Genomic DNA, 115343 nt, shown 5'->3' with positions numbered 1-115343 from the left:
CGGCTGCGGCATGGGCGAGGACGCCGCGCATGGCGTGGTCGATCATCTGGGCCGCGTGTTCAGCAGCACGGCCGGCGTCGCGGTGCACGACGGCCTCTACGTGATGGACGGCGCGGTGATGCCGATGTCGCTCGGCGTCAATCCGCTCCTGACCATCTCCGCGCTCGCAGAGCGCAATTGCGCGCTGCTCGCCAAAGCGCACGACTGGTCGATCGACTACATCTCGAAGGGCACCGCCGCCGCGCCGCCCGCACAGAAGATCGGCCTGCGCTTCACCGAGACGATGGTCGGCACCTACACGCCCAGCGTGGCGGGCGAAGCCGCGAAGAGCGCGATCGAATTCACGCTGACGGTCGAGTCCGACGATCTCGCCGACATGCTGAGCAACCCGAATCACCTCGCGCGCACCGCCGGCACCCTGACCTGCCCCGCCCTGTCCGCCCAACCGCTGGCGATCAGCGACGGCACCTTCAACCTGTTCGTCGTCGACGAATCCGACGTCGACGAACGCAACATGAACTACCGGATGACGCTCGACGCGGTCGAAGGCAACACCTGGTATCTGACCGGCAAGAAGATCATCACGCGCACGTCGCCGATCAACCTGTGGGAGCAGACCAACACGCTGTATGCGGAGATTCGCGCCGCGGCGCAGGACGATGCGCCCGTCGTCGGCACCGCGACGCTGATCATCACGCCCGAAAACTTCCTGAAGCAGCAGCGCACGCTCGAAGTCACACACGCGCCCGACCTGAAGACGCGCCTCGAATGGACGCTGAAGTTCGGCAAGTTCTTCGCGGGCGTGCTGTTCACCGAATACGGCGGCGTGGCCGCGCCGCTGCAGTTCTACGATCCATACATACCGCCGCGCGCGAAACGCACGCTGCGCGCGCCGGCGCCGCAGGTCACGTACTTCGACACACCCGACCGCACGCGGCTCAAGCTCACGCGCTACTGCGATCCGCCCGCGGGCAAAGCCGCGAAGCCGATCCTGCTGATCCACGGCTCGGGCGTATCGAGCCGCATCTTCTCGACCGATCTGATACCGACCAACCTCGTCGAATATCTGTACGCGTCGGGCTACGACGTGTGGCTCGTCGATCTGCGCGTCAGCATCGAACTGCCGAGCGTGCTCGTGCCGACCAACGTCGACAAAGTCGCGCGCGAGGACATTCCCGCCGCCGTCGCGAAGATTCGCGAAGTGACCGGCGCGCCGAACATTCAGGTACTCGGCCACTGCCTGGGCGGCCTCGCGCTCAGCATGTCGCTTCTCCATGGACTCGACGGCGTGCGCTCGGCGGTGATTTCGCAGGTGTCCGCGCATCCGGTGCCGGGCACGTTGCAACGGATCAAGGCCGGCTTGCATATTCCCGACCTGATGCAGCATCTGCGCATACGCGAGCTCACCGCCTATACGCAGGAAGATTCGTGGCCCGCGAACCTGTTCGACGAAGCGCTGCGTCTCTATCCGCTCGATCACGGCGAGGGCTGCGGCAATCCGATCTGTCATCGCGCGACGTTCCTGTATGGCCTGCTCTACGAGCACGACAAGCTGAACGAGGCGCTGCATGCGAACCTGCAGGAACTGTTCGGCATTCACGACATGGCCGTGTTCCAGCATCTGGCCACGATGGTGCGCGCGGGCCAGGTCGTCGATGCGCGCGGCGACGACGTGTATCTGACCGGCGCGGACGGCATGAAAGGACTCGAGGGCATGCGTTTGCCGATCGGCTTCATTCACGGCGAGAAGAACGAAACCTATCTGCCGGTCAGCACCGCGCGCACTTACGACCTGCTGCGCGAGCGCTTCCCCGAGCAGCCGTACGAGCGGCATCTGATCCCGGGGTATGGGCATATCGACTGCATCTTCGGCAAGAACGCGGCGGTCGATGTTTATCCGTTGATCGTCGGCTATCTGAATGCGCATTGACACGGCTGCATTGCCGATGCGCCACGCATTCGGACAATAAAGCCAGGCATAAAACAAGAGATTTTGATAGAAGCCGGCGTGTCGCAATATTGCGTGGATTTGTTCGACCATTATCTCAAAATCACGAGGCGCGATTAATACGTTAGTATCGACCCTCTCGTAAAGGCGAGGCGCAAAGAGTCTATTTTGTCATGTTGCTGGAGGGTGTGAAGGTGGTCGGCATCAATCTTGGAATGGCGAACGCCAAAATCGCTGCAATGTCTCAACTTAACCATGTCGAATCGGTCGGGTTATCGTATGAGCGCATCACTTGGCACTATATCGACGGCAACATCCAGTTCACGAACAGTTGGACGGAGCGATCCTGATCATGCCTCTACAAGGGAAATTTGTAGTCGATAACGCGCCGACCTTGACGCTAGTAGTGCCCGGTGTAGGGGCGTTCCCGGCTTTCTCTGGTGACGGCATTTACCGCAATCGCGGGGGATGTACAGCGGCCGCGAGCAAGGGGCCTCTACCAGCCGGGAAGTATTGGATAGTGGCGCGGCCGACCGGCGGAATCGCATCGCGATTACAGGCGTTGATCAAGGATGCATACAATGCTGCCCGTGGAAATCCGTCTCATCATGACGAATGGTTCGCCCTCTATCGGAACAACGGAACAATCGATGACTGGACCTGGGTGAACGGCGTCAAGCGCGGTAACTTCCGATTGCATCCGGTTGGCGGCGACGGTGTTTCATTCGGATGTATCACGCTGAAAAGCGTCGCGGACTTTAGCAGGCTTCGACATGCGCTCCTGCATACGCCGACTGTTCTGGCCGGTAGTTCAGGGCTACACGCTTACGGATGGATCGAGGTAACGACAATTGGCGACACTTGCCCGTAGACTTTGCCAGCTGTTTCTTTTTTTGGCTTTGTTTTTGTTATCGGTGCGATATGTCCACACGTACCCATCACCCATGACGCTGGAGCAGCAGCAAATATTGATCGAAATCTCCGATAAGCTCGGAGTGGCCGATTATGAACTGCTTTACATCGCCGCAATGACGGCCATAGATCTGATTGTGGCGATCGTTCTTTATGTGCTGATCGTGAAAATATGGCGGACTTGCACGCGAGGGAGAAGTCGTTGATTTGCTTCTCATCGAAACTCAGAACAGCTTGCCCGGATTCAAAATGCCGCGCGGATCGAGCGCACGCTTGATCGCGACCATCGCGGCAAGCTCGGCCGGCGAGCGCGAAATCGGCAGGAACTCGCGCTTCAGCGAACCGATGCCATGCTCCGCCGACACCGACCCGCGCAACGGCCTCAGCATCTCGTAGACGAACGCATAGACCGCGTGATGTTCGACGCCCGGAATCGAATGACCATCCACGGTCAGATGCAGATTCGAATCGCCGATATGCCCGAAAAAATACGATCGGTTGCCGGGCCAGCGCTGATCGAGCGCCGCGCGGCAACGGTCGACGAACGTGCCGATCTCGCCGATCGGCAGACTCACGTCGAAGTTGATCGGATCGAGCTTGATCGGAAACTCCGCGGTGCATTCGCGAATCGCCCATAGCGCGCGCGCATCGGCGACAGATTGCGCGATCACCGCGTCGCACAGCGCGCCCGCTTGCAGCGCATCGGTCAGCGCCTCGGCGAAACGTTCGCCTGCGTCGTCGGCATCGAAGCCCGCGTGTTCGATCAGCGCATAGAGCGGATGCGCGGCATCGAACGGCGAGCGCGCGCCGGTCAGCTTCACGCCGAAATCGTAGAAGTCCGGCCACATGATCTCGAACGCGCCGATGTCGTTGCCGAAGCGCGTCGCGAGACGGCGCAGCAGGCTCACCGCGGCATCGTAATCGTCGAGCGCGACGAGCGCCGTATGACGCGCCGCACGCCGCGGATGCAGCCGCAATACCGCGCGCGTGATCACGCCGAGCGTGCCCTCCGACCCGATGAACCAGTGCTTCAGGTCATAGCCGGTGTTGTTCTTGACCATCTTGCCGAGCGAACTGAGCACGTCGCCATTGGCGAGTACCACTTCGAGACCGAGCACCTGGTCGCGCGCGGTCCCGGACTGGATCACGCGATTGCCGCCCGCGTTGGTCGCGAGATTGCCGCCGATCTGGCACGAGCCGCGCGCGCCGAGGTCGAGCGCCAGCTCGAAGCCCGCCGCTTCGGCGGCTTCCTGCGCGGCCTGTAACGTGGTGCCGGCACGTACGGTCAGTGTGGCCGACGCCGCGTCGAGCTCTTCGACGCCGCTCAGGCGTTCCAGCGACAACGCGATATCGTCGGCGCGCGCGATCGCGCCGCCCGCGAGTCCGGTCATACCGCCTTGCGGTACCACCGGCTGATGCGCGGCGTGGCAGATCGCGAGCGCACGCGATACTTCGTCGGTCGTGCGCGGCAACAGCAGCGCCGCCGGACGCGTCGGCTCGTGGCGCGTCCAGTCGGTCAGCGCGCGTTCGCCGATCTGCTCGCCGACGCGCACCGCGTCGACGCCGAGCGCGGCGCGCAAGGCCTCGAGTGTCGTCGCGAGCGGTGCGGTTGCGGTCGGGGTCGTCTTGTCGTCGGTGATGCTCGGTTCTGTCATGCAGGAGGTCCTTACTGTGCGGTAGCGGCGAGTTTCTTGCGATAGCCCATCGAATCGTTGATGCGGCCGAGGATATAGTCGCCCGCGGCGACCGGCTGATATTTGCTTTGCGCGTCGCTCGCGCCGAGCTCACGCGGATCGACGAGCGCGCCGTAGGTCGGATCGTAGAACGTCGCGATCGAATAGCGCTCGCGCCCCGATGCATTGATCACGCGATGCAGCGTCGAGCGGAAGCGGTCGTTGGTCCAGCGCGCGAGCAGATCGCCGACGTTCACGACGAAGCTGCCTTCGACGGGCGGCGCCTCGACCCACGTATCGTTGGCGATTTCGCGCACCTGCAGGCCGCCGACCTGATCCTGCCACAGCAGTGTGATGCAGCCGTAGTCGGTGTGCGGCGCGACGCCGAACTGATCTTCGTCCGACTGCTGCGGCTGCGGCGGGTAGTAGACCATTTGCGTGCGCTGCATGCGCTTCGTGTAGCGCGGCGCGAAGAAATTTTCTTCAATGCCGAGACTCACCGCGACCGCGCGCAGCAGATCGGCCCCGCACGCGCCGACCGCCTCGTAATAGTCATACAGCACCGGCCGCAACCCGGGCATGAAGTCCGGCCAATTGTTCGGCCCGCGTAGTGCCTGGCCCGCCAGCACGTCGGGATCGTCTTCCGGCAGTTCGAGGCCGATGCTGAAGAACTCCTTGTAATCGGGCCGCTTCGCCTGATACATCGTCGCGTCGCCAAGCGCATTGAAGCCGCGATGCCGATGATTGACCGCCGCGCGTCGTTTCGTGTCGGCCGGAAACGCGAAGAAAGTGCGCGCGGCCTGCGCGGCGGCATCGATCTTCGCTTGCGGCACGCCGTGATTGACGATGTAGAAAAAACCGATCGTCGTACAGGCTTCATGAATTTCCTTCGCGACGCGTCGGAGCGCCTGCTGATCGCCCGCGCGCACGCCGGCGACATCGATGATCGGAATGCGGGTCACGGCCATCGCGCGGCTCCTTCGAGGATCGGTATTGCAGTGGTATATACCGCCAAAAGCAGCGCCGCAAGTTGCTTCGCACGCCTCGATATCAGGGCTTTTCTCTACTCAAGCGAGCATTTATTTTTCGCCGGAAACGCGGTATATACTGCCCAGCGAGGCCCGCATCGCGCCGCCGGCGCGGCGGGTCCTAACGAAGACTTCGACACGCCGGCGACCCAACACCAATTCGCCCCCGGAGAACCCCATGCGTATCCTTGCAGGCTGGAAATGTCGTCTGGTCATGCTGGCGCTGTGCGCGGCAAGCGTCGCCGCGCACGCCGAAGACCAGCTCGCCAAAGTGAAGAAAGCCGGCGAACTGGTGGTCGGCACCGAAATGCAGTTCGCGCCATTCGACTTTCTCGAGAACGGTCAGCAAGCCGGCTTCAACAAGGAGCTGTTCGCGCAGATCGGCAAGGAAATCGGCGTCAAGGTGCGCTTCATCGATCTGCCGTGGCCGAGTGTGCTGCCCGGTCTCGAAGCGGGCAAGTTCGATATGGTCGGTGGCCCGCTGACGGTCACGAAGGCGCGCATGGAACGCTACACGTACACGCTGCCCGTCGCCGATGCGACCGACGCGCTGCTCAAGCGCGCGAACGATGCGTCGATCAAGCAATCGTCGGATATCGCGGGCAAGACGGTCGGCGCGGGCAAAGGCACCGCGCAGCTGGACCAGCTGAAGAGCTACGCGGCCACGCTGCCGAAGCAGCCTGAAATCCGCGAGTACGTCGACAACAATCAGGCTTACGCGGACCTCGCGGCGGGCCGCATCGCCGCGGCAGCGAACTCGATGACCAACATCGCGTATGTCGCGAAGCAGCGCCCCGAGATGTTCGCGGTCGTGCAGCCGCCGTTCGGCGCGAAGGTGTACTTCGCGTATGCATTGCGCAAGGACGCCGACAGCAAACCGCTCGCCGACGCGTTCAACGCAGCGCTCGTGAAGATGCAGAAGGATGGCCGCCTCGCCGCGTTGCAGAAAAAGTGGTTCGGTGTCGCGATGGAGATGCCGTCCACGATGCCCACGCCGAACTACTGAGCGTCTTCAACGTGGGCGTCCCGCATCGTGCAATAGTTTCGCCGTCGCGCGGCGCGCGTCGCCCTTCCCCTTCCATCGGCCGCGACCCATGTTCAACACGACCGTCTTCGTTCAGGGCCTGCCGCTGCTGCTGCATGCGGCGCTCGCCACCGTCGGCATTTCGCTGACGGGGCTCGTGATCGGATTCTTCGTCGGCATCGGCGTGTGCACCGCGCGGCTGTCGCAGCATCGCGCCGCGCGCCTCGCGGGCGGCGCCTACGTGTTCTTCTTTCGCGGCGTGCCGATGCTCGTGCAGCTGCTGCTCGTGTACTACCTGCTGCCGTTCGCCGGCATCAACGTGTCGCCGATCGTCGCCGCGATCAGCACGGTGTCGTTGTGCTCGGCCTCGTACATCGCGGAGATTCTGCGCGGCGGTTTTCTGAGCATTCCGCCCGGACATCTCGAAGCCGCGCGCATGCTTGGGCTTTCCCCGCTCGATACGCTGCGGCGCATTCTGGTGCCGCAAGCATTCCGTTTGACGCTGCCGTCGCTCGTCAACGAAATGGTGCTGCTGATCAAGGCTTCCTCGCTGATCTCGGTGGTCGGCGTCGCCGAGTTGACGCGCACCGCGCAGAACATCGCCGCGAGCACTTACCGGCCGCTCGAAGCGTATGTCGCGGCCGGGCTCATCTACTTCGTGATCTGCGGTTCGCTCGCGCTGGTCGCGCATGCGGCCGAACACCGTTTGCAGCACGCCTGAATCGACTCACGTTTAAGCGAACCTCGCCATGCAAACGTTCGACCCGACCGTCATCACGCACAACCTGCAGCCGATCGCCGCCGGCCTCGCGACGACGCTCGCCAGCTGGGCCGCGGGCGTCGCAATCGGTCTCGCGATCGGCTTTCTGATCGCGGTGCTGCAACTGTTCTGCGGACGCTGGCTGCGCGCCATGTTGCGTGTCTACATCGAGTTGCTGCGCGGCACGCCGTTTCTCGTGCAGCTGTTTCTGCTGTACTACGCTGGCCCGTCCATCGGCCTCACGCTCGAACCGATGACGGCCGGCATCGTCGGCCTCGGTCTCTACGGCAGCGCGTATTTCGCCGAGGCGTTCCGCTCCGGCTTCCAGTCGGTGCCCAAAGGCCATCTCGAAGCGGCGGCGTGTCTCGGACTCACGCGCTGGCAGGCGATCCTGCGCATCCAGGCGCCGCAGATGCTGGTGCTGATCGTGCCCGCGCTGACCAATCTGATCATCGTGTTGAGCAAGGAAACGGCAGTGCTGTCGATCGTCACGGTGCCCGAACTGACGTTCGTGCTGACCGGCATCGGCTCGGCCACCTTCGCTTTCGTCGAAACCCTGCTGGTGCTGTGCGTGTGCTATCTCGCTCTAGTCGAGCTGACCTCGCGCGCGGGCATGTGGGCCGAAGCCCGCCTCGCACGCTTCATGGCATGATTCCGGAACACCTATGAACGCCATCGCCGACATGTCCTCCCCCGCGCAATCTTCCGCGCCGTCCGCCAGCGCAGCGGCGAACGCATCGAATGCCGCGCCGCTGATCGAGGTGCGCGATCTGCGCAAACGCTTCGGCGATGTCGAGGTGCTGCGCGGCGTCGATCTCGAGATCGCGCGCTCGGAAGTAGTCTGCATCATCGGGCCGTCGGGCTCGGGCAAGAGCACGCTGCTGCGCTGCCTCGCCGCGCTCGAAACCTACGATCACGGCGACGTGCGCATCGAAGGCGAGCTGCTCGGCTATGCCGAGCGCAACGGCAAACGCGTGCGCGCCTCGCAGGGCGAGATCAACCGCGTGCGCCGCAACGTCGGCATGGTGTTCCAGCAGTTCAACCTGTGGCCGCACATGACCGCGCTCGGCAACGTGATGGAAGCGCTGCTGCGCGTGCGGCGCCTGTCGCACGACGAAGCGCGCCGCCGCGCGAGCGCGATGCTGGAGACGGTCGGCCTCTCGCACAGGGGCGACGCGTATCCGGCGAAACTGTCGGGCGGTCAACAGCAACGCGTCGCGATTGCGCGCGCACTCGCGATGGAGCCGCACATCATGCTGTTCGACGAACCGACCTCGGCGCTCGATCCGGAGCTGGTCGGCGAGGTGCTGCAGGTGATGAAGCAGCTCGCGCGCGACGGCATGACGATGGCCGTGGTCACGCACGAAATGGGTTTTGCCGCGCAGGTCGCCGACAAGGTCGTGTTCATCGATCAAGGCCGCATCGCCGTGCAGGGCAAACCGCGCGACGTGTTTCACGATGCCGCGCAGCCGCGTCTGCGGCAGTTTCTGCAAAACTACTTCGACCGCAATGCGTTCTGGACGCGCGGCCCCGACGACACCCCGCCCCTATGAGCGCCGCCGTTCGCAACAAGCCTCATGGCAAATCGTCCGCCAGCGCGGCCAGCGCCGCGGCCAAAATCGCGCGCGGCAGCGACGAAGCGCCGGCCGCGCGCTACGAGCAGGTCAAACAGCACATTCGCCAGATCATCGGCTCGGGCGAACGCCAGGCGGGCGACCGCCTGCCTTCGGAGCTCGACCTCGTCGCGACGCTCGGCGTCTCGCGCATGACGGTCAACCGCGCGCTGCGCGAACTCGCCGACGCGGGGCTCGTCACTCGCCTATCGGGCGTCGGTACTTTCGTCGCGGCGAACAAGCCGCAGTCCACGCTATTGATGATCGCCCATATCGGCGACGAGATCCGCTCGCGCGGCCACGCTTATCGCTGCGATATGGTGCTGTTGCAGCGCGAGACCGCGTCGGTCACGGTGTCGAACGCCTTGGGGCTGGCGCCGGGCGCTTCGGTGTTTCATGTGATCTGCGTGCATCGCGAGAACGGTCTGCCGGTGCAGCTCGAAGATCGCTATGTGAATCCGGCCGTCGCGCCGGATTTTCTGCAGCACGATTTCTCGGCGCTGAAGCCGTCCGAGTATCTGCTGAGGGTCGTGCCGATGCACGATCTCGAACACGTGGTCGACGCGGCGCTGCCGACGCCTGCCGAAGCAGAGCTGCTCGAAATTCACGCCGAAGAACCGTGCCTGACGCTGACGCGCCGCACATGGACGGGCGGCGTCGCCGTGACGTTCGCGCGTTTCGTGCATCCGGGTTCGCGCTACCGGCTCGGCTGCCGTTTTTCGCCGAACATCTCGCAGCGCCAGGGATAACGCGCGCTTCCGAAACCGTACTAGACGGTCCCCGCCAGATGAAAACGCGACGCCGGATGCCATAGCCGCACCGACGTCGCGACGTTCTCGCCGACCCACGTGCGCCGCCACAGCAGCAGACACGGCTCGCCGATATCCATCATCAGATGACGCCGCACATGGGCGTCGGGCTTTTGCGCGTAGATGCGAAACTCGGCGCGCTGCACGGGCGCGAGCCGCACCATGTAGTGATTCGGCGTTTCGACCGAGAAGTCCTGCTGCAGATATTCAGGGAACACCTTCGGATTGACGAAGCGGTCCTCGTACTGGATCGGCTCGCCCTCCTCGCTGTGCACGATGCACGAATGAAACGCGGGACCGTTCGCGAGACCGAGCGCTTCGAGCGCGTCGGCGTCGTCGCTCGGTTCGAGCGTCAGCACGCGCGCCGAATGACGATGACCGCGCGCGGCAATTTCATCGGCGATATTGCGGATCTCCAGCACCGTCGATTCATACCGCTGCGGCGCGACGAAGGTGCCCGAGCCTTGCACGCGCGTGAGCACGCGCTCGGCGGTCAGCTCGCGCAGCGCGCGCGACACCGTCATGCGCGCGACGCCGAACTCCTTGACCAGTTCCGTTTCGGAAGGGATCAGCCCGCCCGGCTTCCATGCGCCTTCGCTGATGCGCTGAAGCACGTAGCGTTTGATCTGCTCGTAGGCGGGCATCGCCTTGACCGGCGTGTCGCGATCGCGATCGCGTTCGGCGGAATGCTGTTTCTGCTCCGCTTGTGCGGCGGGCGCTATACGCGCCTGTGTCGTTGTTTTCACTCCAAACCTCATCGGTGGTTCGCCGGTGGTACATGAGGTACACCGTGGCCGGTTCTCCGACGGCCGGGCCCAATCTTACCCGGTTCAACGCTGGGAGACGGCTGGAACGCGCTACCAGATAAACGGCACGAAACGGTAACGCACACGCGCCATGTATTGGGTGTAGCCGTCGAGCTGCCCGGCGAGCAGCCGCTCCTCGCGCACCGCGCGCCAGCCCATCCCGTACGCCATCACGGGCAGCGCCACGAGCCCCCACCACGAGCCGAGCATCAGCGGCGTGCCGACGAAGAACACCAGCGCGGCCGCGTACATCGGATGACGGACGTACGCGTAGGGCCCGGTGTCGGCGACCTTGTGCCCGCGGCTCGACTGAATCTTGACCACCGGTGCGGCATAGCTGTTCGCGCGAAACACGAACCGGCACATGAAGATGCACAGGAACACGCACAACGCGCCGAGGCCCATGAGCCACGACGGCAGCGGCGCGGACCAGCGAAACCGCATCGCGTCGAAACCCATCAGGACCAGCCAGCCGCACCACGCGGCCCCGATCGCGGCCATGAACACGCGATCCCAGCGGCTCTGCTGCGCCTGCACGAACGGCGCGAGCCGCTCCGCGAGCAGCGCGGGATCATGACGCGCGAGCCACAAGCCGAGCCACAGGCTCAATACCGCCAGCTCGAACAGATACCACCACGCGGCCGGCCACGCGAGCGTGCCGGCCGCGCCGAACAGCAGCACGCCCATGAAAACCAGCCACGCCAGCGATTGCAGGATCAGACGTGCGACCATCGCGGCTCCCTCGAGCGGTCGGCTCATGCGGCCTCATCGCGCGTGCGCACGCGCTCGAACACGTCGGCGATATCGATGTCCTCCAGATTCAAGCCGAAACGCTCACGCAGACAGTCGGCGAGTTCGGCGGCGCTCGCGAGGCGCCGTTCGTTGACGATCTGCCCTCGTGCGTCGCGCTCGTTGAACTGATCGTTGAATAGCGCCAGGCGCAGTTCGGGCAACACGCGGCACGCCAGCAGGTTATGAACGAACTTCGAATCCGGTGACGTCGAGGTGTACCAGTTCGAGGTTTCGTAGTCGATCCACTCGACTGCGCGCAGATCGACGTGATAAACGCGGGTCCAGCTCTCGTCCGGCGCCAGCACCTCGAGATAGACGGTGTCGCGCCCCGCGTCGGCGAGACGGAACGTGCCGAGCGGAATCGGCTGCGCGAGGCCGGCGGTCAGCCGCAGCGGCGCGGTCAGCGTCACGGCGCCGAAGCCGACGTCGGCGATCCATGCGTCGCCGTCGATATCGACGCGCAGCACCATATGCGTGCGCGGCGAGATCGTGCCGGGCTCGCGGCCCCACACGACGCGCGCAAGCATCGGCGTGACCCTGAAGCCGAGTTGCATCAGCACGTTCGCGAACAGAATGTTCTGCTCGAAGCAGTAGCCACCGCGCTTTTCGGTCACGAGCTTGCGTTCGACGGCTTCGAGCTCGAGCCTGACGGGCCGGCGCGTCAACGGGTTCAGGTTCTCGAACGGGATCGCGGCGGGATGGAGCCGGTGAATCGCCCGCAGCACGTCGAGCGTGGCGGCGCGCGGGCCCTGATAGCCGATCCGGGCGAAGTAGTTTTCCAGATTGATGGTGTGGGACATCGGCGGAATTCCGGTTGGACTGCGGGTTCGACGCGATCATAGCGGCTTTCGGCGCTGAATCGACCGCGCGCGGGACGAAGCGAAAACGCGCCTACAAGCCCTTCAACGCCGACGTCGCGATCGACGGCACCGTAATGCCGTGGCTCGATGCGAACTGCACGGCCGAGCTCAGCGTCGACATCAGCGACTGCAACTGCCCCGGCGCCGATTGCGCGATATACGAAGCGCTTTGCGCGGTCTGCGGATTGAGGCCCGATTGCAGCAGCGACGACGGACTCATCTGACCGAGGCTGCCGAGCCCCGACTGCAAGCTCGAATACTGGCTCACACCCTTGCCGAGCGACGACAGACCTTGCGTGAACGCTTCCTTGTTGACCGGCGTCGCAGACGCGCCGCCACTTGCATGATTCGCGAACGCATCGTTCAGCTTCTGCGACAGCGACTGCTGGGTGCTGCCGACCTGCGTCAACTGACTGACCGACGGCGTGCCGCCGCTGAGCAGCCCCGCCGCCTGCTGCGCCTGGCCGGCGGCACTCGTCATGCCCATCGCCGACGCGAGGCTCGACTGTCCGCTCAGCACCTGCTGGTTCGCGCCCACGTAACTCTGCAGCAACTGCGACACGCCGCCCGACGACGCCCCGGCACCCGCCGCGCTATCGCCGCCCCCGCCGATGCCGAACTGCTTCAGATTCAACTGCGCGTGCGCTGCGCCGCCCAGCAACAGACCACCACTCACCAGCAACGAAACCAGAAGAATGCGCTTGCCCATTTCTACCTCCTTACTTTGACTTTCGGGTGACTCGTGCGCTTCGACACCTCGCCGTTTCGCACGTTCGGCCTGACTACATCAATACATTTTCATTACGCGCCAATGAATATCTGTTTACGTCCTCATAAAGTTTAGGCGCAGTCCGTAAATCCGGGAATTACATGCCAGTAATATTGTTGCGAATCGTTCTCATTTGTGTTGACTGCCGCAATACGCCTGCGTACGATCACGCCATCAGCCGCTTTGGCAGCCTGGGACAACACGCGATGTCGCGCCAGGCAGTCGCAGATTGATCACATCGATCGAAACAACACTCATAAGGATTTCGATGAAGTTCGCCCAACTCAACGGATCGCGTGCCAATGCGCGTCCGGTTTGCGACGCTTGCGCAGGTCCCGGCGCAACTCATCGTACGCGTTTGCCTTCGATGCGGCGCGTCGCACTGTGCACGGCCTTCGCGTGGGCCTCGTTGACCGGCCACGCGGCGCTGGCCGAAGCCAATCCCGATGCGAACCCGGAAGCGCCCGAGGCCGACCTGAACATTCAGGCGACGCAGACCGACCAGTGGACGGGCCTCTGGAACCGCCAGCAATTGCTCGGCGACATGGGCGGCCTGCGTCCGCGGCTCGGCAAGTACGGCATGACCTTCACGCTGACCGAAACCAGCGAAGTGCTGGCCAATCTGCGCGGCGGTCTCGCGCGCGGCGCCAACTACGACGGCGTGACCACCGCCACCTTGCAGATGGATACGCAAAAGGCGTTCGGCCTGCCGGGCGGCCTCTTCAACGTCAGCGCACTGCAAATTCACGGCGCGAACCTGAGCGCGAACAAGCTCGGCACGTTGAATACCGCGAGCGGCATCGAGGCCGACGACGCGACGCGTCTGTGGGAGCTCTGGTATCAGCAGTCGTTCCTGAACAAGCGCGTGGACGTGAAGATCGGTCAGCAGAGTCTCGACCAGGAATTCATCACGAGCACGTATGCGGCCCTGTTCCTCAACACGATGTTCGGCTGGCCCGCGCTGCCCTCGTACGACATGCCGTCGGGCGGTCCCGCCTATCCGCTCGCGGGTCTCGGCGTGCGCGTGCGCGGCCAGATCACCCCTTCGTTGACCGCGCTTGCCGGCGTGTATTCGGGCGACCCGCTCGGCAACGACCCGGACAACATGAGCGGCACGAACTTCAACCTGCATAACGGCGCGTTGTGGATCGGCGAGTTGCAGTACTCGATCAACCAGCCGGCCGAAGGCGAAATGGTCGGCACGGGCGGCGGCGGTCTGCCGGGCACCTACAAGCTCGGCGTCTGGTACAACACCAACAAGTTCGCCGATCAGCGCTACGACAACATGGGGCTGTCGCTCGCGAATCCGGCGTCGACCGGCATTCCGGTGAATCACAGCGGCAATTACAGCTTCTATGCGGTCGCCGATCAGATGGTGTGGCGCCCCGACTCCGACGAACCACGCAGTCTCGGCGTGTTCGCGCGCGTGATGGGCGCGCCGGGCGACCGCAACCTCGTGCAAGTCGCGGCCAACCTCGGCGTCGTGCTGAAGGCGCCGTTCAAGGGCCGTGACAACGACAGCGCCGGTCTCGCGCTGACCTACATCAAGGTCGGTAGTCACGTGAACGGACTCGACAAGGACTTCCTGGCATTCAACGGCAGCCCCTACGGCGTGCGCACCAGCGAAACCACGCTCGAGGCGACCTACCAATATCAGGTCAATCCGTGGTGGCAGTTGCAGGCCGACGCGCAATACACATTCAACGCCGGTGCGGGCCAGAACCCAAACGACCCGACGCAGCCGCTGCGCAACACCTTCGTCGTCGGCGTGCGGACCAATATCAACTTCTGACGCCGCCCGCCGCGCGCTTTCATCCTCGCAAGCACATGCGACCCCACGCAACCGGACCAGCGCTTCCCATGCTTTTAATCGTCGCCGCCACTCCCGCTTTGTGCACCCGCACGGAGGCCCGATCGTGAATCAACTCACGCGCAAGCTTGCGGCGCGCGCCGCGCGAGCCCTGCTCGCCGCGATGGCCGGCGCCGCCGCTCTCACGATGGCCGCCAGCGCGCAGGCCGAGCCGCAAGGCTTCCTTGAAACGATCAAGCATCACACGACGCTGATCAACACCGTGCCGGATAACGGCGACCAGAATCCGTACGCGCTCGTGGTCGCGCCGGTCAGCGCGGGCACCGTGAAGAAAGGCGACGTGCTGGTCGGCAACTTCAACAACTCGACAAACCTGCAGGGCACCGGCAGCACGATCATCGACTATCACCCGGACACCAGACAGATGACGGTGTTCGCGACCGTGCCGCGCGATCTGAAGGAATGCCCGGGCGGCATCGGCCTGTCGACCGCGATGACGATGCTGAAGTCCGGCTGGGTGATCGTCGGCAGCACGCCGAGCAACGACGGCACGACCGGCACCAAGGGCGCTGGCTGCCTGATCGTGATCGACCCGCAAGGCAAGATCGCGTCGACGGTCTCGACGCCGAACATCAACGATCCGTGGGGCAACATGGCGGTCGTCGACAACGGCACGAGCGCAACGCTGTTCGTCAGCAACGCGGGCTTCGGCGTCGGCGACGCGCAAGGCAATCCGCCCGTGTTCAAGCAGGCCATCGTGCTGCGCCTCGACCTCGACGTGCCGGCAGGCAAGCCGCCCGTCGTGAAGCAGGAAACCGTGATCGGCAGCGGCTTCGGCGCGCAGGCCGACAAGGGCGTGTTCCTCGTCGGGCCGACCGGCCTCGCGCTGTCGGCCGATCAGAAGCTGCTGTACGTGTCCGACGCGATCGGCAACCGCATCACCGAGATCGACGATCCGCTCACGCGCGACAGCAGCGCGGGCGTCGGCCGCCAGTTGACCGCCGACGGCCTGCTGCATCGTCCGCTCGCGATGGTCACCGCGCCCAATGGCCACCTGCTGGTGACCAACGCGTTGAACGGCCAGGTCGTCGAGATCGATCCGGCGACCGGCAAGCAGCTGTACGCACGCTGGATCGATACCGACAAGGCGCAATCGCCCCCCGGCAACGGCGACCTGTTCGGTATCGCGATGACGCCGGAAGGCGACGGCTTCTACTACGTCGAAGACGACGTGAACACACTGGTGCTCGCGAAGTAGGCGGCACCCACGCAGTTTCAAGAAGGTGAACTGGCCATGACAAACGATCACCCCCCACGGCCGTCACGACGCGGCTTCCTGAAGGCGGGGGGCGCGGCGGTCGCCGCCGGCGCGAGTCTCGGCGCAGGCCTCGCGACCTCGCCGCCCGCGCTCGCGAAGGCGCCCGCGCATAGCGCCCAGAACGCCGATCCGCAGTTCGCGGCCGAGCCGTTCTACGGTCCGCATCAAGGCGGCATCGTCACGCCGCAGCAGAGCCACACCTACGTCGCCGCGCTCGAGCTGACCACCGACAAGCGCGACGAAGTGATCGCCCTGCTGCGCACGTGGACCGAAGCAGCCGCGCGCCTGACGCAAGGCGGCACGGCCGTCGCGCTGCCCGCCGGCGACGGCGACGGCGGCGGCGACCGGGCCGCCCCCGATTCCGGCGACGTGCTGGGTCTCGGCCCGAACGGTCTGACGATCACGTTCGGCTTCGGCCCCGGCCTCTTCACGAAGGACGGCAAGGACCGCTACGGGCTCGCGTCGCGCCGCCCCGCCGCGCTCGTCGATTTGCCGCGCTTCAACGGCGATCAGCTGATCAAGGAGAAGACCGGCGGCGACCTGTTCATCCAGGCGTGCGCGAACGACGCGCAGGTTGCGTTTCACGCGGTACGCCAACTGACGCGCCGTGCCTACGGCGTCGCGGCGATGCGCTGGGGCCAGGCCGGTTTTCTGTCCGGTCCGCGCGCTCAGACGCCGCGCAACCTGATGGGCTTCAAGGACGGCACCAACAATCCGGCGACCGCGAAGCCTGAGCTGATGAACCAGTTCGTGTGGGCTCGCGCCACCGACGACGCGCCGTGGATGGAAGGCGGCACCTACACGGTCGTGCGCCGCATCCGCATCACGCTCGAACACTGGGACAACACCGAGCTCGGTTTCCAGGAACAGGTGTTCGGCCGCCACAAGTACAGCGGCGCGCCGATCGGCAGCAAGCATGAATTCGACGCGGTGGATCTGAAGGCCGAGGACAAGGACGGTAACCCGGTGATCCCCGAGAACTCGCACGTGCGTCTGTCGAATCCGGCGAGCAACAACGGCGCGCAGATTCTGCGCCGCTCGTATTCGTACAACGAAGGCACGAACTTCTATATCGAGCGCTGGCCGCCGTGGCGCCAGGAAACCGAGTACGACGCGGGGCTGATTTTCATCGCGTACCAGAGCGACCCGCGCACCGGCTTCATCCCGATCAACGACCGGCTCGCGAAGTTCGACATGATGAACCAGTTCACGACTCACGTCGGCAGCGCGATTTTCGTCGTTCCGCCGGGCGCGAAGCCGGGTTCGTATGTCGGCGCGGGGCTGTTCGAGACGTGATGCAGCAAATGAAGCACGCCGGGCGTGCAGCGCCTGGCTCACTCAACACAATCAAAACGGACTTCTGCAACATGGCTCATTCCTGGTTTGCCACCCGTCTGCGCGCGCTCGGCAGCATGGCCGCGCTGTCGCTCACCGCGCTCGCGACGATGCCGTCGGCGGCTCACTCGGCGTCGATCACGCTGTACAACGCGCAGCACGAGCAAGTCGTCAATCTGCTCGCAAAGGACTTCGAAAAGCAGTCGGGCATCTCGGTGAAAGTGCGCAGCGGCGAAGGCCCGGCGCTCGCCGCGCAGATCGTCGCGGAAGGCCCGGCGTCGCCCGCCGACGTGTACTTCACGGAGAACTCGCCGGAGCTGATGCTGCTCGAGGAAAAGGGTCTGCTCGCGAAGGTCGACGAAGCGACGCTGCGCGCGGTGCCGGCACGTTTCAATTCGCCGAGCGGTGTATGGGTCGCCGTGACCGCGCGCGAGAGCGTGCTCGCATACAACACGACGAAGCTGCAGCCGTCGCAACTGCCGCAATCGGTGTTCGACCTCGCGAAGCCTGAATGGAAAGGCAAGGTCGGCATCGCGCCGAGCGACGCCGACTTCCTGCCACTCGTGAGCGCAGTGCTGGCCCTGAAGGGTGAAGAGCAGACGCTCGCGTGGCTGAAGGGTCTCAAAGCCAACTCGCAGATCTTCGACGATGACGAAGGCGTGGTCGCCGCGGTCAATCGCGGCGCGGTCGCGACCGGTCTGATCAACAACTACTACTGGTCGCGTCTGCATGCGGAAATCGGCGATGCGAAAACCCGCAGCGCGATCTATCACTTCGGCCACGGCGACGCCGGCGCGCTCGTCAACGTATCGGGCGCGGGCGTGCTGAAGTCCGCGCACAACGCGGACGGCGCGCAGAAGTTTCTCGCCTATCTGGTCAGCGAACGCGCACAGCAGCTGATGGCCAACAGCCACGTGATGTTCGAATATCCGCTGCACGCGGGTGTCGCGCCGGACCCGATCCTCAAGCCGTTTGCCGAACTGACTCCGCCCACGCTGACGATCCAGCAGCTCGGCGACGATAGCCAGGCCGGCAAGCTGCTACGTCAGGCAGGCCTGCTGTAAATGAGCGAAGCACTGTCAGCCGGTCCGCCGGCTGTCCCCCCAGCCCCGGCGCGCGGGCGGACGCGCGCGCCGCGCGGCCTTTTTGCGGCGGCAGCACTCAGCGCTTTGCTGGTGCTGCTGCCGATTGCGTTTACGTTCTGGCGCGCGGCGAGCTTCGGAATCGGCGACGCGCTCGATCTGATCTGGCGGCCCCTCGTCGGCGAGCTGCTCGTCAATACGGCGTTGATCACCGTCACGACTACCCTCGTTTGCGCGGTGATCGGCACGGCCGCCGCGTGGTTCGTCGAGCGCACGCATCTTCCCGGACGGCGCGCGTGGGCGGTGCTGTGCGCCGCGCCGCTCGCGATGCCGGCCTTCATTTCGAGCTATGCGTGGGTGTCCTTGAGCGAGGACTTGCAGGACTTCAACGGCGCGTTGCTGGTCTTGACCTGCGCGTATTTTCCGCTCGTCTATCTGCCGGTCGCCGCTGCGCTGCGCGGCATGGACCCGGCACTCGAAGAAAGCGCGCGCGCGCTCGGCTGCAACCGCTGGACGAGTTTCGCGCGCGTCGTGCTGCCGCAACTGCGGCCGGCGCTGCTCGGCGGCATGCTGCTCGTCGCGCTCGGCGTGCTATCGGAATTCGGCGCGTTCACGCTGCTGCGCTTTCATACGTTCACCACGCAGATCTATGCGGAATATCGCACCAGCTTCGACGGCGGCGGTGCATCTCTGCTCGCGTGTCTGCTGATCGTGATCTGCCTCGTCGTGCTTGCGTTCGAGTTTCGCGTGCGCGGTGCAGCGCGCTATGAGCGCGTCGATCGCGGCACGCGCCGCGCGGTGTTGCGCTACGAGCTCGGCGGGTGGCGCTGGCTCGTCGTCGCGGGCTTTGCGCTGCTGACGCTTGCGACGCTCGGCGTACCGCTCGGCATGATCGGCTTCTGGCTCACGCAGCCGGGCGCGGCCGCCGTGACGCCCGCCGACGTATCGCCCGAACTGCTGTGGAACGCGACGTGTTCGTCGCTCGGTTTCGGCCTCGCGGCCGCCGCGCTGACCACGTTGCTCGTGGTGCCGCTCGCGTTTCTGCTGGTGCGTTATCCGACGCGTTTCGCGACGCTGTTCGAGCGCACCGTGTTTCTCGCGCAGGGCGTGCCGGGGCTCGTGATTGCGCTCGCGATCGTCTCGCTCGCCGTGCATGCGCTGCAGCCGCTCTATGAAAGTGCGACGCTGCTGATCGTCGCCTACGCGATCCTGTTCATGCCGGTCGCGCTCGTCAGCGTGCGCGCGGCATTCATGCAGGCGCAGCCGCGCCTCGAGGAAACCGCGCGCGCGCTCGGCCTTGACTGGATGCAGACGCTCGTGCGCGTCGTGCTGCCGCTCGCGGGCCCCGGGCTCGGCGCTGCCGCGGCGATGGTGTTCATCTCGGTCGTCACCGAACTGAACGCGACGCTGCTGCTGTCGCCGCTCGACACGCAAACGCTGGCGACCCAGGTGTGGGCCGACACGTCGACGATGGCGTTCGCCGCGGCCGCGCCGTATGCGGCGCTGCTGACCGGCATCTCGCTGTGCGCGTCGGGGCTGCTGTTCGCGCTGCTCGGCCGCTCGGCGCTGCTCGGCGAGCGCGGCTGACACGCGCCGGTTTTTTCATCGCTGCTTTTGTTCGACTACTTCGGATTTTCATGAGCGAACTTCGTATCCGCGGACTGCAGAAATCGTTCGACGGTCACCCGGTGCTGCACGGCCTCGATCTCTCGGTCGAGCGCGGCACGCTGCTCGCGCTGCTGGGGCCCTCGGGCAGCGGCAAGACCACACTGCTGCGGCTGTTGTGCGGCTTCGAGCGCGCGGACGGCGGCAGCGTCGAGATCGATGGCCGGCGCGTCGTCGGCGACAACCTGCACGTACCGTCGGAGCAACGCCGCATCGGCTACGTGCCGCAGGAAGGCGCGCTGTTTCCGCATCTGTCGGTCGCGGACAACATCGTGTTCGGTCTGCCTCGCACGCAGCGCCGCGCGCGCCATCGCGTCGCTGAGTTGCTGGAGTTGGTCGGCCTGCCCGCGCATTTTGGCGAGCGCGCGCCGCAGCAACTGTCGGGCGGTCAACAGCAACGTGTCGCGCTCGCCCGTGCGCTCGCACCCACGCCGACGCTGATCATGCTCGACGAGCCGTTCTCCTCGCTCGACGCCGCGCTGCGCGTCGAAACGCGCCAGGCGGTCGCAAGTGCGCTGGCCGCGGCCGGCGCGACTGCCGTGCTGGTCACGCACGATCAGTCCGAGGCGTTGTCGCTCGGGCATGAGGTCGCGGTGCTGTGGAATGGGAGGCTGATCCAGACCGCGACGCCCGAAGTGCTATACCGCCGGCCGGTGACGCGCGAGCTTGCGTCGTTCATTGGCGAGGCGGTGTTGTTGCCGGGCATCGCGCAACACGATCGCGCGAGTTGCGAGCTCGGCGAACTCCCACTGGTCGCGCCCGTCGGTCACGGTGCGGTCGACGTGATGGTGCGTCCCGAGCAGATCCGCCTGCTGCGCGCCGATGAAACCGCGCGCACAGGCGCCGCACACGACGCGCTCGTCACTGACGTGATCTTCCAGGGGCAGGACGCAAGCGTCGCGCTGCAATTGCAGTCCGCGACGCGGGCGATGGTGCGCGCGCGCGTGCCCGGTTATCTGTGCCCGCGTCCGGGTGAGCGCGTGCGGCTCGCGGTCGAGGGTGAAGTGACCGCCTATTCGCGCACCTGAACGGCTAAGGCTGGCACGCTTGGCTACCGCAGCGACAGATCCTGCACCATCTGCTGCGCCAGATAATCGCAGGTCGGCCGATCCGATTTCGCGCTGCGCGCGACCACGATTTCGAGCGGCGCGATTCTCGGCAGGCCTTGCGCGTCGCCGAGTATCGCGAGCCGCGGCGGCACGCTGCACCGCGTCAGTGCAATCACCGACAAACCGGCATCCACGGTCGCGACGAGCCCCATCAGGCTCGCGCTGCTGAACGCCGCGCGATAACGGATGCGCGCGCCATCCAGCGCAGCCAGCGTGTGCTGGCGCGCGACGCAGCCCGGCTCGTACAAACCCACCGGCAACGGCGAGGCCTTCAGCACCGGCGTATCGACCGACGCCCCCACCCACACCATCGGTTCGCTGCGCACGAATTCGCCGCGCATCCTGCGGTCGCGCGTGACGAATGCGAGGTCGATCTTGTTGTCCGCGAGCATTGGCGCGAGCGCCGTGCTCTGCGCGCAGACGATCTCGATCTCGACGCGCGGATACAGCGTCGCGAAACGCCGCAACACCGGCGATAGCAGCGACGACACATAGTCGTCCGGCGCGCCGAGCACCACCCGCCCGGTCACCTCGGGCCGCACGATCGCCGACCACGCCTCCTCCTGCAACGCAAGCGCGCGCCGCGCGTATTCGAGCAGCGTACTGCCGGGCCGCGTCAGCGACAGGTTGCGCGTGTTGCGTGCGAACAGCGTCGTGCCGAGCATCGTTTCGAGCCGCTTGATCTGCATGCTGACCGCCGCCTGCGAGCGATGCACGCTCGCCGCCGCCTTCGTGAAGCTGCCCGCCTCCACGACCGCGACGAAGCTGCGCAACAGATCGACGTCGAATTCAGGGTTCACGATTTATCAACCGGGCTTATGGAATTGCTCAATTTAATTCGTTTGTGAACAGACCACAAGCGGCGCAATACTCGCGGGCATCATGTTACGGAGTCGTTGCGCATGTCCCTCACCTCACGTCAACATGGCGCGATCACGCTGGCGAGCGGCGGCCTGCTGATGGGCACGATCGGCGTTTTCGTCGAGGAGGCGCGGCTCGATGCGCTGACGCTCGTGTTCTTCCGCTGCCTGTTCGGCTTTCTCTCGCTCGCCGCCTATTGCGCATGGAAGGGCTTTTTCACGCGCGCGCAGTTCACGCGCCGCACGGTCGCGCTCGCGCTGATTTCCGGCGTGCTGATGGTCACGCAATGGGTCGGCTTTTTCGATGCGATTCATCGCACCAGCATCGCGGTCGCGACCGTCGTGTTTCACGTGCAGCCGTTCTGGGTCGTGCTGATCGGCGCGGCGCTCTTTAACGAGCGGCTCGGCGCGGACCGGCTCGGCTGGATCGCGACGGCGTTCGTCGGGCTCGTGCTCGCGTCGGGCGTGATCGCGGCCGGAAACCTGCAAGGCCACAGCAGCTATCTGATCGGCTTGAGCGAAGCGCTGCTCGGCTCGCTGCTGTATGCGAGCGTCACGCTGATCGCGAAGAGCCTCGGCGAAATGCGCCCGCATCTGCTGACGCTCACGCAATGCGCGGTCGGCGTGATCTGTCTGCCGCTGATCGCGCCGCTCATCGCGCCTTTGACGCTCACGCATATCGGTCCGATGCAGTGGTTCTGGCTGATCGGCATGGGCGTGCTGCACACGGGATTGTCGTATGTGCTGATTTACGGCGCGCTGCCCAAGCTCAGCACGCCAGTGATCGCGGTGCTGTTGTTCGTTTATCCGCTGACCGCGATCGTCGTGGATGCGCTCGTGTATGGCCGTGCGCTGTCGCTCTCGCAACTGGCGGGCATGGCGCTGATCGTCGCCGCGAGTCTCGGCGTCAATCTCGGCTGGCCGTTGCTGACGCTGCTCCATCCGGGTGGGCGGGCACGCAGTCACGCGAAGTAAAGCGGCGCGCCGCCCGCCCGGTTCTTACTGCGGCAGCGTCTCGCCCTTCGTCTCCGGTGCGAACGGAATCACGAACAGGCCGAGCACGAACACGAGCGCGGTCAACGCGATCGGCACGCCGAGCGTCTGCATATGCAGCACCGCCGCGCCGAGCAGAAAGTTGACGCCGGCGCCGACGAAGCGTCCAAACGACGTGCAGAACGCAAACGCCGTCGCGCGTACGCGGGTTTCGAACTGCTCGGGCAGCCACAGGCTGAACAACGCGAAGTTGCCGCCGAAAAAGCCCAGCACGAACAGCCACGCGATGAACGGCGCGAGCCCGTTCGGCAGATAGAACGCCCAACCGAAGCTCGCCGCGATCGACACCGCCATCCCCGCGAAGTACACCGCGAGCGTCATCTTGCGGCCGATGCGCTCGGCCAGTGGCGGCAGCGCGAGACAACCGAGGATCGTGCCGATCGACAGCAGGCCGGTCGCGAGCGACGCGGTGCGAATCGAATCGCCCTTGGACATGCCGGCGCGCGCCGCCAGTTGGATCACCGCGGACGGCTCGTAGACGGCGCCCGCCCACAGCCCGATGATCGCGATGGTCAGCAGAATGCACGCGACCCATGTGCGACGCCGGTAAGCCGGCCCCAAGATCTCGCGCAACGGCTTCACGCGCACCGTCTTTGCGTGGGCCTTCTGCCACTTCTGCGGCTCCTTCACGCGCAGCAGAATCAGAATCGCGACGACGACCGGTACCGCGCCGGTCAGGAACATCGCGCGCCAGCCGAAATGCACGCCGACCGTGTAATTGAGCGCAGCCGCAAGAAAGAAGCCCGCGTAGTAGCCGGTCTGCAGATAACCGGCGCCCATTTTGCGACGATCCTCCGGCCAGGCCTCGGCAACGTAGGTGCCCGCGAGCGCCCATTCCCCGCCGATCCCGACGCCCGCGATGAAGCGATAAATACCGAGCTGCCACACATTGGTCGAGGTCGCGGCGAGCCCGGTGAAAATCGCGAACGTGAAGATGGTGGCGGCGAGCACCTTGGTGCGGCCGAAGCGATCGGCGAGCGGTCCCCAGATGAACGACAGTCCCCAACCGACCAGAAACAGCGCGAACAGGATCGATCCTGCGAGGCCGACATTCGACGGCGTCGCCGCGAACCCCGAACGCGGCAACAGCTCGGTCAGCGCGGGCGTGAGAACCAGCGCGTAAATGAACGAGTCCATGCCGTCGAGCGTCCAGCCGGCCCACGCTCCCCAGAACCCTGCGATCTGCGAACGATTGAGCGGTGTGCGCTGACGCGCGAGCGCTCGTCGGTCGGTTACCGTATTCATCATGCTCCTCCGGCCTACGATAGTTGAACGTAACGAAGAAAGGGACGGGCGCGCTTGGGGATGGCTCGACGACGTTGATTGATCAGCGATGTCCTCGTACAACTCATTCAGAGGACGGCGCGAGCACCTGCCTGGAATGTGGTTCAAGACTTCCGGGTTTGCCCGCGCTGAAATGCGCGTCTTTTTATATATAATATTTGATACCATGACCGACGCAACTGAAGGTTTTCCCCTGGAAGCCGCCATGTCCGGTTCGTTTCTTCCGGCCGCCGCGCCGCGCGAAAGCACCTCGCACATGATTGCTGAGGCGCTGCGCGCGGCGATCGTCGACGGCACGCTCGCGCCTGGCGCCCCGCTGCGCCAGGACGCGATTGCCCGGCATTTCTCGGTCAGTGCGATTCCCGTTCGTGAGGCGCTGCGCCAGCTCGAAAGCGAGGGCTGGGCACGCGCGGCGGTCCATAAAGGCGCGAGCGTCGCGCCGCTGTCCGCCAACGAAGCGCGCGAGATCTACGAGATCCGCTCGGCGCTCGAAAGTCTCGCGCTCGGCCTTGCGATTCCGCATCACACCGCCGCGACGCTGCGCGAAGCCAGGGAGTTGTGCCACGCCGCCGAGCGCGAAGAGGATCCGTCGCTATACGTCACGCGCAATGCCGCGTTCCATATGTGTCTCTACGCGCCCGCCGGCCGGCCGCAGCTCGAGGACATGATCGGCTTGCTGCACCGGCGCGGCGAACGCTATCTGCGCCTGAAGTTCGGCTTGCCGTCGTACAAGGGCGAGTCCGACAGTGAGCACGCCGCGCTGCTCGAAGCCGTCGAGCGCCGCGATATCGCGACCGCGCAGTCGCTGGTGGTCGCGCATCTGCTCGGCACCGGCGAGCTTCTGCATCGTTTCCTGACCGAGCGCGCGCGCGAAGAAGCGCTTGCGCATCAACCGAAGCCGCGCGGCCGACGCCCGCGCGTCACCACCGGGAGCTGATCGAACCGATGACCGAGCCGATGAACCACCCCGCCGAAGCTGCCGCATCGCGGTCCACTGCCCGCTCGTGGACGACCCGGCGCGACGAAAAGAACCGCCGCCTCGCGGCCATCGCGCCGTGGCTCGAAGACGGCGTGCTGCCCACGCACCGCATCGTCGATGCGCTTGAAACGCTGATCCAGCCCGGCGAGCGCGTCGCGCTCGAAGGCGACAACCAGAAGCAGGCCGACTTCCTGTCGCGCTCGCTCGCCACGGTCGATCCTCACAAGCTGCACGACGTGCATCTGCTGATTTCGAGCATTAGCCGTCCTGAGCACTTGACGCTGTTCGAGCGCGGCATCGCGCACAAGGTCGATTTCTCGTTCGCGGGGCCGCAGAGTCTGCGCGTCGCGCAACTGCTCGAAGACGGCCAGCTCGAAATCGGCGCGATCTATACGTATGTCGAGCTGTATGCGCGCATGTTCGTCGACCTGACGCCGCACGTTGCACTGCTGTGCGCGGACAAGGCCGACCGTCACGGCAATCTGTACACCGGCCCGAATACCGAGGACACGCCGACGATCGCCGAGGCCGCCGCGTTCCGTCACGGCATCGTGATCGTGCAGGTCAACGAGATCGTCGACGAATTGCCGCGCGTCGACATTCCGGGCTCGTGGGTCGACGTGGTCGTGCAGGCGGACCGGCCGTTCGCGGTCGAGCCGCTGTTCACGCGCGATCCGCGCCATATCGGCGACTTGCAGGTGCTGACCGCGATGATGGTGATACGCGGCATCTACGAGCCGTATGGCGTCACGTCGCTAAATCACGGCATAGGCTTCGATACCGCGGCGATCGAACTGCTGCTGCCCACCTACGGCGAATCGCTCGGTCTCAAGGGCAAGATCTGCCGCAACTGGACACTCAATCCGCACCCGACGATGATCCCCGCGATCGAATCGGGCTGGGTCGACAGCATCCATTGCTTCGGCAGCGAGGTCGGCATGGAGGCGTATATCGAGGCGCGCCCCGATGTGTTCTTCACCGGCAACGACGGCAGCCTGCGCTCGAACCGCGTGCTGTGCCAGTTGGCCGGGCAATACGGCGTCGACCTGTTCATCGGCTCGACGCTGCAGATCGATGCGGACGCGAATTCGTCGACGGTCACGCGCGGACGGCTCGCCGGTTTTGGCGGTGCGCCGAACATGGGCCACGATCCGCGCGGCCGGCGTCATTCGAGCGAGGCGTGGCTGAAGCTGTTGAAGGGCGACGGCGCGGTGTCGCGTGGCCAGAAGCTCGTCGTGCAACTCGCGGAAACGTACAAGAAAGGCGGCGAGCCGACCTTCGTCGATGAACTCGACGCGGTCGCGGTCGGCGCGAAAAACGGCATGCCGATCGCGCCGGTGATGATCTACGGCGACGACGTGAGCCATGTGGTCACCGAGGAAGGCATCGCGCATCTGCACAAGGCCGAAGGCATCGACGAGCGGCGCGCGGCGGTCGCGGCGGTGGCCGGTGTCACGCCGATCGGTCTGCGCGCGAAGCCCGAGAAAACCGCGGAATTTCGCCGGCGCGGCATCGTCGCGTATCCGGAAGATCTCGGCATCCGGCGCGGCGACGCGAAGCGTTCGCTGCTCGCGGCGCGCAGCATCGACGATCTGGTCACGTGGTCGGGCGGACTGTACGCGCCGCCCGCGCGCTTCCGGAGCTGGTGACGATGGCATCCGCTGCTGTTCTTCCTGAACGGTTGGACGCGCCGCATGCTTCGGTCCTACACGATGCATGTGGCACCTCGCCGGTCGCGCCGTTTTCCGACGCCCAACTCGCGCGCGACGCGATCATCGCGCTGATCGACGAGGCGGAGCTCACGCCGAAGCCCGCGCTCGTCGACCGGCGCGGCAGCGGCGCGCATCGCGACCTCGATCTCGAGATCATGCGGCGCTCCGCGCACGCGCTCGAACCGACCTTCGCGGCACTCGCGCGCACGGCGCGCCGCCGCGGCGAACCCTCGGCGCTGCTGCGCGCCGAGCTCGCGCAGATCGGCCGCGCGGGCGAACAGGAGATGATGCAGGCGACGGGAGGGAGCAATGCGCATCGCGGCGCGATCTGGATCATCGGCTTGCTGGTTGCGGGCGTGGCGCTCGAAACGGCTTCGAGTTCCTCCATGCGTGCGCACAGACCTGGCGATCCCAACCGTGTCGATACCTCGCGCATCTGCACGGTGGCCGCGCAGATCGCCTGCTTCCCGGACCGCTTCGCCGCTTCGTCCGATAGCCACGGCGAACGCGCGCGTCGACGCTATCAGGTCGGCGGCGCGCGGCGCGAAGCGCAGGACGGCTTTCCGCACGCGCTCGAGGTCGGCCTGCCGGCATTGCACGCGGCCCGCGCACGCGGTCTCGACGAAAACGCCGCGCGCATCGATGCGCTGCTCGCGATCATGAGCACGCTCGACGATACCTGCCTGCTGCATCGCGCGGGACTCGCGGGCTTGCATGCGGGGCAGCGCGGCGCGCGGCGCGTGCTCGACGCGGGCGGCAGTTCGACAGCCGCGGGCCGCGTCGCGCTCGACGCGCTCGAACGCGAACTGCTGTCGCTGAACGCATCGCCGGGCGGCGCGGCCGATCTGCTCGCCGCCACCCTCTTTCTCGACATGCTGGCGCATCGCGACGCCAGCCGGAGCTGAGCCTCATGGAACATCTGACCTTCGACTATCCGGCGCAACGCGCCGTCACGACCCGCGCGCACGTCGGCGTGGTCGGCTCGGGCGATCTGGAAGTGCTGCTGTCGCCTGCCGCCGCCGATCCAGGCGGTTCGGCGCTCGCCGCGCACGTGGTGGTGCGCACCAGCGTCGACGGCTATAGCCACATCTGGAAGAGCGTGCTCGACCGCTTCTTCACGCGCTACGACGGCGCCGCGCACATCGAGATCAACGACTTCGGCGCGACGCCGGGCGTGGTCGCGTTGCGGCTCGCCGAAGCGGTCGAAGCGGCCGAGGAAGGAGACAGCGTATGAGCACGAGCGCCAGCGTAGATAGCGCGCCGCTGCTGCGCGAAAGCTTCATCGAACTGCCCGCGCGCGAGCGCGCCCGCTCGCTGCTCGACGCGGGCAGCTTCCGCGAACTGCTCGGACCGTTCGATCGCATTGGGTCGCCTTGGCTGCCCTTGCAGGGCATCGTCTGCCAGGCCGACGACGGCTGCGTGATCGCGCGCGGCACGATCGACGGCGAACCGGTCGTAGTCGCCGCGATCGAATCGGCGTTCCAGGGCGGCAGCATCGGCGAAGTGTCGGGCAGCAAGATCGCCGCGGCGCTCGAGATGGCGCTACGCGACTGCGAGCGTGGCAAGCGCGTGCGCCCGGTCGTGCTGTTCGAGACCGGCGGCGTGCGGTTGCAGGAAGCGAACCTTGGGCTTGCGGTCATCGCCGAGATTCAGGCAGCGATCGTCGCGCTGCGCCGGCGCGTGCCCGTGGTCGGCGTGATCGCCGGCATGGTCGGCTGCTTTGGCGGCATGTCGCTCGCGGCCGCGCTGTGCTCGTATCTGATCGTGACGAAGCAGGGACGGCTCGGCATGAACGGACCTGAAGTGATCGAGCAGGAAGCCGGTATCGAAGAACTCGACGCGAGCGACCGCCGCCGCGTATGGCAACTGATCGGCGGCGAGCAGCGCGTCGCGAGCGCGCTCGCCGACACACTCGTCGACGACGATGCCGAGGCCGTGCGCGCCGCCGTACACGCCGCGTTCGCGCAAGGCGTGCCGGGCACGCATCGCAGCGAGCAGGTCGACACGTTCTTGCAGAGGCTCGCGCGGATCGATCCGGCGAGCGTCACGCCCGAGACGCTGCGTGATGTGTACAACCCGCAAGGGCGCGATGCGTCGAACAGGGAGCAGGCATGAACGACACGACACTCACGCGCGGCGCGCGCTGGTTTAATGCACTTGCCGGTGAACCGTCGAGCACGGCGCCCGTCTGGAGCGGCGATGCGCCGCTCGGCGGCGACACCGCGCGCTTCATCACGGTCGTGCCCGATCCCGCGAACCGTTTTCCGCGCGCGACCACCAACGTGGTCGGGCTCGAACAAGGCTGGCAACTCGCGCGCGCGGTGCGTGAAGCGATCGAAGCGGATGCGGGTGTGGATGCAGGCACGCGCCGCCCGATCGTCGCGATCGTCGACGTGAAGAGCCAAGCGTACGGCTATCGCGAGGAAATGCTCGGCATCCACCTCGCCTGCGCGGCCGCCGTCGACGCCTATGCGAGCGCGCGCGACGCCGGCCATCCGGTGATCGCGCTGATCGTCGGTCCGGCGATGTCCGGCGCGTTCCTCGCGCACGGCTATCAGGCGAACCGCATCGTCGCGCTCGACGCGCCCGGCACGATGGTCCACGCGATGGGCAAGGAAGCGGCCGCGCGTGTCACGCGCCGCACGGTCGAAGAACTCGACGAACTCGGCGACACGATCGTGCCGATGTCGTATTCGATGACGTCGTTCGCGAAGTTGGGGCTGCTCGATCAGTTGATCGAAGGCATCGACGCGGACGCGCCCGACGCGGCACAGATCGAGCGCGTGCGCACGGTGCTGGTCGAGCAGATTCGCAGCGCGCGCGAGGGGGATCGTACGCTCGCGCGTCGGCTGGAATCGGCGGCGGCGCGGCAGACTCGCGCGGCGTCGATCGAGGTGCGGCGGCGTCTTGCCGAACAATGGGATGCCGTGTGATGCGCGTGTGCGCGGCTGCGCCCTTCTCCACCGTGCACGCCACGTCGTGCGACGCGCGGTGGCGGCCGCATGATCTGCTGCGCTTGCGGCGGCTGGACTCGCCCGATGACGAACCAGCGTGGGTTCGCGACGCGTTCGAACGCGCGCCGTATGCGGTCGTTCGACGCGCGCTCACCGCTGATGGTTTCGTCGCGATCGGCGTGCGCGGTGCGAAGCGAGCGCAACGCTACGGCACATGGGTGCATGCGGACGATATCGTCGGTGCCGTGCCGCCGGAATCGCTCGCGCAGACGCAAACCGATGCTGGACGTGCTGCATTGCCCTCGTTCGTTGCACTGCTTTCGTTGCAACGTGATTCGGGCGGTCCGCTTGGTGGATTCGCTTGGGGACCTATTGGCAGCACCGGCTTTGAACTGGCGACGCACGTGCCGACTGTCAACGAAACGAGCGACCTCGATCTGTTGATCCGCGTGCCGCAACCGCTGGCGCTGAATGTCGCGAGTGCTTTGCTGGAGCAACTGCAAACGCTCGCGGCGCATATCGGTATCCGCATCGATGCGCAACTCGAAACGCCCGCGGGTGGCGTGGCGCTCGCGGAATGGGCCGCAGGCAAGGCGCGCGTGCTTGCCCGCGATGCGAGCGGCCCCCGCTTGATCGCCGATCCGTGGGCGGCGGTTGCTCACCATGGCATTGCCTGATGCTCGCGCTTCTGTTCCCCGGCCAGGGTGCGCAGAGCGAAGGCTTTCTGCATCGACTGCCGCAGCATCGCGCGGTACAGGACACGCTCGCTGAAGCCTCCGACACACTTGGCATCGACGTGCTGACGCTCGACTCAGCCGACGCTTTCGATTCGACGGTCGCGGTGCAACTGGGCTTGACCGTCGCGGGCGTCGCGATCATGCGCGCGCTCGCCGATGAAGGATTGGCGGCGCAGATCAGCGCGGGACTGTCGATCGGCGCGTATGCGGCGGCGGTCAGTTGTGGCGCGGTGGCGTTCCGCGACGCGCTGAAGATGGTGCAGCGACGCGCCGAGCTGATGGAAACCGCTTATCCGGCGGGCTATGGTCTCGCGGCCGTCTCCGGCTTGAGCGAGCGGCAGGCGGAAACGCTCGTTGCACAGCAGGCCGCGGAGCAACGGCAACGCGTGTATGTCGGCAACGTCAATGCACCGCGCCAGATCGTGATGGCCGGCGCGGACGATGCGCTCGACGGGTTCATCGAACGCGCGCTCGCGGCCGGCGCGCGCAAGGCCACGCGGCTCGCGGTCAGCGTGCCCTCGCATTGCGAATTGCTCGCGCGCGCGAGCGACGAACTGCTGGCGTACTCGCGCACGTTGCATTTTGAAAGACCGCGCGGTGTTTATATCGGCAATCGCGGTGGACGCCCGTTATATACGGCCGATGCGATTCGCGAGGATCTTGCGACCAATATGCGTTACACCGTGCGCTGGTTCGATGCGCTCACCGTGATGCAGGAAATGGGCGCGCAGGTGCTGGTCGAGGCGCCGCCGGGGCAGGTGTTGACAGATATCGTGAGGGAGAATTTTTCTGAGGTCAGTGCGCTGGCTGCGAGTACATTGCCGTTTGACAGGTTGGTGGGGACGGTACTCAGGCGGTTGGAGCGTGGCTGACGGGGTGTGCTTTGCGGTGTGCGAATGCGGCTGGGCCAGGGGCGTCTGGGAGCTTCGGCCGCGCATGACTTGGAGCGTCAGCGCCGGCGCGTAGCCGAACGGCAGAAAATGGCCGCCCGCTGCCCGAGGCAGTCCGCGCTGGTCTGCCCGATCAGGTCGTTCGATGGCGACCACCGTCATGACTGTTTTCAATCCAGTTACGACTTGAGCTCGAGTTCAGCTAACGGTTGCATCAAAGGCCGTGCGAAGCTGCTGATTCGCGGAAGCTACCTCGACGGCTCGGACACGCTGCCGGGCAGTTGCCGCACCAGCTCGATGAATGCCCGCAACCCGGCGGGAATATGTCGGCTTCCGGGAAAATAGAGAAACAGTCCGGGAATGAGCGGGCACCAATCGCTCAGCACCGCAACGAGCCGCTTGCGTGCCATCGCGTCGCGCGCATACGGCTCGGGTACGTATGCAATACCGAGTCCCCCCAGTGCCGCTTCGATCATCAACGTATTGCTGTCCATCGTGAGCGCGCCGGGCGGATCTATCGTGAAGGCCTGACCGTGACGCGCAAACTCCCATCGATAGCGTTTGCCACTGGGCAGACGTTGCCGGACGCAGCGATGGGCCTGCAATTCGTCCGGCACGGCAGGCCGGCCATACTTGCGCAGATAACGCGGCGACGCCACTGCAACAAAGCGTGAATCCTCGCTGACCCGTACCGCGATCATGTCCTTGGGTACCGCTTCACCGAGCCTTACGCCTGCATCAAAGCCTTCCGCGACGATATCGACGAAACGTCCGTCCGAGACGAGATCCAGCTCCATCTGCGGATACATCGCCAGAAAGCGCGGCACGACAGTCTGGAGCAGTTGACGGATCGCCCCGTCGCTTCCATTGATGCGCAGCGTGCCGCGAAGCGCCTCATCTTCCCGCGCGACCTCGTCGAGCACGTGATCGAGATCGCTCAGCACAGGGCGCAGACGTGCAAGCAGACGCTCCCCCGCTTCTGTCAGGGATACGCTGCGCGTGGTCCGGTGCAGCAAGCGCACATCCAGATCGTTCTCGAGTCCGCGCATCGCATGGCTCAGCGCCGAACGCGACACGCCCAGTTCGCCTGCGGCCTGCACGAAGCTCCGCCGCGCGGCGACGACCATGAACGCCTGCAAATCGTTGAGAGTCGGTTTGCCCATTGGTGAATTTCCTTCAACACGTCATGCCGATCGGCCTGGCTTCTCCGACGAATTCCATTGTTCTAGCATGAACTCCTGATCCTTCCAACGGAGCATGAGCATGACGAAGAACTGGCTGATCACGGGCGCATCGAGCGGGCTGGGGCGTGGGCTGACGGAGAAGCTGCTGGCACGCGGCGACGGCGTTGTCGCGACGCTGCGCAGGCCCGGCGCATTGGACGATCTGCGCAAGCAACACGGCGACCGACTGGAGGTCGTCACTTGCGACCTGACGAACGTCGATGCAATCAGAGCCGCTGTAGCGCAGGCATTTGCTGCGCTCGCGCGCATCGACGTCGTCGTCAGCAACGCGGGCTACGGGCTGTTCGGCGCGGCCGAAGAGCTCGACGACACCCAGATTGCACGGCAGATCGAGACGAATCTGACCGGGTCGATCCAGTTGATACGCGCGGTCATTCCGCGTCTGCGGGAACAGGGCGGCGGACGGATCGTGCAGGTGTCGTCGGAAGGCGGCCGAATCGGCTATCCGGCTTTTAGCATTTATCACGCGGCGAAATGGGGAATCGAGGGTTTCGTCGAAGCTGCCGCGCAAGAAGTCGGACCGTTCGGCATCGACTTCGTGATCATGGAGCCCGGTCCTACGCGCACCAACTTTGGCGCGGGTCTCGACCGCGCGGCGCCGATGCGCGTGTACGACGACACGCCCGTCGGTGAAATCCGGTGCGCACTCGACGCTGGCTATTTCGATTTTGCGGATGCGGCGAAAACTGTCGACGCAATGATCACCGCGATCGACAGTCCGTCCCCTCCGCTACGGCTTGCGCTGGGCAAGTCTGCGTACGAATCGATACGTGCGTCGCTGACAAAGCAACTCGCGAGTCTCGAGGCGCAGAAGGAGATCGCGTTGTCGGTGATGGAGCGTGGATAGCCAGATGGCGAGCCACTCGATGGCCCCGGAACGTAGCGCAAGCGACGTTTCCGAAGGATGACGTCCAAGGGATGAAGAGATTCGAACAGCCGAACACTTCGTCAACCAAGGGAGCAGATGTGGCCGGTCCGTGGTGGAGGGGGAAGTATAGCGGCAAGCGCGCAGCAGTCCCGCACCGTGTGGCTGGCGGGCGCAATCGCGTTGCGCATCTTGACGTCGCGAGCAGCCGGCCACGGCTGTATGGTCGCATCTTTCGCGCGTTTCTCAACGCCGGGCGCTGCCGGCGACGGAAACCGTCGGGGAAATGCTTTCGTGCCGGTCGTCCCGCCGTTCGCGCTCGCCGCGGAAAATGGCGTGGTGCGATTCTTTCGCGTGGGCAAGAAGTGCATCTTCTACCGAGATCAGAGCATCCAGCAGTTCACGTCCGTGGATCTCGACGACAAATGCGTCGTGTTCCGGATCAGCAATTCGCGACGGACAAAGGCCACGGTGCGCGCTTCAGATCGCGCGCGAGCGAGGAGCCCATACTGTCTGCATCACGTCCTTCCTGTCGTCGCCGATCACACGCTACGCCGACATGTCGCTCATCACCGCCGAGCAGGCCGATGCGAGCATCGATCTTCGTCACGGCAGCCGTGACCGCGGGCAACTGATATCGCCGCTGCGCTCCGGCAGTGTTCTTCACCGAGCGTGGCGCTCCACGAAATACACAAATGCCGACGATGGCGATCAGGAATCGGTCTTCGAGGATTCCTTCCTGTCCTGGTCCGACTTCGGCGCGCCCTTCTTGCTCGCCGGCTTGCCCTTTTTCTCCTTCGGCTTTGCTTCAGCTTCGACCGTCGTCAGCGTCACCTTGTCCGAGCCCTTGTCGAAGGCCACATCCACGGTATCGCCGGACTTGATCTTGTCGCCCAGCATTTCCTTTGCAAGCCTCGTCTCGAGTTCCTGACGAATCTGGCGCTTCAGCTCGCGCGCACCGAATTCCGGTCGATAGCCCACGTCGGCGAGATGATCGATTAGCGAGTCCTGCACCCTGAGCGTAATGCCCTGCGCCGCCGCGGTCCGCACTACGCGATCGATCTGGATCTGCACAATCGCGCGGATGTTCCCGCGCGAAAGTCCGTGAAAAACGATGATCTCGTCGATGCGGTTCAGGAACTCGGGACGGAAGTGCCCCTTTAACACGTCCATCAGCTTCTCGCGGATTTCCTTCTCCGAATCGCGATCCTTGTCGCTCTTCTCGAGGTTGTCCATGATGATCGACGACCCGAGATTGCTGGTCGAAATGATGATCGTGTTGCTGAAGTCGACTACCCGGCCCTTGCCATCGGTGAGTCTGCCGTCGTCGAACACTTGCAGCAGCACGTTGTTCACATCCGGATGCGCCTTCTCGATTTCATCGAGCAGGATCACGCAATACGGACGGCGGCGCACGCGCTCGGTGAGCTGACCACCTTCGTCATACCCCACATAGCCCGGAGGCGCGCCAATCAATCGAGCGACCGCATGTCGCTCCATGTATTCCGACATGTCGATGCGAATCACGGCTTGCTCGTCGCCAAACACGGTTTCCGCGAGCGCCTTCGCAAGCTCCGTTTTCCCGACACCGGTCGGACCGAGGAACAGGAACGTCGCAATCGGCCGATGGACCTGACCCATGCCGGCGCGCGAGAGACGTACGGCATCGCTCACGGCGAGCACGGCTTCGTCCTGCCCGACGACGCGCTCGCGCAGCTTGTTCTCCATGTCGAGCAGCTTCTGCCGCTCCTCTTGCGTCAGCTCGGTGACCGGTATGCCGGTGAGACGCGATACGACTTCAGCGACTGCGGCGACCGTCACTTCGAGCGTCTCCGATCCGGTCTTGCGCTGCCACGCTTCGGTTAGCTCGTCGAGGTTCGCCTGCTTCTCCTTGATGCGCTCCTCGAAGCCCTTGGCCTCGTCGAAGCGCTTGCGCGACGATGCATAGTCCTGCTCGCGTTTGAACTGCGCGATCTCCGCTTCGAGTTCCTGGATGTCAGGCGGCCGGGAAGTCGAGCCAATGCGCACGCGCGCCGCTGCCTGATCGATGAGATCAATCGCCTTGTCCGGCAGATAACGCGAGGTGATATAGCGATCGGAAAGCTCTGCCGCCGCGACGAACGCGTCGTCCGCGAAGGTCACCTGATGGTGCGCTTCGAGCTTGTCGCGCAGGCCGCGCAGAATCACGATGGTCTGCTCGACGGTCGGTTCCGGTACCAGAACGGGCTGGAAACGCCGCTCGAGCGCCGCGTCCTTCTCGATGTACTTCTGATACTCGTTGAGGGTCGTCGCGCCGATCAGGCTCAGCTCGCCGCGCGCGAGCGCGGGCTTGAGCACGTTGGCGATATCGAGACCGCCTTCGCCGCCGCCCTGTCCCGCACCGACGATGGTATGCAATTCGTCGATGAAGACGATCAGCTCGCTCTGCTTCGCGGTGATTTCGTCGATCAACTGCTTCGCGCGCTCTTCGAATTCGCCGCGATACTTCGCTCCAGCGACCATCGAATTGAGGTTGATCTCGACGAGCCGCCTGCCGCGCAGATCCTCGGGCACGTCGTCGTTCACGATGCGCTGCGCCAATCCTTCCACGATCGCGGTCTTGCCCACGCCCGGTTCCCCGATCAGCACCGGATTGTTCTTCTTGCGCCGCGCGAGCACTTCAATCGTGCTCTCGATTTCCTGCGCGCGTCCCAGTACAGGGTCGAGCTTGCCCTGCCGCGCCATTGCGGTGAGATCGCGTCCGAACTTGTCCAGTGTCGGCGTGCCGCTGGGCGTGTCGACGCGTCCATCTTCCGCACCCTTGCCGACGACCTTCACCACTTTCTGCCGCAACGCCTCGGGCGTGACGCCGTATTTCCTGAGCAACGCGCCCGCGATGCTGTCCGGAACGGCGGCCAGGCCGATCAGCACGTGCTCGGGACCAACATAGGAATGCCCCAGTTCTTGCGACGCCTGGAACGAGTATTGAAACGCTTTCTTCAGCCGCGGCGAGACCGTCATCTTGTCGATGGGCGCGTCGGAGTCGGCGTGACCCTTTTGCGCGTGCTGGTCGATGTATCGTTTGATGTCCTCCGGCGAAAGCTTCAATTCCTTGAAGAGCGCCGCGACAACGTCGGTGTCGGCGAGGACGTACAGCACATGTTCCGTGTCGAGCTCGGTGCGCTGCAGTTCGTGAGCTTTTTCCGCCGCGCGCTGCAGCAGTTCCATTGTCTGCTCGCTGAACGCATCGGTGGCATCGACGGACTCGCGCGGCACAGAAGCGACGAGTCCAGCGTCGTCGTCATGCTCGTCTCCGGCCGCGCCGGGAAGCTCGCCCAATAGACGCGAAAGACCGCCGCCGAGCAGGGAATCGAACGGATTGAGCATGCTTTGATGGCGCATCAATTGACGGTAATCGTAATCACAGATCGACATCGATTTACGCTGGCCGTTTTGTACTACCGTCACTTGTGCAACTGCGGGCCGGGCATGACAAATTTCGCAAAGGGCAGGCATGGTCAACCTCTCCATTTACAGGACGGCTCAAGTTGAAGCCGAACGATTCACGCGATTGCGGAACGATGCACGCGTGACGCCAAGCGACCGCTGGCTCGACGAGAGCAACCCCGTCGTCATCAGGATGACTCTCCCCATGAGTCTTTCATCTAGCCGAGATTCGTGATCGAGGATCCCCAAGCGTGGTTTGTGCCGAGCGGCCTTTGCGACCGGGCCGGAGCCCGAAACGACGTGGAATCTGATCGGGCGACTCAGTGACGTGCCATGAACTCCATGTGATGTTCGTGGCGCAGCATCAGCTGCCTGTCGATTCCCAGGCAGCTGACGCACGGGGGCGCGGCCTCGCGGAAATGCCGCGAGGTCCGCGCGTCACCCGGTGTCATTTGATCTCGATCTGCTTCGTGGTTTGTGCTACCTCTCCGGCCTTCGGCACGCGTACCGTCAGCACGCCATTCTCGAAGCGCGCCTCGGCGCGATCGGGATCGATGCCGGCCGGCAGCGGAACCGCGCGCTGAAATTGCCCGAACGCACGTTCTATCCGGTAACAGCCTTTTTCTTCCCCTTTGGACTCGATCTGCTTGTTGCCGCTCAGCAGCAGCATGTTCTCGACTACTTCGAGTTTCACGTCGTCGCGGTTCAGGCCGGGCAGTTCGGCGACGATACGCAGCGCGTCGCCGTCGTCGACCACGTCGATGCGCGGCTGGAACCGGCTAGGGCTGAAGTCGCCGAACCACTGTTCCAGCGGACCGAGGCCACCGAACGGATCGCGGATCAGATCGGTGAACAGCTGGAAGGGATCGGCCAGCGGCCAGCGCGCCGAATCGGCCCATATCGACGGCAAGGCGGCGGCGCCTGAAGGCTGCGCACCGGCTGTTCGCTGGGTGCCCTGCTGCTGGGCCTGTTGCGGGACGCCGGACGAAGCCTGCCTCTGTTTCTCATCGGCGGAATGACGTAGAAACCTGAACGGGTTCCACTTGTCGAGATCGAGTGACATGACTGACTCCTTTCATGAATTGAGTTACACGATGCGCGCCCTCATCCGGCGGACGGATGGCCCCTCAGCCCATCGCGGAGCCAGCCCCGCGCACTGACGCCGAGCGCCAGCAGCAACGCGCCGGTGAAAATGGCATACGCACCGATCATCCAGACGAGCGCGAGCGCGCCGGCGCCGGGCCACGCTAGTACGAGCACGCCGAACACCAGGGAAAGAATGCCGCTCAGGTACAGCGGCCAGGTGCCGCGAATATGAACGCGCAGCCGGAACGCGGTGATAAGGTCGAACACGCCCGTCGCGATGGCATTGACGCCCATCACGAGGACGAGCACGAGGGCGGTGATCGTCGGCAGGAGGATCGCGATCAACCCGGCGGCGACGCTGCACAGTCCCAGCAGCAGCGGCGCCCACCAGCCAGGCGTATCACCGCGATGACGGACGGCCCCGCTGATCGCCCCAACGCCGCCGACGATTGCATACGCAGCGTACAACGCGACCAGAAAGGTGAGTGTAAGACCGGGCAGAGCCAACGCCAGCACGCCAAAGATGAAACTGGCCGCGCCGCGCAGCGCCAGCATCCACCACGCGTGTCCAAGCAGATTGTGCATTGTGGGCCTCGCGAGACAATGAACAGATGCCCGCTCAGCGCGCCTCGCGCCGCTGACGGAGCCATTGAAGCGATGTATTTCCACAGTACGCGCCGACAGCAGAGGCTTCTTTCTCATTCCTGCCGAGACGTGTCGGATTTCTGCGCTCCTGCCGTGTCATTCGCTGTCGCAGTCTGTGCACCATGGGCGGCAAGGCGGAACACGCGCGGGGTCATGCCCGTGTAGCGATGAAATACCTCGGTGAAGTGCTGCTGGGTCCGAAAACCCGTGCGGGCCGCGACATCAATCAGCGGCAATCTGCTCGAAGACAGCATCGTTTTGGCCAGCGTCACGCGCTCGGTGGTGAGATGAAAATGAGGCGGGGAGCCGGTTGTTTCTTTGAACGCGTGCGCAAAATGCGATGGGCTCATATGCACCCGGGCGGCGAGTTGTTCGACCTGAATGTTTTCGGCAATGTGTTCGCTGATGAACGCGTTGATCAGCATCAGTTTTAGCTGGCTGAGCGGCGCTTCACGAACGCGTGCGTGGACATCGCGGCTGTAATGGTACGAGACATGCAGGGCGATGGCATCGGCGAAACCATCGAGACAGCCGGCCTCCACGAAGGCCGTTTGAGCGAGCAATATCAACGTGCTCGCGGCCTCACGCAGAAACGGATCCCAGGCCTGAAACCACAGTGGCAATTCGCGGCTCGACGACGAGCCGAAAACCTGACGTGATCTGCTTTCGAGTATGCGCGAGTCGAGCGCGATGACGAGCCCTTGGGGATCGTCCTCGGCGGCAGTCAGTTTTGCACCGGCCGGAATCAGGCCGATGCACGGCGCGCGAACGTTGACCTGGCTTCGCGTGCCGGCGTTGTTCCGTCCACTTGCTTCCACAGCTGTCCTGTCTGCCGGGACGAGCAGGCAGATGTCCGCATGTGCTCCGCCGCGCCGCTCGGTGCAGCCTGTGCGGGGCGGGTAGTGACGTAATCCCTGATGGGGCGCTGCCAAAATGGCGTGTTCCATATTGCGCAATCGTCGGGGTACAGTGCATGGACCTGCTGCTTCAAGCTTAGTACCTCTTCGCGTACATGAAAGGTACCCTCGTATCAGAAGCGCGAAATAGTTCGGCCTCTGTTATCAATAACTGCATACGTCCGTTCTGCTTTGGGCAGTTATCCGTAAGGAACCCGCGCAAACGCAAAAGACCGTAGCATATGCGTTACGCGATCATCGAATGAACTGTGCGCGACGCATGTGCAATCCATGCACGCGCGCGGTGCTTTCGCGGCGCAGCGACGGCCGCCCGGGAGCCAAATCATGGAAAGAAAGAAAAGCTGGCTGCGCAGGGATCTCGATGCGTTGCGTCTGCAGTGGGACATGCTCACCTTTTATGAACGCTTCGAGCAGCTTGTCGCGCATGTGCTGAGCGTGGTGATTTCCATCATCATCCTCGTGTCGCTCTGGCAGTTGATTCGCGCGGTGATTTCATTGCTGGTTTCGGACGCGCTGAACCCGCTGGATCACGCGGTGTTTCAGACCATCTTCGGCATGGTCATGACGCTGCTGATCGCGATGGAGTTCAAACATTCGATTACGCGCGTGATGGCGCGGCGCGATCACATCGTGCAGGTCAAAACGGTGCTTCTCGTTGCCCTGCTCGCTATCGCCCGCAAATTCATCATTCTCGATCCGGCCAGTGCGCCTGCCCAGATCGCGGCGCTTGGGTTTGCGCTGGTTGCGCTGGGGAGCGTCTACTGGCTGATGCGACAGCGTGATGACCCGGCCGACGCGACGGCCGCCACGCAAGCGCAGAGCGATCGCACGGCGGACGCGCTGCGACAGGAAGGGGTACGGCCAGGCGAAGGCGGGCAGCGCGGCAATTGATTCGACTCGCCACGCTCGTCACGGAGTGGCAGCGTAAGCGACAATCTAGCGGACATCGTCGATGGCCACGCGAAGTCGTGCCGCTTGCGGTTGCACGCGGGATACGAGCGTTTCGAGCGCGAGCCCCTTCGTCTCGATGCCCATCGCCCACACCGCAAGCGCCACCACGCCGAACGACAGCGCACGGAGCGTGAACATGCCGCCCTGGCCGAATGCCAGCAACACGAGACCGACCGCATGCCGATCGGCGACTGAAACCCCGGCGACGCGGACGACCTGATTGCGGTGCTTGCTAACGGATGCGTCTTCTCTTTTGATCAGGCCGTCATGCGTGCGATGGTGGCGCATCTTCACTCGACCCACCAACGACAAGTACTTCAAAACGTCATCTGCCATCGTCTCCTGGCCGCTCGGGAGCCGTCGTTCGCGAAACTTACCGGAGAGGCGGAAGTGGGTCGAAAGTACTCATTCGCTGAAGTCGGTGGCGGCCGTGCGCCATTGCCTTGCCGAACGACCGGTCTCCAGCAGTGAGCGGGCATATCGGCGTCGATACACAAACGTCGGCTTAGGCCAACTGGACTAAACCGCTCGCGCGGTAGGGGGCTGCGGCCCGTCTCTGGCGGCGAATGGGAGGCCAGTGGCGCCGGCGCTTATGTTGGTGGTTGAGGCAATCCGCCTCGTCCTCCAGCAGGAGCCCCATCATGACCTCCTCCGATCCGGGCATCAGCCCGCTGCGCCGCCGTATGCTTGAGGACTTGCGCATGCGCAAGTTCGCACCCAAGACCCAGGCCGCCTACCTACGTGCCGTACGTCAGTTCGCCCGATACCTCGGGCGTTTACCCGATACCGCCACTGTCGAGGACCTCCGGGACTACCAGCTGCATCTGGTCGATCACGGCGCGTCGCCGGTGTCGCTGAACGCCGCGATCAGCGGTCTGAAGTTCTTCTTCGAAGTCACGCTCGGCCGGCCTGAGCTGATGGCGCGGATGCAGCCGGTACGCGTGCCTCGCACGCTCCCGGTTGTGCTCAGCCCCGAGGAGGTGCGCCGGCTCATCGCGGCAGCCGGAAACCTCAAGCATCAGACCGCGCTGTCGGTCGCCTATGGCGCCGGGCTGCGTGCGAGCGAAGTGGTCGCCCTCAGGGTCAGCGACATCGACAGCCAGCGCATGACCCTGCGCATCGAGCAGGGCAAGGGCCGCCGTGACCGCTACGCGATGCTCTCGCCGGTCCTGCTCGAACGTCTGCGCGTCTGGTGGCGCGTTGCCCGTGCCCAGGGCTGCATGCTCGATGGCGGGTGGCTCTTTCCGGGCCTCGATCCGATCGACCCGCTCAGCACGCGGCAACTGACCCGCGCCATCCATGCGGCCGCCGAGACCGCAAACATCGACAAGCGCGTATCCATGCACACGCTGAGGCATTCCTTTGCCACGCACCTGCTGGAACAGAAGGAGGATATCCGCGTGATCCAGGTGCTCCTTGGACACAGGCAGATCGAGACCACCACGCTCTATACCCAGGTTGCCACTGACCTCCTGCGCAAGGTGGTCAGTCCGCTGGACCGCCTGCCCGCCGGCTAGCCCGGCCGCACGCGGAGCACCCCGTGCTGGAGGTCGCGGATATCTTCCGCGCCTGCGGGCCGGCGTGGCGGCGCACGGTAGCGCTGAGCCTGGGGCAGCTGAAGGTCATGTCGGCCATCGAACAGTGCCGCAGTGCGGCACTCGGGGGGCATGTGCTGCGCTGCGCCGGCTGCGACCGCATCGAGGTTGCCTACAACTCCTGCCGCAACCGTCATTGCCCGAAGTGCCAGGGCAGTGCTGCGCATCGCTGGCTCCAGGCACGCCAGGCCGATCTGCTTCCGGTCGGGTACTACCATGTCGTCTTCACGCTGCCCGCGCCCATCAGTGCCATCGCCTGGTACAACAAGGCCGTCATCTACGGGCTGCTGTTCGATATCGCCGCCGAAACGCTACGCACCATTGCCGCTGATCCGAAGCACCTCGGCGCCCAGATCGGCGCGACGCTCGTGCTGCACACCTGGGGCTCGGCACTCACGCATCATCCGCACGTACACGGTATCGTCCCCGGTGGTGGGCTGTCGCCCGATGGTCAGCGGTGGATCGGATGCCGGCCCGGCTTCTTCCTGCCGGTACGTGTGCTATCGCGCCTGTTCCGCAGGCGCTTGCTCGAAGCGCTCACGGACGCGCACCGGCACGGCCACCTGCAGTTCTTCGGCCAGTACGCTGAACTTGCCGACCCAGCTGTCTTTGACGTGTGGCTTGCGCCGCTGCGTGCCTGCGAATGGGTCGTCTACGCAAAGCGTCCCTTTGCAGGACCCGAAGCAGTGCTCGCGTACCTGTCGCGATATACGCACCGCGTCGCGATCTCCAGCCAGCGCCTGCTTGCATTCGATGAACGCGGCGTGACCTTCCGCTGGAAGGACTACCGTGCGAAGGGGCACACCCGCTACAAGACCATGACCCTCGAAGCCGGCGAGTTCATGCGCCGCTTCCTGCTCCATGTGCTGCCCGGTGGCTTCCATCGTATCCGTCACTACGGACTGCTCGCCAACCCGGTGCGCCGCGCCAGTCTCGCGAAGGTCCGCGAACTGCTGCACGTCGCGACCGACGTCAACACATCAGCTCACGAAACCGTCATCGAAACGCGCCCCGCCTTCATCTGCCGGCACTGCGGCGCGCCGATGATCGTCATCGATATCCTTGCGCGCATTGCACCGATCCGCGCACCACCCACGCGCCGGGGCGAGATATGAGCGCCACTGTTCCAGGACGAACAACCCGACCCTCGGCTTTGCGGCAACGCGGCCCACGAGCAGACCTTTGCGTCTGTCGCTTCGCACAGGCCCTTGCACGTCCGTTCCGCCATCACGATGGCGCCACTGCACCGCTTCGGCACAACCTCAGCCCTCAACCGGCCTCCCGCCTGACCACGCATCCCGCAACACCGCTCGCCATCCCGGGCAATCAATCGCCATAGCCCCGAAGACTCCATTGCATCAGAGCACTCCGCGGTTTCCTCCCTTCAGGTTTATTCAACGCCTGCCCGCACGCGCCGGCGCGCACCCCGAGTCCACGGACATGGGCAGGCATCGAACAAACCTCAAGATGACACGACGCCGGCATCCGGCGATCGAATGACCGCTCGGTGGAGCTGCCGTCTGAATGTCCTCGCGACGCGTCGGGCGAAGGTCGCCTTCTGGCCGATGACTGCCTCATGCAATGGGCACACATCGCTCGAACTTCGCAAGGCCGCGATCGGCGACACGCGGCCCGTTGTTGACGATGGACGAACACGCGTGGATGTCTCCAATTGAATGGCAACCCGCCGTACGTTGATTGCGGCGCAAATCCGGCTTCGCCGACCTGCCGCCCAGGATTCGCCCCGGAAGTGATTCATCGGGCAGCCTTTTATGCAGTTGAGCAAGCGGACTTGCTCTACATCCAGAGCGGACGCCACTTCGTCGCAATCATGGTAACCACAAGAGAGGCCTGCACTATTGTCGTTGCGGATGATCAAGAAAGAAGCGCAGCATTTCGGCACTCGCATCCGGACCAGTAGCGTCCGTATAACTGCCTCGTGCATTGCCGCCTGCCCAAGCGTGCCCTGCGCCATGAATGGTCCACAACTCGGCGTCGATACCGTCGCCGGAAACCAGCCGCGAGACGGTACAGGCGCGTCGGCCCGCGTCGACCCGACGCGGTTCGCTGCCGGCGTCCGGCCGTGCGTCGAACCTCTGCACGAGCCGCGTGGCATTCGCTACGTGAACGGTGGCATCCGCGTCACCATGAAAGACGATCATGGGCCGTCTCGGTGACAAGTCTGTATCGCCTTGCACACGCCGTGCATTTCGGGGGTGCTTGCCGCCTTTCATCGCCGCGAGCGCGGAGGGTAAATTGTGCGCGCACCGTGCCGGAAGACCGGAATGCACGCCGACCGCGGCATACAGCTCGGGATACTCGGCGATCATGATCGCCGCCATTGCGCCCCCCGCGGACATCCCCGCGACGTACACGCGCGCAGGATCGACGTTGTGGGCCGAGATGATTTCGCGCGTGATGCCTGCGATCAGCGACGGCTCGCCGCGCTCGCGATGCTGATCGTCAGGTTTGAACCAGTTCCAGCACTTCGACGGATTCGCCTGCTGCGGTTGCACCGGATAAGCGACGAGACATCGATGCCGCTCGGCAAGCGCGTTCATCTGCGTGCCTGCTGCGAAATCGTCGGCGTCCTGCGTGCAGCCGTGCAGCATCACAATCAGTGGCAGCGGCTCGCCGGCGCCACCCGCCGGCACATACAACCGATATTGACGGCGACCGGCGGCATTCGCATACGCAAGCGTGATGAAAAGTCCTCGTTCCTCCACGTCAAGGCAGTCTTCTCGCGCCTTGTGCGCGGTCGCGTCCTTGGTCTTTGCAAACGGGAAGACAACGGGCTCTGGCGTCTTGTCCCGCGACGCAGTTTCGTTCACTGCACCGACGCTTTCCCCTCGCAGTGCGCGTTGTATCGCTTCTGTCGCTTCGGCAACGCCGCGGGTACGCAGCAAGGTCATCGCTTCGTGCATTGAGTTCAGAAAGCCTTCGTTGAGTTTCATCACATTTGTCCGATTACCGGTGTTGAGGGGGTGGGCCTCGCGCGGCTAGTGGATTCTGCCGGCAAGCGCCGTCTTGACTGCGGGCGAAGCGTGAAAGGCTCCCAGCACCACGACGCTTTCGATAGTCGCGAGCGCGAGTTCCGGGGAGACATCGGCGGCAATGCTGGCCAATCCCAGGACCTGAATGTTGAGACGCTCGCGCGCGGCTCGAATCGCCTCGAGATCCTGCCTGGAGAAATGCTGCAGCCCGAGCACGAGCGAACGACGCGCAACCGTTTCCTGGACGACCCGCGCATGTAGCGCGAGCTGGTTGCGAATCGCCGTTCGGATCAGGTCGGTCCGGTTCGCATAGAAGCCTTCTTCAACCAGGAGATCGATCTGCCCGAGGTCGACGGGTCCGAGGTTGATCGTGATTTTTTCCGAGTCGCCGCCTTTCGAGCGGGGGGTGTCCAATACCGCGGGTTTCTTCATCGCACCATCCTTGCACCATCCATATGGAGGGTTATAGGATGGTTTTAGATGCGCCGCAACATAAAAATTTGGGGTCGAGACGCCTTCTGGGCTCGCCGCATCGCTGGTCGTGGGGGCTAGATAGAGCGCGGATATCGCTCAGTGGTTGTCGCGTGACTTTCCCAAGCGCTATCGCCGGTCGATGCGCACATGGATAGCTACGAGGTACTGGCCGGTGGAGGACGCGGCAGCGGTTGAATACCGCGCTGAGCCTCCTCGGCGCTTCGCGGAACAACTCGCCTGCCGGTCTCATCGTTGTAAAGGCCAGTTACAGCGCTGGGTTTGTGACACGCGCCTTCCTCGATCTGGTGGCTCAATACTATTCGTTTAACAATAGCCGAGGCCCTACACGCTGAGCAGAACCTTCCGCACGTCGGACTCGGGGGCAATGCGCTCATCCTGCCCCGCTTGACCGGGCACCGGGCATCCAGTGATGTCGCGCCTGCAAGGTCCGACTCGATCGTGCCGACTGGGCAGGCCGTACTGGATTCGAACCAGTGACCAACGGATTAAAAGTCCGCTGCTCTACCAGCTGAGCTAACGGCCCGACTCGCCCGATGTTCCCCGCGACCGGGGCACTTCTTGCCTGTTTGGCCTGGCCGATGTCGATCGTGCGACTCGTGGATCGCGCCGGCTCCGATTTCGGCACGGTCAACGTGAGCACACCGTTATCAAATTTTGCCAATGCGTGATCGGGGTCGGCGTTTTCCGGCATCGGAATCGTGCGCATGAAGCTTCCATAGGCGCGCTCGAGCCGGTAGCAGCCGTCTTCCTCGCCGCGCCAGCATTCTCACGTTTGACGTCCCGCATCTGGACCGCCGCAATCGGAAGGTGGCGGCCAGACGACCGCCACCTGTTTTCTCGCCGTTGTTGCTGTCCACTGCCGACCTCAGTCCGTCCGCACCTCGATGCGGCGCGGCCGGGCTTCGTCGCGGCGCGGTATCGTCAGTTTCAGTACGCCGTCCTTCAGGTTCGCATCGATTTTCGTTGCGTCGAAGTCAGCCCCGAGAGCGAACGCCCGCGCGAAATGCGGCTGGCGGATCTCCGCATGTTGCAGGCGCAGCCCCGCCGGCGTGGGCACCACCGCCTCGGCCTCGATGTACAGGTTGCCATCGTGTACCTTCACATCAAGGCGGTCCTTTGTAACGCCGGGCAGATCGGCCCACAGGGTGATGCCCTGGCTGTCCTCGAAGATGTCTACGGGCGGCGTTAGCGTGATCGGGCGTTGCGACTGCTCGTCTTCGCGACGGGCCACCGCCGTTTCGTCTTTCCTGGCAAGTTCTGTCGTGTCGTTCATGATGTCCTCCTCAGTTCTGCGACCGGTTTCATTGAACAGTGATGGCCCGCGGCTTCGACGTCTCCCGCTTGCCGATGCTCACGGTCAGGCAACCATTGGTGTACTGCGCCGTGACCTTGCCGGGGTCCGCATGCTGCGGCAGTTCAATGACGCGCCGGAAGGTGCCGACGAACCGCTCCTGCGCATAAGTACGCACGTCGTCGCCGGCCGCTTCCGGCTGTCCCGTCTGGCGCTCGCCGCTGATGGTCAGCAGCCCTTTGTCGATGGATACGTCGAGATGCGCCGGATCGATACCGGGCGCGAACGCGACGATCTCGATAGAGTCGTCGGTCGAACCGATGTTGACCTGCGGGAAGGCGCCGAAGCGCCCGGAACGGATACTGGAGGGGAAACCGCCGAAGAGACTCGCCATCTGCCGTTGCAGACGGTCGAACTCGCTGAAAAGGTCGGTCCCGAAGTAGAGACCACTCATGATCGTTTCCTCCTTGGATGCAGCAGGGAAACGAACCGGCCTACGCGCTCCAGTCCGTCTGCCATGCTGCGGCAAACAAATCGAAACACGCAGCGCGCCGGAATGCCGGCGCGACTGCCTGAGCGGAATTCAGAATAGAATCCCAAACGAAAATTTCAAGGGGATTTTTCGGCTTTCTGTTCTTGAAGCCGGGAGGTCACATCCCTATCTTCACGAGGTCCTGACGACCATGCGAGGACACCATGGAATTCGCATACGATTGGCTGACCCTTGGCCAGCACCGAATCAGGTTGCGCTCAACAAAGGGGTTCCCGACCGAGACGATGCGCACGGCGGTCGAAGTCATCCGGTTGGCGATCGACAGCAACATGAGCGCGCGTGCGCGGCTGGTTGAAGTGATATTCCTGCAGGAAACCGCCTACGAGATTGCGGTCGGCACCACGTTCGCCGATGACCGGCTATGCGCGCCGCCGCTGGAAGCGGCGATCGCGACCGTCCTGGGCCTGCAGCCCGCGCAGGTCAATATTTCAGTGACCGTAGTCACCCAGGAAGAGGTCGATCTGCACTTTGGTGTCTACGAAAGGATGCTGGCCGAAAAGCTCGGCGTGGTACCGCCGATCCAGTGATGCGTCGTGGCAGGCAGCGGGCGGACGATCGGCAAGGGCACCACTCCGCGCTTGCCGCGCAGTCGCCCGGCTGCGGCTGCTGACGGCGGCGCCGCCTTTGCTGCATGCAATTAGCAGCGTCCCACCGGATTGCGTACTGCAGAGTCGGTCGATGTGCGTGACTGCAACGAACCGTCAATCCCCGTTTGCGGTCCCATCCGCACGGGGATCTGCGACGCTTGCGCCGCTGAGTACGAAAAGCACCAGCACGAACACTGCGAGCAATGCGCGGAAGCCTGTCGGCGCTAAAGGAATGCAGAGCTATGAGGCAGTAAGCAGGGGCTCGCTTTGAGGTCGCATATGCATCGACGTGCCGCAGACGACGACGCGAAATAGCGACGTTCACGGCCGCCGCGCGGCAGGCCAGCAGTAAGCGGGCATATCGACATCGGCGCACGGACGTCGGCAATGGCCAATGACGTGTCGCACCGTGACGAGCTGACGACCGTTGCTCCCGGGGAGCTGCCGCTGACTTCGTGCGAACTTCCCGGAGCTCCCTACCCCAGCGGGTCCATCCCGCTGCCGGGAAAACATTACTGCTTCTGTAACGGTTGGCCGCGCAGCCAGCCATGAATATTCGCTAGCACCTCAGTCTCGATCCCAAGAAACCCATGCGGCGAGTGCCCGCCGCACCTTGTTGACGTATCGCCTTCTCCCTCCGTCGAACCGACTTCGACATACGCAAAGTGGTTGCTCTCGGCCAGCCGCTTACCCGCATACGCCGGCGACGACACGCATTGGTCGTTCCGGTTGGAGACAACGAGCACCCGATGTGTAGTGCCATCCACGTCAAGATCGGAGATAGTCGCGCCGCCTCCCTTGTGGGAAACCGTGACCGGTGACGTCAGGACAAAGGCATCCGCGATGCTTGGATCGCGTTCCAGCGCGTTGCCGACCGACACCGTGCCTGCGCTCGTCCCGATCAGCGCAATCTTCGACTTGGGGAACCGCTCGCGCAACTTTGCCACGATGGCCTGCGTGTCGGCGAACGACTCCTTGCTGCGACGGAACAGGTCATCGACGCCCGGCGCGCGGTCGGACGGCGTATCGACCAGCACCACGGCGTCTCCTCGATCGATCCAATGGTGAGCCGAGCGGATCAGGAAATTGCCCTTGAGCGTCGTCGCGCCGGTAGTGTCCAGATGCAGGGCGCCCGGCGTGCCTCCGAACAGAACGACGACCCACGCCGGGCTCGACGAAGGCGACTCGACAAAAATGCTTTGCGTGACTCCTTCGCGCGACGCAAACGTCACGAGTTCGCCGTGGTCGAGCGGATCGGCATAGATATGGGCGGATAGCATGAGAACAGCCAGCGTGCAGCAAAAACGTTTCATACAAGAGTCCTCGAGCTATCGATGACAGAGTCGAATGCCATGCAGGTCGTTCGCTCTCCACATGCTCGCGCATCATTGCATACCTTGAACGCAGGCTTCTGTCGGTCACGATCTACCTGACGCACATCGCGCTGTTCGACCGCATTGTTAAGTTAACGCAGAATAAGACGGCCGAGCAACGGGAGGTTGGCACTGATGTTCGCTCGAACACAACGGATTAGCGTCAAGGCGCAAAACCATCAGAATAAGGCGCGAAATGGAGAGGTTCCCCGACCGGTTTTGACAAATTCAACTGCTATCCTTCAAAACTTGAACCCGTTCACTATCGCGGCTTTATCCAGGTAGTTGCTGCCGCAGGTCTCGCCAAACGCAGTCCATCAGCGCTCAAAATCGGAGTAGTCAACATCCCGCGAACCTCTCAACCCCGATGTCACTCGGGCAGCGAAAGCCGGTACTGCGGAAACGGATTGCGCAGACCTCAACATGGGCCAAGGATTACCAGCATACTGGCCCGGTAGAGCCTGAAATTCGTCGTATCGTTCGCACCGCCATGAGGGAGATATGCATAAACCCATCGACACTGAAACGATCCCGAGCAATGAATTGCAGCAGGTCAAGGCGACTTATGCCAAGCTTTGCGAGGACTACATTGCACATCGTAGCGATGGTGAATACCGGGACTATGTGCAATCGGTCATTGCCAACAACGCGAGTCTCGATCGCCACGTGCGCGCGTTCGAAATTTACGCACCGTATATCAAGCGTGGCATGAAAGTGCTCGACTGGGGATGCCGGCACGCGCCAGATTCGTGCATGCTTCGCACGCTCTACCATGACATCGATATATATGGCTGCGACATCTGCAAGGATGGGCAATTCGCGGAATTCCATGAGTACGCCGGGTTATCTTTCGCATCGCTCGATCATGAATTTCTGTTGCCCTACGAAGACAATCAATTCGATGTGGTGATCGGAAGCGGTGTACTCGAGCACGTGGCCCGCGAGCAAAAGAGCCTCGATGAGCTATGGCGCGTGCTGAAAAACGACGGTTTGCTGATAATCACATTTTTACCTAACCGCTTATCGGTGACCGAAAACGCGTGCAGAGTCATGAAGAAGTACACGGGCCATAATCGGCTGTACAGTCTCAGCGACGCGAAACGCCTGTTTCTCAGGTCAGGGTTCGTGCTCGAAGAATGCGGCTATCACCAGGTCTTTCCCACCTTCGCAAAAGGCATAAAGGGCGGCGGAGCGCTCAACGCACTGGCCAATATCGGCATGAAGCTGAACCGGCCTTTCGAGCGGATACCGATCGTGAATGCAGTCTCGGCTAACCTGTTTTTCATCCTCCGCCGCGTGCATGAGATGTAGCAGGCGGCCGCCAAGGCGGCCTACCTGGCGGGATCATTGGGCACGGCCGCGCCCTCCTGTTGCGACGTCACAAATCCTCTCAATGCAGGGGTGAGCCGGAAAACGAGCTTCTCGATCTCCACCACGAGGAAAAACAGGACGCCACCACCGACGAGCCACCCCCACGCCGACAAGGGCAGAGCCTCGGTGTGGAAAACGGCATGGAACGGGAACGTATAGGTGAACAGAAGCTGCAAGACCACGACGCCGGCTATTCCGTACCAGAGATTGCGATTGCCTGTATGGGCGCGCACGGACAGCGACGAATCGAGCAGATACCGGATGTTGAGCAGATAGAACACCTGGCCCAGCGTAATGGCGTTGACCGCGGCCGTGCGCGCCATCTGATCCGACGCCCCTTGCGACTTCATCCAGAAGAAGGTGGACAGCGTATAGATCACGAGCGCCGCGCCGACGAACAGGATGCGCCAGATGCCGAAGCGCGTGACGATCGGCCGGTCGATTGCGCGTGGCGAGCGGCGCATCACGTCTGCCTCGTGCGGCTCGAACGAAATGGTCAGGCCGAGCGCGACGGAAGTAACCATGTTGACCCACAGGATCTGCGGCGCCGTGATCGGCAGCGTGAAGGTGAACAGGATCGCCACCGCGATCACCGCGCCTTGCGCGACATTGGTCGGCAGCATGAACAGCATCGCTTTCTCGATGTTGTTGTAGACCGTGCGCCCTTCCTTCACCGCCGCGGAGATCGACGCGAAATTGTCGTCGGCGAGGATCATGCCCGCCGCCTCCTTCGTCACCTCGGTGCCCTTGATCCCCATCGCGACACCGATGTCGGCTTTCTTGAGCGCCGGCGCATCGTTGACGCCGTCGCCCGTCATCGCGACGATCTGCCGATTCGCCTGGATCGCCTTGACGAGCCGCAGCTTGTGCTCGGGACTCGCGCGCGCGAACACGTCGACGCCGCGCACGCATTCCTGCAGCGCCGCATCGTTCATCGCCTCGATCTCGGTGCCGGACACGGCGGTCTTGCCGTCGCCGATGCCCAGCATTCTTGCGATTGCCGCCGCCGTGATCTTGTGGTCGCCCGTGATCATCGTCACGCGAATGCCGCCGCCGTGGCATTCGCGCACGGCGTCGATCGCCTCTTTGCGCGGCGGGTCCATCAGGCCCACGAGGCCGAGCAGTACGAGGGTACGCGGCAGGTCCTGCGGCCCGAGGCCGCCCGTACGCAGGCCCGGGTCCGACAGCCACGCGAGCCCGAGCACGCGCTCGCCTTGCGCGGCGAGCCGGTCGCCCTCCCTCGCGAAGTGCTCGCGATCGAGCGGCGCCGGGCCTTGCGCCGTCTGCTGCCGGTCGCAGTGGTCGAGGATCACCTCTGGCGCGCCTTTGACCAGCAGCATTTCGCCGTCCGTCGAACGGTTCAGCGTCGCCATGAACTTGTGCTCGGACTCGAAGGGGATCGCGTCGATCCTCGGCGCGGCGGCCGTCTCGGCGGCACGGTCCATGCCCAGCTTGGAAGCGAACGGATACAGCGCGCCCTCGGTCGGGTCACCCTCCACTTTCCATTTTCCGTCTTCCTCGAAGAGCTCGGCGTCGTTGCACAACAACGACACGCGGCCCATCAGCTTGAGCACGTCCGGCGCGGCGCCGAGCGGCTTGCCATCCGCGCTGACCTCTCCTTCGCTGGCGTAGCCGTCGCCCGTCACGGCATAGGCCGCTTCGGCCGTTACGACGGAGGTCACCATCATCTCCATCAGGGTCAGCGTGCCCGTTTTATCCGAGCAGATGCGCGAGACGGCGCCCAGTGTTTCGACCGCCGGCAGGCGCCGAATAATGGCGTTGCGCTGGGCCATGCGCTGCACGCCGATGGCGAGCGTGATGGTGATGAGCGCCGGCAGGCCTTCCGGGATGACCGATACCGCAATCCCCACGATGGCCTGGAACAGCTCGACGAAAGTCATGTGTCCGAGCCAGTGCCCCCAGGAGAAGAGCAGCACGCTGACAACGGCGATCACTGCCGTGATGACGTAGCCGAACTTCTTGATCTGGCGCAGCAGCGGCGTCTCGAGCGCGCTGACCTCGGCGAGCATCTGGTTGATCCGGCCGAGTTCCGTCTGGCTCCCAGTTGACACCACGACGCCGGTTGCCCGGCCCGACAAGACCATCGTGCCGCAGAACGCCATGTTCTCGCGGTCGCCGACCGTGGCTTTGGCGGGTACCGGCGCGGTGCCCTTCTCGGCCGGGAGGGATTCCCCCGTAAGAGCCGCTTCTTCCGTGCGCAGGTTCCTGGCGTCGACGAGACGCATGTCCGCCGGGATTTTGTCGCCCGATTCCAGTAGCACGATGTCGCCAGGCACGAGTTCCTCGGCGGGGATCAAGCGAACCGCTCCGCCACGCATCACGCGCGCTTCCGCGGACAGCATGTTGCGAATCGAGTCGAGCGCCTTCTCGGCGCGTCCTTCCTGCAGGAAGCCGAGCAGCGAGTTGAGGATGACGACGGCCCAGAATGACCGAGCCATCGAGCCACAGGCCCAGCATGAACTTGACGAAACCGGCCGCGAGCAGCACGTAGATCAGAACGTTGTGGAGCTGCATCAGGAAGCGTACGACCGGCCCCCTCTTCTTGCCCTGCGGGAGGCGGTTCGGCCCATAGGTGGCCAGCCGCCCGGTCGCTTCCGTTGCATCGAGGCCCTGCGCGGGATCGACGTTGAACTGCCGTTCGATGTCACCGGCCGGCATCGCATGCCACGGCGTCGCACTCTCAACTGAGCTCATCCTCGTGTCTCCCGGTTCCAGTGATTTCGGGTCAGGGGGCCGCTCTCAATGGTCTGGATCGTCCCCGGGTTGATCGGGTCTCGTCTCGTCCACCGCTTCAGCGTCGAGTTCCTCCCTCGCGGCGGTGAGATCCTTCGTCTGCGCTTGCGTGGCTTTCGGATATTCGAGGTCGAGCTTCTCGACGGCCTCGACGATCGCGGCCGCGACGATGAGGCGCGTGAAAGGTTTGTTGTCGGCGGGCACGACGAACCACGGAGCCGCTTCGGAGGCCGTCGCGCGGATCGCCTCTTCATAGGCGCGCATATAGTCGTTCCAGTAGCGACGCTCGCGAACGTCGGCTGCGGAAAACTTCCAGTGCTTGTCGGGATTGTCGAGGCGATCCATGAATCGCCTCTTCTGCTCCCCGTACGACAGGTTCAGATAGAACTTGAGAATGACCACGCCCTGGCGCGTCAGATAGTCCTCGAAGCGCGCGATGTCGGCGAGCCGCTCGTCCCATATGTTGTTGCCGACCCGTGCCGGTGGGATCTTCTGCGCATGGAGCAGATGCTGATGCACGCGCACCACCAGCACCTCTTCATAGTACGAGCGGTTGAAAATGCCGATGTGCCCGCGCTCGGGCACTTTCCTCGAATAGCGCCAAAGGAAGTCGTGGGAGAGCTCCTCATCCGACGGCTGCTTGAACGAAATGACATCGCACCCCTGCGGATTGACGCGCGACATCACGTGCTTGATCGTCCCATCCTTTCCCGCGGCGTCCATGGCCTGGAACACCAGCAGCACGGACCAGGAATCCTGCGCGTAGAGGATCTCCTGCTCCATCGCGAGCCATTTCGACCCGCGCTGGAGCAGTTGCTGCGCCTCTTCCTTATGCATTCTGAGTCCCAGCGTCTCGCCGGGATCGAAATTCTTCAGGAAGAAATCTTTGCCGCTCGTGACGCGGAACGGCTCGGTGTATGCCCGCAGCGCGTCGAGTATTTCCATGCGAACCATCGCTTTTTCTCCACGGCATCTGCATTCAGTTGCACGATTCGCGGATTGCATCGCAACCGCAGTCGTACTGTTCACAACTCTTTCTGATAATAGGTCACGCAAACGGAAACGTGCTCATCGGCACCGACGCTACGCACCCGCATAGCGACGGGAAAACACACGTCTGAACGCTGCCACGTTCCGGACCGCCATGCCGGTCGATCACCGCCTGTCGGCCCCGTCGACCCAGTCGCGACAAGGCCGTCAGACGATAGGCATTACCTGTGCTTATCCTTCACCAGACAGCGCCAACAAAAAAATGGACGAGCACAATGTCGAGCCACGAACACGAACACGGGGAACAGCGGAGTAGTGGGCGTTACCCGCTATTGTCTTTATCTATGCGCTGCGTCGCATGCCACGGCTTTTGCTGTTTGCGATTCCTCTCAACGTGACGATGATCCCGTCGACGCCGACGCAAGGCGGTCACTATCTCGCCGATGTGTTTGCGGGTCTGCTGCCCAGTGCGCTGACGATTGCAGCGCTCAGGCGCTGCATGCACCTGCTGGCGACGCGCAAAGCCGCGAATGCGCCGAGCTCGCGATCCATGCCGGTGCGAACGGCATGAGCTGGACGCTCGGAAGCGGCCGCGCGGACTAACGTGAACGCGGCGCGGCGTGCGCCGCGCCGCCGTGGTTCGAAGCGACTGGAAGACCGCGCGCTAGCCCGGCGCCCGCCCCAACACCTGCGAATCCGACGCCGTCGTCGACGTCTCGTCACGCCCGTGCCCCGTCGTCGTGACCGCATTGGTGCCGCCGGGCCGACGCACCGATTTCGCGTGCCGCTCGATCAATCGCTGCAGCAAACAGAACGCGCACAGCAGCGCGCCGATCACGATCCGCGTCCACCACGAACTGAGCGTGCCGTCGAACGTAATCAGCGTCTGGATCGTGCCCAGAATGCCGACGCCGAACAGCGAGCCGACCACATAACCGACGCCGCCCGTCAGCAGCGTGCCGCCGATCACCGTGGCCGCAATCGCATCGAGTTCCATGCCCTGCCCTTGCAGCCCATAGCCCGACAGCACGTAGAACGTGAACACCGCGCCGCCGAGCGCCGAACAGAAGCCGCTCAGCGCATACACGCCGACCCGCGTGCGCGCGACCGGCAGGCCCATCAGCAGCGCCGAGCGCGGATTGCCGCCGACCGCATATACGTTGCGTCCGAAGCGCGTGAAATGGGCGACATAGATCGCGGCCGCGAGCGTCACGGCCGCGATCAGCACGTTCGCCGATACCGAACCGACGCCGACACTGAGACGAAACGCGGAGATCGCCTTGAACGTCGGATCGGTGATCGTGATCGACTGCGTCGTGATCAGAAAGCACAGGCCACGCGCGAAGAACATCCCCGCCAGCGTCACGATGAACGCCTGCAGGCGGAAGTAGTGAATCAGCGCGCCCTGCACCGCGCCGAATACCGTGCCCATCAACAGCACGATCGGAATGATGAGCCACACCGACACATGCATGTGCTCGGACAGCACGGCTTCGACGATCGTCGTCAGCGCGACGATCGAGCCCACCGACAGATCGATGCCCCCCGACACGATCACGAACGTCATGCCGATCGCGACGATCAGCAGGAACGCGTTGTCGACGAGCAGATCGAGCAACACCTGCCACGCGAAGAAACCGGTGTACATCACCGAACCAAAGCCGAACAGCGCGCAGAACAGCAGGACCGTCACCGCGATCGGCAGCGTGCGCGGATCGACCAGGCGGGCGAGTGCTTCGAGAACGCGCGTCATCGTGCCACCTCGCGCGATTTAACGAGCGAGGCGCCGAACGACACCGCGAGCGCGCGTGCCACCGGCGACTGGATCACGCTGACCGCGAGCACGACGGCCGCCTTCACGACGAGCGTCGCTTCCGGCGGCACGCCGATCGAATACGTGGTGTACGTGAGCGTCTGGATGATCAGCGCGCCGAGCACCGTGCCCGCGAAACTGAAGCGGCCGCCGAGCAGCGACGTGCCGCCGAGCGTCACGGCGAGAATCGCGTCGAGTTCGAGCAGCAAGCCCGCGTTGTTGCCGTCCGCGCTACGCACGTTCGAGCTGATCAGGATGCCGGCCAGCGCCGCGGTCAAGCCCGAGAAGCCGTACACCGCGAATACGATCGCCTTCGAGCGCAAGCCGACGAGCCGCGTCGCAACCGGGTTCACGCCGATCGCACGAATGAACAGACCGAGCGCCGTGCCCTCGACCAGGGCGGCGGTCGCCAGCACGGCTACGGTCGCGATCCATACCGAGCACGGCACGCCGAGCCAGTAGCCGCCACCGACGAACAGATAGCCGGGCGCGCCGATCGGGATGATCTGCCCGGCGGTCAGCAGTTGCGCGATGCCACGGCCCGCGACCATCAGAATCAGCGTCGCGATGATCGGCTGCATGCCGACGAACGCGACGAGCAGCCCGTTCCACATGCCGCTCAAGATGCCGACGACGAGCGCGGCCAGCAGCGCCTGCGCGATCAGCGCACCGCTCGGCACGGCCTGGGTCGCGAGTATCGTCGCGGCCGCGGCGCCCGCGATCGCGACCACCGCGCCGACCGAAATATCGATGCCGCGTGTCGCAATCACGAGCGTCATGCCGATCGCGACCAGCACGAGCGGTGCCGCGCGATTCAGGATGTCGATCGGCGCGCCGAACAGGTGGCCGTCGAGCGTGCGCAGCGCGAGAAAATGCGGATTGGCCAGCAGGTTCAGTCCGCCCAGCAACACGAGCGTCACGCATGGCCACAGCAGCGGACGCTCCACCCCGTCGCGCGCGAACCAGTTCGATAGCTTCATTCGCCGCTCCCTGCGATGAGTCGGTAGATGTTGTCCTCGTTCGATGCCTTACCGGCCACCTCGGCGATCTTGCGGCGATCGCGCAGCACCGCGACGCGATGGCTCACGCGCAGCACCTCGCTGATCTCCGACGAGATGAACAGGATGGACAGGCCGTTCGCGCACAGCGCGAGCAGCCGGTCCATGATGTCGAATTTCGCGGCGACGTCGATGCCGCGGGTCGGCTCGTCGAGGATCAGCAGTTTGGGATCGGTTGCCAGCCAGCGCGCGAGCAGCGCCTTCTGCTGGTTGCCGCCGGACAGCAGCGCGATCGGCTGCTCGGCGTCGGACACCTTGATGCCGAGCCGCTCGATCCACATATCGGCGAGCTCGCGCGCGCGTTGCCGGCTGATCTTGCGCCACCAGCCGCGCCGCGCCTGCAACGCGAGCATGATGTTTTCGCGGATCGACAGTTCGGCGACGATGCCTTCCTTCTTGCGGTCTTCCGCGCAATAGCCGATGCCGTGGCGCACCGCGTCGTGCGGCGTGCGCAGCCGCACGGCGCGCCCTTCGACGAGGATCGTGCCGCTGTCCGCGCGATCCGCGCCGAACAGAAGCCGCGCGGTTTCGGTGCGGCCCGAGCCGAGCAGACCCGCGAGGCCGAGAATCTTGCCGGCCTGCATCTCGAGATCGATCGGCTGCAAGGTGCCGCGACGGCCGACGCCGCGCAGCTCGATGAACGGCTGCGTGGCCGTTGCTTCCGTGTGGTCTTGCGCGACCTCCTGATCGTCGGCGGCCTGTCCTTCGTGCGCCGCTTCGCGCAGACGCGCGCTCATGCGCTCGTGGCCGACCATCTTCGCGACCAGCTGATCCGCGGACAGATCGCGCGCGAGATATTCGCCTTCGCGCTCGCCGTTGCGCATCACCGTGATGCGATCGGAGATCGCATAAGTCTGCTCGATGAAATGCGTGACGAACAGGATCGCAATGCCCGATCGCTTAAGATGTCGAAGTATTTTGAATAGCTGCGCGACTTCGCTGTCGTCGAGGCTCGAAGTCGGTTCGTCGAGAATCAGCACGCGCGCATCGACGGACAACGCTCGCGCGATCGCGACCATCTGCTGCACGGCGATCGGATAGGCGTCGAGCGAGCGCGTGACGTCGAGCGACACGTCGAGGCGCGCGAGCGCTTCCTGCGCGCGCCGCTTGATGTCGGGCCAGTCGATCGCGCCGAAGCGGCGCGGCTGCCGGCCCGCGAAGATGTTCTCCGCCACCGACAGATTCGGGCACAGGTTCACTTCCTGGTACAGCGTGCGCACGCCGGCCGCCTCGGCTTCCTGCGGCGACGCGAACGCGACCACCTCGCCGCCGAGGCGGATCGTGCCGGCATCGGGTGCGAGCACGCCGGTGAGCACGTTGATCAACGTGGATTTGCCGGCGCCGTTCTGGCCCATCAGCGTATGGACCTCGCCGGGAAACAGGCGGAAGTCGACGTGTTGCAACGCCTTGACGCCCGGAAATGTCTTGCTGACGCCGGAGGTCGCCAGAATCGGTTCGCGCGCGCTCATGTCATTCTGTTGGCCTGGCGCGCCCGGCGGCCTGCCGCGCCGCGGCTGGTCCGGCTGATTCGGTTCGGTAGCGGAATGGGTCATGGACCTCGCTCGATCGGCTATGCATGGTTCGGCAGGCCCCAGCGGCATGCTCCCGCGGGCGCATGCTCCTGAAAAGAGACCGCCCGCTGCAAAAGAAAGCAGCCCGGGCGGTCAGGCACCACTGGAGAAACCTGTTCGATGCGTCCGTACTGCACATCTCCTTCGCGCCGTCAGCCCGTTGGCCCCGGCGCCTGAACACCGCACACGCCGCGGCGCTCGCGCGAGCGCTGCCGCGGCGACGTTGCGCGCCGCGTCAGTACTTACGCGACGGCAGAGTTTGCGCGGCCACGCTCATCGGGAAGACAGTCTCCTGAGTCAGGATGCGCTTCGGCAGCGGCTTGCCAGCCACCACGTCTTTCACCGCCGACATCAGCTGCGGTCCGAGCAGCGGGCTGCACTCGACGTCGACGTTCATCTTGCCGGCGGCCATCGCCTGGAAGCCGCCCTTGGTTGCGTCGAACGAAACTACGACGACGTCCTTGCCCGGATGCATGCCGGCTTCTTCCATCGCCTGGATCGCGCCGAGCGCCATGTCGTCGTTATGAGCATAGACGGCGTTGATCTTGTTGCCGTAGGTCTTGATGAACGCTTCCATCACCTGCTTGCCGCCGGCGAGCGTGAAGTCGCCGCTTTGCGACGCGATGATCTTGAACTTCGGATCGCTTTTGATCACTTCGATCAGACCCGCGTGGCGGTCGTTGGCCGGCGCGGAGCCGACCGTGCCTTGCAGCTCGGCGATGTTGACCGGACCTTTATCGTCCTTGTAGTGATCCGCGAGCCAGTGGCCGCCGCGCCGTCCTTCTTCGAGGAAGTCCGAGCCGATCATCGTCACGTACAGCGACGTGTCCTTCACGTCGATGTTGCGGTCGGTCAGGATCACCGGAATCTTCGCGGCCTTGGCTTCGAGCAGCACCGGTTCCCAGCCCGATTCGACGACCGGCGAGAACGCGATCACGTCGACCTTCTGCGCGATATACGAGCGGATCGCCTTGATCTGGTTCTCCTGCTTCTGCTGCGCGTCGGAGAATTTGAGGTTGATGCCGGCCTCCGTCGCCGCCGACTTCACCGATTCGGTATTCGCGGTGCGCCATGCGCTTTCCGCACCGACCTGCGCAAAACCGAGCGTAATTTTCTTGTCCTCGGCATGCGCGCCGGGCGTGGCCAGCGTCAGCGCTCCGAGACTCGCGCAAAGCGCGAGCGCGCCCAGAGCGCGACACGCGGCACGTCGTGTATTCGCCATGACAGTCTCCAATCGTTGTTGTGTAGACGACCCAGCGGTCTGCCCGGCCCTCGCGGCCCTCACGACGCATGGATCGTGAGGTAGCGTACTGTGCGACGCGTTAACCGTCCAATCATATGATTCGCGCCCTCGATATCAGTTTTGGTATGGCGCGCCGGTCAGAGCATTGCCGCTCGCTGCCTCAGGTCGGCGTCATTCTCGGAGTGACCCAGCGAAACGTCAGATTGATGCGCTCGCCGCTCACGCGCGGCTCCTTCGGCACCCGATGACGCCACTGCGCCTGCGTGTCGCCTTTCATCACGAGCAGGCTGCCGCCCTTCAGCGAGAACGATTGCACGACGCCGCTGCGGTTGTGCTGCAGATCGAACCTGCGCGCGACGCCGAGGCTCACCGACGCGATTACCGGTTGCTTGCCGAGTTCGGGCTCGCGGTCTGCGTGCCAGCCCATGCTGTCGGCGCCACTGCGGTAGCGATTCAGCAGCACGCTGTTAAAACGCGCGCCGCTGGTCGCCTCGACGGCCGCCTTCAGTTCGGCGACGGCGGGCGTCCATGCTTGCGGCACGTTGCGGATGCCCGAGTACACGTACACCGCGTCCGGCTCGCCCTGCCAGGCGGTCAGACGCGGCAGTGCAACACGGCCGGCGGGCGTGCCCATCATGTCCTGGCGCCATTGCACTTCGTCGATCAGTCGGGCCAGCAGGCGTTCGGCGTCGGCCGCTGCGAGCCAGTCTGGATACCAGTCGACGTCGGGCGTCGGCAGGTCGTTGAATAAATCGGTGCTCATCGGAATGTCTGGGTGCAAGCGGAGAAGTCAAAACCCTGACTATTATGGCGACACCGGCTCACCCGCTGATTCACGCGCGTTGCTCTTTCATTCGACGCGGCTCTCCGCATTCTCTCTGTTCTTTCGCACGGACCACTTCCATGACACTTTCCGATCAGGCGCTCAAGCAGCTCTTTCGCGACGCGCGTACGCAAAATGGCTGGCAGAACAAGCCGATCGACGACGCCGTGCTGCGCGAGCTGATGGAGCTCGTACTGCTCGGCCCGACCTCGGCCAATTCCAGTCCGGGCCGCTTCGTGTTCGTCAGGACGCCGGAGGGCAAGGAGAAACTGCGCCCGGCGTTGTCGGCTGGCAATCTCGAGAAAACGATGGCCGCGCCCGTCACGGTGATCGTCGCCATGGACATGGCCTTCTATGAGTATCTGCCGAAACTGTTTCCCCATGCGGATGCGCGCAGCTGGTTCGTCGGCAACGAGCGGTTGATCGCGGACACGGCGTTTCGCAATTCGACGCTGCAAGGCGGGTATCTGATTCTCGCGGCGCGTGCGCTCGGTCTCGACACTGGGCCGATGTCGGGCTTCGATCAGGCCAAGGTCGACGAAGCGTTTTTTGCGGGCACGACGCTGAAGTCGAACTTCCTGATCAATCTTGGCCACGGCGATCCGTCAAAGCTGTTTGCACGCAGCCCGCGTTTTTCGTTCGACGAAGCGGCGCGCATAGTGTGACGGCGCGTTGATGATGGATGGCGCTGCGGGTGCGCGCCACGCGCTGGATCGGATCGCGTCAGGTCAGCACCGCGATATAAAAGACCACCGTGCCGATCAGCGCACCGATGAAGCAGAAGCCCTCTTCGGCTTCGTCGCCATTCGAGCGCAGCCACGCGCCGACCGCACCGAACAGGCCCGCGATGCCGAGCGCGACGCACACCATCACGACGTCGAACAGCGCGCTTTTGCCGAGTTCGGAGAAATCGATGTTGCGTACGCCGACGTAAAGCGCAATCGCCATCAGCGAGATGCCGACGAGCGGCAGCATCACGTGGCTGCCCTCGCGCCCGACATGATGCTCATGATGCTCATGATGAACATGATGCACGTCGTGCGCGTGATGCCACAGGTGGCCCGATTTGAGCAGCTTCATGGTGTGCCTCCCCCCCGCCCGATCTTTCCCGGCGACAGAACCAGTCATGGCCGAAGCGCCCTACGCTGCCCCGGCAACAAGCTGGCTTGTTTCAAGCATACTCCACGCATGAATACGATTCAAAGCCCATTTAATTCGCTTGCATAGGCATTGAATGCGCGGCGCGCGGCCCTGTAAGTATGTGCTGAGCACGGAATGCGCCTGCCCCGGCGAACACCTTTCGTGGCGCGTCCCGGCGGCTTCGGGGCCGGCGTGTCGTGCGGTGCGGGAGCACGAATTTTGCGGCTACGGCAAGGGACTGAACATGTCGGTAGAATGATTCGCCGCGTTCGTTAACCGATCGCCGCCGCGCTGTCGCTGATGCCGGCCCTTTGGCCTCCTTCCCGCCCTGATCCTCTTTATGCGACGTTCATCGTTTCTTGTCCGCATCATCCTGATTGGCATCCTGCTGCATATCTATGTCGGCTTGCGCCTGATTCCCGACATGCCGATCGACGCGGCCGGCCGCGGGCTGTGCGTGCTGTGGCTCGTGCTGTCGATCTACCTGATCCCGGTCGGCATGATGGCGCGCGGCTTCAAGCGCCAGCCGCTCGGCGACCGTCTCGCGTGGGTGGGCCTGCTCGCGATGGGCTTCTTCTCGTCGCTGCTGGTACTGACGTTCGCGCGCGACCTCGTGCTGGCGTCGCTGCTGACGATCGACGCGATCTGGCCGAACACGCTCACGATCGCGCATTGGCGCACCGGCTCGGCGGCGGCGGTGCCGCTGCTCGCGCTGCTGTCGACGCTGATCGGCCTGTTCAACGCGCGCCGTCGCGCGCGCGTCGTCACGATCGACGTGCCGATCGACGATCTGCCTGCCGCGCTCGACGGCTTCACGATCGTGCAGATCAGTGACATCCACGTCGGCCCGACGATCAAGGGCCGTTATGTCGATGCGATCGTCGACGCGGTGAACCGGCTCAAGCCGGATCTGATCGCGGTGACGGGCGACGTCGTCGACGGCAGCGTGCCGCAGCTGAGCCGGCATACGCAGCCGCTGTCGCGGCTCGCCGCGCGGCACGGTGCGTTTCTCGTGACCGGCAATCACGAGTACTACTCCGGAGCGAACTCGTGGATCGCCGAATTCCGCCGGCTCGGCTTGCGGGTGCTGCTGAACGAACACGTAATCGTCGACCATGACGGCGCGCGCGCCGTGATCGCCGGCGTCACCGATTACTCGGCGGGTCATCACGACCCCGCGCATCGCAGCGACCCGGTCGCGGCGCTCGCCGGCGCGCCGGGCGACGTGCTGATCAGGGTGCTGCTCGCGCATCAGCCGCGTTCGGCCGAAGCGGCCGCGGCGGCCGGCTTTACGCTGCAGTTGTCGGGTCATACGCACGGCGGTCAGTTCTTTCCGTGGAATTTCTTTGTGCGCCTGCAACAGCCGTTCACGGCAGGCCTCGCGCGCCTGAACGGACTCTGGGTTTATACGAGTCGCGGTACGGGCTATTGGGGTCCGCCGAAACGACTCGGTGCGCCTTCGGAAATCACGCGCTTGAGACTCGTGCCGGGCGAACCGGATTGAACTCAACATTCGCAGTCCGGAGCAATTAATTACGGCCTGTCTACGATACGGCTGTAGCAAACCCACATGCGCACTCTCCGCCGATCGCGGCTTGACTGAACTTTGCGCCGCCCTCTAAAATTCGCGCAATTCTTTTAACCGGAATCACGATCTTGGACAGTAGCAGTTGTACCAGCCGAGTATCGATTTGCCCGCTCGCCTGAGCGGCAGGAGTTCCGCGTCAGGTGTCCCTGTCGCCGTCCTGCCCTCGGGCTCGATGGCGCACGTCGCTCTCATTTCATTGTCATTCGCGTACTATCGGTGAAGCGCAGCGTGGCTCGATGCCATGCCGATGCCGCACGCTTGCGGCCGCTGCACGCGTGTGCGCGCGTATTTCGTTCCACCCTCATGCGCTTACCGTGCACGAGGTAGACGACCTGACGTTCCCACGCGTAGGCTTCACCCTGCGGCAGCACGCACGCCAACCTTTCTGAACGATGACACTCGAATTCTTCCTGCGGCTTCTGACCGCTTTTGCTTGCGGCGTCGCGATTGGCCTCGAACGACAGATGCGCCAGCGCACTGCCGGCTTGCGCACGATCACGCTCGTGGCGAGCGGCGCGTGCCTGTTCGTCACGCTCGGCGTGCTGACCGGCAACGGCGTCAGCGGCGTCACGCAGATTGCCGCCTATGTGGTGTCCGGCGTCGGCTTTCTTGGCGGCGGCGTCATCATGCGCGACAAAGGCTCGATCCAGGGGATCAACACCGCGGCGACGCTGTGGTGCTCGGCGGCCGTCGGCGTGTTGAGCGGCGCGGGACATTACGGACCGGCGCTCGCGGGCACCGCGGTCGTGCTGCTGGCCAACACCGCGCTGCGTGAAGTGAGCCGGATGATCAACTCGACGCCGGTTTCAAACGCCGACCTCGTGCGCGAGTACCTGCTGACGATCGTCTGCCGCGAAGCCGACGAGATCAACATTCGCGCCGCGATTTCCAACTCGATGTACTCGGCGCCGCTGTCGTTCCAGAGCCTCACGAGCGAGGATGTCGAGGACGAACCGGCGCGCATTCGCGTGACGGCGACGCTGACGATGCATCCGAAGGATCAATCGAAGCTCGAACAGATGGCGAGCCGCCTGAGCATGGAAAAGAGCGTGTCCAGCGTCAGTTGGACCGCGCGGGAAGCAGAGCCGACGCCCGAGTGAAGCGAGGCGCGTAAGTCTCCTTTGTTCGCGCGCATCGTCTACACTTAGCTGGCAGCAGATTCAGATAATGTTAATTCCGCGTCGTGAACGTGGACTGTCCCATAACCTTCGACTAAGCTCTGTCACCGTGATTTGTTCACACTCAACCAGGGAGTCTCGAATATGGAACACGGCATCATCGCATGGATCATCATCGGCGCGATCGCGGGCTGGCTCGCGGGTGTGCTGGTCAGGGGCGGCGGCTTCGGCCTGATCGTCGACATCATCGTCGGGATCATCGGCGCGTTCATCGGCGGGTGGCTCGCCGGCGTGCTGCATATCTCGCTTGGCGGCGGCTGGATCGGCTCGATCATCACCGCGTTGATCGGCGCGGTCATTCTGCTGTTTATTATCCGGCTCGTGCGACGAGGGTCCTGAGCACGGCATCCGACGTCATCAAGCGCCAGCGGGTTCGAATCGCTGGCGCTTTTTTATGGCCTGTTGCTTCTGCTTTTATCGCCGCGGTTGTGGCCGCCGCAGAATCAGGCCGGCAGCATCGACCCCGTATCGCGCAGCCGCGTATGCCATGCAAACGCCTGATCGAGGCAATGCGGCGTCTGCCCTCCCCAAAGCGACGCATCGCGGTAGTAGTCGCGCAACAGCCCGCGATACCGCGGATGCACGCAATGCTCGATGATCAGCGTCGCACGTTCGCGCGGCGCGAGGCCGCGCAGATCGGCGAGACCCTGCTCGGTGACGACGACGTCGACGTCGTGTTCGTTGTGATCGCAATGCGGCACCATCGGCACGATGCTCGAAATGCGGCCGTCCTTCGCGGTCGACTTGCTCGCGAACACCGCGCACGACGCATTGCGCGCAAAGTCGCCCGAGCCGCCGATGCCGTTCATCATATGCGTGCCGCCGACATGCGTCGAATTGACGTTGCCGTAGATATCGAATTCGAGCGCGGTATTGAGCGCGATCAGACCGAGCCGCCGAATCACCTCGGGATGGTTGCTGACTTCCTGCGGACGCAGCACGAGCCGGTCGCGATAGCGCTCGATATCGCCAAATACCTGCGCCTGTCGCGCGGCCGACAACGTGATCGACGCGCCGGACGCGAACGCGACCTTACCAGCGTCCATCAGATCGAACGTCGAATCCTGAAGGACTTCCGAATAAATTTCGAACACCTCGAAAGGCGAATCGACGAATCCTGCCAGGACCGCGTTGGCGATCGTACCGATGCCCGCCTGCAGCGGCGGCAACTGCTTCGGCATGCGGCCACGCGTGACTTCGTGCTGGAAAAATTCGATCAAATGACCGGCGATCAACGCGGTTTCCCGATCCGCGGGCAGGACCGTGGACGGGCTGTCGGCCATGTCCGTCATCACGATCGCCGCGATTTTCCCGGGCGGAATCTCGATAGCGGGTGTGCCGACGCGATCCTGCGCGCGCACAATCGGCAGCGGCTCGCGATGCGGCCGGCGCCCCGGAATCCAGATGTCGTGCAAGCCTTCGAGCCCGAGCGGCTGCGCAAGATTGATCTCGACGATGACCTTGTCCGCGAGAATCCCGAAGCTCGCCGAATTGCCGACCGACGTCGTCGGCACGATACCGCCGCTCTCCGTGATCGCGGCGGCTTCGATGATCGCGACATCGAGCTTGCCGAGCTGGTTCGCGCGCAGCATCTCGACGGTCTCGGACAGATGCTGATCGACGAACATCACTTCGCCGCGATTGATGGCGTCGCGCAGCGTCTTGTCTACCTGAAACGGCAGACGGCGCGCGAGCACATGCGCTTCGGTCAGCATGCGGTCAACGTCATGACCGAGCGAGGCGCCCGTCATCAACGTGATGCGCAGCGGCTCGCCCAGCCGGCGCGCACGCTCGGCGAGCGCGACCGGCACGGCCTTCGCGTCGCCCGCGCGCGTGAAGCCGCTTGCGCCAACCCGCATGCCGTCGTGAATCAGAAGCGCCGCGTCGGCGGCCGTGGTGATTTTTCCGCGCAGCGCGGCGCAGCGAATTCGGTCTTCGTACATGAAAGGGAGTCTCTCCATAGTCGCCAGCTTCGTCTACTGGTGCGCACGTCTGCGGTGTGCTTCGCTCAATAGGCGGTTGCCGCACCCGCCGCGGCGTCTCGATCGGACGGCGTCGCGAGCAGGTGTTGGGTCGCGCGATAGGGTCCGCGACAGGTGTTGCGCGTGAGGCAGCCGGACTTAGCTGCCGAAGTAGATGTTGCAGAAGCTCATCGGGCCGACACATTCATCAGCTTTCGCTTTCGGCGCTTCCACATGCTTGCGCGGGGCAACCTTATCGGTGCGCTGGCCATCCGCTTGCGCAACCTGCTGCTCCGGCGCGGCCGGCGCCGTCTGTGCATAGGCGGCGGCAGCGGTGGACAAAGAACAGGCAATCAGGACCATCTTCAACACTTTCATCTCGTTCTCCAGGACTTACGACTACTGCGACGAATACTGCGAGGCAGTGACGAAACTATATGACCGCCACCTACGCGAATAAACGGGGCCGCCCGGAAAGGATCTTTCCATCTGGCAGAAAGATCCACGCAGCATTGCTCAGCGACGATTGAAGGGCGCGTCCTTGTCGAGCAACGCGCTACGAATGAAGTGCAGACAGCTCAAGATACGTTGCAGATCGTGATGCCGGTCGCGCTCGGCGTGCACTGCCTGCAGCATGTCTTGCGCGAGCCAGGTGGCCGAGCGCACGGCGACGAGTGCGCGTTCGAGCGAACGTGGACCTGGGCGTTCGAAGAGCCGGGCGAGATCGTCGCACGTGTGTTCGATCACGCTGCGCCAACGCGGCTGAAGGATGTCGGCATAATCGGCGCGTGCGGCTTCGTTGCGCAGATCGATGACGGCGTGACCTACTTCGATCGTCGCGAGCATCCAGCGAAGTGCGTCGCGCCGTCGTCGTGAACGGTGCGTCAACACCACGCGCAGTTGCGAAGTCAGATCATGCGTGCCCGACTGGAAACGTTGGTTCAGACCCGGCAGCGCGTCCTTGCATGCCGACACCGTTTGCGCTCGCAGGTCGCCCATGATCCGGTCGGTGAGCCAGCGCATATCGGCGGGAAAGAGCACCGCGAAAACAACCGCTGCGAGCAGCATCGACGCGGTGAGCGCGATGCCGTTGTTGATCAGCAGATCGGGCACGTAGCTGACGACGTTGTCCGGCCCGGCCAGCAGACAGAAGAACACCGAAAAGCCGATGCCAAGCCCAGCCGCGCCGCGACGCGTCGCGATGAATGCGCCGAGCGCGAGCATCGGCGCGAGTACCGCGCAAAGCAGCGGGAAACCATCGATGTTCGCATACACGTAGCACATGAACACATAGCCGGCCAGCGTCGCGAGCACCGCGCCGATCGCCATCTGGATGGCCATTCTGGTGGCGCTTGGCGCGGTGGACGTCAACGCGCAGACCAGTGTTGCGCCAATCACGGCGAGACCGCCGCTCGGCCAGTTGGTCGCGATCCAGAACGCACCGGCGATTCCGATGACGACAGCCGAGCGCACGAATGTGAACAATACGGCGAAGTGGTTTGTGCGGCTTATAGGTCTGCTTGTGCGGTGGCTCTTGGTTGGGCTTGAGCTGCATCGTAGGCTGTGCTGCCGGCTTGCTGTTTTGCGCCACAAGCATGCACAGGTTTGCGAATAGTTTATCCATTCGCCCACGAATCGATACAGCAATTCGGCTGCCGTGTCGAAGTCCGCAAGCGATTCCGCAAACGCGGCTTCGAGTGCCCGCCTGGTTTCGCGTACCCGGCGTGGCAAGCTCGCTCGAAAGGGGCGCAGATCGGCTGCTGCGTGCGATGCTTCGACGCCGGCTTCAGCTTGTGCTTCGAACAAGCCTCCCAGTTCGTCGAGGTACGGACCGATGGCCGCGAGTATCGACACAGCGCGGCTGGCGCGCAACCGTTTGAGCAACTGATTCAGCGCATGCAGACGCGCGCACGCATCCATGAATTCGCGAGTCAGACGCGCCAGATGCGCACTGCGCGAGCGCATCGCCGGATCTTCGAATGCGACGAACGTGCGGGTTGCTTCGAAGCCAGCGATTTCGTCGACGAAATCCGCGAAACGCCGTTCGAACTGATTGCGCTCGAGCCCGCGTGCGAGCACGTCGACAGCATACGCAGTAAAATTCGCGTACCTGATCTGAAGGTTACGTCGCAGCGCAAGGATCGAGCGCTGGGGCAGCAGCAACGCGCTGACCGCGCTCGAACACACGATGCCGACCGCCACTTCCGCGGCACGCGTGAGTGCGGCGAGGAACAGTCCCTGAGGCGTCGTCACGTTTGGAATGCCGATCAGCGCGGCGGTGTAACCCGCGAGCACAAAACCGTACCATCTGAAATGCCGATACCGGACCGCCGCAGCAATACAGGCGCTCACCCACACGATCATGCCGAGCATGTACAGTTCGGGCTGCTGAACGAACAGCCCGCCGAGCACGAGCGCGGCCACGGTCCCTACTGCCGTTCCGAGAATCCGGTAGAAGCTCTTCGCGAGCACCATGCCGCTGAACGGTTGCATCAACACAAAGACAGTGGTCATCGCAATGCGCGGCTGCGGCAAATCGAGCAGCATCGCGATGCCCAACGCCAGCAGACCGGCGGTGACCGTCTTCAGCAGATGCAGCCAGGTCAGACCGTCGCTGGTGGCCCAGTCGCGCACGGCGCGATTGAGTTTGGCTCGGCTGAGGCGTCGCCGCATGACGCCGCGCGGACCGACGAAATCCGCCGACGGTTCGGTCGCATGATCGGGTTTCATCTGAAAACAGTGCACCCTACGTGGTCGCTGAGAGAGCCTCCGGATAGAATGGCCGACACCGGCAGGCGAGGCGCCGATTGTAGGAGTCCGCGATGTGTACATTAAGCCGATGGGTGCAGAACATCTGTTCCAGAACGGACAACAATAGTGTTCTGAGACTGACGGAAAATATGATCTTGATCATGAAACAGAAGGTTTGATGGACACGCTACAAAATATGCGAGTGTTTGTGCGCGTGGTCGAAGCCGGTAGCTTCACCGCGGCCGCGCAATCGCTCAATTCAACGACCGGCGCGATGTCTCGCGCGGTCTCGGAGCTTGAAGCACATCTGCGCACGCGCCTGCTGAATCGATCGACGCGTCGGCTTGCGCTGACCACCGCCGGCGAGCGCTATCTGAAACGATCGCAGCAGATCCTCGCGGATGTCGATGTTGCGGAAGAAGAAGCCAGTTGCGCACACGAGCGACCAACCGGCGCACTGCGCATGCATAGCTTTGCGAGCATCGGCCAGCACTACGTCCTGCCGGCCATTTCGCGTTACCGCGAGCTCTATCCTGATGTGACCGTCGAGTTGACGCTATCGCAGCGCATGCCCGATCTGTTCGAGGGCAGCGCCGACGTGGCCGTGATCGGCGCATCGACGCTGCCGAATTCGGACCTCGTATCGTTTCCGCTGGGGACGACGTTCAGCATCCTGTGCGCATCGCCGGCCTACGTGCGGGCGCACGGCGCGCCGCAAGAACCGGCTGACCTTGCGCATCACGAATGTCTGATCCTGCATACGCCGGCGTTCCCGCCACATGAATGGACGCTCGACGGCCCGAACGGCAGTGAGTTGATGGAAGTCGACGGCCCCGTGCATGTGAACATCGCCGAATCATTGATCGTGGCGATCCGCGAAGGCATGGGCATCGGCATGGTGCCGCTCTACGCGGCCATTTCCGGGTTGCGCGATGGCACGCTGGTGCGCGTGTTGCCGGAATATACGCTGCAAAAGACGACTGTTTATGCGCTCTATCCGTCGCGCAAATTCATCGATGCAAAGACGCGCACGTGGGTCGAATTCTTGCGCTCGCATCTGCCGAAGGTGATTGCACGCGACGAAGCATTGCTTGCTGAGGTCGGGCAACTGGGGGGCGGAGATGACCCAGTGCAGCTGGTTGGAGTTGCCCCTGTAACTCAGGACACGCAGGACACCGTTAGGTCAATGAAATCGCGGCAGCACGCCTGAACTCACGCGGCGAGCGGTATTCCAGGGCTTTGTGCGGATGGCGCTCATTGTAGTGTTCAAATGCAACAGCCAGACACGAGAGCGCCGCAGGCGCGTCAGGCTCGTCCATACAGGCGACGTAATTGCCGCTTCATGATCTTCACGAACGATTCGACCATGCCATTGCTCTGCGGAGAACGTGCCGGCGTTGTCAATGACTCCAGGGCCAATTCGCGAGCGAAGCTGCGAGTGCGGTGGTCGACATAAGCCGAGCCGTTGTCCGTCAACCATTCGATGGGCGGCGCGACCTGCCCGGTGCCGAATTGCTGCGCGACGGCGGCCAGCATCGCGTCGCGCACTACATCACCGCTACCCGCCGGTCCCCGCCGCCCAGCCAATCGCCTCTCCGATCGCCTCTCCGATCGCAGCAGTCGAGTGCGAACGTTACGCGCAACGGCGTGCCATCGTCGCACCGGAACATCTGTGTCGCGATCAGCCTGCACCACCCAGTTGTAGATGGTCTGTGCAGTCGGCTCGAACTCCTTTTCCAGTTCCTCCGGCCTGCGTCCGGCCTTCACCAGCTCGACCATTTGCGCCCGAAATTCCGCCGGGTACGGGGTACGATGCTTGCCCATAATCGGCACCTCCTTCTCCAAAGGATAGATGTCCGTTTTTCTGGGTCAACGTCGGTATGCGCAAAAAAGCGTCGATCAACAGGCTACTTTTGGCAGTGACTGGCAACGGCGTCCGACCACGCTTGTTGTTCGTGCTCGGTCGAGCATGTTGCTGTTGATTTGGGCCGCGTAAACGCAGAAACCCCACCGCGGCGGGTGGGGTTTCTGACTGGGGGGGAGCCTGACGATTACCTACTTTCACACGGGCAATCCGCACTATCATCGGCGTGGAGTCGTTTCACGGTCCTGTTCGGGATGGGAAGGGGTGGGACCGACTCGCTATGGTCATCAGGCATGACGGGTTGCTGCGTCGCAGGGTTGGAGCCAACCCTGCGACGCAGCCAATCGGGAAGAAGCGTAAAGGATTCGGGTGGGGGGGTTGTGTTGTTTCTGGCACAACACTGAATCCCAACCGTGCGTTTCTGCTGGCTCCCGCGGGAGTTCACACCAATCCCCTTCGGGGATCGGACCGGCGTAAGTGCTCAAGCACTAACGCGGGTCGAGACACACCTGTTATAGGATCAAGCCTTACGGGCAATTAGTATCAGTTAGCTCAGTACATTACTGTACGTGCACACCTGACCTATCAACGTCCTGGTCTTGAACGACCCTTCAAGGGGCTCGAAGCCCCGGGGATATCTCATCTTAAGGCGAGTTTCCCGCTTAGATGCTTTCAGCGGTTATCTCTTCCGAACATAGCTACCCGGCGATGCCACTGGCGTGACAACCGGTACACCAGAGGTTCGTCCACTCCGGTCCTCTCGTACTAGGAGCAGCCCCCTTCAAATATCCAGCGCCCACGGCAGATAGGGACCAAACTGTCTCACGACGTTTTAAACCCAGCTCACGTACCTCTTTAAATGGCGAACAGCCATACCCTTGGGACCGACTACAGCCCCAGGATGAGATGAGCCGACATCGAGGTGCCAAACACCGCCGTCGATATGAACTCTTGGGCGGTATCAGCCTGTTATCCCCAGAGTACCTTTTATCCGTTGAGCGATGGCCCTTCCATACAGAACCACCGGATCACTATGACCTGCTTTCGCACCTGTTCGACTTGTCAGTCTCACAGTCAAGCACGCTTATGCCATTGCACTATCAGCACGATTTCCGACCGTACCTAGCGTACCTTCGTACTCCTCCGTTACACTTTGGGAGGAGACCGCCCCAGTCAAACTGCCTACCATGCACTGTCCCCGACCCGGATCACGGGCCAAGGTTAGAACCTCAAACAGATCAGGGTGGTATTTCAAGGACGGCTCCATTGAGACTGGCGTCCCAACTTCATAGCCTCCCACCTATCCTACACAGACCGGTTCAAAGTCCAATGCAAAGCTACAGTAAAGGTTCATGGGGTCTTTCCGTCTAGCCGCGGGGAGATTGCATCATCACAAACACTTCAACTTCGCTGAGTCTCGGGAGGAGACAGTGTGGCCATCGTTACGCCATTCGTGCAGGTCGGAACTTACCCGACAAGGAATTTCGCTACCTTAGGACCGTTATAGTTACGGCCGCCGTTTACCGGGACTTCAATCAGGAGCTTGCACCCCATCATTTAATCTTCCGGCACCGGGCAGGCGTCACACCCTATACGTCCACTTTCGTGTTTGCAGAGTGCTGTGTTTTTATTAAACAGTCGCAGCCACCAGTTTATTGCAACCCTTTCACCCTTCTGGCGCAGGCCAGTCAGGCTATGAGGGCGTACCTTATCCCGAAGTTACGGTACCAATTTGCCGAGTTCCTTCTCCCGAGTTCTCTCAAGCGCCTTAGAATACTCATCTCGCCCACCTGTGTCGGTTTGCGGTACGGTCACTGTGAAACTGAAGCTTAGAGGCTTTTCCTGGAACCCCTTCCAGTTGCTTCGCCACCGAAGTGGCTCGCCTCGCACCCTTGAATTGCGCGCCCGGATTTGCCAAAGCGCCTTCTCCAATGCAAGGACCGGGACTTCCAACACCCGGACAACCTTCCGCGATCCGTCCCCCCATCGCATTTCACAATGGTGCAGAAATATTAATCTGCTTCCCATCAGCTACGCATTTCTGCCTCGCCTTAGGGGCCGACTCACCCTACGCCGATGAACGTTGCGTAGGAAACCTTGGGCTTACGGCGAGGGGGCCTTTCACCCCCTTTATCGCTACTCATGTCAGCATTCGCACTTCCGATACCTCCAGCACACTTTCCAGTGCACCTTCGCAGGCTTACGGAACGCTCTCCTACCATGCACATTACTGTGCATCCGCAGCTTCGGTATATGGCTTAGCCCCGTTACATCTTCCGCGCAGGACGACTCGATCAGTGAGCTATTACGCTTTCTTTAAAGGGTGGCTGCTTCTAAGCCAACCTCCTGACTGTTTTAGCCTTCCCACTTCGTTTCCCACTTAGCCATATTTGGGGACCTTAGCTGGCGGTCTGGGTTGTTTCCCTCTTGACACCGGACGTTAGCACCCGATGTCTGTCTCCCGTGATTGCACTCTTCGGTATTCGGAGTTTGCTATGGCGTAGTAATCCGCAATGGACCCCACAACCATGACAGTGCTCTACCCCCGAAGGTGAGACACGAGGCACTACCTAAATAGTTTTCGGAGAGAACCAGCTATTTCCAGGTTTGTTTAGCCTTTCACCCCTATCCACAGCTCATCCCCTAACTTTTCAACGTTAGTGGGTTCGGTCCTCCAGCACGTGTTACCGTGCCTTCAACCTGGCCATGGATAGATCACCTGGTTTCGGGTCTACACCCAGCGACTGGACGCCCTGTTCGGACTCGCTTTCGCTACGCCTGCCCTAATCGGTTAAGCTCGCCACTGAATGTAAGTCGCTGACCCATTATACAAAAGGTACGCCGTCACCCCGCTTTAAGCGCTCTCGCGCTTAAATCCACTTCAAGCGCGCAGTGGTCATGTTTCAGACTTGATGTCTTTTGACGCATTCATTTCATGAATGCGCCGAAAGCGCTTAAAGCGGGGCTCCGACTGTTTGTATGCATGCGGTTTCAGGATCTGTTTCACTCCCCTCCCGGGGTTCTTTTCGCCTTTCCCTCACGGTACTGGTTCACTATCGGTCGATCACGAGTATTTAGCCTTGGAGGATGGTCCCCCCATCTTCAGACAGGATTTCACGTGTCCCGCCCTACTTCTCGTACACCCAGTTCTTCCATGCTGTTTTCGTCTACAGGGCTATCACCTGCTATGGCCGCACTTTCCAGAGCGTTCGACTAACAATACAGATAACGTGTACCGGCTGATCCCATTTCGCTCGCCACTACTCTGGGAATCTCGGTTGATTTCTTTTCCTGCGGTTACTTAGATGTTTCAGTTCACCGCGTTCGCTTCACGTAGCCTATGGATTCAGCTACGGATACTCCATTAGGAGTGGGTTTCCCCATTCGGACATCTCCGGATCAATGCTCGTTTGCCAGCTCCCCGGAGCTTTTCGCAGGCTACCGCGTCCTTCATCGCCTGTGATCGCCAAGGCATCCACCACATGCACTTGTTCGCTTGACCCTATAACGGGTGTGTCTCTGTGTCGACCCACGTTAGCGCTTTAGCGCTTACGTGGGTCCCATCCCCGGAGGGGATAGACGCACTCGCTACAGGTTGAGTATTCGTGTTGCGCCGTATTCCAAGGCAATCTTTCGATCACCTTTAAAATACATCGATACAATCACAACCCTGATTCACCTACTCGGCACCCATCTCCAGGTGCCTTTCGTGAATCTCTTTACTACTTCTTCCTGATTGTTAAAGAACGGCAGCCGGTATGAAGCCTGTGCCTCATACCGCTCTGACTGGCTCAATCGCCAATGCGCAACGCTCTGCCTTCATGCAGAACCCTGCGCATTGAGGATTGGTGGAGGATGACGGGATCGAACCGACGACCCCCTGCTTGCAAAGCAGGTGCTCTCCCAGCTGAGCTAATCCCCCAGTCCCACAGATATTCCAGCGGCCCCAGCCCTTCAGCTCACCAGACAAGACCGTGGTGGGTCTGGATGGATTCGAACCATCGACCCCCGCCTTATCAAGACGGTGCTCTAACCGGCTGAGCTACAGACCCCTGAAGTCTGTCTGCGTTTCTTCTAACCACAGCCGATAAGCGTGAGCACTTGAGTGCAATGAATGCACAGCTCTGGAAAGGAGGTGATCCAGCCGCACCTTCCGATACGGCTACCTTGTTACGACTTCACCCCAGTCATGAATCCTACCGTGGTGACCGTCCTCCTTGCGGTTAGACTAGCCACTTCTGGTAAAACCCACTCCCATGGTGTGACGGGCGGTGTGTACAAGACCCGGGAACGTATTCACCGCGGCATGCTGATCCGCGATTACTAGCGATTCCAGCTTCACGCACCCGAGTTGCAGAGTGCGATCCGGACTACGATCGGTTTTCTGGGATTGGCTCCACCTCGCGGCTTGGCAACCCTCTGTTCCGACCATTGTATGACGTGTGAAGCCCTACCCATAAGGGCCATGAGGACTTGACGTCATCCCCACCTTCCTCCGGTTTGTCACCGGCAGTCTCCCTGGAGTGCTCTTGCGTAGCAACTAGGGACAAGGGTTGCGCTCGTTGCGGGACTTAACCCAACATCTCACGACACGAGCTGACGACAGCCATGCAGCACCTGTGTTATGGCTCCCTTTCGGGCACGCCCGCCTCTCGGCAGGATTCCATACATGTCAAGGGTAGGTAAGGTTTTTCGCGTTGCATCGAATTAATCCACATCATCCACCGCTTGTGCGGGTCCCCGTCAATTCCTTTGAGTTTTAATCTTGCGACCGTACTCCCCAGGCGGTCAACTTCACGCGTTAGCTACGTTACCAAGCCAATGAAGGCCCGACAACCAGTTGACATCGTTTAGGGCGTGGACTACCAGGGTATCTAATCCTGTTTGCTCCCCACGCTTTCGTGCATGAGCGTCAGTATTGGCCCAGGGGGCTGCCTTCGCCATCGGTGTTCCTCCACATCTCTACGCATTTCACTGCTACACGTGGAATTCCACCCCCCTCTGCCATACTCCAGCGCTGCAGTCACCAATGCAGTTCCCAGGTTAAGCCCGGGGATTTCACATCGGTCTTACAGCACCGCCTGCGCACGCTTTACGCCCAGTAATTCCGATTAACGCTCGCACCCTACGTATTACCGCGGCTGCTGGCACGTAGTTAGCCGGTGCTTATTCTTCCGGTACCGTCATCCCTCACGGATATTAGCCACGAGGTTTTCTTTCCGGACAAAAGTGCTTTACAACCCGAAGGCCTTCTTCACACACGCGGCATTGCTGGATCAGGCTTGCGCCCATTGTCCAAAATTCCCCACTGCTGCCTCCCGTAGGAGTCTGGGCCGTGTCTCAGTCCCAGTGTGGCTGGTCGTCCTCTCAGACCAGCTACAGATCGTCGGCTTGGTAGGCCTTTACCCCACCAACTACCTAATCTGCCATCGGCCGCCCCTTGAGCGCGAGGTCCCGAAAGATCCCCCGCTTTCCTCTCCCGAGCGTATGCGGTATTAATCCGGCTTTCGCCGGGCTATCCCCCACTCCAGGACACGTTCCGATGTATTACTCACCCGTTCGCCACTCGCCACCAGACCGAAGTCCGTGCTGCCGTTCGACTTGCATGTGTAAGGCATGCCGCCAGCGTTCAATCTGAGCCAGGATCAAACTCTTCAGTTCAAACCTGTTACTGTGTTCGGGCTCTCTCGAACCCGGTCGCTCACTCAACGTACTGACGATGATTGATCCGTCTTTCGACAGACAAACCTTCCTCTAATACTGTGTGAGGCTTCTGATACTTCTGCCTGACAGCAGACTCCGGAGAATCCGCCGCCGCATTCCGCATCAAGCGCCCACACTTATCGACTGTTAGTTTTTAAAGATCGGTCCGCCAAACCCGCCGCGCCTGAACCACCTGAACCACCACTACCCGGCACCGCTTCGTTTGCGTCGCTGCGTCTGCAGCAGAGAAACGAGATTATGGAGAGCTTCCGTCGGATCGTCAACAGGTTTTTATCACTCGCTTAACCTGCCCACGCCGCTGAAGCCCACGCCATCAAAGGCTTCCCGCTTCTCCGCACCCCGGCGTCCGGAGCGCGAAAGAGCGGAATTCTAGTCGCCGACATCGGGACTTGCAAGCGATATTTTGACCGCTCGGCGCGCAACCTGCCGCGACCCAAAACACCTCGACTCACGCAGTCGCATGCGCGCGCATCGCCCGTTCGACCACGGCCAGATAATGGTCAATCCCCGGCGTCGCGCGATCCTTCTCTTTCGCGCGATCGTCCCATCGGCGCAAACGCATCGCGTCTTCGGCGTACAGTTTCTGAATAAACGCCTGCGCCTCTTCCCTGCTGAAGACCCCGCCCTGCAATTGCAAGCTGCGCACCGAGTCGGCGGACAGCTGGCCCAAATAGGTGGCGTCGATCGCGCACAGGCAGCGCTTCGCGTCGACGTGCAGACGAATCGGCTCCAGCACCGCATCCGACAACACCGGCCGCAAAAACGGCAAGGCGAAATACTGATGCAGATCGTCGACACCCCGTTCCGTCGGCGTCTCCCCTTGCAGGTTCAGCAGATGGCCGAGGTCGTGCAAGAACGCCGCGGCGACCAGTTCGTCGCTCGCGCCTTCCGCCTCGGCGAGCGCGCCGCTCTGCAACGCGTGCTCGAGCTGCGTCACCGGCTCGCCGCTATACGCGAGGCTGCCGTGTCGCTCGAAGAGCACACGGATATCGTCGAGACTCAATGCCACCTGTTACTCCCAAGGTAATGAAAACGTCTTCAGATTGGTAAAGCTCTTCATCGCTTCCTGAACGCCTTCCTTTTGGCCTAGCCCCGAATCCTTGATGCCGCCGAACGGCCTCAGCTCGATCCGATAGCCTGGCACTTCCCACACGTTGACGGTGCCCACGCGCAGCTCATTAATGAAACGCGTGATCGCGTCCTGCCGGTTCGTACACACGCCCGACGACAGCCCGAACGGTGTTCCGTTGCTGATGCGAATCGCATCGTCGAGCGTGTCGAACGCGATGACCGGCGATACCGGCCCGAAGGTTTCCTCGCGCACGAGCGTCATCGACGGATCGACGTTGTCGAGCACGGTCGGCGCATACAACGCGCCGCGGCGCTCGTTGCCGCGGCGCAGGCGCGCCCCCGCGGCCACCGCCTCATTAGCGCGACCTGGTTCATCGGATGATTGAACGGCGTGATCGCGACGATCACGCCCGCGAGCGGCTCGCGCTGCGAGAACACGCGACGCCTTTTGCCATGCGGCGTCAGATCGCACGAGAAACTCTGACCGTCGTCGCGCAACGCCTCGAACGAGGCAAAGCGGAACACGTCGGCGACGCGGCCGATCTCGTAGCCCGAGTCCTGCTTCGACAGACCCGACCCGAGCGAAATCAGATCCGACGCCGGTTCGATCCGCTCACGCAGCAGCACCGCCGCGCGCTCGAGAATCCGCGAACGCTCGTAGCGCGACAGCGTCGGCCGATACGCGAGCGCGTAGTCGAACGCGGCGCGCACATCGTCGATGCTGGCGAAGGGCACCGTGCCGACGCGCATGCCGGTATAAGGATCGAACACGTCGAGCGTCCGGGCGCGCGTCGCGCGCTCGCCGCTCAGCCGCAGCGCTTCGGCGCGGAACTCAGGATGGTCCCGCGGCGCCGTGTTCACGATGTCGACACGCGATTGAGCGCGACGTCGAAGATATCGAAATTGCGCAGCCGTTTGCCTTCGCTGCCGGTGGCTGATGGCTGAACGCGCCGGTTGAACAGCAGTGGCACTTCCTGCTCGGAAATCCCGCCATGCGAGCGCAACGGCACGGTGAGCCCGGACAGGTCGTGCTCGTCGCGCCGCGTGCCGAGCACCACATGCTTCGTGCCGATCACGACCAGATCGCCGATGCGATCCTCAGGCAGCCCGAAGCGCGCACACGCGGCGCGTCGATCGAGCACGACTTCGATTCCCGGCAGGCGGCCGATCCGCGCAATCACGGACGCAGCGTCGACCTCGCGCGGCAAATAGACCGTCGCGAACGAACCCAGCGCGCCATGATGCACGACGTACGGATCGGTGATCGGCAGAATCACGCGCGCCGTCGACGCGTCGAGCCAGTCGTCGAGCAAGTCCTGCAGATAGATCACGTTCGGCTCGCCGGTCTGCGGATCGTGCTTCGCGTTCATGCCGTGATCGGCGGTGAGGCCGATCACCCAGCCGAGCGCGTCGAGCTTCGCGAGATAGCCGTCCATCATCGCGTAGAACGCGTTCGCGCCTTCGGTGCCGGGCGCCCATTTGTGCTGGATATAGTCGGTCGTCGACAGATACATGAGGTCGAGCTTGCGTGTCTGCGCGAGCCGCACGCCGGCCGCGAACACGAATTCCGACAACCCCGCGCTATACACGTCGGGCAATGGCAGGCCAACCAGATCGAGCACGTCGTCGATGCCGTTTTCCTCGCGCGTCACCTCGTCGGCTTTCTCCGCCGAAAAGCAGATGCCCTTCAACTGCGAGCCGAGCAGCCCGCGCAGTTTGTCCTTCGCGGTGACGACGGCGACCGCGGCGCCCGCGTCGGCGGCGGCCGCGAGCAGCGTGGGCGCGCGTAGGTAGGCGGGATCGTTCATCATCACCGCCGCGCCCGCGCCGTCGTTCGCGTGGGTGTCCCAGAAGTAGTTGCCGCAGATGCCGTGCACGGACGGCAATACGCCGGTCACGATCGACAGGTTGTTCGGGTTCGTGAACGACGGGATCACGCAGTCGCCGCGAAACGCCGCGCCGCCCTCGAGCATCGAACCGATGAACGGCGCGACGCCGGCCGCGACCGCCGCTTCCAGGTACGCAAACTCGCAGCCGTCGACACAGACGACGACCGTCGGTTGCGAAGGCAGCCGGTAGCTCCGGCCGTTGACTTCGATCGTGCGTTGCTCGGGGTGTGTCATCGCGTGGTTTTCCATTGCCGGGGTTGTCATCGCAAAGTCTTCATCGCCGGGTTGTCTGTTCGTGGGGCGAAGCTGCCGCGGCGTTTGCCGGTACGCTTGCCTCGGCTTCATCGCCGCGCCGTCATCGCCCGCGCGAGCCGGCCGCACCCGCGCCTGCCGGGAGGCGCTGCTCGTGCGCCGCATCGCCCGCCGCCTCGCAGGCCGCATGCGCGCGCTGCAACCCGCCCTGCACATGCGCGCGCATCAACTGCGCGGCCTGCTCCGCATCGCGCGACGCGAGCGCTGTCAGAATCGCGCGATGCTCGGCGAGCGAGCGCGCCATCGCGTCGGCCTGCACGACTAGCGCCGCACGCCGAAACAGGCTCAGCTCGCTGACGAGCCTGCGATACGTGTCGTACAACTTCGTGTTGCCCGCCGCCGCGACCAGCGCACCGTGAAACGCGACGTTCGCGCGCGCATACGCATCGTGATCGTGCGACGCGAGCGCCGCGCGCATTGCGTCGACCCAGTCGCGCAGCACCGCGAGTTTTCCCGCATCGATGCTCGACGCGAGCATCCGGCACGCCCCCTCTTCGAGCACCGCGCGCACCGCGTAAATCTCGTCCGCCTCCGCGAGCGACACCGTCCGCACGAACACGCCGCGATTCTTCTCGGTGCGCACCAGACCCGCCTGCTCCAGCGCGCGAAACGCCTCCCGCACCGGCCCGCGCGACACCTGCAATCGCGCCGCCCAGTCGGCTTCGTTGAGCTTGTCGCCCGGCGCCAGCATGCCGCCGACGATATGCCGCTCGATCTCGTCGCGCACCAGCGTCGTCAGCGAATGGCGGCGCAGGACCTCGATCGGATCGACGGAAGCAGAGTGCATATATTCGGTCATTTTGACAACTTTTGCCACATCTACATCGATGCTGACCGGTTCGCGCGCGTGCTTCAGATCAACGAAATCGCTCGCCGATCACTCGGATCAGTCGGGTCAGTCGGCTCACTCGGGTCAGTCGATCCGGCGCCGCGGAGCGCGCGCCGCGATCAGCAGCAGAGCGACCAGCGAGACCAGCAGCAGAATCAGCGACAGCGCGGAAGCCGGCAGGTAATAGCCGCGTTCCACCTGCCCGACGACGACGATCGGCACCGTCGCGAAGCCTGGCGGATATACGGTCAGCGTCGCGCCGAGTTCGCCGAGCGACAGTGCAAAGCCGAGCGCGAGACTCGCGCGTATCGCCGGCACCAGTTGCGGCAACACGACGCGGCGCAGCACCATCGACGGCGGCGCTCCGAGGCTCGCGGCCGCTTCGCGCAACACGGTCAGCTCCGGGCGCAGCGCGGCGGCCGCGCAGCGGTAGCAGAACGGCAGTACCAGCGCGAGCTGCACGAACACCACGATCGCCGCCGAGCTCGACAGATCGAGCGGCCGTTTGTGATACGCGATCAGCACCGCGAGGCCGAGCACGACGCTCGGCACGCCGTTGGGCATCATCGCGATCGTGTCGATGACGGCGCCGAGGCCGCGCCGGTCGCGTCCTTCGAGCGCGAGCGCGAGCCACAAACCGAGGGTCGTGCCGAGCACCGCGACGCCCATGCCGACTTCGAGGCTGGTGGTCAGCGCGTCGAAGTCGCTCGAACCGAGGCGCTCGAACCAGCGCATGCTGAAGCCGTCGGGCAGGATCGTGCCGGACCAGTGCGACGCGACGCTCGATAGCGCGACGACCAACACCGGCAGCACGAACAGCCAGAAGCACAGCAGCGCGGCAAAGCCGAGAAACAGACCGCCGAGCAGTCGCACCGCGAGGCTGTGCCGCACCGGCCGGCCCTTCTTGTGCATGACCGGCAGCACGGTCGGATCGAGTTCAACGGCCATGACCGGCTCCTTTCACCTTGCGACGATTGACGCGCCGGTACAACGCGTACAACGACAACGACATCAGCAGCATCACGACCGCGCCGGCGGCGGCGGTCGGCAGGTCGAGATCGACGGTGGCGGCGCTGTAGATCGCGACCGGCAGCGTGATCAGATGGGCGCTGCCGAGCACCAGCAGAATGCCGAACTCGTTGAGCGTCAGCAGAAAACACAGGATCGTGCCGGCCGCGATGCCCGGCCACGCGAGCGGCAGGATCACCTTGAACGCGACCATCAGGCCGTTCGCGCCGAGGCTGCGCGCGGCTTCGATCAGTCGCTGGTCGAGCAGCGCGAACGATGCCAACGTCGGACGCACGACGAACGGCGTATAGAACACGACTTCCGCGAGAATCACGCCGCCGATGCCGAACAGAAAATCGAGCGGCGGCGCCTGCAGATTGAACAGCCGCTGCAGCCCGATGCTGACCGAGCCTTGCGAGCCGTACAGAAAGATCAGCGTGAACGCGACCAGAAACGACGGGAACGCGACGAACAGTTCGAGAAAGCGCGTGACCATGCGCGCGCCCGGAAACGGCTTGAAGAACAGCAGCGACGCGAGCGCCACGCCGAGCAGCGACGCCAGGCTCGCGCTCGCGAACAGGATGCCGAGCGTGGTGCCGATCACGCCGCGCGTTTCGGGGTTACCGAAGAACGTTACGTACGCGTGGCCAGACAGGCCATGCGCGCCGGTCAGACTCAGCATCACGAGCCGCACCAGCGGATAGATGACGAGCGGTCCGAGCACCACGACTGCAATGAACAGCAGATGCCATTGCGCGAGGCGCTCGCGCCGCTTGACGGCGGCTGCGTGCGCCGCCGCGCTCGCGAGACGGCGCGCGGCGGCGGCTTCGGCCTCGGCTTGCGCGGCAAGGTCGAGTGGGTTGGACGTATCAGGGCTTGATAAGGACGACATCGCCAGCCTCGTAACGCAGGGAAACACGCGCGCCCTTCTCCGGCGTCATGCCGAGACCACGCTGCAGCGTGACGAGCACGGGGTCGTTCGGCAGCGCATCGAGCACGACCGATACCGACAAGGCCGCGCCGTACCACTCGACCGACGCGATCGCGCCGTGCAACTGCCCCTCTCCGAGCGGCACGATGCGCAGCGCCTCCGGACGCAGACACGCGACACGTTCGCGCTCGTTGTAGCGCGCGTCGTCCATGCCGAACGCGACCTGCGGCGGCAGCAGATTGGCCGCGCCGAGGTAGCGCGCGACGAAGCCGTCGGCCGGCGAGTCGTACAGCTGCTGCGGCGTGCCGAGCTGCGCGACATGGCCATCGCGCATCAGCAGCGTGCGGTCGGACAGCACGAGCGCGTCGTCCTGATCGTGCGTCACGCAGACGATCGTCAGATTCGGCAGACGTTCATGCAGCGCCTTCAGTTCGGAGCGCACCGACGCGCGCAGATTGGCATCGAGCGCCGACAGCGGTTCGTCGAGCAGCAGCACGTCGGGCTCGATCACGAGCGCGCGGGCGAGCGCCACGCGCTGCTGCATGCCGCCCGACAGTTGCGCGGGCATCACGTGACCGGCATCGCCGAGCTGCACGAGCTTCAGCACCTCGGCGACGCGGCGCGCGACGTCGCGCGCCGGAATACGCCGCGCGCGCAACCCGAACGCGACGTTCTCGAATACCGTCAGATGCGGAAACAGCGCGTAGCTCTGGAACAGCAGTCCGAGGTTGCGCTTGTGCGGCGGCATGTGCGTCAGATCGCGGCCGGCCACCGTCAGCGTGCCGGCCAGACCGTCGGCCTCGATGAAGCCCGCGATGAAGCGCAGCAAGGTCGTCTTGCCGCAGCCGCTGCGGCCGAGCACGGTGAGCAACTCGCCGCGCCGGATGGTCAACGACAGATCGTCGAGCACCGTGCGCGCGCCGAAGCGCACCGTCAGGTGATCGATCTGCACGCCGCCCGGCGTGTCCGAACGCGCGGCGTCGAGCGCATCCAGCGGAGCACCGGGCGCAGTGGGGTGAGCGAGACTGGCCGTATTCACCGGAGTCGTCCTCCAACAGGATCAATGCTGATGCGGCGCCGCGCATTACACGCGAAGCGCCGCCTGAATCGACTTACTTCGGCTTGACCACTTCGGTCTCTTTGCCCGACGAACCGATCACGTCGCTCTTCCAGCGCGCGGTCCAGTCGGCCTTCTTCGCCATCACGTGGTTCCAGTCGACCGGAATCAGCTTGACGCCGCTGATCGCCTGCTTGACCGCTTCGCCGTTCTTGCCGGCGAGCGGCACGTCGCTGCGACCCGGAATGCCGAAGATGTCCGGCACCTTCGACTGCACTTGCGTCGACATCAGATAGTCGATCAGCTTCTTGCCCGCGGCCTGGTTCGGACCGTTCTTGATCAGCGCGATCGCGTACGGCAGCTGGAACGTGGTCGGCTGACCGCCTGGCTTGGCGGCGAGGAACACCGGTTTCAGCGACAGGCCGCCGTTGGCCGCGTCGTCGAGATCCATCTGCAGATCGCCGTTGGCGACCGCGATCTCGTTACGCGACAGCAGCACGTCGAGATAGCCCGTGCCCTTGGTGTGGAACTTGGCGCTCTGCTCGAGCTTCTTCAGATAGTCGAACGCCTGGTCTTCGCCCATCAGCGACGAGGTCAGGATGATCACCGCCATGCCGTCGCCGGCGGTCGCCGGATTCGAATACGCGACCTTGCCGGTGAAGTCCGGGTGCAGCAGGTCCGCGAACGTCTTCGGCTCGGTTTTCGTGACTTCGGGGTTGATCGCGAACGAGAAGTAGTTGTTCACGAAGGTCGCCCACGCGCCGTTCGGCGCCTTCGCGATGGCCGGCACGTTCTTGTAGTTGGCGCTCTGGTACGCCTGCAGCAGACCGCTCTGGTCGGCCTGCTGAATGAACGGCGGCAGGGTGACGAGCACGTCGGCCTTCGGCTGATCCTTCTCGATGGTCGCGCGGTTCACGACTTCGCCGCTACCCGCCGTGACGATATTGACCTTCACGCCCTCCTTCTTTTCGAAGGCCGGCAGCACATCCTTGTACAGATTTTCGAGGCCGTCGGCCGTGTACAGCACGACGGCGTCGGCCGCATGAGCCTGCATCGCGGCACCGCCGAACGCGGCCGCGGCGACCAGCGCCGGCAGCAGTTTGCGCGCGAGGCCGGCCGCGGCGTGAAGGGAATTCGTCTTTTTCATGTCGCTCTCTCCGAAGCTAAAAACCAGACGGTCGGGATAACCCATACCTGTAGTGATTGAACGGCGGCACGCGCCGCTTGCGTGTTGCCCGCTGCGGTTGCCGCGCCGGTCTGTCGTGGATTGCAGATTGCCGACAACTGTGCCGCTTCTCGCCCAGCCTGACTGACAGCCCCCTACCACACCCGCGCTGCCTGCCGCGCCTGAGCGGGCACGGCAAGAATCACAGGTTTCGATGACAAGGCCATGACGATTGTGCTGAATTCCAAAAAAAGACACAAATTGCCAACTCGGGCCAACCGATGGAATTCGTCGCGCCACCCAAAAGCGGAGCCCCGCGCGCCGATCCCGTGTGGATCGTACATGGCGAAAATGACGATGTATGCACGGTGCGTCGGGAAAATGCGGAGGGGGCGGGTGGCTTTTTTTATTTAGATTTTGGCGGGCGCGGAATGTCGCTCGTCTCAGGCGATCAGAATCTCCGGACCATGCGCGGTGATCGCCGTGCCAAGCGCGCGCTCGGGCGCCAGTTCGGTGACCAGATACCGCGCCGACTCGATCCCGTTGATGCGCACCGGCGTCACGCGTCCGAATTTCGAATGATCGGCGACGACGACCACCATGTCGGCCGCGGCGATCATGCGGCTGCGTACTTCGGCCGCCATGCGGCTGTAGTCGGTGAGATAGCCGTCCGGCGAAATTCCGCCCGCGCCAATGAACGCGAAATCGGCGTGGTACTGCGTGAGCTGCTGAACCGTGTCGAGGCCGAACGTAGCGTCTTCGATATCGGACAGTTCGCCGCCGAGCAGCGTCACGCGATTGTCGTTGCGTCGGCCGAGCAGCAAAGCGATGCGCCAGTCGTTGGTGTAGACCGTCAGCCGATGCCGGTCGAGCAGCGCCCGCGCGACCGACTGCGTGGTACTGCCCGAATCGATGATCAGCGACGCGCCGTCCGGCACGAACTCGGCCGCGCGCTCGCCGATCGCGCGCTTCGCGCCGGCGTTCTCGGCTTCGCGCGTATCGAGATCGGGCTCGCGCCGATCGCTCGACAACGCGCCGCCGTGTGTCGTCACGAGCAGGCCGCGGCCGGCCAGCGCGTTGAGGTCGCGACGGATCGTTTCGCGCGATACGTTCAGTTCGCGCACCAGTTCGGCGACCGACAGCGCGCCGTTCTTTGCGACTTGCGCGAGGATGTATTGATGACGTTGTTCTGCGAGCATCTGAGAAGGCCGGAAGCCGGCACGCTTGGGTTTCGCCGTGGTTGAGGAAGGCCGCCGTATTGTATTACGCGTATTGCGCGTTGTTGGTGCTGGCGTGCAGGTGGCGCTCAGGGTGGCGTGGGGGCGCGTTCATGGCGCGCTCAGCTTGCATCGAGCCGCCCTTGTGCGCGAACACGCCAGCCATCGCGCCGACCTGCTAACCTTGACGGCTGGACTGGCCGGCCATGCGGCGAACGCAACGCCGCCGCCCGGCCGAGTCCCGCGCACAACGCCTCGCCCGTCAACCGAACCGCCGATGCCGCCACTGTTTCGCCGTCTACTGCTGCTGTTCCATGCGCTGCGTTACGGCGCGCGCCTGATCTGGCTCGCCGCCCCGCCCGACCACAAGCTGCACTGGATGATCGAACTGATCGGCCGCGTGCATGCGTCGGAGCGCAGCGGCGCGCAGTTGCATGGTCTGCTGCCGGCGCTCGGTCCCCTCGCGAGCCGCTTCGCGCAGACGCTCGCCGGGCGCCCCGAGCTCGCGAGCGGCACGCTGCATGACGCGCTGGACGCCATCGATCACATGGAAGTGCCGCTGTCGCCGGACGACTCCGCGCTGGCTTTGACTCGCGCGTTCGGCCGGCCGCTCGGCGAGCTGTTCAGCGCGGTCGACCTCGTGCCGGTGCGCAGCGGCTTCGCCGAGCAGACCCATTTCGCGCGGCTCGCGATGCCGCTCAAAGGTCATCACGAAGTCGCCGTCAAGCTCGTGCGCGCGCAGCAGTTGCAGCAGATCGGCGATGAACTCGGCCTGTTGCGCTGGGTCGCGCGCTGGCTCGAAAAGCTGTCGCGCGTCGCGCGCCGGCTGCAGTTGCGCGCGCTCGCGCAAACCTTCACCGACGACATCCTGCGCCGCTTCGACCTGCGCGCCGAAGCCGCGAATCTGAGTCAGACCGGCCACCATTTCGACGGCGACAAGCGCATCGTCGTGCCGGACGTGATCTGGGAGCTGTGCACCGACCACACGCTGACGATGCAGCGCATCAACACGCTGCCCGCGAGCGACCTGCCCGGCCTGCACGCGCACGGCATTAAGCTGGCGCCGCTCGCCGCGCATATCGTCGAGGTCGTCACCGAGCAGGCATTCGAGCATGGCTTCTTCCACGCGACGCTCGATGCGCGCCGCGTGCGCGTCAGCATCGAGCCGGACACGCTTGGGCGCCTCGTGCTCGCGGAGTTCTCGATCATGGCGACGCTGTCGAGCGACGAGCGCGAATTTTTCGTGCACGGCGCGACCGCGTTGTTCGACCAGGACTACGGGCGGCTCGCCGACATGCATCGCGAGGCCGGCCACGTGCCGGACGACACGCGCGCCGAGCTGCTCGAAGCCGAGTTGCGCACGCGCGCCGAAGCGCACTTCGCGGCGGCGCCCGAGGATCGCTCGGCGGGTTCGCTGTTTCACCATCTGCTGCACGACGTGCAACCGTTCGACGGCCACGTGCCGGGCGCGCTCGCGACCGCTCAGCGCTCGTTCCAGCAGGCGGAGATGCTCGCGCGGGCGCTGCATCCGGGCATCGATACATGGAACATCGCGCGCGGCGTGCTCGCCGATATCGCGCGACGCGATCTCGATCATCGGGGCTGGCTCAAGCGACTGTCACACGAGCTGCCGCATCTCGCGCATATGCTGCCGCGCGTGCCGCAACTGGCGGTGCGCTATCTGCAGCAGCACGATCGCACCGGCACCCCGCAGCAGAACGCGCAACTGCTCGCGGATCTCGCGCGCGAATACCGGCGCACGCGCTGGCTGCTGTGGGCATGCGTCGTCTGTGGCGGCGTGCTCGGAGCGGGGATGACGCTGCTCGCGTGGTGACGGTCCCGCGCGCGCCTTGCAGCTTTGAACAAGACGCGCGCCGCCCGTGCCGCCAACATGGCGGCTTTTTCACGCCTCCCGCCTCGATGCTCGCTTCCTTTCTTGCCGCCGTCTTCGTCGTGCTGTGGTCGACCGGTTTCGTGGTCGCCCGCGCGATCACGCCTTATGCCGATCCCAATCTGTTTCTGCTTGCCCGCTTCGGCGGCACCGCGCTGGTCTTCGCGCTGGCCACGCTGGTCGCGCGCGCAGCCTGGCCGACCGGACGCGACTTCGGCAAGCACCTGGCCGCGGGCGCGCTGCTGCAAGGCGTCTATCTCGGCGCCGGCTACTGGGCCGTCGCGCAAGGTCTGAGCGCCGGCGTGATGGCGCTGCTCGGCGCGCTGCAGCCGCTCGCGACGGCCGCCGTCGCCGCGCCGCTGTTCGGCGAGCGCTTGTCGCGGCGCGGCTGGAGCGGCATGGCGCTCGGCCTCGCCGGCGTCGTGCTGGTGCTCGCGCCGAAGCTCGCTGCCGCGACGCCGCCCACGCACGGCAACGCACCCGCGTGGCTGGTCGTGCTGATATCGATCGTCGCGGTGGGGGCGATCACGGCGGGCACGCTGTTTCAGAAGACCTCGCTCGCAAAGGCCGATATTCGCGGCGCGAGCGCCGTGCAGAACGTCGGCGCGGCGATCGTCGCGGGGGTGCTGGCGCTGGCGCTCGGTGAGCATCGCTGGATCGCGTCGCCGACGCTGTGGGCATCGCTCGCGTGGGGCATCGTGATGCTGTCCGGCATCAGCGTCACGTTGCTCGTCTGGATGGTCCGGCGCGGCGATGCGGCGCGCGCGACTGCTCTGCTGTTTCTTGCGCCGCCGCTTGCCGCGCTCGAAGGGTATCTGGGGTTCGGCGAAACGCTGCTGCCAGTGCAGATCGCCGGATTTGCGGTCGCGCTGGCCGGCGTGTTGTTGGCGAGGTCGTGAGGGGCGCCGCGCGCCAGTATTGCCACCAAGCGCCCGTCAGTCGGCCGTATCCGCGCGCGCGGGCATTTTCGCTCGCGCAACCGCGCCCGGTGCTGGCGACCACGCCGGCCGACTCTTGCGCTGCGAATCGACCACGACGATAAAACGCCCCGCCCACGGCATGATCTGCCGGTCGCTTTTCAGCACCCACAGCGATTGGCCGGAATCCATGAGCTGCGCATATGCTGCGTCGAGAATCCCGTAGTGATCGAGAAACGTGTTCAGCGATGCGGGAATCCGCACGCAGCCCTTCGAATGACGAATGCCGAGCAGCGGTTCGAGCCGCTCGGGGTCGGTCGCGTGCATCTGAAAGCGCATCTGCGACATGCCGCCCTTGCCCCAACCGCGTTCACCCTGCGCCCAGCCGAGGTCGAAGATGCGCATATCGCGCCGTCCGTAGCCGCGAATATGGTTTTCGTTCTGCGTGCCCTCGGAGCGGAAATCCATGTTGTCGGGCGTATGTTCGAACACGCCGAGCGGCGTGATGAAGTGGTCGTACTCGCCGGGCCGTCCCGTGGATACCGGCGATGCGCCGATCATCTGCCAGTTGTCGGCGGGCGCCGGGCGGAAGTAAATCAGGAGCGCCTGCACGTTCGCATTGCGATCGACGAGCACCACGTACTCGCCCGACAGATTGCCAAGCTCGTTCTCATTGAGCGCCGTCTCCAGACGGTTGGCGTACGCACGCTGCTCCGCGACGGGCAGTCTGAGCCGGCGCGTCACGTCCCGCGCGAATACGTCGCGCAGCAGGAACGCGCGGCGCGGATCGACGACGCCAGCCGCGTCGGGCGCGGCGATGGTGGCGGCGTCGATCGTGGGCAACGGCCGGCTCGCGCCATTCCGTGCGTTGGCCGGATTGGCCAGACTCACCGTATGCGCCGCTGATGTCGCGGATGCAGGTGACTGAGCGCTACCGGGCGCCGCCGCATGAACCGGCGCCGCCATCGCACCGGCACTCGAGACGACGGCTGCGCAAACCCACGCGCAAATCCTCAGGCGGTTCAATCCAGGCTGGCCAGGCCGATCTGGGTATCTCATCGCGTCTTGGAGCAAACATGATTATTATTGATCGCACGCCGGGTCCCTGCGGCGTTCGGCACGACCGATGTTACTCAGCGAAGCGAGGCGTGTCGATGAAAATACCTTCTAACCTGCGAACTCTTCAAAAATGATCGGCTATTTTTCGACAATCGACATGCCGGCGAAAACGCAATTAATACGCAATTAAATCGGTCATCGGAAAATCAAACCCCAAATGGCAAATACGATTTCGTTCGACGAAAGGTAGACCGAAGACGGCGGCACGTGCCGATACTCACGCCGTTTTTCAACCTGCTTGCAATCTGTTTCAAGCCACTTCAATCGCTTTTTCTCTCGCGAGGACAACAACGATCATGGCTCAATCCGATCCAGCCGCGCGCCAGGCCCGCATCGCGACCGAAATGCACGTCGCCGCCGAATTCGACGCAAGCCGCGAAATCGAGCGCCGGGTCGATTTTCTGGCGAACTATCTGCGCAACAGCCACCTGAGAACTTATGTGCTCGGCATTAGCGGCGGCGTCGATTCGACTACGGCCGGGCGTCTCGCGCAACTCGCGGTCGAGCGTTTGCGGGCGAACCATTACGACGCGCGTTTCGTCGCCGTCCGTCTGCCTTACGGCAAACAACGCGATGAAGCGGATGCGCTCGAGGCATTACGCTTCATTCGCGCCGACGAAAATCTGACTATCGATATCAAACCCGCAGCCGATGCGATGCTCGAGTCGCTCGATAAAAGCGGCGTGTCGTTCAAGGACGAATCCCAGCGGGATTTGGTGCACGGCAATATCAAGGCGCGCCAGCGGATGATCGCGCAATACGCGGTGGCCGGCGCGCGCTCGGGCGTCGTGATCGGAACGGATCACGCGGCCGAATCGGTGATGGGCTTTTTCACGAAGTTCGGCGACGGCGGCGCCGACGTGCTGCCGCTCGCCGGGCTCAGCAAGCGCCGCGTGCGTGCGGTCGCGAATACGCTCGGCGCGCCCGACGCGTTGGCACACAAGGTGCCGACCGCCGACCTCGAGATGCTGCGGCCGCTTCGTCCCGACGAAGACGCGTATGGCATCCCATACGACGCGATCGACGATTTTCTCGAAGGCAAGCCGGTCAGCGATACCGTGCGTGACGTGGTCCTGCAGTTTTACAACGCGACGCGTCACAAGCGGGCGCTGCCGTATACGCCGTTCGATTGGCCGGCGTCGCCGGATGGGCAATGATGCGCCCGCGAACGGCGCTCTCAAACGAATAAAGGCGGTGGACATGCGCGCGTCGTCGCGCCTGTCCACCGCCTTCGAAAACAATAGAGCTTACTGCACCACCCGCGGCGCTTACTGCTCGGGCGGCGGTTCGTCGCTGAACAGATCGGCGCTCGCTTCGAGCGGCTGGCCACCCAGTTGCTTGCCGTGAATCTGCCGCGCGATCACGTCGCCGACATACGGCACGCTCGCGTCGAGTTCGACCGTCGCGTAGGCGCCGGGCTTGCCGGCGTCCACCACCTCGACGTGTTTCGCGTAACGGCCGAGTTCGCGCTTCAGAAATTCCCGCACGTCCTGCTCGCTGCACGATTCGGCGATATTGCGCACGGTCAGGTTCATGCGGCCTACCCTCGCCGCGCCAGGCGGTCCGTCCGTTGGTCAGCGCTTGCGATACGCACCGCTCGCAGCGCGGCACGCTGCTTCGTCTGAGTCGCGCCGAGTGCGCGAAGTGCGACCACGCCGGTCGCGCCGGCCAACCCCATAGCGAGCCATGACAAGTAGAAGGCCATCGTTCAAATCTCCTGTGCGAATTGCATCGTGTTGTCAGGATAGCCCGCTTCGACAGCGAACACACTGTGACGCAGTGTCGTAGGCAATGGCGAAACGTCCCCGTCGATGCACTGTACCTGAATCGGTCGCGCCAATCCTGGGGAAACATCGGCTGCCTCGGCACCTTGCATGCCTGGCCAGCCCCGGCCCGGTACGCAGACCTATCGTCGAAGGCAGCGTGCGGGGGACATGGGCAAAGGCGGACTGATCGCGCCGATCAGTCCGCCGCTTGCACGTTCGCCGCGCTCACCCACCACGCATTCTTACCCTGCGGCAGACGGACCAGCACCGCGGAAGGATCCTCGACGCCGTCATCGGCGATCTGGCATACCGGCAGGCCGTCGGGCAGACGCTTCACTTCGCCAGCGGCCTCGAACAGCGCGATTCGCTGCGCATCCAGCGGGCGCAGTTGCCGATACACGTCGAAGCTGAGCGCCGCGGGCACGTCACCGCGAATCTCGAGCTCATTGGCGCGCGCGCAATGCGCGGGCGCGACGGCAACCGCGGCGGTGCTGCCGCTCAGGCAGCCGATCGTCAGCGCGACGGCGGCGAGACGGGAATGGGTCATTGTGTTTCTCCGAAAAAAGTGAGGGTAGCGAACCGTGGTTCCGCGAGGCATGCGCAAGCGTGCGGACGCGCGGCGCGCTCAACGCTGGCGGGCATGCGCGTCGCCGCGTCGGCTGTCTTCGCTGTCGACGCCATCGTCGTCGCGAGTCGCGAACTCGAGCCGGCTCACGTCGCAGGACGCCTGGCCAAAGCCCGCATACACCGCCGACCAGTTGCCGACGATCACCGCTTGCGCCTGCGCGAGACTCAGCTTGCCTTCGCAGACGCAACGCTTGAGCAGCGCCGCCGCGCGTGCCTTGCGGCGCTCGCCCTGCGGGCCGGACCACGGCAACAGATCGAGATTGGCCGGCGCATCGGGCGATCCGCCGAGCATGATCGGCACACGCCGGTCGAGCGCGAACGCGGCGACGTCATCCGCATCGATGCCGCGTGCGGCAAGCATGCGATCCTTGTGCGCCATCAGTTCGTCGAACGGCGGCGCGACGGTTTCCGCATAACCGGGGCGGCAAATCGTCTGGCCGATCGACTGCTGGGTCACGCGTTCGTCGAGCACGGCGCTCGGTTGCGCGGCGGCATCTCCGATGCGCAGCGCGAGCAGTGCGCCAACGGTGACGAGCAGCGCACGGTGCGTGATGCGCACGCGCGGACGAAGAACGCGCGTGCGTCCGAGCCGCGGCGCGTTGGCCACGTCATTGCTGCTGGTCGTATCGCGGGAAAGACCGCGCCGATGGGTGTCTGCGATGCCTGCGTTCATTCGTCGGCGCGCCGGCGGCGGCACGCGGTAGTTCAATTCGCAAGGCAATTAAAACACATTCACTATGGATGAGTACAAAAGCCGGACATGAGGGCGCGGCGTTTGCTGGCTCGCGGCAGCCGCCGCGAGCCAGCGCAGACCAACCCAGCGCGACGTCGCGATGAGTGGGGCGCCCCGCCGCCTCTACTTCGCCACCCGCGCCTGCAACGCGCGGATCCGCCCGAGCGCCTGCGCGTTCGACACCGTCTCTTCGTACATCTTTGCGAGGTCGGCTTTCAGCGCGGTGCGCGAACCGCCATCGAGATACACCATATGCCCCGATGGATAGAACCGTGCCGACAGGTTCTGCCGCACCTGCTGACTGACCAGCGGCATCTGCTGCAGATCGAGCACGGTCTGATAGAACGGCGTGACGAAATCGAAAAAGCCATTCGCCGACAGCACCTTGAGGTCGGGATTGAGCGCCATCACGGCGGCAAGGTCGCCGGCCGTGTACAGAATGATGTTGCCTGTCGAGTCGAGACCCTTCTGCGCGCCGGTTGGATCGATATGGCTGAAATCCCAGTACTTGAACGCCTGATCGTTGAGGTCGGTGAACGACGAGTTCGACGTGTACTTCAACTGCTCGTTCAGATAGACGTTCCACATCGTCGTGTAGACGCCGGTGACCGCGGTCATCGTCGGATCGTTGCCGCCGGAGTTCGGGTCGATCTTGCCCGCGATGCCGGTGTCGATCGCCGTTACGCGGCCGTCGTAGGCGCCGAGCGCGAGGCCTTGCGACTTCAGCAACGTGGTCAGGAACAGCGAATTGCCGCGGCTGTCGTAGCCCGCGATGTCGAGGCTCCACGCGAGCAGCGTCGTTTTGTCGATGCCGGTGTATTCGCTGAGCTTTTCGGTGGTCGCGGAATCTGTGGTCGGGAACTTGCGCAGCGCGGCCAGGTAGTCGGTGCGCGCGAACTGCGCGACCTCCTCGGCGAACGCGCCGAGATCGGTCGGCCGCGGCGCGACGCCGAGCTTCTTGTGATACCACGCGTCAGCGGCCGCTGTGGGCAGCGCGCCGACCGGATTGCCCGATTGCGTGTAATCGAGAATCGACGATTGCAGCGTAATGCCGTTCAGATCGACCCCATCCTCGTGCAGCCGGTACGCGAGCACGCAGCTACGCGCCGTGCCGTAGGACTCGCCGAATAGATACTTCGGCGAATTCCAGCGGTTGTTCTTCGTCAGGAAACGCTTGATGAACTGCTTGATCGAATCCGCGTCTTGATCGACGCCCCAGAAGTCGCGATTCTTCTTCGGCGCGATCGCCGCCGAATAGCCGGTGCCGACCGGATTGATGAACACCAGGTCGCTCTTGTCGAGCAGACTGTCCGGATTGTCTTCGAGTGAATAAGGCGCAGGTGGCGTGAACCCCGGCATCGACGTCTTGATGCGGCGCGGCGCGAACGAGCCGAGCAGCACGAATACCGACGACGACCCCGGCCCGCCGTTATAGAAAAACGTGACCGGCCGCGTTTCTTCCTTCTGATTGTCCTGCGTGAACGCGACGTAGAACATCCTCGCCGACGATTGCGAGCTGCTCGGATCGACGATCACCAGATGGCCCGCGGTCGCCGTGTAGTCGATCTTGTGGCCGCCGATCGTCACCGAATGATGCGTGATCGCGGCCGTCTCGACTGTATCGGTAACCGAATCGTCCGGGCCGTTGCCATAGGCGACCGGGTCGAAGAGCGGCTGGTCGCCGGCCTTGTGCGGCGCGCTCGTGGCGGTGGACGCGCCTGCCGAGGCGGTGGCATGCGTGTTGTGCGGCGAATGCTGGCTACCGGAAGCTGATTCTGTATTCGTCATGATCGCTCCAAGGGTTCGTTTTACTTGCCATGCGTCCTCGTTCTTACGTCTCGTTGTTGTGTTATGCGCTGTGTTGCAGACTATAGTGCGCCCGCCACCTTCCCGCCATTGGGGCTGCCCAGTCCCGTGCAGGCATCCCACCCCTTCGACGCCGCGAAGCTGCCGTTGTTGCCCTGCGTGATGTCGTTGCAGACGCCCGGCGCCTTGTACAGCTTAGGGTTGACGAAGCCGGCCGGCTGTCCCTTCGCCGCGTTGATGCGCGCGATCAGCGCCGCCCACAGCGGCGCGACCGCGCTGGTGCCCCCCACCACCGTTTGCATTCCGTCGACCAGCACGTCGTAGCCGGTCAACGGCGAGGCATCGCCCGCGACATCCGGCACGCCGCGCCCGCCGAGCGGCTGGCTGCCGCCGCCCGTCGCCGTGGCCGACAAACCCTGCTGCCACGCCGGCACCGGAAACGCGCTGCTCACGCCGCCGCCGCTGGCCCCGCCCTGCTCGCCGTCGTTCCACACGACCTCGCGCGTGATCGCCGAACCGGACGAGCTCAGGTGCGTGCCGCCGCAGGCGAGCACGTACGGGCTCGACGCCGGGAAGTCGACCGCGTCGCCGCCGCCCGAGCCGTCGCTCGACCCGCTGTCGCCCGAGGCCGCGCAGATGGTCACGCCGAGCGCCGCCGCCGATTGCAGTACGCTGTTGAGCGCCTGCATCGACTGGCTGGTCCACACTGATTCCGGCGCCCCCCAACTGATCGAGATCACCGACGGCTTGTTAGTTGTGTCGTGCACCGCGCGGCTCACCGCGTCGATGAAGCCGGCGTCGCTGTTCTGCGTGAAGTACACGGCGATGGCCGCGCCCGGCACGATTGCGCCGACGATCTCGATGTCGAGCGTGACCTCGCCGTCCGGCCCGTTCGGATCGCCGCTCGGCTTGTTGCCAGCCTGATCGACGCCGACCGGGGTCACGGTCGGCTCGCTTACACCGAGGCTCGAGAAATAGGTCTTGAGGTCCGACGTGTTGTAGCCGCCGCCGAGCTCGATGATGCCGACGCACTGACCGCCGCCGTCGCCTTGCGGAAACTGGTAGAGCGAGGCGAGCTGCGGCGGCGAGTACGACGTCTGCCCGGCGCGCGCCGGCACGAACGTCGGCCGGATGCGAAAGTGCGGACGCGCCTGCGGCCGGTTGTCGAGTCCGAGCACCGCCTCCACGACGCCATGCAGATCGTCCGGCACGCTGATCGTGCCGGTGCGGCCACGGAACTGGCCGGCCGCGTGATGCCGGTAGAGCTCGAGCTTGACCTCGAACGCGCTCTGGAATTGCGCGATCGTGCCGCTCAGCAGCACCGAGCGCGCCGCCGGATCCTCGCGCGCGACGGTGAGCCCATGCGCGGCCGCGAACGCGCGGACCTTCGCGATGTCATCGGGCGCGGCGCCGTAGTCCTGGGCGAGCGCCTCGCGCGACAGCGGCTTCACGCTCGCGTCGCCGGCTTCGATGCGTTTCATCAAGGCGTCGAACTGCGCCTGCTGCTGGCGGCGCAGCATCACGAAGACCTCGATCCGCTCGGCGGGATCGCATTGCCCGATGACCGTCGTGCCCTGCGCGACCTTTCGCTCGCTGCCCGGCAATGGATGCTTGGTGACCATGGTATCGACTCTCCTGTTAGCGTGGCTTCGCACGCGGTCATGGACGACCGCGCGGCCCGGCGGCGGCCAGGCACACCACGCGCCTGCATGAAGCGCATCGTGGCGATACGCGGCAGGGGTTGTTCAAGAACTTCGTCCACGCGTCCGACCAAAGCATTCGAACACAGTTCCGGCCAGCGCGACAGTCGTCCGCATGGCCAGGGTCTAATGCGCGGCGTGGATGCGACACGCTATGATGCTGAAGCGGCATCCCCGCCGTTTCATTGCCGCGCGCGCCGCCTGCGCGCACGATCGAGAAATCAGAGGAACCCATGTCAATTTCGATGTATCAAGCATCACTGCCTGTGCTGATTCGCGGCCTCACGAACCTGCAGGCCATCCTGGGCAAGGCCGGAGCGCACGCGGCCGCAAAGCAGATCGAACCGTCGGTGTTCACGAATGCCCGGCTCGCGCCGGACATGCTGCCGTTCATGCGCCAGGTGTATATCGCGAGCGATACCGCGAAGGGTTGCGCGGCGCGCCTCGCCGGCGTCGAGCCGCCGAAGTTCGACGACGTCGAGCAGACTTTCGATGAACTGCAGGCCCGTATCCAGAAAACGATCGATTACCTGAAGGAATTCAACGCGGCGCAGATCGACGGTTCGGAAAGCCGCACCATCACGCTGAAAATGCGGACGGGTCCGATCGAGTTCACCGGAGCGTCATATCTGTTCGGTTTCGTGCTGCCGAACTTCTATTTCCACGTGACGACCGCGTATGACATCCTGCGTCATAACGGTGTCGAGCTCGGTAAGCTCGACTATCTGGGCGGGATGCCGCAGTAAACGGAGCAGGCGGGTCGTCGATCGCGCGGCCGCCCTCACGTGTGCAGGCGCGGCTGGAATGCGATCACCGCCATGCCGGCCAGCGTCAGCGCGACGCCTGCCGCGTCTCACAGCGTGGGCCGCACCTCGTCCACGACCCACAGCCACGCAAGCCAGCGCCACGGCAGGTAACAGCCGGGAATCTCGGCGACAGCGGTCACGACATACAGCAGGAAGGTTTGCATCGATGAGCGTGAGAAGGTGGTTGTGTCGCCGCGCGTGCGCGCGGCCGGCTGCGCTACCGGCTTTATTAACACAATCACCTGGCACCGCGGCCTTTGCATCGGCTGTATGCGCACGCGCGACGAATGCAAAAGCCAGCTCCGAGTTTCAATCCAGCGAAAGCCGCAGCGCGAAGCCGATCAACGCAGCCGAGAAGGTCCACCGTTGTACGGTCTGCGCCAAAGGATGGACGCGCATCCAGTTGGCGATGCGCGCAGCGCCGATCGCATACAACGCGTCGAAGCATGCGCCGATCACGAGCAGCACGACACCAAGCTCGATCATCTGCCACGCTACCGGCCCCGCTTCCGGCCGCACGAATTGCGGCAACAGCACCGAGCAGAACAGTAGCGCCTTCGGGTTGAGCAGGTTCGTCAGCAGACCTTTGACGAACGCGGTCCGCAAGGGCCGCACCGCATTGCCCGCATCGCTCGAAGCAGTGGATTCCACTCGCGGCGCGCCGGCCGCTTGCCTGTCGCGCGACCCGGCCGGCAATGCGAACCCGGGCGAGCGGAAGATTTGAATCCCCACCCACGCGAGATAGACGGCGCCGGCATAGCGCACCGCGTCGTACAGCCACGGCGCGTTGCGCAGCAGCGCCGCCATGCCGCACGCCGACAGCGTCACGTGCGTCGCGCGCGATACGCCGAGCCCCACCGCGGCCGCGAAGCCGCTGCGCACGCCGCGCGCGATGCTGGTTTGCAGGATCAGCGCCATGTCCGGCCCAGGCATCGCATAAACGACAATCAATGCCGCCACGTAGACGGCCAGCAGGTGAGCGGAATTCATCGGAGCCTCCTTGTTGTTCGAGGCTCCATGTTGCTATCGGATGCGGAGCGTTTGCTGGCGACTTTCAGTCCTCTGCATTCAAAAAATAGCGGAATGCGCTAACATTTCAACATCTGGCGACGCCTTCCACCACCCTGCAGCCCCCCTCCCAACCATGTCCACGGACGATCTCGACAAAACCGATCGCGCGATTCTCGCCGCGCTGCAAAACGACGGCCGCATGTCGAATGCGCGTCTCGCCGAGATGGTCGGCCTCAGCGAGACGCCTTGCGCGCGGCGTCTGAAACGTCTGGAGAACGATGGTTACATCGACTGCTACCGCGCGGTGCTGTCGCGCGCCGGGCTCGGTCTGGGCGTGATCGCGTTCGTACTCGTGCGCTTCGCGGTGCACGACCGCGTGGTGGCCACGCGCTTCGAGCGCGAGGTGCAGGCGATCCCGCGGATCCTGTCGTGCCACAACGTGTCGGGCAGCGCGGACTACATCCTGCAGATCGTCGCGCGCGACCTCGACGACTACGGCACGTTCATGCGCGACGAACTGCGCGGCCTGCCGGGCGTGACGTCGGTGGAATCGGCGTTATCGTTGCGCGAAGTGAAAGCGTTTGGCGGTCTGCCGCTGTCGTGAGCCCGAACGTGGCATAGTCCCCCCCGTTAGTCCCCTTTTGAAGCGGCACGAGCCGTTCCGACGCAACCCGACGACCCCGGAGTTCTCATGGATCACGACAAGGCGCGAGCCGAAGAAACCGCCGCAATGGAACGCGTGTTGACCGCCACCAAGCGGGTGCAGACCGCGTTCGCGTCGCTGCAATCGCAATTCCCGCCGGCAGGCAGCGGCAAACCCTCGCAATTTGCGTTGCAGACTTTCGACGCCGCGCTGCAGGAACTCGAAGACGCACAAGCCGCGTTCGACGAACTGCTCGGCGATCTGCTCGACGGCAATCGTTGAGCGCTAGCGAGCGTCTGGCCGGCGCCCCGCTCGCCAGCCGGCTCGCACGCTTCGCGCCGCCGCATACGCGTTAACGCGCGTCCGTCTCCACCACCGGCTCGCAGAGAATCGGAAAATTGACGGAGTTCGCGACGTAGCACTTCTGATGCGCGACGTGATGCAGATGCGTGGCCAGCTCGACATCGCCGCTCGCGCGGATCGTCACGCGCGGGTGCAGCACGATCTGCGAAAAGCGGCCTTCCTGCGCGGTATCGAGCATCGTGCCTTCGGCGTCGTCGCGATAGTCGAGCACGACGATGCCCGCCTCCGAGCACAGATGCAGATACCACAGCTTGTGACACGCGCTCGCCGACGCGACCACCAGGTCCTCGGGATTCCAGCGCGTCGCGTCGCCGAGAAACGCCGGATCCGACGAGCCCGCAATGTCGGGCTTGCCGCCGGAAGAAATCACGTGATCGCGGTCGTAGTCGCGGTAGCCGGAGGTGCCGCTGCCGCGGTTGCCGGTCCATTTCACCGATACGTGGTACTTGTGCTCGCCGTGCGCCATTCGCTTCCCCTTTGGTCGGATCGGACCTGCATTCTATCCGCGCCACACTAGCGCGGCGGCGCCGCGCGGCCGGTCACGTTCGGCGCGCGTGGGTCGGGATTCATATAGAGCGCCGTGCCGTTCGCGCGCATGTTGTTGAGCGCGGCGCCTGAGCCGGTCGCGCCACCCGAGCCGAGCCCATACGAGCCGCCCGCCGACATGCCGGGCCCCGGCATGGCACTCGGACTGACGCCGGTACCGATGCCCGTCGCGCCGCCGACAGCCGCATTGCCGCTGCCCCCGCTGGTGCCCGCGTTCGTGCCCGCACGAGTGCCGTTCTGGCTGCCGCCAGGATTGCCCGGTTGCTGGGCCTCTACCGTTGCAGCGGCCCCCGCCGTCAACAGCGCCGCAAGCAACGCCGACCACACGATCCCACCTGTTGCTGTCTTCATAGCTACCCTCCAACCGCATCGATCCGCCGAGCACGATATCTATTCTGAGCCGATCGCGCGACCGATGCAGCGGCGCCGCTCCCGCCCGCGCCCACGGCGTGTCCGTGCGCGTTATGATCGATCGTTACGCCCGAACGGCCGATCGCGCACGATGGAGCACGCCTACATCCACCTTTTGCATCTGCTCGCCGGCCACTCGACGTGGATGCTCGCGGTCGTTTTCCTCGCCGCTTTTTTCGAAGCGATCGCGGTCATCGGCACCTTCGTCCCCGGCAGCACCGCGATGTTCCTCGCCGGCGCGCTGACGGGCACCGGCTCGCTGAGCCTTGCCTGGGTCTTCGTGTGGGCGATCGTCGGCGCGGTCGCCGGCGACGGCGCCAGCTTCTGGCTCGGCGGTCGCTACAAGGAGCGCATCGTCACGCTGTGGCCGTTCCGCGCACACCCCGGCGTACTCGACGCGGGCCAGCGCTTCTTTCTGAAGCATGGCGCGAAGAGCGTCGTGCTCGCCCGCTTCATCGGCCCGCTGCGGGCGATCGTGCCGGTCGTCGCGGGCATGATGGGCATGCGGCCGCTGCGCTTCCTCTCGATCAACGTGCTCTCCGCGCTGCTGTGGGCGCCCGCGCACATCCTGCCCGGCGTCGTGTTCGGCGCGTCGGTGCTGCTCGCGGGGGCGGTGTCGTTCCGGCTCGTCGTGATCATCGCGATGCTGGCGTGCATCGTGTGGCTCAGCTTTCGCGGCGCGGGGTTTCTGGTGTCGCACGCGAATGCGTGGTCGAGCACGGCAGGCCGTCATCTCGGCAGTTGGGCATGCCGCCATCCGGGTCCGCTCGGCCGCATCGCGCGCCGCATGCTCGACCCCGACACGCCCGATGCGACCCACCTGCTCGCGACGTCGCTGATCGTGCTGGTGGCCGGCGCGCTTTTCTTCGGGGTCCTCGACGACGTCGTCAGCGGCGATCCGCTGACGACCATCGACCTGTCCGTTTATCACTTTCTGCAATCGATACGCACGCCGTGGGGCGACACGTTGCTCGCGGCGCTCGCGACGCTCGGCAGCGGCATCACACTGTTCGCGCTGGTCGTCACGGTTGCCCTGTGGATGGTGTGGGAGCGGCGCTGGCGCTCGATCGTCTACTGGCTCGCGGCGGTCGTGTTTTCGCAGTTGCTGATTCTCGGCCTGCAACTCGCGATGCGCCGCGCCCCGCCCAACGAACTCATGAGTGGCCACTTCGTGTTTCCGAGCAATCACGTCGCCGCGACGGTGATCATCTACGGCTTTCTCGCGTTTCTGCTCGCGCGCCGGATCGGCAAGCTCGGAGGCGTGCTGGTTGCCGCCGCCAGCATCATCGTCGTGATCGTGGTCGCGCTCGCGGGCGTCTACTTCGGCCGCTACTGGGTGTCCGACGCGATCGGCGGCGCGGCGCTCGCGTGTGTGTGGGTCGCGCTGATTGCACTGACGGCGATCTGGCGGCATCCGCGGCCGCCGCCGCCGCGCCGTTTCATGCCGCTCGTGGTGCTCGTGGTCGTCGCGCTCAGTGTCGGCCTGCAGCTCGGCGTCGCAATGCCGACGCCGCCGGACGGCGCCCCGCAACCACCCCCCGTGCAGTTCACGCAGACGCAGTGGAAGCTCTCCGGGTGGAAGCGGCTGCCGTGCTTTCGCTCCGACATGGGCGGCGATCGCAAGGAGCCGCTGACGCTGCAATGGGTCTCCGAGCCCGCTTCGATACGCGAGCAGTTGCGCGCGCAGGGCTGGGTCGAGGGCACCGACGTGTCCGCGCACAGCCTGCTGTCGCTCGCTTCGCCCGACGTCGCGGCGGTGTCGCTGCCGGTGCTGCCGAAGCTGAACAATGGCGTGCCGTCGTCGCTGGTCTTCACGCGACCGGGCAATTCGCGCGAGGAACGCTACGTGCTTCGCTTCTGGCCGAGCGGCTACGCGGTCGACAACGGCACCTCCGCGGCGCCGCTTTGGGTCGGCGCGTTCGCGCACGAGCGGCTGACGCGGCCCTCCTGGCCGCTGAACATTCTGCGCATCGATCACGACGCGAGCCCGTTCGACTCGCCCACCTGGTCGGGCGCCGAGCTCGGCGCGACGGTTCTCGCGGAGGTCGATTGTCACGGCGTGCCGGTGTGGCTGCTGGTCTCGCCGAGGCAATGAGCTGCACATCCAGGCACATCCAGGCACATCCAGGCACATCCAGGCAACTTCAGGTATCTCAGGCATCCCCAACTCGACGATTCGATAAAGGAGACAACCGTGGGCCGCTTCGGAAGTCCACATCGACGTACCCGGCGCCGTCTATCAGCAATTGGCGCCACGGGCGAAACGCCTGCTGCGCCATATGCCGCGCGTGAGCGAACTCGACAATGCAAGCGCGCCGGAGCAATACCGGAAATTCGCCTATTGAAGAAAGCATTCAGTCGCCGCATTGGCCGCGCAACGAATTGTCACGAAAGCGAATCGCCAATTGACGCGCAATTGCCATAACGGAAATGACTGAGGCGAACGCGGGGATACACCCGATCGCGAATGACAATCGATTTGACATTTAAGCCTTCGTTGTGCAAATGCAACGACACACCGGCATTATCCCCACTTCCCCCCGCTATTTGCACCGATAGCGCTCCTAATTCATTTTTCCACTCACGCAATCCGTAATCGCACTGGCAGAATGAGCAGAATGCCAGATAGCGGGAACCGGCATGCGTCGCCATTTCCGCAATGAAACACGGCGGCCGCGATTTTCTACCCAATTGCACGCATTAACGCTATCGTCTCTTTGCGACCTGAACTCTCGTAGACCACCAGGAGCTTCGTGTGCGGAATCGATCGATGTCTCGCGTGAAGAAAGACCGCCAGTCCGCCATTCGCAGCCACCGCTCGCGTGTTTCCCGATTATCTTCAAGTCCGCTTTCCGGCTCGGTTTCCAGCTCGCTTTCCAGGCTTCTCCCCTGGTTATCGCTTTGCATGACTGCGCTGGTGCTCGGCAGTTACTCCGCGTATAGCGTCGCCGGCGTTTCCGTATTGCGTCCGCCGCGCGAAGCGCTATCGAGCAGTCCACTCGAAGTGACGATCGTCTATGCCGGCGATCAACCCGGTGGCACCGAAGTCGACGTGCCGGCGCAATTGAATATCGCGATCAGCAATACCGACGTGGTACCGCATCGGCTCGCGCTCACGCGCGAAAGCGGCGCACCCGAGCATCTGAAGCTCGCCGCCGGCGAACTGAAGGCAGTGCGCTATACCGGCACGTGGCCCGAATGGGCGCGCGGCGCGATGCAGATCGACGTGCCGGATCTCGACGTGTCGCCATCGTACGTGCTGCTGACGCGTCCGCCGCGCTCCGGCAAGGACGCGGCGCTCGCGTCGGCCGGGAGCGCCAATGGAGCAACGGCGGCGGCCACCGCGAGCGGCGCACCGTCGTCGACGAGCCTGATCGCGTCGTCGCCCGCGCCATCACGACCGGATGCGCCCGTGCCGCAAATCAACACTTTCCTGAGCCGCTTCTCCGCCTTCGAACCGATGTATTTCGCCGATGGCGGCGGTAGCGAGTCCCTCGCGAAATTCCAGCTCAGCTTCAAGTTCCGCCTCGTCGTTCCGGACGACCCGCGCTCGCGTGGTTTCGCGGACAACCTGTACTTCGCCTATACGCAAACCTCGCTGTGGGATCTCAAGAAGTACTCGGCGCCGTTCCGCGACACCAGCTATATGCCGGCACTCTTTTATTACCTCGAAGACACCGGCTGGAAGAGCACGTGGTGGAGCAGAATGGGCGTGATGGCCGGCTACGAACACGAATCGAATGGACGCGACGGTCCGGAATCGCGCGGCGTCGACTATGTGTTCCTCAAGCCGATCTGGGATTTCGGCGACATCCACAGCTACCATCTGACCATCCAGCCGAAGATTTATTACTATACGCACATCGCCGGCGAGAACCATGACATCGCCGACTACCGCGGCTATGTGGACCTGCGGTTCATCTACGGCAGCCCCGACGGCGCGCAATTGGACACGACGCTGCGCAAAGGAACGCAAGGCGGCAAAGGCAGCGTCGATACGCAGTTCACCTATCCATTGGCGAAGCTGATCAATAGCCGCTGGGGCGGTTATCTGTGGCTCGGCTTCTTCAGCGGTTATGGCGAGGACATTCTCGACTACAACCAGCATCGCTGGATTGCGCGAATCGGCTATAGCATCACACGCTAATCCGGAATTCGCCTGGCATGCAAGCAAAGGGCCGCCGAGCGGCCCTTTTCCATTCGATGACGGCCCACGACGCGCCGTAATACATCGAAACTTCTGCCGTAATCCTTTCAGAAGTTTGCCCAAAGCCGACCTCCACCCGGCGGGCAACCCGTCATGGACCGCTCGTGAATGCTGTGTGCACGAACAGACGGGCATATCGGTGTGGATTTCTCTAGAGTTGAAGGGTCGCCGGTCCAACCGGCTGGCCACGCCGCGCGCTGACTTTTCCAGCGTCTAATCAAAACCACGGAAAAACCAATGAAAACCGCTCTCCTTAAAGACGTGTCGCCTGTTTCAAACGAGCCAACCGGACTTCTTTTGCATCGGAATAGTGCACCGCTTGCGCTCAAGCACGAAATTCACCCGGAACAGATCCGGGATAGCCTGCCGGCCCGTCAGGGGGGAGTGGGCTTTCTGTTCCACGCGACCGATTGGGAAACCCTTTCATTTTCTTTTCACAACGTTCGCGAACGAAGCGAATCGTTCGAAGAGGAGTTGTGGAAAACCAGGCCTTTCATCGCATCGCCGATCTATTCGGGCGCGCAGGTGATCGGCGCGAATATCGCCTGCCCGGTGCCGCTCGAAATGTGGCTCGGCAGCCCGCGCGGCATCAAGCGCTTTCGCGAGACGCAATTCTTTCCGGCGCTCGAGCTCGCCCGAAAAGCGGGCTTGAACATGGTCGCGATGGGCGCGTCGACGCCCTACGCGTGCAACTACGGCGCGCTGCCCCGGCCGGTCAAGCCGCCTCACATCACGACGGGTCACGCGGCGACCGCGGCGATGCTGAAGGACTGGGCGATCCATTGCTGCGAACAGCTCGACCTCGAGCTCGGCAACACGAAGCTCGCGCTGTTCGGCGCGGCCGGCCGGCTCGGCACGACGGTCGCGAAGTATCTGCTCTACAAGGATGCGCCGAAGGAGCTGGTGCTGATCGATCTGCCCGACAAGATCAACCTGCTGATCGATCAGGCGAACGAGCTGCTCGCGTCGGACCTGCTCGGAAAATCGAAAGTATCGGTGCATACGTTCAGTCCGGACACGCCGCTGCCGGACTTCGACGGCGCGATTCTCGCGAGCAGCACGAGCGTGCCTTACCTGAGCGCCGCCGATCTCAAACGCGCGCAATTCTGGATCGACGACTCGCATCCGCGCGCGGCAAGCGTCGAAGCGGAACTCGCTTCTCGCGGTCATACGCTCTATATTGAATGCTTCGCGCGCGGGCCCGCCGGACTCGACACCGCGTTCCCGTTCAGGCTGCCATCCACCCGCGACTGCTATACCTGCTTCGCCGAAGGCTATTCGGCATGGCAGGAAGGTATCGCCTCCGATTTCATCATTGGCAGCCCGCCCGTGTGGTCGGTCTCTTATACTCATGGTCTCCTGAAGAAGTATGGCTTTTCGGTCGGACCGTTTCACGGCAAGAACGGCGATTCGCTCGCCGAAGGCGTCGAATCACAGCAATTCAATACGCATGAAATGATGGGTTCCTGATGAACTCGGAGGCCTGATGGCGATACCGCGCGAAAGCATGCGGGATATGCTGGAACGAAGCAGGTTCGCAATTCGATGGGGAGGCGCACTCGGCCTCCTGTGTCACCCCATCTATTACGTCGTCTGGACCTACATCCTTCCGCAGCCTTACGACAACCTGCTGCTGCGGCTCAGCGCGGCGGCCGTCTGCGTTCCCCTGCTGTTCCAGGCGCGCTGGCCGAGGCGCTACAACCCCGCGCTGCTGATCTACTGGCATTGCTGTCTGATTTACGTGCTGCCGTTCGTCTGCACGTTCCTGACCGTCAGAAACGGTTTCTCCACGATGTGGATGATGACCGAGGTCATGATGATCTTCATTCTGGCGCTGTGTATCGACAACCCCCTGCTGCTGATAACCTGCATCGGGATTGGCGTGTTTTCCGGCGGGCTCGCCGGCGTGTTGAGCGCGCCGACGCCGGTCGTTCTCAGCGCGCAGGACAAGTCCAATCTCGCGTTGCTGCCGGTGGTCGTGCTGTGCAGCATGGCGTTCAGTCATGCGATCAGCAAGGGACGCATCTTCGTCGAAAAGAACCGCGCGTTGCAGGCGCTCGCGGGGTCCATCGCGCACGAGATGCGCAATCCGCTGAGCCAGTTGCGGCACGTGCTCGACCGCGTCGAGGAAGCGCTGCCCGCGGCGACCGAAGCGGGCGCGGCGCCGACGCTGACCGACGGCACGGCCTCGCTGATGTACAACCACCTCGCGCAGGGGCAATTGTCGATCGAGCGCGGCCTGCGCATCATCGCGATGACGCTTGACGAAGTCGCCGCGAAATCGATCCGCCCGGATAGTCTCAGCTACCTCCATGCTGGCGCGACCACGCGCAAGGCGCTCGCCGAATACGGCTTCGACAACGACAAGGAACGCGCGAAGGTGAGCGTCGTCGTCAGGCGCGACTTCGTGTTCAAGGTCGACGAGACGGTCTATCTGTTCACGTTGTTCAACCTGATCAAGAACGCGCTGCATCACATCGTCGCGTATCCGCAGGCGACGCTCACATTGACCGTCGACCGCGACTCGGTGATCGTACGCGACACCGGCCCCGGCATCGCGCCCGAGATCCTGCAGCATCTGTTCGAGCCGTTTCGCACGGCCGGCAACGCGGGCGGCACCGGGCTCGGGCTCGCGTACTGCCAGCGCGCGATGCGCGCGTTCGGCGGCAGCATCGACTGCGAATCGGGACTCGGCAAGTTCACCGCGTTCACGCTGCGCTTTCCACCGGTAGCGGCCGACGAGGTCGAGGAGCACGAGCGGCGCCTGTTCGAACGCGCGATGCCGGCGTTCAAGGGCAAGCGCGTGCTCGTCGTCGACGACGACGACACGCTGCGCGCGCGCACCCGCCGCGTGCTGACGCAGGCCGGCGCCTATGTCAGCGAGGCGTCGGGCGGCGAGCTTGCGCTCGCCACGTTGCGGCGCGCGCCGCTCTACGACCTCGTGTTGATGGACATCAGCATGCCCGCGATGGACGGCTACACGACGACCGAGCGCCTCCGCGCCGACAGAGACTGCCCGAACCGCAACGTGCTGATCGCCGCCTATACCGCCGAACCGGGCATCGCGGTGCGACTGCGCGCGCGGCGCGCCGGCATAGACGAGATCATCAGCAAGACGTCGAGTGTGCAGGAGCTGCTCACCGCGTTGCAGACCCTCTTCGACAACGGTGCGCATCGTCAGCCTAGCGAACTGCCCGATGTCTTCGCCGGCAGAACCTTTGTGATCGCCGACGACGACACCTACGGCCGGCTTGTCGCGAAGGCGTATCTGGAGCGCTGCGGCGCGAGCGTCGTCGAGGCCGACCACGGTCAGGCGGTGCTGACCAAACTGCACGAAGACGGCTTCATCGACGCGATCCTGATGGACGTGAACATGCCGGGCATGAACGGCATCGAGACGACGAAGTCGATTCGCGCGCGCACCGATGCCTACGCGACGCTGCCTATCATTGCGCTAACCAGTCACACCAATGCCGAGGCGGTGCAGGCCTGCGTTGCCGCCGGGATCAACGAGGTGTTGATCAAGCCGGTGCAGGCCGGCTCGCTGTACGCATGTCTCGCGCGGCAGTTCGGCACACGCGGCGCGCTGGTTGCGGACGCTCCACAACGAATCACGGAAACCGCGGGCGGAGCCGCGCAAACGGATTTTGCGGCGACGCCGGTGGCATTGCCCCCCACTGCGAACGCGCCCGCGGCCGCCACCATCGCTGAAGAAAGCCTGCTCGACGAAGCGCACCTCAAGGAACTGGTCTCGCTCGATCTGCTTGACGAATCGTTCCTGAACGGCATCGAACAGATTCGCTCGCTCGTCGTGCGCCTCGCAGGCAACAGCGCGGCCGTCGATATCAAGGCAACGCACGCGAGCTTGCATGCGTTGCTTGGCGTCAGCGGCAACATCGGCGCGAAGGCACTGCATCGCTACGCGCGGCAGATCTATCCAAGCGTGATCGCCGGTGAGTGGCCAGTGGAAACCGACTGGCACGCCCAGATCCGCGCGTTGAGCGCGCGCTCGACCGACGCCTTGCAGCGGTATTACGCGTCGGCGAAAGGCCGGCGCGATCATCGCGACGCACTGAGCGATTGAGAGGGCGGCCTCGGTCGCCCTCTTTGCAGCGTCAAGTCAGAACTTGTGCAGCACGCCGACCGCAACAGCGAGCTGGTTCGCGCCGGTCTTCACGGTCGTCGTCGCGACCGAAGTCGCCCACCCCGTCGCACTCAGCGCGGCCTTCGAGCTGTTGATCACATACGTGATGTCGGTGTACAGCGCCGTGCGCTTCGACAGCCAGTAGTCCGCGTTGACACCGGTGCTCAATGCGTGCGCGTCGACCTGGCGATACGCGTGGTAGTAAGTCGCGGCTGCAAGGTCCAGCGCCGGCGTCACCCTGTAGCGCACGCCCGCGAACGCCATCGACTGCGGCGGCGATGCCGCGAGCGTCGACCGGACGTCGTTCAGCAGCAATTCGTAGCCGCCGTACAGCGTCGCGTTGCCGATCTGATACGAACCGCCGGCCACGTAGCGGCGCTCGCTGTCGCCCGATGAAGCGATGGCCGAGCCTTGCCGCTGCTCGTACACGAACGTCAGATTCAGCGGCCCCTGCACATAGCGTCCGCCGATGTCGTACTGCTTGCCGACGCGGAACGAGCCCGCCACCGGCACGTTGTAGGTGACTGCGTCGTAGCCGAGGCTGTAGAGCGCATTCAGCTCGAATGGTCCCACATGGCCGAGATACGACACCGCGTTATCCGCGCGACCGACGAACTGCGCGTCCTGCGCGGAAAGGCCGTAACTCGAATAACCGAGCGGGTCGAGCGCGAGGAAGTAGCGATACATCGGCGTCATCTGCCGGCCGAGCATCATCGCGCCGTAGCGGTCCGATTCGAGTCCGACGAACGCCTGCCGGCCGAACAGCCGCCCTCCTTGCTGCAGGGCACCGGTATTCATCGACATGCCCGATTCGAGCGTGAAAATCGCCCGCAGTCCGCCGCCGAGATCTTCCTTTCCCGTGAAACCCCAACGCGAATTCAGCCGGTTGCCTGTGCCGAGAGCGACCTGCGTGCCCGACGATCCCTGCGACGTGACAGCGTGAGTCACGTAGGTCACCCCCGAGTCGACGATGCCATAGAGCGTGACCGACGACTGCGCATGCGCCGCGCCGCTGATGCCGATACCAATACCACATGCAAAAAGGACCTTCGACGGCCTGGCGAGAGGGTTGTGCTTCACCATGTGTCTCCTGCTGGAAAGTGAGTTGTTTTGTGATGCGGATTAGTTATCGTCCGACCTCTGTCGTCGCGGTAGCCGGCGCGGGGCCGAGTCGGCTACCGGAGAATCGGTCATTCGCGTGCGATGTGCGGGTTGACGAAGAACATCGCGATGACCGCGATAGCGGGTCCGATCGCGAGTGTGAGGAGCGCGAGCATGAACGAATGGCTCGCGCCATACAGCGAGCCGACCACCATCGGCGACACCGCGCTGCCGGACTGCCAGATAGCATTGGTCCAGCCGGCGCTCGCGCCCGCGAGACGCTTGCCCGATGCGTCGCTGACCTGAGCCATCAGCACCGGCAGATAGCCGAACGAGAACGCACCGAGAACCGGCGCGACCAGATAGAACTGATGCACCGTCGAGCAGTAGCCGAACACCAGCAGCGCGATCGCGAAGGCGATCAGGCAGCCGATCGACATCATCCGCCGCGACACACCAGGCAGGTCGGAGATCCAGCCGAGCGTCGGCTTCGCGATCACCGCGCCGATGCCGAACGAGGCGACGATCGATCCGGCGACGATCGGCGCAATGCCGTATTGGCGCGTCATCAGTGCGTTGCCCCATGCGCCGAAGCCGACGGTCGCCCACAACCCGCCGCAGCCCGCGATCGACAGCGCGATCAGGTTACGGTTGCGCAACAGGCCGAGCATTTCCTGGAGGCTGTTGCGCGCGGGCTTCGCTTCGTTCGAAGGCCGGTTCTTCAGCAGCAGCAACGTGACGATGCCCCACGCGAACGTGACGATGCCGAGCATATGGAATGCGTTCGACCAGCCATGCCGCGCGGAGAACGACGGCACGACCGCATTCGCGATCACGACGGCGAGCGACGTCGCGGTCGTGTAGAGGCCCATTGCGCGGCCACGGTCGCGCGTGAACCATGCGGGAATGATCTTCATGCCGGCCGAGTAGTCGGCGCCCGCCGCGAAACCCATCGCGGCCTGAATCACGATGCCGAATGCGAGCGAATGCGTATAGCCGAACGTGAACGTGAGCACGCCGAGCGGCAGCAGCGCAAGCGTGAGCATCGCGCGACCGCCGAGCAGATCGGTCAGCATGCCGCCAACCACGTTCGCGATCACATAGCCCGCGTAAAACGCGGTGACGAACGCACCGAGCATCGACACGCCGATGCCGAGCGACGCGCCGACCGGCGCGGCCACCGTACTCCACGCGACGCGGACCACATAGCTGAGCAGAAACGCGGCCCAGACGATGAACAACGCGACCCAGCGATACGGGCTCGTGTCGGCGCTACTCGCCGCCCTCGCATCGTTCCCGGTCCAGACGCTCGCGGGCATACCCTCCGACGACGCCAGATTCTTCTCCATGACTCCTCCGATGCCGGGCGTGCCAGCGGCCGCCCGTTTTCTTTCTGATGGATGGCGCCGACCGCGCCTGGCGGCCGGGCCGGCGATTACGGTTACAGATCGAGCACGAGCACCTTCGACTTCGCGCGTGAACAGCACGGCAGGAACTGATCGTTGCGGGCCTGCTCTTCTGGCGACAGGAACAGGTCGCGGTGGTCAGGTTCGCCTTCGAGCACCCGCGTGACGCAGGTGCCGCAAATGCCCTGCTCGCACGACACCGGCACGTCGACGCCCGCCGCCGCGAGCGCCTGGGTGACCGTGCAATCGGCCGCAATCGACACGACGCGGTCCGAGCGCGCGAGCCGCACGTCGAACGACGTGCCATCACCCGACGGCTGCACCGCCGCGAAGTATTCGTAATGCAGACGATCGTCACTCCAGCCGAGCGAGCGGGCCGTGTCGAGCACCGCGTTCATGAAGCCCTGCGGACCGCACACATATAGATGCCGGTCCGCGCCGGCGTCCGTCAGCAGTGCATTCAGATCGAGCATGCCGTGCGCGTCGTCGAAGTGGTATTGCACGTTGTCCGCCCACGACGACGCGGCGATTCGCTCGACGAACGCCGCACGGCTCTTCGAGCGCGCGCAGTAATGCATTTCGAACGCCGCGCCCATTGCCGCCAGTTGCTCCGCCATGCAGAGAATCGGCGTCACGCCAATGCCGCCCGCGAGCAATAGCGGCTTCGCGTCATGCCGGGCGAGCGGAAAGTGATTGCGTGGCACGCCGATGCGAATCGCGTCGCCTTCGTTCACCGCGTCGTGCATGCGCTGCGATCCGCCGCGCGAACCGGCGGCGCGCAACACCGCGATCTGATACCGGTGACGCTCGCGAGACGCGTTGCACAGCGAGTACTGCCGCACCGGCCCACCGGGCACATAGACGTCGATGTGCGCGCCCGCCTCGAACGGCGGCAGGTCGCGGCCGTCGATGTCGACGAACTCGAAGCCGGCAATCCCATCGGCTTCGTCGCGCCGTGCGGCGACACGCACCATCAGCGTGGAATCGGTCATGTTCATGCCACTCCTCCGCTCACATCGCCGACAGGCCGCCGTCGACCATTAGTGTCGTGCCGGTTATGTATGAAGCCTCGTCGCTCGCGAACCACAGGATCGGCCATGCGATCTCTTCGGGCGACGCCCAACGGCCGATCAACGACGTGTCCTGGCGTTGCGTCTTCAGCACTTCGACGCTTTTGCCCGATGCAATGGCCCGGTTCATGTGGAATTCGGTGAGCGTCGAACCCGGGCACACCGCGTTCACGCGCACGCCGTTCGCGGTCTCCTCGAACGCGAGTGTGCGGGTCATCGCGAGCATGCCGGCCTTGGTCGCGTCGTACAGGCCCATGCCCTTGCGGCCGGTCACCGCGTAGCACGACGACACGTTGACGATGCTCGCGCGGCCCGCGCGACGCAGGAACGGCAGCGCTGCCCTGCAATAGTTGGATGTGCCGACCAGATTGACGGACACCATCGCCTGCCACTCGGTTGGCGTCGCGTCGGCGAGCGCGCTGTAGTTGCGCATCGCCGCGTTGTTCACCAGCACGTCGAGCCGGCCGAACGAATCGGCGGCGAGTTGCGCCGCGCGCACCGCATCGGCGTCGTGCGACACGTCGGCCGCGAACGTCTCGACACGCGCGGACGGATCAGCCGCCTTCAGTTCGTCGGCGACGCGCGTGAGCGCCTCCGGGTTCGCATCGACGAGCACCACCGCGGCGCCCTCCGCGCAGAACACGCGCGCGGTCGCGGCACCGATGCCGCCTCCGCCGCCGGTGATCAGCGCGACCTTGTCCTCGAGTCTTTTACGTTGCTGCATTGCATGCCGGCGCGCAGCCGGCCTCCTTTTGCGGAATGGGCAGAAGGTCCAGTCGGACCAGACGACGACACGCGCAGCCGGACCGAAGTCCGGCTCCGCGGTGCATCAGATCGAGTAGATCGGCTGGTCCTTGCCGTCGTGCAGATGGATCACCGCCCATTCCTGCGGCTTCTGATCGCGCGGCAGCAGCACGCCGGCAGCACGTACGCGCTGCTGGTCGGCGTCGATCGCGGGCGGATCGGTGTCGGGCACCAGCGCCGTTGCCGCCTCGTACATCATGCGGCGCGCCATCACGATCGCGCGGTCGGTCGGCAGCAGCTTTTCCTTGCTGTGATCCTGGATCGGACCCATGCTTTCCTGCAGCGACGCGTCCTGCATCGCAAAGCCGAACACGCCCGAGTACGCGCGCTTTTCCTTCTGAGCCTGGCGGTCGATCAGGTAGTCGTTGTCCTTGTTCGCTTTCGGCCGGAACGTGCCACCCTCCTCGTACTCACAATGAATGCCCTTGCCGGCGTTCAGGTCGGCCAGTTCCTGCTCGTCGAGCGGACGGTCCGGGCGGAAGTTGATGCTCCACGCCCAGCAGGTGTGATCGTCGATCGGCACCCATACGTGGCCCGCGAGCGAGTGATCGCCGAACGGCGGGATCAGCGTGTACCACGGGAACAGCCACTGCGTGACGCGCCAGTAGTACGAATCCGGCTCGCCGTTGCGGCGGCCGAACAGCGTGAGGCCGAACGGCTGCTTCTCGATCTCGAAGATCACGTTGCCGTCCGCCTTGATGTAGTCGAGTGCCTTCGTGCCCTGATGCATCGGATCCTCGTCGACTTCGTAGCGGTGTACATACGACACGTGACTCGTGTCGATACCGCCTTCCATCGCCTGCAGGTAGTTCGATTCCTGCAGCCGCTTCGAGACGAACACGTGGCTCTCCGGCAGATTGCACCACTCGAGATCCGGCGGCGCCGACTGGCGGTCCTTCGGCCCCATGTACGCCCACACGATGCCCGCGCGTTCGATGCACGGATACGCGGTGATGCCCATGTGCTTGCACGCCTGCGGCGCGGACGGCACTTCCACGCAGTTGCCGTTGCGGTCGAATTTCAGACCGTGATACGAGCAGCGGATGCCGTTCTCTTCATTGCGGCCGAAGTACAGCGACACGCCGCGGTGCGAGCAGAACTCGTCGATCAGCGCCGGCTGGCCGTCGGAATCGCGAAAAGCGAGCAGCTTTTCGCCGAGGA

The 115343-nt window shown here is 64.1% G+C and carries 94 protein-coding genes, 3 tRNA genes, 3 rRNA genes and 8 pseudogenes (2 of these 108 running past the window's edge); 46 read left to right on the top strand and 62 right to left on the bottom strand.

Annotated elements, in window-relative coordinates; genetic code table 11:
- The 4 genes and pseudogenes from OKW30_RS30540 to OKW30_RS30525 form a co-directional block, all read left to right on the top strand.
- Nucleotides 1-1930: the 3' portion of an alpha/beta fold hydrolase gene (locus OKW30_RS30540; RefSeq protein ID WP_429348444.1), read on the top strand. The gene continues 1487 nt to the left of window position 1, outside the view; only the last 1930 of its 3417 coding nucleotides appear in the window; its start codon lies off the left edge, out of view; the stop codon is at nt 1928-1930.
- 173 nt (nt 1931-2103) lie between these two features.
- Nucleotides 2104-2298 (top strand): annotated as a pseudogene (locus OKW30_RS30535) (type VI secretion system tube protein Hcp); the annotation flags it as partial.
- A 2-nt stretch (nt 2299-2300) separates the two neighbouring features.
- A complete protein-coding gene (locus OKW30_RS30530) occupies nt 2301-2819 on the top strand; it encodes a DUF2778 domain-containing protein (protein ID WP_429348443.1) in 519 nt (172 codons plus the stop codon).
- 73 nt (nt 2820-2892) lie between these two features.
- On the top strand, nt 2893-3066 hold the full coding sequence (locus tag OKW30_RS30525) for a hypothetical protein (protein WP_260336497.1): 174 nt from the start codon (nt 2893-2895) through the stop codon (nt 3064-3066).
- An 18-nt stretch (nt 3067-3084) separates the two neighbouring features.
- Here the strand turns inward: OKW30_RS30525 and OKW30_RS30520 are convergent, their stop codons facing one another.
- Both OKW30_RS30520 and OKW30_RS30515 read right to left on the bottom strand, forming a co-directional pair.
- Entirely contained in the window at nt 3085-4515 is a 1431-nt protein-coding gene (locus OKW30_RS30520) for an FAD-binding oxidoreductase (RefSeq protein ID WP_429348442.1), read from the bottom strand.
- Between the two features lie 11 nt (nt 4516-4526).
- A complete protein-coding gene (locus OKW30_RS30515) occupies nt 4527-5501 on the bottom strand; it encodes an isopenicillin N synthase family dioxygenase (protein WP_429348441.1) in 975 nt (324 codons plus the stop codon).
- Between the two features lie 238 nt (nt 5502-5739).
- Here OKW30_RS30515 and OKW30_RS30510 point away from each other — a divergent pair, with 238 nt between their 5' ends.
- The 5 genes from OKW30_RS30510 (at nt 5740) to hutC (OKW30_RS30490) (ending at nt 9707) form a co-directional block, all read left to right on the top strand.
- The gene (locus OKW30_RS30510; RefSeq protein WP_090806118.1) at nt 5740-6567 is read left to right on the top strand and encodes a transporter substrate-binding domain-containing protein; all 828 of its coding nucleotides are present in this window, start codon (nt 5740-5742) and stop codon (nt 6565-6567) included.
- An 88-nt stretch (nt 6568-6655) separates the two neighbouring features.
- Nucleotides 6656-7306, top strand: coding sequence for an amino acid ABC transporter permease (locus OKW30_RS30505; protein WP_018420800.1), 651 nt, complete (start codon nt 6656-6658; stop codon nt 7304-7306).
- Between the two features lie 28 nt (nt 7307-7334).
- The gene (locus tag OKW30_RS30500; RefSeq protein ID WP_429348440.1) at nt 7335-7997 is read left to right on the top strand and encodes an amino acid ABC transporter permease; all 663 of its coding nucleotides are present in this window, start codon (nt 7335-7337) and stop codon (nt 7995-7997) included.
- A gap of 13 nt (nt 7998-8010) precedes the next feature.
- Nucleotides 8011-8898, top strand: coding sequence for an amino acid ABC transporter ATP-binding protein (locus tag OKW30_RS30495; RefSeq protein ID WP_429348439.1), 888 nt, complete (start codon nt 8011-8013; stop codon nt 8896-8898).
- The gene (gene hutC / locus OKW30_RS30490; RefSeq protein WP_184069149.1) at nt 8895-9707 is read left to right on the top strand and encodes a histidine utilization repressor; all 813 of its coding nucleotides are present in this window, start codon (nt 8895-8897) and stop codon (nt 9705-9707) included. Before OKW30_RS30495 ends, hutC (OKW30_RS30490) begins: the two co-directional genes overlap by 4 nt.
- Nucleotides 9708-9727: 20 nt before the next feature.
- Here hutC (OKW30_RS30490) and hutC (OKW30_RS30485) read toward each other — a convergent pair whose 3' ends face one another.
- The 4 genes from hutC (OKW30_RS30485) to OKW30_RS30470 form a co-directional block, all read right to left on the bottom strand.
- Complete coding sequence (hutC, locus tag OKW30_RS30485; protein ID WP_090806124.1) at nt 9728-10513, bottom strand: histidine utilization repressor; 786 nt, start codon at nt 10511-10513, stop codon at nt 9728-9730.
- Nucleotides 10514-10624: 111 nt separating this feature from the next.
- Entirely contained in the window at nt 10625-11305 is a 681-nt protein-coding gene (locus tag OKW30_RS30480) for a methyltransferase family protein (protein ID WP_187629829.1), read from the bottom strand.
- Between the two features lie 23 nt (nt 11306-11328).
- A complete protein-coding gene (locus OKW30_RS30475) occupies nt 11329-12165 on the bottom strand; it encodes an arylamine N-acetyltransferase family protein (RefSeq protein WP_184069145.1) in 837 nt (278 codons plus the stop codon).
- Between the two features lie 91 nt (nt 12166-12256).
- The gene (locus OKW30_RS30470; protein WP_429348438.1) at nt 12257-12934 is read right to left on the bottom strand and encodes a hypothetical protein; all 678 of its coding nucleotides are present in this window, start codon (nt 12932-12934) and stop codon (nt 12257-12259) included.
- Between the two features lie 328 nt (nt 12935-13262).
- Between OKW30_RS30470 and OKW30_RS30465 the strand changes: the two genes are divergently transcribed.
- The 6 genes from OKW30_RS30465 (at nt 13263) to OKW30_RS30440 (ending at nt 21232) form a co-directional block, all read left to right on the top strand.
- Complete coding sequence (locus OKW30_RS30465; protein WP_429348437.1) at nt 13263-14786, top strand: carbohydrate porin; 1524 nt, start codon at nt 13263-13265, stop codon at nt 14784-14786.
- A 181-nt stretch (nt 14787-14967) separates the two neighbouring features.
- Entirely contained in the window at nt 14968-16062 is a 1095-nt protein-coding gene (locus OKW30_RS30460; protein WP_429349195.1) for a hypothetical protein, read from the top strand.
- Between the two features lie 36 nt (nt 16063-16098).
- On the top strand, nt 16099-17418 hold the full coding sequence (gene efeB / locus OKW30_RS30455; RefSeq protein ID WP_429348436.1) for an iron uptake transporter deferrochelatase/peroxidase subunit: 1320 nt from the start codon (nt 16099-16101) through the stop codon (nt 17416-17418).
- Nucleotides 17419-17489: 71 nt separating this feature from the next.
- Nucleotides 17490-18521, top strand: coding sequence for an iron ABC transporter substrate-binding protein (locus tag OKW30_RS30450; protein WP_429348435.1), 1032 nt, complete (start codon nt 17490-17492; stop codon nt 18519-18521).
- Nucleotides 18522-20126 (top strand): ABC transporter permease, encoded by a 1605-nt coding sequence (locus OKW30_RS30445; protein ID WP_429348434.1) that lies wholly within the window; start codon nt 18522-18524, stop codon nt 20124-20126.
- Between the two features lie 50 nt (nt 20127-20176).
- On the top strand, nt 20177-21232 hold the full coding sequence (locus OKW30_RS30440) for an ABC transporter ATP-binding protein (protein WP_429348433.1): 1056 nt from the start codon (nt 20177-20179) through the stop codon (nt 21230-21232).
- 23 nt (nt 21233-21255) lie between these two features.
- On the opposite strand, the gene OKW30_RS30435 is transcribed toward OKW30_RS30440, so the two are convergent.
- Nucleotides 21256-22113, bottom strand: a complete 858-nt coding sequence (locus OKW30_RS30435; protein ID WP_090806141.1) for a LysR family transcriptional regulator — start codon at nt 22111-22113, stop codon at nt 21256-21258.
- Nucleotides 22114-22215: 102 nt separating this feature from the next.
- Here OKW30_RS30435 and OKW30_RS30430 point away from each other — a divergent pair, with 102 nt between their 5' ends.
- The gene (locus tag OKW30_RS30430; RefSeq protein ID WP_429348432.1) at nt 22216-23148 is read left to right on the top strand and encodes a DMT family transporter; all 933 of its coding nucleotides are present in this window, start codon (nt 22216-22218) and stop codon (nt 23146-23148) included.
- Between the two features lie 24 nt (nt 23149-23172).
- Here the strand turns inward: OKW30_RS30430 and OKW30_RS30425 are convergent, their stop codons facing one another.
- On the bottom strand, nt 23173-24471 hold the full coding sequence (locus OKW30_RS30425; RefSeq protein ID WP_429348431.1) for an MFS transporter: 1299 nt from the start codon (nt 24469-24471) through the stop codon (nt 23173-23175).
- Between the two features lie 205 nt (nt 24472-24676).
- Here OKW30_RS30425 and OKW30_RS30420 point away from each other — a divergent pair, with 205 nt between their 5' ends.
- From OKW30_RS30420 to mdcH, 8 genes are read left to right on the top strand one after another with little or no spacing between them, the layout of a single operon-like run.
- Nucleotides 24677-25447, top strand: a complete 771-nt coding sequence (locus tag OKW30_RS30420; RefSeq protein ID WP_429348430.1) for a GntR family transcriptional regulator — start codon at nt 24677-24679, stop codon at nt 25445-25447.
- Nucleotides 25448-25467: 20 nt separating this feature from the next.
- Entirely contained in the window at nt 25468-27138 is a 1671-nt protein-coding gene (mdcA, locus tag OKW30_RS30415) for a malonate decarboxylase subunit alpha (protein WP_429348429.1), read from the top strand.
- Nucleotides 27139-27140: 2 nt separating this feature from the next.
- Nucleotides 27141-28106, top strand: coding sequence for a triphosphoribosyl-dephospho-CoA synthase (locus OKW30_RS30410; RefSeq protein WP_429348428.1), 966 nt, complete (start codon nt 27141-27143; stop codon nt 28104-28106).
- A gap of 5 nt (nt 28107-28111) precedes the next feature.
- The gene (locus tag OKW30_RS30405) at nt 28112-28435 is read left to right on the top strand and encodes a malonate decarboxylase subunit delta (RefSeq protein WP_184038621.1); all 324 of its coding nucleotides are present in this window, start codon (nt 28112-28114) and stop codon (nt 28433-28435) included.
- Nucleotides 28432-29316 (top strand): biotin-independent malonate decarboxylase subunit beta, encoded by an 885-nt coding sequence (locus OKW30_RS30400; RefSeq protein ID WP_429348427.1) that lies wholly within the window; start codon nt 28432-28434, stop codon nt 29314-29316. Before OKW30_RS30405 ends, OKW30_RS30400 begins: the two co-directional genes overlap by 4 nt.
- Nucleotides 29313-30134: a biotin-independent malonate decarboxylase subunit gamma gene (gene mdcE / locus OKW30_RS30395; RefSeq protein WP_429348426.1), complete on the top strand. Its 822-nt coding sequence runs from the start codon at nt 29313-29315 to the stop codon at nt 30132-30134. Before OKW30_RS30400 ends, mdcE begins: the two co-directional genes overlap by 4 nt.
- Nucleotides 30134-30832, top strand: coding sequence for a malonate decarboxylase holo-ACP synthase (locus OKW30_RS30390; protein WP_429349194.1), 699 nt, complete (start codon nt 30134-30136; stop codon nt 30830-30832). The genes mdcE and OKW30_RS30390 overlap by 1 nt, the downstream gene beginning before the upstream one ends.
- A complete protein-coding gene (mdcH, locus tag OKW30_RS30385; RefSeq protein ID WP_429348425.1) occupies nt 30832-31764 on the top strand; it encodes a malonate decarboxylase subunit epsilon in 933 nt (310 codons plus the stop codon). Before OKW30_RS30390 ends, mdcH begins: the two co-directional genes overlap by 1 nt.
- A gap of 266 nt (nt 31765-32030) precedes the next feature.
- Here the strand turns inward: mdcH and OKW30_RS30380 are convergent, their stop codons facing one another.
- The gene (locus tag OKW30_RS30380; protein WP_429348424.1) at nt 32031-32945 is read right to left on the bottom strand and encodes a LysR family transcriptional regulator; all 915 of its coding nucleotides are present in this window, start codon (nt 32943-32945) and stop codon (nt 32031-32033) included.
- 100 nt (nt 32946-33045) lie between these two features.
- On the opposite strand from OKW30_RS30380, the gene OKW30_RS30375 reads away from it, so the two are divergent.
- Nucleotides 33046-33873: an SDR family oxidoreductase gene (locus OKW30_RS30375; RefSeq protein ID WP_429348423.1), complete on the top strand. Its 828-nt coding sequence runs from the start codon at nt 33046-33048 to the stop codon at nt 33871-33873.
- Between the two features lie 729 nt (nt 33874-34602).
- Here the strand turns inward: OKW30_RS30375 and OKW30_RS30370 are convergent.
- The 4 genes from OKW30_RS30370 to OKW30_RS30355 all read right to left on the bottom strand — a co-directional run bounded on the left by OKW30_RS30370 (nt 34603) and on the right by OKW30_RS30355 (nt 39995).
- Entirely contained in the window at nt 34603-37386 is a 2784-nt protein-coding gene (locus OKW30_RS30370; protein ID WP_187631720.1) for an ATP-dependent Clp protease ATP-binding subunit, read from the bottom strand.
- 379 nt (nt 37387-37765) lie between these two features.
- On the bottom strand, nt 37766-38380 hold the full coding sequence (locus tag OKW30_RS30365; protein WP_184069100.1) for an Hsp20/alpha crystallin family protein: 615 nt from the start codon (nt 38378-38380) through the stop codon (nt 37766-37768).
- A gap of 41 nt (nt 38381-38421) precedes the next feature.
- Nucleotides 38422-38988 (bottom strand): HdeD family acid-resistance protein, encoded by a 567-nt coding sequence (locus OKW30_RS30360; RefSeq protein ID WP_184069098.1) that lies wholly within the window; start codon nt 38986-38988, stop codon nt 38422-38424.
- A 113-nt stretch (nt 38989-39101) separates the two neighbouring features.
- Entirely contained in the window at nt 39102-39995 is an 894-nt protein-coding gene (locus OKW30_RS30355; protein ID WP_184069096.1) for a helix-turn-helix transcriptional regulator, read from the bottom strand.
- A gap of 294 nt (nt 39996-40289) precedes the next feature.
- On the opposite strand from OKW30_RS30355, the gene OKW30_RS30350 reads away from it, so the two are divergent.
- Nucleotides 40290-40856: a phosphate-starvation-inducible PsiE family protein gene (locus OKW30_RS30350; protein WP_184069425.1), complete on the top strand. Its 567-nt coding sequence runs from the start codon at nt 40290-40292 to the stop codon at nt 40854-40856.
- A gap of 45 nt (nt 40857-40901) precedes the next feature.
- Here OKW30_RS30350 and OKW30_RS30345 read toward each other — a convergent pair.
- A pseudogene (locus OKW30_RS30345) lies at nt 40902-41096 on the bottom strand (MFS transporter); the annotation flags it as partial.
- Between the two features lie 461 nt (nt 41097-41557).
- Between OKW30_RS30345 and OKW30_RS30340 the strand changes: the two are divergent.
- Both OKW30_RS30340 and OKW30_RS30335 read left to right on the top strand, forming a co-directional pair.
- The gene (locus OKW30_RS30340) at nt 41558-42433 is read left to right on the top strand and encodes a tyrosine-type recombinase/integrase (RefSeq protein WP_184062687.1); all 876 of its coding nucleotides are present in this window, start codon (nt 41558-41560) and stop codon (nt 42431-42433) included.
- 23 nt (nt 42434-42456) lie between these two features.
- Nucleotides 42457-43626: an IS91 family transposase gene (locus OKW30_RS30335; protein ID WP_429345668.1), complete on the top strand. Its 1170-nt coding sequence runs from the start codon at nt 42457-42459 to the stop codon at nt 43624-43626.
- 741 nt (nt 43627-44367) lie between these two features.
- Here the strand turns inward: OKW30_RS30335 and OKW30_RS30330 are convergent.
- From OKW30_RS30330 to OKW30_RS30305, 6 genes and pseudogenes are all read right to left on the bottom strand, one after another.
- Nucleotides 44368-45465, bottom strand: coding sequence for an extracellular catalytic domain type 1 short-chain-length polyhydroxyalkanoate depolymerase (locus OKW30_RS30330; protein ID WP_429348422.1), 1098 nt, complete (start codon nt 45463-45465; stop codon nt 44368-44370).
- A 45-nt stretch (nt 45466-45510) separates the two neighbouring features.
- On the bottom strand, nt 45511-45936 hold the full coding sequence (locus OKW30_RS30325) for a CopG family transcriptional regulator (protein WP_018420777.1): 426 nt from the start codon (nt 45934-45936) through the stop codon (nt 45511-45513).
- A 513-nt stretch (nt 45937-46449) separates the two neighbouring features.
- Nucleotides 46450-46522, bottom strand: a tRNA-Lys gene (locus OKW30_RS30320).
- A 66-nt stretch (nt 46523-46588) separates the two neighbouring features.
- A pseudogene (locus OKW30_RS30315) lies at nt 46589-46738 on the bottom strand (Hsp20/alpha crystallin family protein); the annotation flags it as partial.
- Between the two features lie 126 nt (nt 46739-46864).
- Nucleotides 46865-47272, bottom strand: coding sequence for an Hsp20/alpha crystallin family protein (locus tag OKW30_RS30310; RefSeq protein WP_184031351.1), 408 nt, complete (start codon nt 47270-47272; stop codon nt 46865-46867).
- 28 nt (nt 47273-47300) lie between these two features.
- Complete coding sequence (locus tag OKW30_RS30305; RefSeq protein WP_429348421.1) at nt 47301-47744, bottom strand: Hsp20/alpha crystallin family protein; 444 nt, start codon at nt 47742-47744, stop codon at nt 47301-47303.
- 242 nt (nt 47745-47986) lie between these two features.
- Here OKW30_RS30305 and OKW30_RS30300 point away from each other — a divergent pair, with 242 nt between their 5' ends.
- Nucleotides 47987-48370, top strand: coding sequence for a hypothetical protein (locus OKW30_RS30300; RefSeq protein WP_429348420.1), 384 nt, complete (start codon nt 47987-47989; stop codon nt 48368-48370).
- 572 nt (nt 48371-48942) lie between these two features.
- Here OKW30_RS30300 and OKW30_RS30295 read toward each other — a convergent pair.
- On the bottom strand, nt 48943-49710 hold the full coding sequence (locus tag OKW30_RS30295) for a hypothetical protein (RefSeq protein ID WP_429348419.1): 768 nt from the start codon (nt 49708-49710) through the stop codon (nt 48943-48945).
- A 594-nt stretch (nt 49711-50304) separates the two neighbouring features.
- On the opposite strand from OKW30_RS30295, the gene OKW30_RS30290 reads away from it, so the two are divergent.
- Nucleotides 50305-51114 carry a class I SAM-dependent methyltransferase gene (locus OKW30_RS30290; RefSeq protein WP_090806167.1) on the top strand — a complete coding sequence of 270 codons (810 nt, stop codon included), beginning with the start codon at nt 50305-50307 and terminating at the stop codon, nt 51112-51114.
- Nucleotides 51115-51134: 20 nt separating this feature from the next.
- Here the strand turns inward: OKW30_RS30290 and OKW30_RS30285 are convergent.
- Both OKW30_RS30285 and OKW30_RS30280 read right to left on the bottom strand, forming a co-directional pair.
- Nucleotides 51135-53889 (bottom strand): annotated as a pseudogene (locus OKW30_RS30285) (HAD-IC family P-type ATPase).
- 45 nt (nt 53890-53934) lie between these two features.
- Complete coding sequence (locus OKW30_RS30280; protein WP_429348418.1) at nt 53935-54882, bottom strand: polyphosphate kinase 2 family protein; 948 nt, start codon at nt 54880-54882, stop codon at nt 53935-53937.
- 364 nt (nt 54883-55246) lie between these two features.
- Between OKW30_RS30280 and OKW30_RS30275 the strand changes: the two are divergent.
- Nucleotides 55247-55489: pseudogene (locus OKW30_RS30275) on the top strand (phosphatase PAP2 family protein); the annotation flags it as partial.
- 93 nt (nt 55490-55582) lie between these two features.
- Here the strand turns inward: OKW30_RS30275 and yjfF are convergent.
- From yjfF to OKW30_RS30250, 5 genes are all read right to left on the bottom strand, one after another.
- Nucleotides 55583-56671: a galactofuranose ABC transporter, permease protein YjfF gene (gene yjfF / locus OKW30_RS30270; protein ID WP_429348417.1), complete on the bottom strand. Its 1089-nt coding sequence runs from the start codon at nt 56669-56671 to the stop codon at nt 55583-55585.
- Nucleotides 56668-57711, bottom strand: a complete 1044-nt coding sequence (locus OKW30_RS30265) for an ABC transporter permease (RefSeq protein ID WP_429348416.1) — start codon at nt 57709-57711, stop codon at nt 56668-56670. The genes yjfF and OKW30_RS30265 overlap by 4 nt, the downstream gene beginning before the upstream one ends.
- Complete coding sequence (locus OKW30_RS30260) at nt 57708-59342, bottom strand: sugar ABC transporter ATP-binding protein (protein ID WP_429348415.1); 1635 nt, start codon at nt 59340-59342, stop codon at nt 57708-57710. The genes OKW30_RS30265 and OKW30_RS30260 overlap by 4 nt, the downstream gene beginning before the upstream one ends.
- A 253-nt stretch (nt 59343-59595) precedes the next feature.
- On the bottom strand, nt 59596-60582 hold the full coding sequence (locus OKW30_RS30255) for an ABC transporter substrate-binding protein (RefSeq protein ID WP_429348414.1): 987 nt from the start codon (nt 60580-60582) through the stop codon (nt 59596-59598).
- Between the two features lie 181 nt (nt 60583-60763).
- Nucleotides 60764-61366 carry an alpha-ketoglutarate-dependent dioxygenase AlkB family protein gene (locus OKW30_RS30250; RefSeq protein WP_090806179.1) on the bottom strand — a complete coding sequence of 201 codons (603 nt, stop codon included), beginning with the start codon at nt 61364-61366 and terminating at the stop codon, nt 60764-60766.
- Between the two features lie 140 nt (nt 61367-61506).
- On the opposite strand from OKW30_RS30250, the gene OKW30_RS30245 reads away from it, so the two are divergent.
- Nucleotides 61507-62091 (top strand): malonic semialdehyde reductase, encoded by a 585-nt coding sequence (locus OKW30_RS30245; RefSeq protein ID WP_429348413.1) that lies wholly within the window; start codon nt 61507-61509, stop codon nt 62089-62091.
- 58 nt (nt 62092-62149) lie between these two features.
- Here OKW30_RS30245 and OKW30_RS30240 read toward each other — a convergent pair whose 3' ends face one another.
- Complete coding sequence (locus tag OKW30_RS30240; RefSeq protein ID WP_429348412.1) at nt 62150-62506, bottom strand: hypothetical protein; 357 nt, start codon at nt 62504-62506, stop codon at nt 62150-62152.
- Nucleotides 62507-62906: 400 nt separating this feature from the next.
- Between OKW30_RS30240 and OKW30_RS30235 the strand changes: the two genes are divergently transcribed.
- The 3 genes from OKW30_RS30235 (at nt 62907) to OKW30_RS30225 (ending at nt 65671) form a co-directional block, all read left to right on the top strand.
- Complete coding sequence (locus OKW30_RS30235; RefSeq protein ID WP_184038688.1) at nt 62907-64070, top strand: metallophosphoesterase; 1164 nt, start codon at nt 62907-62909, stop codon at nt 64068-64070.
- Nucleotides 64071-64546: 476 nt separating this feature from the next.
- Entirely contained in the window at nt 64547-65254 is a 708-nt protein-coding gene (locus OKW30_RS30230) for an MgtC/SapB family protein (protein ID WP_429348411.1), read from the top strand.
- Nucleotides 65255-65416: 162 nt separating this feature from the next.
- Nucleotides 65417-65671: a GlsB/YeaQ/YmgE family stress response membrane protein gene (locus tag OKW30_RS30225; RefSeq protein ID WP_018420763.1), complete on the top strand. Its 255-nt coding sequence runs from the start codon at nt 65417-65419 to the stop codon at nt 65669-65671.
- Between the two features lie 104 nt (nt 65672-65775).
- Here the strand turns inward: OKW30_RS30225 and OKW30_RS30220 are convergent, their stop codons facing one another.
- From OKW30_RS30220 to OKW30_RS30210, 3 genes are all read right to left on the bottom strand, one after another.
- On the bottom strand, nt 65776-67275 hold the full coding sequence (locus tag OKW30_RS30220) for an acetyl-CoA hydrolase/transferase family protein (RefSeq protein WP_429348410.1): 1500 nt from the start codon (nt 67273-67275) through the stop codon (nt 65776-65778).
- Between the two features lie 177 nt (nt 67276-67452).
- Complete coding sequence (locus OKW30_RS30215) at nt 67453-67671, bottom strand: hypothetical protein (RefSeq protein ID WP_090806192.1); 219 nt, start codon at nt 67669-67671, stop codon at nt 67453-67455.
- Between the two features lie 138 nt (nt 67672-67809).
- Complete coding sequence (locus OKW30_RS30210) at nt 67810-70023, bottom strand: FUSC family protein (protein ID WP_429348409.1); 2214 nt, start codon at nt 70021-70023, stop codon at nt 67810-67812.
- Between the two features lie 199 nt (nt 70024-70222).
- On the opposite strand from OKW30_RS30210, the gene OKW30_RS30205 reads away from it, so the two are divergent.
- Nucleotides 70223-71254, top strand: a complete 1032-nt coding sequence (locus tag OKW30_RS30205; protein ID WP_429348408.1) for a LysR family transcriptional regulator — start codon at nt 70223-70225, stop codon at nt 71252-71254.
- On the opposite strand, the pseudogene OKW30_RS30200 reads toward OKW30_RS30205, so the two are convergent.
- The 15 genes and pseudogenes from OKW30_RS30200 to OKW30_RS30130 form a co-directional block, all read right to left on the bottom strand.
- Nucleotides 71223-71711, bottom strand: a pseudogene (locus OKW30_RS30200) (integrase core domain-containing protein); the annotation flags it as partial. The gene OKW30_RS30205 and the pseudogene OKW30_RS30200 overlap by 32 nt on opposite strands.
- Before the next feature lie 375 nt (nt 71712-72086).
- Nucleotides 72087-72200: ribosomal RNA gene (gene rrf, locus OKW30_RS30195) — 5S ribosomal RNA — on the bottom strand.
- Between the two features lie 224 nt (nt 72201-72424).
- Nucleotides 72425-75410 (bottom strand): 23S ribosomal RNA (locus tag OKW30_RS30190).
- A 344-nt stretch (nt 75411-75754) separates the two neighbouring features.
- Nucleotides 75755-75830: transfer RNA gene (locus tag OKW30_RS30185), tRNA-Ala, on the bottom strand.
- Nucleotides 75831-75883: 53 nt separating this feature from the next.
- A tRNA-Ile gene (locus OKW30_RS30180) sits at nt 75884-75960 on the bottom strand.
- A gap of 76 nt (nt 75961-76036) precedes the next feature.
- A 16S ribosomal RNA gene (locus tag OKW30_RS30175) occupies nt 76037-77569 on the bottom strand.
- The 16S, 23S and 5S rRNA genes sit together here with 2 tRNA genes alongside, the layout of an rRNA operon.
- Nucleotides 77570-78080: 511 nt before the next feature.
- Nucleotides 78081-78641 carry a phosphonate degradation HD-domain oxygenase gene (locus OKW30_RS30170; RefSeq protein WP_184071347.1) on the bottom strand — a complete coding sequence of 187 codons (561 nt, stop codon included), beginning with the start codon at nt 78639-78641 and terminating at the stop codon, nt 78081-78083.
- Nucleotides 78642-78644: 3 nt separating this feature from the next.
- A pseudogene (locus OKW30_RS30165) lies at nt 78645-79564 on the bottom strand (aldehyde dehydrogenase family protein).
- A complete protein-coding gene (phnA, locus tag OKW30_RS30160; RefSeq protein ID WP_184071567.1) occupies nt 79561-80841 on the bottom strand; it encodes a phosphonoacetate hydrolase in 1281 nt (426 codons plus the stop codon). Before phnA ends, OKW30_RS30165 begins: the two are co-directional and overlap by 4 nt.
- A gap of 106 nt (nt 80842-80947) precedes the next feature.
- Nucleotides 80948-81703, bottom strand: a complete 756-nt coding sequence (locus OKW30_RS30155) for a phosphonate utilization associated transcriptional regulator (RefSeq protein WP_184071349.1) — start codon at nt 81701-81703, stop codon at nt 80948-80950.
- Nucleotides 81704-81817: 114 nt separating this feature from the next.
- Nucleotides 81818-82681, bottom strand: a complete 864-nt coding sequence (phnV, locus tag OKW30_RS30150; protein WP_184071351.1) for a 2-aminoethylphosphonate ABC transport system, membrane component PhnV — start codon at nt 82679-82681, stop codon at nt 81818-81820.
- Nucleotides 82671-83633, bottom strand: a complete 963-nt coding sequence (locus OKW30_RS30145) for a 2-aminoethylphosphonate ABC transporter permease subunit (protein WP_184071353.1) — start codon at nt 83631-83633, stop codon at nt 82671-82673. Before OKW30_RS30145 ends, phnV begins: the two co-directional genes overlap by 11 nt.
- Complete coding sequence (phnT, locus tag OKW30_RS30140) at nt 83611-84711, bottom strand: 2-aminoethylphosphonate ABC transport system ATP-binding subunit PhnT (RefSeq protein WP_429348407.1); 1101 nt, start codon at nt 84709-84711, stop codon at nt 83611-83613. The genes OKW30_RS30145 and phnT overlap by 23 nt, the downstream gene beginning before the upstream one ends.
- 73 nt (nt 84712-84784) lie before the next feature.
- Nucleotides 84785-85876, bottom strand: coding sequence for a 2-aminoethylphosphonate ABC transporter substrate-binding protein (gene phnS, locus OKW30_RS30135; RefSeq protein WP_187630371.1), 1092 nt, complete (start codon nt 85874-85876; stop codon nt 84785-84787).
- Nucleotides 85877-86337: 461 nt separating this feature from the next.
- The gene (locus OKW30_RS30130; RefSeq protein WP_184068108.1) at nt 86338-87093 is read right to left on the bottom strand and encodes a DeoR/GlpR family DNA-binding transcription regulator; all 756 of its coding nucleotides are present in this window, start codon (nt 87091-87093) and stop codon (nt 86338-86340) included.
- A gap of 295 nt (nt 87094-87388) precedes the next feature.
- On the opposite strand from OKW30_RS30130, the gene OKW30_RS30125 reads away from it, so the two are divergent.
- Both OKW30_RS30125 and OKW30_RS30120 read left to right on the top strand, forming a co-directional pair.
- Nucleotides 87389-88945, top strand: coding sequence for an ABC1 kinase family protein (locus OKW30_RS30125; RefSeq protein ID WP_429348406.1), 1557 nt, complete (start codon nt 87389-87391; stop codon nt 88943-88945).
- A gap of 86 nt (nt 88946-89031) precedes the next feature.
- A complete protein-coding gene (locus tag OKW30_RS30120; protein ID WP_184071361.1) occupies nt 89032-89901 on the top strand; it encodes a DMT family transporter in 870 nt (289 codons plus the stop codon).
- 36 nt (nt 89902-89937) lie between these two features.
- On the opposite strand, the gene OKW30_RS30115 is transcribed toward OKW30_RS30120, so the two are convergent.
- Complete coding sequence (locus tag OKW30_RS30115) at nt 89938-90885, bottom strand: L,D-transpeptidase (protein ID WP_429348405.1); 948 nt, start codon at nt 90883-90885, stop codon at nt 89938-89940.
- A gap of 449 nt (nt 90886-91334) precedes the next feature.
- Between OKW30_RS30115 and nadE the strand changes: the two genes are divergently transcribed.
- Nucleotides 91335-92195 carry an ammonia-dependent NAD(+) synthetase gene (nadE, locus tag OKW30_RS30110; protein WP_429348404.1) on the top strand — a complete coding sequence of 287 codons (861 nt, stop codon included), beginning with the start codon at nt 91335-91337 and terminating at the stop codon, nt 92193-92195.
- A gap of 111 nt (nt 92196-92306) precedes the next feature.
- Here the strand turns inward: nadE and OKW30_RS30105 are convergent, their stop codons facing one another.
- The 5 genes from OKW30_RS30105 to OKW30_RS30085 form a co-directional block, all read right to left on the bottom strand.
- The gene (locus OKW30_RS30105; RefSeq protein WP_184036671.1) at nt 92307-92573 is read right to left on the bottom strand and encodes an RNA recognition motif domain-containing protein; all 267 of its coding nucleotides are present in this window, start codon (nt 92571-92573) and stop codon (nt 92307-92309) included.
- A gap of 427 nt (nt 92574-93000) precedes the next feature.
- Complete coding sequence (locus tag OKW30_RS30100) at nt 93001-93351, bottom strand: hypothetical protein (protein ID WP_184071367.1); 351 nt, start codon at nt 93349-93351, stop codon at nt 93001-93003.
- A 78-nt stretch (nt 93352-93429) separates the two neighbouring features.
- On the bottom strand, nt 93430-94104 hold the full coding sequence (locus tag OKW30_RS30095; RefSeq protein ID WP_187630366.1) for a hypothetical protein: 675 nt from the start codon (nt 94102-94104) through the stop codon (nt 93430-93432).
- A gap of 183 nt (nt 94105-94287) precedes the next feature.
- The gene (locus OKW30_RS30090; RefSeq protein WP_184071369.1) at nt 94288-95952 is read right to left on the bottom strand and encodes a S10 family peptidase; all 1665 of its coding nucleotides are present in this window, start codon (nt 95950-95952) and stop codon (nt 94288-94290) included.
- Between the two features lie 80 nt (nt 95953-96032).
- Nucleotides 96033-97592, bottom strand: a complete 1560-nt coding sequence (locus OKW30_RS30085) for a S53 family peptidase (RefSeq protein ID WP_429348403.1) — start codon at nt 97590-97592, stop codon at nt 96033-96035.
- 311 nt (nt 97593-97903) lie between these two features.
- Between OKW30_RS30085 and OKW30_RS30080 the strand changes: the two genes are divergently transcribed.
- Nucleotides 97904-98416 (top strand): DUF1993 domain-containing protein, encoded by a 513-nt coding sequence (locus OKW30_RS30080; RefSeq protein ID WP_184071373.1) that lies wholly within the window; start codon nt 97904-97906, stop codon nt 98414-98416.
- 35 nt (nt 98417-98451) lie between these two features.
- Here the strand turns inward: OKW30_RS30080 and OKW30_RS30075 are convergent.
- Both OKW30_RS30075 and OKW30_RS30070 read right to left on the bottom strand, forming a co-directional pair.
- A pseudogene (locus OKW30_RS30075) lies at nt 98452-98640 on the bottom strand (hypothetical protein).
- 145 nt (nt 98641-98785) lie between these two features.
- Nucleotides 98786-99466: a LysE family translocator gene (locus tag OKW30_RS30070; protein WP_187630364.1), complete on the bottom strand. Its 681-nt coding sequence runs from the start codon at nt 99464-99466 to the stop codon at nt 98786-98788.
- A 154-nt stretch (nt 99467-99620) separates the two neighbouring features.
- Here OKW30_RS30070 and OKW30_RS30065 point away from each other — a divergent pair, with 154 nt between their 5' ends.
- Entirely contained in the window at nt 99621-100091 is a 471-nt protein-coding gene (locus OKW30_RS30065) for an Lrp/AsnC family transcriptional regulator (RefSeq protein WP_184071377.1), read from the top strand.
- An 87-nt stretch (nt 100092-100178) separates the two neighbouring features.
- Nucleotides 100179-100412 (top strand): hypothetical protein, encoded by a 234-nt coding sequence (locus tag OKW30_RS30060; protein WP_013091435.1) that lies wholly within the window; start codon nt 100179-100181, stop codon nt 100410-100412.
- A 70-nt stretch (nt 100413-100482) separates the two neighbouring features.
- Here the strand turns inward: OKW30_RS30060 and OKW30_RS30055 are convergent, their stop codons facing one another.
- Nucleotides 100483-100959, bottom strand: coding sequence for an OsmC family protein (locus OKW30_RS30055; protein ID WP_429348402.1), 477 nt, complete (start codon nt 100957-100959; stop codon nt 100483-100485).
- 47 nt (nt 100960-101006) lie between these two features.
- On the bottom strand, nt 101007-101390 hold the full coding sequence (locus tag OKW30_RS30050) for a hypothetical protein (protein WP_187630362.1): 384 nt from the start codon (nt 101388-101390) through the stop codon (nt 101007-101009).
- Between the two features lie 151 nt (nt 101391-101541).
- Here OKW30_RS30050 and OKW30_RS30045 point away from each other — a divergent pair, with 151 nt between their 5' ends.
- From OKW30_RS30045 to OKW30_RS30030, 4 genes are all read left to right on the top strand, one after another.
- The gene (locus OKW30_RS30045) at nt 101542-103545 is read left to right on the top strand and encodes a VTT domain-containing protein (RefSeq protein WP_429348401.1); all 2004 of its coding nucleotides are present in this window, start codon (nt 101542-101544) and stop codon (nt 103543-103545) included.
- A gap of 810 nt (nt 103546-104355) precedes the next feature.
- Nucleotides 104356-105597, top strand: a complete 1242-nt coding sequence (locus OKW30_RS30040; RefSeq protein ID WP_187613124.1) for a phospholipase A — start codon at nt 104356-104358, stop codon at nt 105595-105597.
- A 297-nt stretch (nt 105598-105894) separates the two neighbouring features.
- Nucleotides 105895-107127, top strand: coding sequence for a hypothetical protein (locus OKW30_RS30035; RefSeq protein WP_184036638.1), 1233 nt, complete (start codon nt 105895-105897; stop codon nt 107125-107127).
- A 16-nt stretch (nt 107128-107143) separates the two neighbouring features.
- On the top strand, nt 107144-109741 hold the full coding sequence (locus OKW30_RS30030) for an ATP-binding response regulator (protein WP_429348400.1): 2598 nt from the start codon (nt 107144-107146) through the stop codon (nt 109739-109741).
- A gap of 36 nt (nt 109742-109777) precedes the next feature.
- On the opposite strand, the gene OKW30_RS30025 is transcribed toward OKW30_RS30030, so the two are convergent.
- The 5 genes from OKW30_RS30025 to OKW30_RS30005 all read right to left on the bottom strand — a co-directional run.
- Complete coding sequence (locus tag OKW30_RS30025) at nt 109778-110884, bottom strand: porin (protein WP_429348399.1); 1107 nt, start codon at nt 110882-110884, stop codon at nt 109778-109780.
- 107 nt (nt 110885-110991) lie between these two features.
- Nucleotides 110992-112251: an MFS transporter gene (locus OKW30_RS30020; RefSeq protein WP_429348398.1), complete on the bottom strand. Its 1260-nt coding sequence runs from the start codon at nt 112249-112251 to the stop codon at nt 110992-110994.
- Between the two features lie 92 nt (nt 112252-112343).
- Nucleotides 112344-113306, bottom strand: a complete 963-nt coding sequence (locus OKW30_RS30015; protein ID WP_429348397.1) for a PDR/VanB family oxidoreductase — start codon at nt 113304-113306, stop codon at nt 112344-112346.
- Nucleotides 113307-113319: 13 nt separating this feature from the next.
- Nucleotides 113320-114102, bottom strand: a complete 783-nt coding sequence (locus tag OKW30_RS30010) for an SDR family NAD(P)-dependent oxidoreductase (RefSeq protein WP_429348396.1) — start codon at nt 114100-114102, stop codon at nt 113320-113322.
- 105 nt (nt 114103-114207) lie between these two features.
- Nucleotides 114208-115343: the 3' portion of a Rieske 2Fe-2S domain-containing protein gene (locus OKW30_RS30005; protein WP_429349193.1), read on the bottom strand. The gene runs 139 nt beyond the window's last position; the window shows 1136 of its 1275 coding nt (coding positions 140-1275); its start codon lies off the right edge, out of view; the stop codon is at nt 114208-114210.

The organism is Paraburkholderia sp. Clong3 (genome assembly GCF_050436485.1).
In the GTDB taxonomy this organism is placed as follows: Bacteria; Pseudomonadota; Gammaproteobacteria; order Burkholderiales; family Burkholderiaceae; genus Paraburkholderia; species Paraburkholderia tuberum.
This window is presented reverse-complemented; position numbering and strand designations above follow the sequence as displayed.

What these genes read in the sequence shown, in the direction of transcription:
- OKW30_RS30505 (WP_018420800.1), top strand. Translation starts at nt 6,656, where the DNA reads ATGTTCAACACGACCGTCTTCGTTCAGGGCCTGCCGCTGCTGCTGCAT.
- OKW30_RS30115 (WP_429348405.1), bottom strand. Translation starts at nt 90,885, where the DNA reads ATGGCGGCGCCGGTTCATGCGGCGGCGCCCGGTAGCGCTCAGTCACCT.
- OKW30_RS30055 (WP_429348402.1), bottom strand. Translation starts at nt 100,959, where the DNA reads ATGGCGCACGGCGAGCACAAGTACCACGTATCGGTGAAATGGACCGGC.
- OKW30_RS30105 (WP_184036671.1), bottom strand. Translation starts at nt 92,573, where the DNA reads ATGAACCTGACCGTGCGCAATATCGCCGAATCGTGCAGCGAGCAGGAC.
- OKW30_RS30360 (WP_184069098.1), bottom strand. Translation starts at nt 38,988, where the DNA reads ATGCACAATCTGCTTGGACACGCGTGGTGGATGCTGGCGCTGCGCGGC.
- OKW30_RS30015 (WP_429348397.1), bottom strand. Translation starts at nt 113,306, where the DNA reads ATGAACATGACCGATTCCACGCTGATGGTGCGTGTCGCCGCACGGCGC.
- efeB (WP_429348436.1), top strand. Translation starts at nt 16,099, where the DNA reads ATGACAAACGATCACCCCCCACGGCCGTCACGACGCGGCTTCCTGAAG.
- OKW30_RS30465 (WP_429348437.1), top strand. Translation starts at nt 13,263, where the DNA reads ATGAAGTTCGCCCAACTCAACGGATCGCGTGCCAATGCGCGTCCGGTT.
- nadE (WP_429348404.1), top strand. Translation starts at nt 91,335, where the DNA reads ATGGCTCAATCCGATCCAGCCGCGCGCCAGGCCCGCATCGCGACCGAA.
- OKW30_RS30450 (WP_429348435.1), top strand. Translation starts at nt 17,490, where the DNA reads ATGGCTCATTCCTGGTTTGCCACCCGTCTGCGCGCGCTCGGCAGCATG.
- OKW30_RS30255 (WP_429348414.1), bottom strand. Translation starts at nt 60,582, where the DNA reads ATGGCGAATACACGACGTGCCGCGTGTCGCGCTCTGGGCGCGCTCGCG.
- OKW30_RS30125 (WP_429348406.1), top strand. Translation starts at nt 87,389, where the DNA reads ATGCCGCCACTGTTTCGCCGTCTACTGCTGCTGTTCCATGCGCTGCGT.
- phnV (WP_184071351.1), bottom strand. Translation starts at nt 82,681, where the DNA reads ATGGCCGTTGAACTCGATCCGACCGTGCTGCCGGTCATGCACAAGAAG.
- OKW30_RS30065 (WP_184071377.1), top strand. Translation starts at nt 99,621, where the DNA reads ATGTCCACGGACGATCTCGACAAAACCGATCGCGCGATTCTCGCCGCG.
- OKW30_RS30295 (WP_429348419.1), bottom strand. Translation starts at nt 49,710, where the DNA reads ATGCTATCCGCCCATATCTATGCCGATCCGCTCGACCACGGCGAACTC.
- OKW30_RS30145 (WP_184071353.1), bottom strand. Translation starts at nt 83,633, where the DNA reads ATGTCGTCCTTATCAAGCCCTGATACGTCCAACCCACTCGACCTTGCC.
- OKW30_RS30030 (WP_429348400.1), top strand. Translation starts at nt 107,144, where the DNA reads ATGGCGATACCGCGCGAAAGCATGCGGGATATGCTGGAACGAAGCAGG.
- OKW30_RS30045 (WP_429348401.1), top strand. Translation starts at nt 101,542, where the DNA reads ATGGAGCACGCCTACATCCACCTTTTGCATCTGCTCGCCGGCCACTCG.
- mdcE (WP_429348426.1), top strand. Translation starts at nt 29,313, where the DNA reads ATGAACGACACGACACTCACGCGCGGCGCGCGCTGGTTTAATGCACTT.
- OKW30_RS30380 (WP_429348424.1), bottom strand. Translation starts at nt 32,945, where the DNA reads ATGGGCAAACCGACTCTCAACGATTTGCAGGCGTTCATGGTCGTCGCC.
- yjfF (WP_429348417.1), bottom strand. Translation starts at nt 56,671, where the DNA reads ATGACGCGCGTTCTCGAAGCACTCGCCCGCCTGGTCGATCCGCGCACG.
- OKW30_RS30405 (WP_184038621.1), top strand. Translation starts at nt 28,112, where the DNA reads ATGGAACATCTGACCTTCGACTATCCGGCGCAACGCGCCGTCACGACC.
- OKW30_RS30305 (WP_429348421.1), bottom strand. Translation starts at nt 47,744, where the DNA reads ATGAGTGGTCTCTACTTCGGGACCGACCTTTTCAGCGAGTTCGACCGT.
- OKW30_RS30090 (WP_184071369.1), bottom strand. Translation starts at nt 95,952, where the DNA reads ATGACGAATACAGAATCAGCTTCCGGTAGCCAGCATTCGCCGCACAAC.
- OKW30_RS30220 (WP_429348410.1), bottom strand. Translation starts at nt 67,275, where the DNA reads ATGTACGAAGACCGAATTCGCTGCGCCGCGCTGCGCGGAAAAATCACC.
- OKW30_RS30095 (WP_187630366.1), bottom strand. Translation starts at nt 94,104, where the DNA reads ATGAACGCAGGCATCGCAGACACCCATCGGCGCGGTCTTTCCCGCGAT.
- OKW30_RS30155 (WP_184071349.1), bottom strand. Translation starts at nt 81,703, where the DNA reads ATGACCGAATATATGCACTCTGCTTCCGTCGATCCGATCGAGGTCCTG.
- OKW30_RS30290 (WP_090806167.1), top strand. Translation starts at nt 50,305, where the DNA reads ATGCATAAACCCATCGACACTGAAACGATCCCGAGCAATGAATTGCAG.
- OKW30_RS30520 (WP_429348442.1), bottom strand. Translation starts at nt 4,515, where the DNA reads ATGACAGAACCGAGCATCACCGACGACAAGACGACCCCGACCGCAACC.
- OKW30_RS30470 (WP_429348438.1), bottom strand. Translation starts at nt 12,934, where the DNA reads ATGGGCAAGCGCATTCTTCTGGTTTCGTTGCTGGTGAGTGGTGGTCTG.
- OKW30_RS30475 (WP_184069145.1), bottom strand. Translation starts at nt 12,165, where the DNA reads ATGTCCCACACCATCAATCTGGAAAACTACTTCGCCCGGATCGGCTAT.
- OKW30_RS30265 (WP_429348416.1), bottom strand. Translation starts at nt 57,711, where the DNA reads ATGAAGCTATCGAACTGGTTCGCGCGCGACGGGGTGGAGCGTCCGCTG.
- OKW30_RS30120 (WP_184071361.1), top strand. Translation starts at nt 89,032, where the DNA reads ATGCTCGCTTCCTTTCTTGCCGCCGTCTTCGTCGTGCTGTGGTCGACC.
- OKW30_RS30300 (WP_429348420.1), top strand. Translation starts at nt 47,987, where the DNA reads ATGGAATTCGCATACGATTGGCTGACCCTTGGCCAGCACCGAATCAGG.
- mdcH (WP_429348425.1), top strand. Translation starts at nt 30,832, where the DNA reads ATGCTCGCGCTTCTGTTCCCCGGCCAGGGTGCGCAGAGCGAAGGCTTT.
- OKW30_RS30325 (WP_018420777.1), bottom strand. Translation starts at nt 45,936, where the DNA reads ATGAAGAAACCCGCGGTATTGGACACCCCCCGCTCGAAAGGCGGCGAC.
- OKW30_RS30235 (WP_184038688.1), top strand. Translation starts at nt 62,907, where the DNA reads ATGCGACGTTCATCGTTTCTTGTCCGCATCATCCTGATTGGCATCCTG.
- OKW30_RS30310 (WP_184031351.1), bottom strand. Translation starts at nt 47,272, where the DNA reads ATGAACGACACGACAGAACTTGCCAGGAAAGACGAAACGGCGGTGGCC.
- OKW30_RS30365 (WP_184069100.1), bottom strand. Translation starts at nt 38,380, where the DNA reads ATGTCACTCGATCTCGACAAGTGGAACCCGTTCAGGTTTCTACGTCAT.
- OKW30_RS30510 (WP_090806118.1), top strand. Translation starts at nt 5,740, where the DNA reads ATGCGTATCCTTGCAGGCTGGAAATGTCGTCTGGTCATGCTGGCGCTG.
- OKW30_RS30330 (WP_429348422.1), bottom strand. Translation starts at nt 45,465, where the DNA reads ATGAAACTCAACGAAGGCTTTCTGAACTCAATGCACGAAGCGATGACC.
- phnS (WP_187630371.1), bottom strand. Translation starts at nt 85,876, where the DNA reads ATGAAAAAGACGAATTCCCTTCACGCCGCGGCCGGCCTCGCGCGCAAA.
- OKW30_RS30240 (WP_429348412.1), bottom strand. Translation starts at nt 62,506, where the DNA reads ATGAAGCTGCTCAAATCGGGCCACCTGTGGCATCACGCGCACGACGTG.
- OKW30_RS30020 (WP_429348398.1), bottom strand. Translation starts at nt 112,251, where the DNA reads ATGGAGAAGAATCTGGCGTCGTCGGAGGGTATGCCCGCGAGCGTCTGG.
- OKW30_RS30410 (WP_429348428.1), top strand. Translation starts at nt 27,141, where the DNA reads ATGGCATCCGCTGCTGTTCTTCCTGAACGGTTGGACGCGCCGCATGCT.
- OKW30_RS30035 (WP_184036638.1), top strand. Translation starts at nt 105,895, where the DNA reads ATGAAAACCGCTCTCCTTAAAGACGTGTCGCCTGTTTCAAACGAGCCA.
- OKW30_RS30420 (WP_429348430.1), top strand. Translation starts at nt 24,677, where the DNA reads ATGACCGACGCAACTGAAGGTTTTCCCCTGGAAGCCGCCATGTCCGGT.
- OKW30_RS30085 (WP_429348403.1), bottom strand. Translation starts at nt 97,592, where the DNA reads ATGGTCACCAAGCATCCATTGCCGGGCAGCGAGCGAAAGGTCGCGCAG.
- OKW30_RS30230 (WP_429348411.1), top strand. Translation starts at nt 64,547, where the DNA reads ATGACACTCGAATTCTTCCTGCGGCTTCTGACCGCTTTTGCTTGCGGC.
- OKW30_RS30040 (WP_187613124.1), top strand. Translation starts at nt 104,356, where the DNA reads ATGACTGCGCTGGTGCTCGGCAGTTACTCCGCGTATAGCGTCGCCGGC.
- OKW30_RS30355 (WP_184069096.1), bottom strand. Translation starts at nt 39,995, where the DNA reads ATGGAACACGCCATTTTGGCAGCGCCCCATCAGGGATTACGTCACTAC.
- hutC (WP_184069149.1), top strand. Translation starts at nt 8,895, where the DNA reads ATGAGCGCCGCCGTTCGCAACAAGCCTCATGGCAAATCGTCCGCCAGC.
- OKW30_RS30445 (WP_429348434.1), top strand. Translation starts at nt 18,522, where the DNA reads ATGAGCGAAGCACTGTCAGCCGGTCCGCCGGCTGTCCCCCCAGCCCCG.
- OKW30_RS30205 (WP_429348408.1), top strand. Translation starts at nt 70,223, where the DNA reads ATGGACACGCTACAAAATATGCGAGTGTTTGTGCGCGTGGTCGAAGCC.
- OKW30_RS30350 (WP_184069425.1), top strand. Translation starts at nt 40,290, where the DNA reads ATGGAAAGAAAGAAAAGCTGGCTGCGCAGGGATCTCGATGCGTTGCGT.
- OKW30_RS30500 (WP_429348440.1), top strand. Translation starts at nt 7,335, where the DNA reads ATGCAAACGTTCGACCCGACCGTCATCACGCACAACCTGCAGCCGATC.
- OKW30_RS30100 (WP_184071367.1), bottom strand. Translation starts at nt 93,351, where the DNA reads ATGACCCATTCCCGTCTCGCCGCCGTCGCGCTGACGATCGGCTGCCTG.
- OKW30_RS30210 (WP_429348409.1), bottom strand. Translation starts at nt 70,023, where the DNA reads ATGAAACCCGATCATGCGACCGAACCGTCGGCGGATTTCGTCGGTCCG.
- OKW30_RS30130 (WP_184068108.1), bottom strand. Translation starts at nt 87,093, where the DNA reads ATGCTCGCAGAACAACGTCATCAATACATCCTCGCGCAAGTCGCAAAG.
- OKW30_RS30425 (WP_429348431.1), bottom strand. Translation starts at nt 24,471, where the DNA reads ATGAATACGGTAACCGACCGACGAGCGCTCGCGCGTCAGCGCACACCG.
- OKW30_RS30480 (WP_187629829.1), bottom strand. Translation starts at nt 11,305, where the DNA reads ATGGTCGCACGTCTGATCCTGCAATCGCTGGCGTGGCTGGTTTTCATG.
- OKW30_RS30530 (WP_429348443.1), top strand. Translation starts at nt 2,301, where the DNA reads ATGCCTCTACAAGGGAAATTTGTAGTCGATAACGCGCCGACCTTGACG.
- OKW30_RS30280 (WP_429348418.1), bottom strand. Translation starts at nt 54,882, where the DNA reads ATGGTTCGCATGGAAATACTCGACGCGCTGCGGGCATACACCGAGCCG.
- OKW30_RS30460 (WP_429349195.1), top strand. Translation starts at nt 14,968, where the DNA reads ATGGCCGGCGCCGCCGCTCTCACGATGGCCGCCAGCGCGCAGGCCGAG.
- OKW30_RS30375 (WP_429348423.1), top strand. Translation starts at nt 33,046, where the DNA reads ATGACGAAGAACTGGCTGATCACGGGCGCATCGAGCGGGCTGGGGCGT.
- OKW30_RS30025 (WP_429348399.1), bottom strand. Translation starts at nt 110,884, where the DNA reads ATGGTGAAGCACAACCCTCTCGCCAGGCCGTCGAAGGTCCTTTTTGCA.
- OKW30_RS30515 (WP_429348441.1), bottom strand. Translation starts at nt 5,501, where the DNA reads ATGGCCGTGACCCGCATTCCGATCATCGATGTCGCCGGCGTGCGCGCG.
- OKW30_RS30495 (WP_429348439.1), top strand. Translation starts at nt 8,011, where the DNA reads ATGAACGCCATCGCCGACATGTCCTCCCCCGCGCAATCTTCCGCGCCG.
- OKW30_RS30440 (WP_429348433.1), top strand. Translation starts at nt 20,177, where the DNA reads ATGAGCGAACTTCGTATCCGCGGACTGCAGAAATCGTTCGACGGTCAC.
- phnA (WP_184071567.1), bottom strand. Translation starts at nt 80,841, where the DNA reads ATGGAAAACCACGCGATGACACACCCCGAGCAACGCACGATCGAAGTC.
- OKW30_RS30370 (WP_187631720.1), bottom strand. Translation starts at nt 37,386, where the DNA reads ATGCCTGCCCTTTGCGAAATTTGTCATGCCCGGCCCGCAGTTGCACAA.
- OKW30_RS30390 (WP_429349194.1), top strand. Translation starts at nt 30,134, where the DNA reads ATGCGCGTGTGCGCGGCTGCGCCCTTCTCCACCGTGCACGCCACGTCG.
- OKW30_RS30430 (WP_429348432.1), top strand. Translation starts at nt 22,216, where the DNA reads ATGTCCCTCACCTCACGTCAACATGGCGCGATCACGCTGGCGAGCGGC.
- OKW30_RS30225 (WP_018420763.1), top strand. Translation starts at nt 65,417, where the DNA reads ATGGAACACGGCATCATCGCATGGATCATCATCGGCGCGATCGCGGGC.
- OKW30_RS30260 (WP_429348415.1), bottom strand. Translation starts at nt 59,342, where the DNA reads ATGACCCATTCCGCTACCGAACCGAATCAGCCGGACCAGCCGCGGCGC.
- OKW30_RS30245 (WP_429348413.1), top strand. Translation starts at nt 61,507, where the DNA reads ATGACACTTTCCGATCAGGCGCTCAAGCAGCTCTTTCGCGACGCGCGT.
- mdcA (WP_429348429.1), top strand. Translation starts at nt 25,468, where the DNA reads ATGAACCACCCCGCCGAAGCTGCCGCATCGCGGTCCACTGCCCGCTCG.
- OKW30_RS30010 (WP_429348396.1), bottom strand. Translation starts at nt 114,102, where the DNA reads ATGCAGCAACGTAAAAGACTCGAGGACAAGGTCGCGCTGATCACCGGC.
- OKW30_RS30050 (WP_187630362.1), bottom strand. Translation starts at nt 101,390, where the DNA reads ATGAAGACAGCAACAGGTGGGATCGTGTGGTCGGCGTTGCTTGCGGCG.
- OKW30_RS30060 (WP_013091435.1), top strand. Translation starts at nt 100,179, where the DNA reads ATGGATCACGACAAGGCGCGAGCCGAAGAAACCGCCGCAATGGAACGC.
- OKW30_RS30400 (WP_429348427.1), top strand. Translation starts at nt 28,432, where the DNA reads ATGAGCACGAGCGCCAGCGTAGATAGCGCGCCGCTGCTGCGCGAAAGC.
- OKW30_RS30525 (WP_260336497.1), top strand. Translation starts at nt 2,893, where the DNA reads ATGACGCTGGAGCAGCAGCAAATATTGATCGAAATCTCCGATAAGCTC.
- OKW30_RS30215 (WP_090806192.1), bottom strand. Translation starts at nt 67,671, where the DNA reads ATGAAAGTGTTGAAGATGGTCCTGATTGCCTGTTCTTTGTCCACCGCT.
- OKW30_RS30070 (WP_187630364.1), bottom strand. Translation starts at nt 99,466, where the DNA reads ATGAATTCCGCTCACCTGCTGGCCGTCTACGTGGCGGCATTGATTGTC.
- OKW30_RS30080 (WP_184071373.1), top strand. Translation starts at nt 97,904, where the DNA reads ATGTCAATTTCGATGTATCAAGCATCACTGCCTGTGCTGATTCGCGGC.
- OKW30_RS30340 (WP_184062687.1), top strand. Translation starts at nt 41,558, where the DNA reads ATGACCTCCTCCGATCCGGGCATCAGCCCGCTGCGCCGCCGTATGCTT.
- OKW30_RS30250 (WP_090806179.1), bottom strand. Translation starts at nt 61,366, where the DNA reads ATGAGCACCGATTTATTCAACGACCTGCCGACGCCCGACGTCGACTGG.